The organism is Asticcacaulis sp. W401b (genome assembly GCF_046503825.1).
GTDB lineage: Bacteria > Pseudomonadota > Alphaproteobacteria > Caulobacterales > Caulobacteraceae > Asticcacaulis.
In genome coordinates this window covers 114,577-228,286 of sequence record NZ_JBKFEE010000004.1, presented here as the reverse complement: position 1 = coordinate 228,286, position 113,710 = coordinate 114,577, and the positions used below count along the sequence as shown (strand labels likewise).

109 protein-coding genes and 4 tRNA genes (2 of these 113 running past the window's edge) are annotated in these 113,710 nt (G+C 60.8%); 41 read left to right on the top strand and 72 right to left on the bottom strand.

All coding sequences use genetic code 11. From position 1 onward, the window contains the following. The 11 genes from ACK8OE_RS10855 to ACK8OE_RS10805 form a co-directional block, all read left to right on the top strand. Nucleotides 1-537, top strand: partial view of a phosphatidate cytidylyltransferase gene (locus ACK8OE_RS10855; RefSeq protein ID WP_290795082.1) — the 3' portion only. 294 nt of this gene lie to the left of the window's left edge; only the last 537 of its 831 coding nucleotides appear in the window; its start codon lies beyond the left edge, outside the window; it ends in the stop codon at nt 535-537. Then, on the top strand, nt 534-1,757 hold the full coding sequence (gene dxr / locus ACK8OE_RS10850) for a 1-deoxy-D-xylulose-5-phosphate reductoisomerase (RefSeq protein WP_410272543.1): 1,224 nt from the start codon (nt 534-536) through the stop codon (nt 1,755-1,757). The genes ACK8OE_RS10855 and dxr overlap by 4 nt, the downstream gene beginning before the upstream one ends. 21 nt (nt 1,758-1,778) lie before the next feature. Further along, complete coding sequence (locus ACK8OE_RS10845; protein WP_410272542.1) at nt 1,779-2,981, top strand: M50 family metallopeptidase; 1,203 nt, start codon at nt 1,779-1,781, stop codon at nt 2,979-2,981. Between the two features lie 80 nt (nt 2,982-3,061). Next, nucleotides 3,062-5,464: an outer membrane protein assembly factor BamA gene (gene bamA / locus ACK8OE_RS10840; protein ID WP_410272541.1), complete on the top strand. Its 2,403-nt coding sequence runs from the start codon at nt 3,062-3,064 to the stop codon at nt 5,462-5,464. Between the two features lie 40 nt (nt 5,465-5,504). Continuing rightward, entirely contained in the window at nt 5,505-6,170 is a 666-nt protein-coding gene (locus tag ACK8OE_RS10835) for an OmpH family outer membrane protein (protein ID WP_013480314.1), read from the top strand. A 161-nt stretch (nt 6,171-6,331) separates the two neighbouring features. Beyond that, entirely contained in the window at nt 6,332-7,345 is a 1,014-nt protein-coding gene (gene lpxD / locus ACK8OE_RS10830) for a UDP-3-O-(3-hydroxymyristoyl)glucosamine N-acyltransferase (RefSeq protein ID WP_410272540.1), read from the top strand. 7 nt (nt 7,346-7,352) lie between these two features. Next, entirely contained in the window at nt 7,353-7,850 is a 498-nt protein-coding gene (gene fabZ, locus ACK8OE_RS10825; RefSeq protein ID WP_290795095.1) for a 3-hydroxyacyl-ACP dehydratase FabZ, read from the top strand. Next, on the top strand, nt 7,847-8,632 hold the full coding sequence (gene lpxA, locus ACK8OE_RS10820; RefSeq protein WP_290795097.1) for an acyl-ACP--UDP-N-acetylglucosamine O-acyltransferase: 786 nt from the start codon (nt 7,847-7,849) through the stop codon (nt 8,630-8,632). Before fabZ ends, lpxA begins: the two co-directional genes overlap by 4 nt. Then, nucleotides 8,632-9,477: an LpxI family protein gene (locus ACK8OE_RS10815; RefSeq protein ID WP_410272539.1), complete on the top strand. Its 846-nt coding sequence runs from the start codon at nt 8,632-8,634 to the stop codon at nt 9,475-9,477. Before lpxA ends, ACK8OE_RS10815 begins: the two co-directional genes overlap by 1 nt. Next, entirely contained in the window at nt 9,446-10,627 is a 1,182-nt protein-coding gene (gene lpxB / locus ACK8OE_RS10810; protein ID WP_410272684.1) for a lipid-A-disaccharide synthase, read from the top strand. The genes ACK8OE_RS10815 and lpxB overlap by 32 nt, the downstream gene beginning before the upstream one ends. A 167-nt stretch (nt 10,628-10,794) precedes the next feature. Further along, a complete protein-coding gene (locus ACK8OE_RS10805; protein WP_410272538.1) occupies nt 10,795-11,988 on the top strand; it encodes a serine hydrolase domain-containing protein in 1,194 nt (397 codons plus the stop codon). 92 nt (nt 11,989-12,080) lie between these two features. On the opposite strand, the gene gltA is transcribed toward ACK8OE_RS10805, so the two are convergent. Further along, nucleotides 12,081-13,370 (bottom strand): citrate synthase, encoded by a 1,290-nt coding sequence (gene gltA, locus ACK8OE_RS10800; RefSeq protein ID WP_410272537.1) that lies wholly within the window; start codon nt 13,368-13,370, stop codon nt 12,081-12,083. 466 nt (nt 13,371-13,836) lie between these two features. Here gltA and ACK8OE_RS10795 point away from each other — a divergent pair, with 466 nt between their 5' ends. Further along, nucleotides 13,837-15,969, top strand: coding sequence for a ComEC/Rec2 family competence protein (locus ACK8OE_RS10795; RefSeq protein WP_410272536.1), 2,133 nt, complete (start codon nt 13,837-13,839; stop codon nt 15,967-15,969). Here the strand turns inward: ACK8OE_RS10795 and ACK8OE_RS10790 are convergent. The 5 genes from ACK8OE_RS10790 to ACK8OE_RS10770 all read right to left on the bottom strand — a co-directional run bounded on the left by ACK8OE_RS10790 (nt 15,901) and on the right by ACK8OE_RS10770 (nt 19,677). Beyond that, complete coding sequence (locus ACK8OE_RS10790) at nt 15,901-16,407, bottom strand: hypothetical protein (RefSeq protein WP_410272535.1); 507 nt, start codon at nt 16,405-16,407, stop codon at nt 15,901-15,903. The two genes, ACK8OE_RS10795 and ACK8OE_RS10790, sit on opposite strands and share 69 nt — an antisense overlap. Nucleotides 16,408-16,461: 54 nt before the next feature. Next, nucleotides 16,462-17,169 (bottom strand): transcriptional repressor LexA, encoded by a 708-nt coding sequence (gene lexA, locus ACK8OE_RS10785; protein WP_290795113.1) that lies wholly within the window; start codon nt 17,167-17,169, stop codon nt 16,462-16,464. Nucleotides 17,170-17,279: 110 nt separating this feature from the next. Next, on the bottom strand, nt 17,280-18,074 hold the full coding sequence (trpC, locus tag ACK8OE_RS10780) for an indole-3-glycerol phosphate synthase TrpC (protein ID WP_410272534.1): 795 nt from the start codon (nt 18,072-18,074) through the stop codon (nt 17,280-17,282). A 3-nt stretch (nt 18,075-18,077) separates the two neighbouring features. Next, a complete protein-coding gene (trpD, locus tag ACK8OE_RS10775; RefSeq protein ID WP_410272533.1) occupies nt 18,078-19,091 on the bottom strand; it encodes an anthranilate phosphoribosyltransferase in 1,014 nt (337 codons plus the stop codon). Further along, entirely contained in the window at nt 19,084-19,677 is a 594-nt protein-coding gene (locus ACK8OE_RS10770) for an anthranilate synthase component II (protein WP_126423752.1), read from the bottom strand. Before ACK8OE_RS10770 ends, trpD begins: the two co-directional genes overlap by 8 nt. Nucleotides 19,678-19,891: 214 nt before the next feature. Between ACK8OE_RS10770 and ACK8OE_RS10765 the strand changes: the two genes are divergently transcribed. Next, nucleotides 19,892-20,905 carry an IS30 family transposase gene (locus tag ACK8OE_RS10765; protein WP_410272532.1) on the top strand — a complete coding sequence of 338 codons (1,014 nt, stop codon included), beginning with the start codon at nt 19,892-19,894 and terminating at the stop codon, nt 20,903-20,905. 74 nt (nt 20,906-20,979) lie between these two features. On the opposite strand, the gene ACK8OE_RS10760 is transcribed toward ACK8OE_RS10765, so the two are convergent. From ACK8OE_RS10760 to dusB, 7 genes are all read right to left on the bottom strand, one after another. Then, entirely contained in the window at nt 20,980-23,409 is a 2,430-nt protein-coding gene (locus tag ACK8OE_RS10760) for a beta-galactosidase (protein WP_410272531.1), read from the bottom strand. Between the two features lie 72 nt (nt 23,410-23,481). Further along, nucleotides 23,482-24,828, bottom strand: coding sequence for a GTPase HflX (hflX, locus tag ACK8OE_RS10755; RefSeq protein WP_410272530.1), 1,347 nt, complete (start codon nt 24,826-24,828; stop codon nt 23,482-23,484). A gap of 115 nt (nt 24,829-24,943) precedes the next feature. Then, the gene (hfq, locus tag ACK8OE_RS10750) at nt 24,944-25,192 is read right to left on the bottom strand and encodes an RNA chaperone Hfq (RefSeq protein WP_013480329.1); all 249 of its coding nucleotides are present in this window, start codon (nt 25,190-25,192) and stop codon (nt 24,944-24,946) included. A gap of 181 nt (nt 25,193-25,373) precedes the next feature. Beyond that, nucleotides 25,374-26,246, bottom strand: a complete 873-nt coding sequence (locus tag ACK8OE_RS10745) for a D-amino-acid transaminase (RefSeq protein WP_410272529.1) — start codon at nt 26,244-26,246, stop codon at nt 25,374-25,376. A gap of 186 nt (nt 26,247-26,432) precedes the next feature. Continuing rightward, the gene (locus ACK8OE_RS10740) at nt 26,433-27,836 is read right to left on the bottom strand and encodes a sigma-54-dependent transcriptional regulator (protein ID WP_013480331.1); all 1,404 of its coding nucleotides are present in this window, start codon (nt 27,834-27,836) and stop codon (nt 26,433-26,435) included. Next, nucleotides 27,836-30,046 carry an ATP-binding protein gene (locus ACK8OE_RS10735; protein WP_410272528.1) on the bottom strand — a complete coding sequence of 737 codons (2,211 nt, stop codon included), beginning with the start codon at nt 30,044-30,046 and terminating at the stop codon, nt 27,836-27,838. The genes ACK8OE_RS10740 and ACK8OE_RS10735 overlap by 1 nt, the downstream gene beginning before the upstream one ends. Nucleotides 30,047-30,332: 286 nt before the next feature. Further along, complete coding sequence (gene dusB / locus ACK8OE_RS10730) at nt 30,333-31,316, bottom strand: tRNA dihydrouridine synthase DusB (protein ID WP_410272683.1); 984 nt, start codon at nt 31,314-31,316, stop codon at nt 30,333-30,335. Nucleotides 31,317-31,381: 65 nt separating this feature from the next. On the opposite strand from dusB, the gene ACK8OE_RS10725 reads away from it, so the two are divergent. Continuing rightward, complete coding sequence (locus tag ACK8OE_RS10725; protein WP_410272527.1) at nt 31,382-32,527, top strand: bifunctional 2-C-methyl-D-erythritol 4-phosphate cytidylyltransferase/2-C-methyl-D-erythritol 2,4-cyclodiphosphate synthase; 1,146 nt, start codon at nt 31,382-31,384, stop codon at nt 32,525-32,527. A gap of 253 nt (nt 32,528-32,780) precedes the next feature. Here the strand turns inward: ACK8OE_RS10725 and ACK8OE_RS10720 are convergent, their stop codons facing one another. The 7 genes from ACK8OE_RS10720 to ACK8OE_RS10690 all read right to left on the bottom strand — a co-directional run bounded on the left by ACK8OE_RS10720 (nt 32,781) and on the right by ACK8OE_RS10690 (nt 37,576). Beyond that, nucleotides 32,781-33,590, bottom strand: coding sequence for an MBL fold metallo-hydrolase (locus tag ACK8OE_RS10720; RefSeq protein WP_410272526.1), 810 nt, complete (start codon nt 33,588-33,590; stop codon nt 32,781-32,783). Further along, entirely contained in the window at nt 33,587-34,363 is a 777-nt protein-coding gene (locus tag ACK8OE_RS10715; RefSeq protein ID WP_410272525.1) for a TatD family hydrolase, read from the bottom strand. Before ACK8OE_RS10715 ends, ACK8OE_RS10720 begins: the two co-directional genes overlap by 4 nt. A 1-nt stretch (nt 34,364) precedes the next feature. Beyond that, nucleotides 34,365-35,375, bottom strand: a complete 1,011-nt coding sequence (locus tag ACK8OE_RS10710; RefSeq protein ID WP_410272524.1) for a DNA polymerase III subunit delta' — start codon at nt 35,373-35,375, stop codon at nt 34,365-34,367. A 1-nt stretch (nt 35,376) separates the two neighbouring features. Beyond that, nucleotides 35,377-36,015, bottom strand: a complete 639-nt coding sequence (gene tmk, locus ACK8OE_RS10705) for a dTMP kinase (protein WP_410272523.1) — start codon at nt 36,013-36,015, stop codon at nt 35,377-35,379. A 62-nt stretch (nt 36,016-36,077) separates the two neighbouring features. Beyond that, nucleotides 36,078-36,803, bottom strand: coding sequence for a septal ring lytic transglycosylase RlpA family protein (locus ACK8OE_RS10700; protein WP_290795143.1), 726 nt, complete (start codon nt 36,801-36,803; stop codon nt 36,078-36,080). A 113-nt stretch (nt 36,804-36,916) separates the two neighbouring features. Then, entirely contained in the window at nt 36,917-37,270 is a 354-nt protein-coding gene (locus ACK8OE_RS10695; protein ID WP_410272522.1) for a DUF1304 domain-containing protein, read from the bottom strand. Nucleotides 37,271-37,486: 216 nt separating this feature from the next. Further along, nucleotides 37,487-37,576, bottom strand: a tRNA-Ser gene (locus ACK8OE_RS10690). A 169-nt stretch (nt 37,577-37,745) separates the two neighbouring features. On the opposite strand from ACK8OE_RS10690, the gene ACK8OE_RS10685 reads away from it, so the two are divergent. Beyond that, complete coding sequence (locus tag ACK8OE_RS10685; RefSeq protein ID WP_410272521.1) at nt 37,746-39,089, top strand: glycoside hydrolase 5 family protein; 1,344 nt, start codon at nt 37,746-37,748, stop codon at nt 39,087-39,089. 39 nt (nt 39,090-39,128) lie between these two features. On the opposite strand, the gene ACK8OE_RS10680 is transcribed toward ACK8OE_RS10685, so the two are convergent. After that, nucleotides 39,129-39,743, bottom strand: coding sequence for a hypothetical protein (locus ACK8OE_RS10680; RefSeq protein ID WP_410272520.1), 615 nt, complete (start codon nt 39,741-39,743; stop codon nt 39,129-39,131). A gap of 89 nt (nt 39,744-39,832) precedes the next feature. On the opposite strand from ACK8OE_RS10680, the gene ACK8OE_RS10675 reads away from it, so the two are divergent. Both ACK8OE_RS10675 and ACK8OE_RS10670 read left to right on the top strand, forming a co-directional pair. Beyond that, nucleotides 39,833-40,066 (top strand): sulfurtransferase TusA family protein, encoded by a 234-nt coding sequence (locus ACK8OE_RS10675; RefSeq protein ID WP_126423767.1) that lies wholly within the window; start codon nt 39,833-39,835, stop codon nt 40,064-40,066. Nucleotides 40,067-40,178: 112 nt separating this feature from the next. After that, the gene (locus tag ACK8OE_RS10670; RefSeq protein WP_410272519.1) at nt 40,179-41,513 is read left to right on the top strand and encodes a diguanylate cyclase domain-containing protein; all 1,335 of its coding nucleotides are present in this window, start codon (nt 40,179-40,181) and stop codon (nt 41,511-41,513) included. Here the strand turns inward: ACK8OE_RS10670 and mfd are convergent. After that, nucleotides 41,510-45,016, bottom strand: coding sequence for a transcription-repair coupling factor (gene mfd / locus ACK8OE_RS10665; RefSeq protein WP_410272518.1), 3,507 nt, complete (start codon nt 45,014-45,016; stop codon nt 41,510-41,512). The genes ACK8OE_RS10670 and mfd overlap by 4 nt on opposite strands. After that, nucleotides 45,017-45,310, bottom strand: coding sequence for a succinate dehydrogenase assembly factor 2 (locus ACK8OE_RS10660; protein ID WP_290798487.1), 294 nt, complete (start codon nt 45,308-45,310; stop codon nt 45,017-45,019). It abuts the gene before it with no gap. Nucleotides 45,311-45,375: 65 nt separating this feature from the next. Between ACK8OE_RS10660 and recG the strand changes: the two genes are divergently transcribed. Beyond that, nucleotides 45,376-47,442: an ATP-dependent DNA helicase RecG gene (recG, locus tag ACK8OE_RS10655; RefSeq protein WP_410272517.1), complete on the top strand. Its 2,067-nt coding sequence runs from the start codon at nt 45,376-45,378 to the stop codon at nt 47,440-47,442. Here the strand turns inward: recG and ACK8OE_RS10650 are convergent. The 3 genes from ACK8OE_RS10650 to ACK8OE_RS10640 all read right to left on the bottom strand — a co-directional run bounded on the left by ACK8OE_RS10650 (nt 47,439) and on the right by ACK8OE_RS10640 (nt 50,389). Next, nucleotides 47,439-48,584: a DUF3089 domain-containing protein gene (locus ACK8OE_RS10650; RefSeq protein ID WP_410272516.1), complete on the bottom strand. Its 1,146-nt coding sequence runs from the start codon at nt 48,582-48,584 to the stop codon at nt 47,439-47,441. The genes recG and ACK8OE_RS10650 overlap by 4 nt on opposite strands. A 91-nt stretch (nt 48,585-48,675) precedes the next feature. Further along, nucleotides 48,676-49,602 (bottom strand): lysophospholipid acyltransferase family protein, encoded by a 927-nt coding sequence (locus ACK8OE_RS10645; protein WP_410272515.1) that lies wholly within the window; start codon nt 49,600-49,602, stop codon nt 48,676-48,678. 13 nt (nt 49,603-49,615) lie between these two features. Next, nucleotides 49,616-50,389, bottom strand: a complete 774-nt coding sequence (locus ACK8OE_RS10640) for a glycosyltransferase family 2 protein (protein WP_410272514.1) — start codon at nt 50,387-50,389, stop codon at nt 49,616-49,618. 122 nt (nt 50,390-50,511) lie between these two features. Between ACK8OE_RS10640 and ACK8OE_RS10635 the strand changes: the two genes are divergently transcribed. Together ACK8OE_RS10635 and sseA are read left to right on the top strand one after the other, a co-directional pair. Beyond that, on the top strand, nt 50,512-51,966 hold the full coding sequence (locus tag ACK8OE_RS10635; protein ID WP_410272513.1) for a cryptochrome/photolyase family protein: 1,455 nt from the start codon (nt 50,512-50,514) through the stop codon (nt 51,964-51,966). A 3-nt stretch (nt 51,967-51,969) separates the two neighbouring features. Beyond that, entirely contained in the window at nt 51,970-52,821 is an 852-nt protein-coding gene (sseA, locus tag ACK8OE_RS10630) for a 3-mercaptopyruvate sulfurtransferase (protein ID WP_410272512.1), read from the top strand. On the opposite strand, the gene ACK8OE_RS10625 is transcribed toward sseA, so the two are convergent. From ACK8OE_RS10625 to tpiA, 7 genes are all read right to left on the bottom strand, one after another. Further along, on the bottom strand, nt 52,800-53,915 hold the full coding sequence (locus ACK8OE_RS10625; protein ID WP_410272511.1) for an amino acid ABC transporter substrate-binding protein: 1,116 nt from the start codon (nt 53,913-53,915) through the stop codon (nt 52,800-52,802). The two genes, sseA and ACK8OE_RS10625, sit on opposite strands and share 22 nt — an antisense overlap. A gap of 100 nt (nt 53,916-54,015) precedes the next feature. Continuing rightward, a tRNA-Arg gene (locus tag ACK8OE_RS10620) sits at nt 54,016-54,092 on the bottom strand. A gap of 11 nt (nt 54,093-54,103) precedes the next feature. Continuing rightward, nucleotides 54,104-54,409 (bottom strand): ETC complex I subunit, encoded by a 306-nt coding sequence (locus tag ACK8OE_RS10615; RefSeq protein WP_272742050.1) that lies wholly within the window; start codon nt 54,407-54,409, stop codon nt 54,104-54,106. Nucleotides 54,410-54,508: 99 nt separating this feature from the next. Next, a complete protein-coding gene (locus tag ACK8OE_RS10610; RefSeq protein WP_410272510.1) occupies nt 54,509-54,892 on the bottom strand; it encodes a RidA family protein in 384 nt (127 codons plus the stop codon). 16 nt (nt 54,893-54,908) lie between these two features. Next, nucleotides 54,909-56,543, bottom strand: a complete 1,635-nt coding sequence (locus ACK8OE_RS10605; protein ID WP_410272682.1) for a CTP synthase — start codon at nt 56,541-56,543, stop codon at nt 54,909-54,911. Nucleotides 56,544-56,686: 143 nt separating this feature from the next. Then, entirely contained in the window at nt 56,687-57,229 is a 543-nt protein-coding gene (gene secG, locus ACK8OE_RS10600; protein ID WP_410272509.1) for a preprotein translocase subunit SecG, read from the bottom strand. A 149-nt stretch (nt 57,230-57,378) separates the two neighbouring features. Next, on the bottom strand, nt 57,379-58,131 hold the full coding sequence (gene tpiA, locus ACK8OE_RS10595; RefSeq protein WP_410272508.1) for a triose-phosphate isomerase: 753 nt from the start codon (nt 58,129-58,131) through the stop codon (nt 57,379-57,381). A gap of 164 nt (nt 58,132-58,295) precedes the next feature. On the opposite strand from tpiA, the gene ACK8OE_RS10590 reads away from it, so the two are divergent. Together ACK8OE_RS10590 and trpE are read left to right on the top strand one after the other, a co-directional pair. After that, entirely contained in the window at nt 58,296-60,257 is a 1,962-nt protein-coding gene (locus ACK8OE_RS10590; protein WP_410272507.1) for a peptidyl-prolyl cis-trans isomerase, read from the top strand. Continuing rightward, on the top strand, nt 60,254-61,777 hold the full coding sequence (trpE, locus tag ACK8OE_RS10585) for an anthranilate synthase component I (RefSeq protein WP_410272506.1): 1,524 nt from the start codon (nt 60,254-60,256) through the stop codon (nt 61,775-61,777). The genes ACK8OE_RS10590 and trpE overlap by 4 nt, the downstream gene beginning before the upstream one ends. 1 nt (nt 61,778) lies before the next feature. Here the strand turns inward: trpE and ACK8OE_RS10580 are convergent, their stop codons facing one another. Together ACK8OE_RS10580 and ybaL are read right to left on the bottom strand one after the other, a co-directional pair. Continuing rightward, the gene (locus tag ACK8OE_RS10580; RefSeq protein WP_410272505.1) at nt 61,779-62,054 is read right to left on the bottom strand and encodes a hypothetical protein; all 276 of its coding nucleotides are present in this window, start codon (nt 62,052-62,054) and stop codon (nt 61,779-61,781) included. Between the two features lie 69 nt (nt 62,055-62,123). After that, nucleotides 62,124-63,833: a YbaL family putative K(+) efflux transporter gene (gene ybaL, locus ACK8OE_RS10575; RefSeq protein WP_410272504.1), complete on the bottom strand. Its 1,710-nt coding sequence runs from the start codon at nt 63,831-63,833 to the stop codon at nt 62,124-62,126. A 326-nt stretch (nt 63,834-64,159) separates the two neighbouring features. On the opposite strand from ybaL, the gene ACK8OE_RS10570 reads away from it, so the two are divergent. From ACK8OE_RS10570 to ACK8OE_RS10535, 8 genes are all read left to right on the top strand, one after another. Continuing rightward, on the top strand, nt 64,160-65,515 hold the full coding sequence (locus ACK8OE_RS10570; RefSeq protein ID WP_410272503.1) for an MFS transporter: 1,356 nt from the start codon (nt 64,160-64,162) through the stop codon (nt 65,513-65,515). A gap of 16 nt (nt 65,516-65,531) precedes the next feature. Then, entirely contained in the window at nt 65,532-66,284 is a 753-nt protein-coding gene (gene mazG, locus ACK8OE_RS10565; protein WP_410272681.1) for a nucleoside triphosphate pyrophosphohydrolase, read from the top strand. After that, complete coding sequence (locus ACK8OE_RS10560) at nt 66,281-67,108, top strand: TolB family protein (protein ID WP_410272502.1); 828 nt, start codon at nt 66,281-66,283, stop codon at nt 67,106-67,108. The genes mazG and ACK8OE_RS10560 overlap by 4 nt, the downstream gene beginning before the upstream one ends. A 386-nt stretch (nt 67,109-67,494) precedes the next feature. After that, nucleotides 67,495-68,076 carry a winged helix-turn-helix transcriptional regulator gene (locus tag ACK8OE_RS10555; protein ID WP_410272501.1) on the top strand — a complete coding sequence of 194 codons (582 nt, stop codon included), beginning with the start codon at nt 67,495-67,497 and terminating at the stop codon, nt 68,074-68,076. After that, the gene (locus ACK8OE_RS10550) at nt 68,077-69,141 is read left to right on the top strand and encodes a hypothetical protein (protein ID WP_410272500.1); all 1,065 of its coding nucleotides are present in this window, start codon (nt 68,077-68,079) and stop codon (nt 69,139-69,141) included. Beyond that, entirely contained in the window at nt 69,120-69,845 is a 726-nt protein-coding gene (locus tag ACK8OE_RS10545) for an ATP-binding cassette domain-containing protein (protein WP_410272499.1), read from the top strand. Before ACK8OE_RS10550 ends, ACK8OE_RS10545 begins: the two co-directional genes overlap by 22 nt. A gap of 124 nt (nt 69,846-69,969) precedes the next feature. Next, on the top strand, nt 69,970-70,581 hold the full coding sequence (locus ACK8OE_RS10540) for a superoxide dismutase (protein WP_410272498.1): 612 nt from the start codon (nt 69,970-69,972) through the stop codon (nt 70,579-70,581). A gap of 72 nt (nt 70,582-70,653) precedes the next feature. Beyond that, a complete protein-coding gene (locus tag ACK8OE_RS10535; RefSeq protein WP_410272497.1) occupies nt 70,654-71,157 on the top strand; it encodes a CinA family protein in 504 nt (167 codons plus the stop codon). Here the strand turns inward: ACK8OE_RS10535 and ACK8OE_RS10530 are convergent. Then, the gene (locus ACK8OE_RS10530) at nt 71,154-71,609 is read right to left on the bottom strand and encodes a type II toxin-antitoxin system RatA family toxin (protein ID WP_410272496.1); all 456 of its coding nucleotides are present in this window, start codon (nt 71,607-71,609) and stop codon (nt 71,154-71,156) included. The genes ACK8OE_RS10535 and ACK8OE_RS10530 overlap by 4 nt on opposite strands. Nucleotides 71,610-71,612: 3 nt before the next feature. After that, a complete protein-coding gene (gene lipA, locus ACK8OE_RS10525) occupies nt 71,613-72,590 on the bottom strand; it encodes a lipoyl synthase (RefSeq protein ID WP_410272495.1) in 978 nt (325 codons plus the stop codon). Nucleotides 72,591-72,727: 137 nt separating this feature from the next. On the opposite strand from lipA, the gene ACK8OE_RS10520 reads away from it, so the two are divergent. The 5 genes from ACK8OE_RS10520 (at nt 72,728) to ACK8OE_RS10500 (ending at nt 79,266) form a co-directional block, all read left to right on the top strand. After that, nucleotides 72,728-73,654: an alpha/beta hydrolase gene (locus ACK8OE_RS10520; protein WP_410272494.1), complete on the top strand. Its 927-nt coding sequence runs from the start codon at nt 72,728-72,730 to the stop codon at nt 73,652-73,654. A gap of 137 nt (nt 73,655-73,791) precedes the next feature. After that, a complete protein-coding gene (locus ACK8OE_RS10515) occupies nt 73,792-75,348 on the top strand; it encodes an AMP-binding protein (RefSeq protein ID WP_410272493.1) in 1,557 nt (518 codons plus the stop codon). Between the two features lie 32 nt (nt 75,349-75,380). Continuing rightward, nucleotides 75,381-75,794 carry a hypothetical protein gene (locus ACK8OE_RS10510; protein WP_410272492.1) on the top strand — a complete coding sequence of 138 codons (414 nt, stop codon included), beginning with the start codon at nt 75,381-75,383 and terminating at the stop codon, nt 75,792-75,794. 63 nt (nt 75,795-75,857) lie between these two features. Continuing rightward, complete coding sequence (locus tag ACK8OE_RS10505; protein ID WP_410272491.1) at nt 75,858-77,933, top strand: TonB-dependent receptor family protein; 2,076 nt, start codon at nt 75,858-75,860, stop codon at nt 77,931-77,933. A gap of 1 nt (nt 77,934) precedes the next feature. After that, the gene (locus ACK8OE_RS10500) at nt 77,935-79,266 is read left to right on the top strand and encodes a PepSY-associated TM helix domain-containing protein (RefSeq protein ID WP_410272490.1); all 1,332 of its coding nucleotides are present in this window, start codon (nt 77,935-77,937) and stop codon (nt 79,264-79,266) included. Between the two features lie 241 nt (nt 79,267-79,507). Here the strand turns inward: ACK8OE_RS10500 and lpdA are convergent, their stop codons facing one another. The 8 genes from lpdA to rpmF all read right to left on the bottom strand — a co-directional run bounded on the left by lpdA (nt 79,508) and on the right by rpmF (nt 87,732). After that, the gene (gene lpdA, locus ACK8OE_RS10495; RefSeq protein WP_410272489.1) at nt 79,508-80,908 is read right to left on the bottom strand and encodes a dihydrolipoyl dehydrogenase; all 1,401 of its coding nucleotides are present in this window, start codon (nt 80,906-80,908) and stop codon (nt 79,508-79,510) included. Between the two features lie 132 nt (nt 80,909-81,040). After that, complete coding sequence (locus tag ACK8OE_RS10490; protein WP_410272488.1) at nt 81,041-82,309, bottom strand: pyruvate dehydrogenase complex dihydrolipoamide acetyltransferase; 1,269 nt, start codon at nt 82,307-82,309, stop codon at nt 81,041-81,043. 12 nt (nt 82,310-82,321) lie between these two features. Then, nucleotides 82,322-83,689, bottom strand: coding sequence for a pyruvate dehydrogenase complex E1 component subunit beta (locus ACK8OE_RS10485; protein ID WP_410272487.1), 1,368 nt, complete (start codon nt 83,687-83,689; stop codon nt 82,322-82,324). Nucleotides 83,690-83,695: 6 nt separating this feature from the next. Next, complete coding sequence (gene pdhA, locus ACK8OE_RS10480) at nt 83,696-84,712, bottom strand: pyruvate dehydrogenase (acetyl-transferring) E1 component subunit alpha (RefSeq protein ID WP_410272486.1); 1,017 nt, start codon at nt 84,710-84,712, stop codon at nt 83,696-83,698. Between the two features lie 263 nt (nt 84,713-84,975). Continuing rightward, nucleotides 84,976-85,290 (bottom strand): FtsB family cell division protein, encoded by a 315-nt coding sequence (locus ACK8OE_RS10475; protein WP_410272485.1) that lies wholly within the window; start codon nt 85,288-85,290, stop codon nt 84,976-84,978. 194 nt (nt 85,291-85,484) lie between these two features. Then, complete coding sequence (eno, locus tag ACK8OE_RS10470) at nt 85,485-86,762, bottom strand: phosphopyruvate hydratase (protein ID WP_126423804.1); 1,278 nt, start codon at nt 86,760-86,762, stop codon at nt 85,485-85,487. Nucleotides 86,763-86,847: 85 nt separating this feature from the next. After that, nucleotides 86,848-87,477 carry an HAD hydrolase-like protein gene (locus ACK8OE_RS10465; RefSeq protein ID WP_290798376.1) on the bottom strand — a complete coding sequence of 210 codons (630 nt, stop codon included), beginning with the start codon at nt 87,475-87,477 and terminating at the stop codon, nt 86,848-86,850. Nucleotides 87,478-87,549: 72 nt separating this feature from the next. Beyond that, entirely contained in the window at nt 87,550-87,732 is a 183-nt protein-coding gene (gene rpmF, locus ACK8OE_RS10460; RefSeq protein WP_013480386.1) for a 50S ribosomal protein L32, read from the bottom strand. Between the two features lie 282 nt (nt 87,733-88,014). Between rpmF and ACK8OE_RS10455 the strand changes: the two genes are divergently transcribed. Next, nucleotides 88,015-88,548 (top strand): YMGG-like glycine zipper-containing protein, encoded by a 534-nt coding sequence (locus ACK8OE_RS10455; RefSeq protein WP_410272484.1) that lies wholly within the window; start codon nt 88,015-88,017, stop codon nt 88,546-88,548. Nucleotides 88,549-88,593: 45 nt separating this feature from the next. On the opposite strand, the gene ACK8OE_RS10450 is transcribed toward ACK8OE_RS10455, so the two are convergent. The 8 genes from ACK8OE_RS10450 to ACK8OE_RS10415 all read right to left on the bottom strand — a co-directional run bounded on the left by ACK8OE_RS10450 (nt 88,594) and on the right by ACK8OE_RS10415 (nt 93,497). Beyond that, nucleotides 88,594-88,670, bottom strand: a tRNA-Pro gene (locus ACK8OE_RS10450). A 261-nt stretch (nt 88,671-88,931) separates the two neighbouring features. Further along, nucleotides 88,932-89,008 (bottom strand) — tRNA-Pro (locus ACK8OE_RS10445). A gap of 108 nt (nt 89,009-89,116) precedes the next feature. Further along, nucleotides 89,117-89,641 carry a MerR family transcriptional regulator gene (locus tag ACK8OE_RS10440; RefSeq protein WP_410272483.1) on the bottom strand — a complete coding sequence of 175 codons (525 nt, stop codon included), beginning with the start codon at nt 89,639-89,641 and terminating at the stop codon, nt 89,117-89,119. Between the two features lie 22 nt (nt 89,642-89,663). Then, on the bottom strand, nt 89,664-89,966 hold the full coding sequence (locus ACK8OE_RS10435; protein ID WP_126423809.1) for an integration host factor subunit alpha: 303 nt from the start codon (nt 89,964-89,966) through the stop codon (nt 89,664-89,666). A gap of 122 nt (nt 89,967-90,088) precedes the next feature. Then, entirely contained in the window at nt 90,089-91,069 is a 981-nt protein-coding gene (locus ACK8OE_RS10430) for a beta-ketoacyl-ACP synthase III (protein ID WP_410272482.1), read from the bottom strand. Between the two features lie 2 nt (nt 91,070-91,071). Further along, the gene (gene plsX, locus ACK8OE_RS10425; RefSeq protein WP_410272680.1) at nt 91,072-92,160 is read right to left on the bottom strand and encodes a phosphate acyltransferase PlsX; all 1,089 of its coding nucleotides are present in this window, start codon (nt 92,158-92,160) and stop codon (nt 91,072-91,074) included. Nucleotides 92,161-92,357: 197 nt separating this feature from the next. Then, a complete protein-coding gene (locus ACK8OE_RS10420; RefSeq protein WP_410272481.1) occupies nt 92,358-92,894 on the bottom strand; it encodes a YceD family protein in 537 nt (178 codons plus the stop codon). A 3-nt stretch (nt 92,895-92,897) separates the two neighbouring features. Continuing rightward, a complete protein-coding gene (locus ACK8OE_RS10415; protein WP_410272480.1) occupies nt 92,898-93,497 on the bottom strand; it encodes a ubiquinol-cytochrome C chaperone family protein in 600 nt (199 codons plus the stop codon). A gap of 115 nt (nt 93,498-93,612) precedes the next feature. Here ACK8OE_RS10415 and ACK8OE_RS10410 point away from each other — a divergent pair, with 115 nt between their 5' ends. Next, nucleotides 93,613-94,104, top strand: coding sequence for an outer membrane protein assembly factor BamE (locus ACK8OE_RS10410; protein ID WP_410272479.1), 492 nt, complete (start codon nt 93,613-93,615; stop codon nt 94,102-94,104). Nucleotides 94,105-94,354: 250 nt separating this feature from the next. Here the strand turns inward: ACK8OE_RS10410 and ACK8OE_RS10405 are convergent, their stop codons facing one another. The 14 genes from ACK8OE_RS10405 to hemA form a co-directional block, all read right to left on the bottom strand. Next, the gene (locus ACK8OE_RS10405; protein ID WP_410272478.1) at nt 94,355-96,505 is read right to left on the bottom strand and encodes a sodium-translocating pyrophosphatase; all 2,151 of its coding nucleotides are present in this window, start codon (nt 96,503-96,505) and stop codon (nt 94,355-94,357) included. Nucleotides 96,506-96,737: 232 nt separating this feature from the next. Further along, the gene (locus ACK8OE_RS10400) at nt 96,738-97,148 is read right to left on the bottom strand and encodes a hypothetical protein (RefSeq protein WP_410272477.1); all 411 of its coding nucleotides are present in this window, start codon (nt 97,146-97,148) and stop codon (nt 96,738-96,740) included. 262 nt (nt 97,149-97,410) lie between these two features. Then, nucleotides 97,411-98,373, bottom strand: a complete 963-nt coding sequence (thiL, locus tag ACK8OE_RS10395) for a thiamine-phosphate kinase (protein WP_410272476.1) — start codon at nt 98,371-98,373, stop codon at nt 97,411-97,413. Between the two features lie 7 nt (nt 98,374-98,380). Next, a complete protein-coding gene (gene nusB / locus ACK8OE_RS10390; protein WP_410272475.1) occupies nt 98,381-98,914 on the bottom strand; it encodes a transcription antitermination factor NusB in 534 nt (177 codons plus the stop codon). Further along, nucleotides 98,907-99,377: a 6,7-dimethyl-8-ribityllumazine synthase gene (locus ACK8OE_RS10385; RefSeq protein WP_013480399.1), complete on the bottom strand. Its 471-nt coding sequence runs from the start codon at nt 99,375-99,377 to the stop codon at nt 98,907-98,909. The genes nusB and ACK8OE_RS10385 overlap by 8 nt, the downstream gene beginning before the upstream one ends. A gap of 84 nt (nt 99,378-99,461) precedes the next feature. Continuing rightward, a complete protein-coding gene (gene ribB / locus ACK8OE_RS10380) occupies nt 99,462-100,601 on the bottom strand; it encodes a 3,4-dihydroxy-2-butanone-4-phosphate synthase (protein ID WP_410272474.1) in 1,140 nt (379 codons plus the stop codon). Nucleotides 100,602-100,759: 158 nt separating this feature from the next. Beyond that, nucleotides 100,760-101,350, bottom strand: coding sequence for a riboflavin synthase (locus ACK8OE_RS10375; RefSeq protein WP_410272473.1), 591 nt, complete (start codon nt 101,348-101,350; stop codon nt 100,760-100,762). A 43-nt stretch (nt 101,351-101,393) separates the two neighbouring features. Next, nucleotides 101,394-102,044: a RibD family protein gene (locus ACK8OE_RS10370; RefSeq protein WP_126423821.1), complete on the bottom strand. Its 651-nt coding sequence runs from the start codon at nt 102,042-102,044 to the stop codon at nt 101,394-101,396. Nucleotides 102,045-102,056: 12 nt separating this feature from the next. Then, nucleotides 102,057-102,626, bottom strand: a complete 570-nt coding sequence (gene nrdR, locus ACK8OE_RS10365; protein WP_410272472.1) for a transcriptional regulator NrdR — start codon at nt 102,624-102,626, stop codon at nt 102,057-102,059. A gap of 9 nt (nt 102,627-102,635) precedes the next feature. Beyond that, entirely contained in the window at nt 102,636-103,931 is a 1,296-nt protein-coding gene (gene glyA / locus ACK8OE_RS10360; RefSeq protein WP_410272471.1) for a serine hydroxymethyltransferase, read from the bottom strand. Between the two features lie 118 nt (nt 103,932-104,049). After that, nucleotides 104,050-104,259: a DUF6898 family protein gene (locus tag ACK8OE_RS10355; RefSeq protein WP_410272470.1), complete on the bottom strand. Its 210-nt coding sequence runs from the start codon at nt 104,257-104,259 to the stop codon at nt 104,050-104,052. A gap of 3 nt (nt 104,260-104,262) precedes the next feature. Next, nucleotides 104,263-104,562: a type II toxin-antitoxin system RelE/ParE family toxin gene (locus ACK8OE_RS10350; protein WP_410272469.1), complete on the bottom strand. Its 300-nt coding sequence runs from the start codon at nt 104,560-104,562 to the stop codon at nt 104,263-104,265. 3 nt (nt 104,563-104,565) lie between these two features. Further along, complete coding sequence (locus tag ACK8OE_RS10345) at nt 104,566-104,841, bottom strand: addiction module protein (RefSeq protein ID WP_410272468.1); 276 nt, start codon at nt 104,839-104,841, stop codon at nt 104,566-104,568. Nucleotides 104,842-104,880: 39 nt separating this feature from the next. Next, nucleotides 104,881-106,104 (bottom strand): 5-aminolevulinate synthase, encoded by a 1,224-nt coding sequence (hemA, locus tag ACK8OE_RS10340; RefSeq protein ID WP_013480408.1) that lies wholly within the window; start codon nt 106,102-106,104, stop codon nt 104,881-104,883. Between the two features lie 300 nt (nt 106,105-106,404). Between hemA and ACK8OE_RS10335 the strand changes: the two genes are divergently transcribed. Next, nucleotides 106,405-106,950, top strand: a complete 546-nt coding sequence (locus ACK8OE_RS10335; protein ID WP_410272467.1) for a hypothetical protein — start codon at nt 106,405-106,407, stop codon at nt 106,948-106,950. Between the two features lie 118 nt (nt 106,951-107,068). Further along, complete coding sequence (gene hemB, locus ACK8OE_RS10330; protein ID WP_410272466.1) at nt 107,069-108,070, top strand: porphobilinogen synthase; 1,002 nt, start codon at nt 107,069-107,071, stop codon at nt 108,068-108,070. 128 nt (nt 108,071-108,198) lie between these two features. Here the strand turns inward: hemB and ACK8OE_RS10325 are convergent, their stop codons facing one another. The 3 genes from ACK8OE_RS10325 to ACK8OE_RS10315 form a co-directional block, all read right to left on the bottom strand. Then, nucleotides 108,199-108,567: a GxxExxY protein gene (locus ACK8OE_RS10325; protein WP_410272465.1), complete on the bottom strand. Its 369-nt coding sequence runs from the start codon at nt 108,565-108,567 to the stop codon at nt 108,199-108,201. A 70-nt stretch (nt 108,568-108,637) separates the two neighbouring features. Then, nucleotides 108,638-109,501 carry an NAD(P)-dependent oxidoreductase gene (locus tag ACK8OE_RS10320; protein ID WP_410272464.1) on the bottom strand — a complete coding sequence of 288 codons (864 nt, stop codon included), beginning with the start codon at nt 109,499-109,501 and terminating at the stop codon, nt 108,638-108,640. An 8-nt stretch (nt 109,502-109,509) separates the two neighbouring features. Next, on the bottom strand, nt 109,510-110,019 hold the full coding sequence (locus ACK8OE_RS10315; protein ID WP_410272463.1) for a flavin reductase family protein: 510 nt from the start codon (nt 110,017-110,019) through the stop codon (nt 109,510-109,512). 146 nt (nt 110,020-110,165) lie between these two features. On the opposite strand from ACK8OE_RS10315, the gene ACK8OE_RS10310 reads away from it, so the two are divergent. Continuing rightward, complete coding sequence (locus ACK8OE_RS10310) at nt 110,166-111,068, top strand: flagellar motor protein MotB (RefSeq protein WP_410272462.1); 903 nt, start codon at nt 110,166-110,168, stop codon at nt 111,066-111,068. A gap of 48 nt (nt 111,069-111,116) precedes the next feature. Continuing rightward, nucleotides 111,117-111,851 (top strand): arginyltransferase, encoded by a 735-nt coding sequence (locus tag ACK8OE_RS10305; RefSeq protein ID WP_410272461.1) that lies wholly within the window; start codon nt 111,117-111,119, stop codon nt 111,849-111,851. On the opposite strand, the gene ACK8OE_RS10300 is transcribed toward ACK8OE_RS10305, so the two are convergent. Together ACK8OE_RS10300 and parC are read right to left on the bottom strand one after the other, a co-directional pair. Then, nucleotides 111,837-112,478, bottom strand: coding sequence for an exopolysaccharide biosynthesis protein (locus tag ACK8OE_RS10300; RefSeq protein ID WP_410272460.1), 642 nt, complete (start codon nt 112,476-112,478; stop codon nt 111,837-111,839). The genes ACK8OE_RS10305 and ACK8OE_RS10300 overlap by 15 nt on opposite strands. A gap of 194 nt (nt 112,479-112,672) precedes the next feature. Further along, nucleotides 112,673-113,710 carry the final stretch of a DNA topoisomerase IV subunit A gene (gene parC / locus ACK8OE_RS10295; protein WP_410272459.1) on the bottom strand. It continues 1,179 nt past the right edge of the window, so 1,038 of the gene's 2,217 nt are visible here — the last part of the coding sequence; its start codon lies off the right edge, out of view; it ends in the stop codon at nt 112,673-112,675.

Genomic DNA, 113,710 nt, shown 5'->3' with positions numbered 1-113,710 from the left:
GCCATCTGTGCGGGCTTTTATTTCCGCTACCTGAAAGGACCGCACCTCGATGCCGCCTACGGAGCCTTTTACATAGGCTGGCCGGCTCTGGTGCTGATCTGGCTGCGTGAGACCCATAACGGCGTCTATTGGGTCTTTTTTGCTTTCCTGATCGCCTGGGCGGCAGACAGCGCGGCCTATCTGGTCGGTAAGCTGGTGGGCGGACCCAAGCTGTGGCGCAAATATTCGCCCAACAAGACCTGGTCAGGCTTTGCGGGGGGCATGATCGCCGGTATGCTGACCGCCGGGACGCTGGCCGACCTCACCAAGCTCTTTCAGTCGAGCACGGCGGCGTTGATCGTCGGTTTGCTGGTGGCCTTTGCCACCATGGGCGGCGATTTGTGGGAGTCGATGCTCAAACGTCGCTATGGCGTCAAGGATTCCGGTACGCTGATCCCCGGCCACGGCGGCCTGCTGGATCGCGTGGACGGCTTAATGTTTGCGATCGTCGCCATCGGCGGTATCCGCTGGCTGGTCATGCTGGGGACCAAGCTATGAGGCGTATCTCCATCCTCGGTTCGACCGGCTCCATCGGCGTCTCAACGCTGAACCTGATCGAAGAAACCCTGACGCCCGGCGAAGACTACGAACTGGAAGCCCTGTGCGCCGGACGTAATGCGGCGCTATTGGCCGAGCAGGCGCTGAAATTCCGGCCGCGTCTGGCGGTCCTGTCCGATGCCTCGCAATGGGCCGATTTCAGCGAACGCATGAAGGGCTCCGGTATCGAAATCGCCTGTGGCCCCGAGGCCGTCGATGCCGCCGCGGCGCGTCCGGTCGATTGGGTGATGGCGGCTATTGTCGGCATTGCGGGCCTGCGTCCGGTCTGGGCGGCGGCCGGGACGGGGGCCACGGTGGCTTTGGCCAATAAGGAAAGCCTTGTCTGTTGTGGCCGTTCGCTGATCCTGCGTGCCGAGGCGGCGGGCGGGCGCATTCTGCCTGTCGATTCGGAACACAATGCCATTTTTCAGGTCTTTGAAGAGGCCGAGCGCGCGCGTATCCGCCGCCTGATCCTCACCGCGTCGGGCGGGCCGTTCCGGGGTCGCCAGCGCGAAGACCTGGCCCACGTCACGCGCGAACAGGCGTTAAAGCATCCCAACTGGTCTATGGGCGCCAAGATCACCATAGACAGCGCCTCTCTGGCCAATAAGGGGCTGGAACTGATTGAGGCGGCTTATCTGTTCGACATGCCGTCGGCTCAGATCGACGTGCTGATCCATCCGCAATCCGTCGTGCACAGCCTCGTCGAATATACCGACGGTTCGACCCTGGCTCAGATGGGGCCGCCGGATATGCGCGTGCCGATTTCCTACTGCCTCGGCTGGCCGCAGCGCCATAGCTGGTCCGCGCCGCCGCTCGATCTGTGTGCGCTTTCGACCCTGACCTTTGAGCGGCCCGATACCGAGGCCTTCCCCATGCTCAGGCTGGCGCGCGAGGCGCTGGAGGCCGGCGGGCTTATGCCGGTCGTCTATAATGCCGCTAACGAGGTGATGGTGCAGGCCTTCCTTGAGGGGCGCATCGGATTCCTCGACATTCCGGCAACGGTCGAAGCCGCCATGATGCGGGCGCAATCGCTGTCTATGGCTTTCGGTAATGATTTGCGCCATGATGTCGCGTACATCGAGCGGGTGGATGCCGAAACGCGGGCGCAACTGGCCGCTTTCGGTGAAGCTGCCCGTCGGGCAGCGGGAACACAGGGGCAGGCCTTTTCACAGGCATGACGGGATAAAGTACGGACGATAATGATCTTTTATATTCTGGCCATACCTCTTTTTCTGCTGGTGATCTCGTTGATCGTGACCTTTCACGAACTCGGACATTTCAGCGTCGCCCGCCTGTTTAAAACGAAAATCGAACGCTTCTCCGTCGGATTCGGTCCCGTCATCTGGTCTAAACGCGACAAGAATGGCGTGCTGTGGTGTCTGAGCGCCCTGCCTTTGGGCGGCTATGTCAAGTTTTCGGGCGACGAACATGTGTCTTCCATGTCACCCGACGCCGAAGAATTGGAAAAGGCCCGCCGCGCCATCCGTGAGCGCGAAGGACCGGGCGCGGAAATGGCCTATTTCCATTTCAAGCCGGTGTGGCAACGCTTTCTGATCGTGCTGGCCGGGCCGGTGGCCAATTTTGTGCTGGCTATCATCATCTTTGCAGCGGTCTTCATGATCGTCGGCAAGGGCATGGCCCCCGGAACCGTCATGGGCTTTTCCGAGCGCAACGGCCCCGGTGCCCGCTCAGGCCTCAAGGTCGGCGATCAGTTCGTCCGCATTGACGGCCGTGAGGTCAAGACCTCAGAAGACGTGATTATGCTGGTGCGGATGCGCGGCAATGAACCCACAGCGGTGGACGTGCGACGTGATGGCGAGATTGTGCGCCTGACGGTGACGCCGGAGCGCCGCCTGATTGCGGAGGTATCGCAGCATGTGCCGACCTATGCCGGCGTGCTGGCCGTCAGGATCGGTGACGGGGAACCGCGCACCCCGTGGCCGCACGAGGCATTGTGGCTGGGGACGCAGAAAACGATCGGCGTACTTGACACGACCCTGACCTATATTGGCCGTATTTTCACCGGAAAAGAAAACGGAGATCAGCTTTCGGGCATTATCGGCATGACCAAGGCGACGGGCGACCTGACCGCCGAAGTCGCCAGCGTCAAGGCGACGCCGGGGCAGATGGCCTTCAGTCTGCTGCTGACCCTGTTGCAGATGGCGGCCTTTGTCTCGGTCGGCATCGGGTTTGTGAACCTGTTGCCGATCCCGGTGCTCGATGGCGGGCATCTGGTCTTTTATACCTATGAGGCCATTGCGCGGCGGCCGCTCAGCGCCACCGTGCAGGGCCTTGGATACAGATTTGGACTTGTGGCCTTGTTAGGTTTGATGTTGTTCGCTACATGGAATGACCTTAACCGTATCGGGTTTACCAAGTTTTTCGGGGGGCTGTTTTCATGACCGGCGCAGATCGGGAGACATCTCCCGTCCTTTGCCTCCGTTCGTGACGGCCATACATATAAGCGGAACGAAACCTTTCCATGAATAGTCCTGCCTCCACCACTTCCAAGACACATGCTTGGACCGTCAGCGTAAGCCTGCTGGCGCTTCTGGCGGCCTCCGCTCCCGCTCTGGCGCAGGAAGCCCCGGCAAGCCCGGCCGCTCAGGCGGCGCCCGCGGCCCCCGCCCCACAGGTCGCTGTAATCGGGCGAATCAAGGTGGAAGGCAACGAACGTATTGATGCCGCCACCATTATCTCCTACCTGCCGGTGCAGGTAGGGCAGACGGTCAACGACCTGCTGATCGACCAGTCGGTGAAGACGCTTTACCGCACGGAACTGTTCTCCGACGTGCAGATCGTCATGAACGGCAACGAAATGGTTATCAGCGTCGTCGAAGCGCCGATCATCAATCAGGTGGTGTTCGAGGGTAACAGCGCCCTGTCCAAGGACAAGCTGCGCGACGAAGTGACGATCCGCCCGCGCGGTGTCTTCACCAAGGCCAAGGTGCAGGCCGATGTGCAGCGCATTATCGAACTTTACCGTCGCTCAGGCCGTATCTCGGCTACGGTGACGCCGAAGATCGTCGAACTGCCGCAAAAGCGCGTCGATCTGATCTTTGAAATCGACGAAGGCGTGAAAACCGGCGTCGAAAACGTCAACTTTGTTGGCAACAAGGCCTTCTCGGATAACGAACTGGCCGGCGTCGTCGTCACCAAGAAGTCGCTGTGGTGGAAGTTCTTCTCGTCGAACGACAACTACGATCCGGATCGTATGGACTACGACCGTGAGCAGTTGAAGAAGTTCTACACCAACCGCGGATATTACGACTTCCGCGTCGTCTCGGCGGTGGCCGAACTGACGCCGGACCGTAAGGACTTTGTCATCACCTACACGCTGGATGAAGGTCAGAAGTACAATTTCGGCCGCGTCGTGGTGAAGACCGAGAACGAGAAGCTTAACGGCGAAAACCTGCAACGCATGTTGCCGATCCAGCCGGGCCAGCTCTATGAAAGCGACCTGATCGAAAAGTCAGTGGACGCCCTGACCTATGCGGCCGGGCAGGCGGGCTTCGCCTTTGTGGACGTGCGTCCGCGCGACGAAGGCAATCCGGAAACCAAGACGGTCGATGTGACCTTCAACGTGCGCGAAGGCGCGCGCGTCTATATCGACAAGATCGACATTGTCGGCAATGCCCGCACACTCGATCGCGTCGTGCGCCGTGAAATGCTCGTTTCAGAAGGCGACGCCTATAACAAGGCCCTGATCGAACGTTCCAAGATGTTCGTCAATGCGCTGGGCTTCTTCAAGGACGTCGAAATCAAGGAAACGCCGGGTTCGGCCCCTGACCGCACCAATATCCAGGTACAGGTGACCGAGCAGCCAACCGGCGAACTGAGTTTCGGGGCGGGCTTCTCCTCCTATGAAAAGTTCATCCTCGACGTCGGTATCACCGAACGCAACTTCCGCGGCCGCGGTCAGAACGTGCGGGCGCGTGTGTCGCTGGGGTCGATCCAGAAGAATGTCGATCTGTCCTTCACCGAACCGCGCTTTATGGGCCGTGACGTCTCGGCGGGTATCGACCTCTTCTCCAGCTCGTATAACTATTCGGGCGTCAGCTATTCGTCGAAAACGAACGGTGCAGGCCTGCGTCTGGGCTACAGCCTGAACGGCTATTCCATCCTGCGCCTGCGCTATAACCTGCGCAGCGACGAACTGACCTATTCGGGTTCGTCGGAATGTGACGCCCTGCAATATAGCTGCGGCAACGGCGTGACCTCCAGCGTCGGCTACACCCTGTCGTTCGACCGCCGTAACGACTACGTACTGGCGACGCGCGGCTGGCAGGCCATCCTGCGTCAGGATTTCGCCGGATTGGGCGGTGACACGCGCTATGTTCGCTCCGAGCTTGAAGGCCATTGGTATCATGGCTTCCGCAAGGATATGGTCCTGCATCTGCAAGGTATCGCCGGTAACATCACGCCCGTGGGCGGCGACGCCGTTCGCATCAACGACCGTTTCTTCAAGGGGGGCACCACATTCCGCGGCTTCGAAAATGCCGGTATCGGTCCGCGCGACACCAACTCGACCTACGCGCTGGGCGGTGAAACCTACGCCATTGGCACCGTCGAACTGGGCATTCCCAACGGTCTGCCCGAGCAGTACGGCCTCAAAACCGCTCTGTTTGTCGATTTCGGTACGCTCGGTGGCATCGATGACCGCCTGAAATATTGCAGCGCCGCTCAGGCGACGCTTGGTAACTGTACGGCCGGTACACGTCTGGACTATATCAAGGATGACATGTCGCTGCGCGCTTCGGCGGGCGTGACCATCCGCTGGAAGTCGCCCATGGGGCCGATCCAATTCGATATCAGCCAGATCCTGTCGCGCGAAGACTACGACAAGACCGAGACCTTCCGTTTCTCACAATCTACACAGTTTTAATTTATCTTCCCACAAGATCCACCGAACGAGTTTCCACGCTATGAAAAAGCAAATTCTTCTTACTGTCGCCGCCTTGTCGGCTACCGCCCTGACCTCGGTCGCTGTTGCCCAGACCCCGGCCCCCGCCGCGGCCCCGGCGCCGGCGCAGCCCCAAACCAAGCCGGGCCCGGTTATCGCCGGCGTCTGCGTCTATTCGAACGAAGCCGTGATGGCCAATGCCGCCGTCTCCAAGGCCGCCGCTCAGCGCCTGCAACAGATCAACCAGCAGGCCGAGGCCGAGCTTGAGCCCGATGCGCAGGCGCTGGAAAAAGAGCGTGCCGGTCTCGCCGCTCAGCAAAAGACCCTGACCAAGGACAAGTTCGACCCGCTGGCTCAGGCCTTCATGGGTAAGGTCAAGGCCTTCCAGGACAAGGCGTTCATCGTCAATCAGGAACTGGGCCGTACCGAGCAGGACGCCAATGTGAAGGTGGCGCAACTGGTCGCCCCGGCGCTGTCGGCGACCTACGAAAGCAAGAACTGCGGGATGCTGGTTGACCGCAAGGCGGTCCTGTTCGCCAACCCGGCCATGGATATCACCGGCGACGTGATCAAGAAGCTCGACGATTCCAAGGTTGCGGTCGATATCAAGCGCGTCGTTCTGCCGGAAGCCGATCGTCAGAAGCTGCTCAAGGCCAAGGCCGAGCAGGACGCCCAGCAAGGCGGTTAAGTTTTGACCGCCCCTCGCGGTGGTTGAAAACTTTGTAAACATTGAGTGAGCCTTGTCCGGCGAAATATGCGCAAGCATCGCTGGACAAGGCTCTGTTTTTTTGAGCTATATGCGACTTTTCGTACTTTTGCTGTCGTTTGGGTAAGGAGGATTTGCAGGGCATGCCCGATCAAAGATTCTTTGATGTTGCTTCCGAAATCGCCCTTGATGACGTTCTTGGTCTGGCCTTTGCCAGCGTGTCTTCGGCGGCAGACCTGACGGCGCGTCGTGTGAACGGCTGCGCCCCCCTGTCGGTGGCGGGGCAGGGCGACGCCGCCTATTTCAGCGACCGTCGCTATCTAGAAAACCTGCGCCGCACACGCGCCGGTTTTGCCTTCGTCCACGAAGCCGATATCGACCATGTGCCTGAGCAAACCGTGGCACTTGTCACACGCTCACCGCAGGCGTCGTGGTCACGACTAGCGGCGAAGCTGTACAGACCTCGTCGCCACGAAGGGCCTCAGGCCATTCACCCCACAGCCCGAATCGAAGAGGGCGTGACATTGGGGGTAGGGGTCATTGTCGGGCAGGGGGCGGAGATCGGGCGCGGGTCGCACATCGAAGCCTATACCGTCATTGGTCCGGGCTGTCAGATCGGACGTAACTGTTACATCGGCGCACACGCGACCATCTATTGCGCTCTGATCGGTGATGGCGTGCATCTGGCGTCGGGTGTGCGAATCGGCGAGGCTGGTTTTGGTGTTTCGGGCGATCACGAAGGCCTGATTGATGTGCCTCAACTGGGGCGCGTCATCCTTCAGGATCATGTCTCCATCGGTGCAGGAACCTGCGTCGATCGCGGGGCCTATGACGACACGGTGATCGGCGAGGCTTCAAAGATCGACAATATGGTTCAGATCGCCCATAACGTTAAACTCGGACGTAACGTCATCGTCGCCGCCCATTCCGGGCTTTCCGGTTCCGTTCAGGTGGGGGATGGGGCCATGTTCGGGGGTCGGGCGGGCGTGATCGACCATATTGATATCGGGGCCGGGGCCAAGGTGGCTGCGGGTGCGGTTGTGTTTAAAGACGTCCCTGCGGGACAGATGTGGTCGGGCTTCCCGGCCAAGCCGTCGCGGCAGTTTCTGCGCGAGACGGCCTGGCTGAGCAAGGCCGCCACCAAGGATAAGGGCTAAGAGCAGAATGACCACGGATCAAGGCAGCGAGGTGCCGGAAGGCGGGGCACCCGAAACCGGTATCGACATCAGCTATCAGGAAGTGATGAAGCGGATTCCGCATCGCTATCCGTTCCTGTTGATTGATCGCGGTGAAAACTGGATCAAGAACAAGAGCATGGTCGGCATCAAGAACGTCACGTTCAATGAGCCCTTCTTCAACGGCCATTTCCCTGAAAACCCGGTCATGCCGGGCGTTCTGATCATCGAGGCGCTGGGCCAGACCGGGGCTGTGCTGATGTCGAAGTCGTTGGATGTCTCCGTCGAAGGCAAAACTATCTTCTTCATGGGTGTCGATGGCGTGAAGTTCCGCAGCCCCGTGCGTCCCGGTGATCAGTTGCGGATGCACGTCGAGGTGACACGTCACCGCGGCGATGTGTTCAAGTTCCGCGGCGAAGCTTTTGTGAACAAGAAAATCGTTTGCGAATGTGAATTCGCGGCCATGGTGGTCGAGACCCCGCAATGAGCATTCACCCGACGGCTATTATCCACGAAGGGGCGCAACTGGGCGAAGGCGTCAGCGTCGGCCCGTGGTGCATCGTAGGCCCGCAAGCCGTGCTGGGCGACCGCGTAACCCTGCAAGCCAGTGTGGTCATCGAAGGCCATACGGAAATCGGCGCCGACTGTTACGTGCATCCCTTTGCGGTTCTGGGCGGCTCGCCGCAGCATCTGGCGCACAAGGGCGAAGATACACGCCTTATCGTCGGTGAACGCAATCAGATCCGCGAACACGTCACCATGCACACCGGCACGGTCAAGGGCGGGGGCGTCACGACCGTCGGTAATGACTGCCTGTTCATGGTCGGCAGCCACGTGGCCCACGACTGCGTCGTTGGCAATAATGTGGTGCTGGCCAACAATGCGTCTCTGGGCGGGCACGTAAAGGTCGGTGATTTCGTGTTTCTGGGTGGCCTGTGCGGCGTGCACCAGTTCGCGCGCATTGGCCGCTACAGCTTCGTCGGCGGCGCAGCCATGGTGACCAAGGACGTCATCCCCTACGGTTCGGTGTGGGGCAACCACGCGCGTCTGGAAGGCCTCAATCTGGTGGGGCTGAAGCGTCGAGGTTTCTCGCGCGACCTGATCCTGTCGCTGCGTACCGCCTATCGCATGATGTTCGCACCGGAAGGCACCTTCCAGGAGCGTCTGGACGACGTGCTGGAAAACTTCAGCGATATCCCGCAGGTGGTTGAAATTGTGCAATTCATCCGCGAAGATTCCAACCGTCCCATCTGCCTGCCGGTCGAGTGATGGACAAGCTCGGCCTCATTGCCGGCGGTGGACTGGTGCCGGTCGAAATCGCCCGTTACCTCAAGCGCAGCGGGCGACCCTATTGCGTTATCCGGCTGGAAGGGCTGGCGGACTCAGAACTGGCGGGCCATCCCGGCCACGATATTGATGTCGGCCATTTCCAGAAAATCTTTGTCGCTCTGGCGCAGGAAGGCTGCCGTGCCGTGTGCATGGTCGGCTACGTCAAGCGCCCGGACTTCGATGCCATGCAACGCGACGAGGGCGGGGCGGCACACCTGCCGGGCATCCAGGCGGCCGGACGCGGCGGCGACGACTCGCTCCTGCGGCAAGTTGCCCGAGTGTTTGAAAGTCAGGGCTATGCCATAGAGGGGGCGCACGAGGCCAATCCGGAACTGTGCCTCGAAGAGGGGCTTCAGGCCGGCGAGGCACCGTCTCCGGAAGCCCGTGAAGATGTGGAAGAGGCCTTTCGCGTCGCGCACGCGCTTGGGGCGCTGGATATTGGTCAGGCGGCGGTCGTCGCCGGGCGGATCACACTGGCGGTCGAGGCACAGGAAGGCACGGACGCGCTTCTGAAGCGCGTGGCGACGCTGTCGCCGGTGCTTATCGGCACACAGGACCGGCGCAAGGGTGTGCTGGCCAAGGTGCCCAAACCGATACAGGATTTGCGGCTCGACATGCCGACCATCGGCGTGCAGACGGTCGAGGCGGCAGCGGCGGCGGGTCTTTGTGGAATTGTCGGGCAGGCGGGGGCGCTGCTCGTCGTGGACAAGGCGCGCGTCTATGACCGCGCCGCCGAACTGGGACTTTTCATCTATGGACACGCCGCCCCCGCCCAAACCGACTAAGCTGATGCTGGTCGCTGCCGAAGCCTCCGGTGACATGCTGGGGGCCGGGCTGATGCGTGAATTGCAAAGGCAATCACCGGTCCCGCTCACCTTTTGCGGCGTCGGCGGGCAGCGTATGGCCGAACTGGGCGTCAAGAGCCCGTTCGATATCTCCGAGCTTTCGATTCTGGGCCTGATCGAAGGGCTGAAAGCCTATAAGCGCGTCAAGCTCCGCGTCACCGATACGGTGGCGCAGGCGCTCAGGGAAAAGCCTGACGCCGTGGTGTTGATCGACTCGTGGGGCTTTACGCTGCGTGTGGCGCACGGTATCCGCGCCGTCCTGCCCGACGTTCCGTTGATCAAATATGTCGGGCCGCAGGTGTGGGCCACCCGTCCGGGGCGTGCCAAAACGCTGGCGCAAAACGTTGATCTCTTGCTGGCCCTGCACCCGATGGACGCCCCCTATTTTGAAAAAGAGGGACTAAAGACTGTCGTGGTGGGCAATCCGGCCCTGAATGTCGATTTCAGCACCGCCGATCCCGACGGTCTGCGCACGCGGCTGGGCATAGGCGAGGCGCCTCTGCTGCTGGTCCTGCCGGGCAGCCGCCCCTCCGAAATCAAACGCCTGATGCCGGTCTTCCGTGAGACCGTCGAGACCCTGTCGCGCCAGCGCCCCGAACTGATCTTCGTCGTACCGGTGGCCGATACGGTGCGCGATCAGGTGCGCGACGGTCTGGCGGGCGTGCAGGCCCCGCTGCACCTGATCGACAACGAAACGGATAAACTCTCAGCCATGCGTGCGGCGACCGTGGCGCTCGCCTGTTCGGGCACGGTGACAACCGAACTGGCGCTGGCCGGCTGTCCGATGATTGTCGCCTATAAGGTCGAACCCCTGACCTATTTCCTGTTCAAACACATGTCGCCGCTTACCCACGTCACCCTGTTCAACATCATGGCAGGGAAGGGGGTGGCGCCCGAATTTATCCAGCACGACTGTACAACGGCCAATCTGGTCGCTGCGCTCAGCCACAGACTGGACGATCCGGCCTTCCGCGCCGCCCAGACCGAGGCGCAGTACGAGGCGCTTGACCTGATGGGCCGCGGACAACCGGCCCCGGCCATCCGCGCCGCCGAAGCCGTCTTGCAGCACCTGAGCCTGACAAAAATTTGAGGAGAGGGGTGCATAGATACCCCTTGCGCCGCACCGATTCTCGCCCAATTCTGCGGCTATAGCGTCCCGTTCTGATATTCCCGTGATCAGTTCGGACGTTAACTCAGGCTTAAGATGTCGGTAGCACATCCTTTACCATGACCCGATTTTCGTATCCTTTGGGGGGTATGACGCGCCGTGCGGCGGTGGCCTTGAGTCTGGCGGCTCTGGGCGGCAGCGTCTTGCGCCCTCAGCCGTCTATGCAGGGCGCGTCCGCCGGTATGGGGCCCGACGCACCTGCGCTAAAAGACTGGCCCACACTGGACGCACTGGCGCAGGCCATGATCGACACCCGCCAGACGCCGGGCCTCAGCCTCAGCGTCATGCACAAGGGCGTCATGCTCTATTCCAGGGGGTTCGGGCAATCGGATATAGACAGTGCTGTTTCGATAACCCCGCAGACGAGCCTGCGCATCGCCTCGATCACCAAACAATTCACCGCTGTGGCCATTCTGCTGCTGGCTGAACAGGGACAACTTAATGTCCATGATCCGCTATCGAAATTCCTGCCGGATTTCCCGCGCGCCGCTGAGGTCAGCCTGCACCAGCTGATGAGCCACACCTCTGGCATGGGCGATTATATCAATCGTCAGGACCACAGCATTCTGGACGCGGCGCGTACCCGCGATTACAGCACAGACGACATTCTCAAACTGATCCGTGCGGGCAAGCCGCTCTATCGCTTTGCACCGGGCATGGGCTGGGCCTATTCCAATTCCGGCTTTACGCTGCTGTCGTCGATTGTTGAGCGTTTATCGGGTCAGAGCTTTGCCGATTTTTGCCGCAAGCATCTGTTTGAGCGCGCGGGCATGACCAATACGACCATCGACCAGAGCTGTGAGGTCACCAATGCCGTGACACGTGGTTATACGCCGACCAGAGGGGGCTTCCTGCCCAACCTGCCCGTATCGCCGACCTTCCTGCGCGGGGCCGGGGCCATCCGTTCGACAACCGAAGACCTGTGTCGCTGGCACGCGGCCCTGCTCAATCATCAGATCATCAAGCCTTACAGCGTTGAGGCCATGATGACACCGGCCCTGCTGAAAAACGGCAAACCCGCGTGGGAGCGACAGGGCCAAGAGCCCCTGAACTACGGCTTCGGTGTCGGGTTGGGCGTCACCGAAGACAGCCGCCGTTACTGCACACACGGCGGGCGGATCAACGGCTTCACGGGCCATCTGCGCAGCTTTATCGACGAGCAGGTGACACTGGCCATCCTCTATAATTGCGATGGCGGCGGGTCGGCGCAGTTCAGCGCCGCCCAGAAGGCGCTGCGGCAGGAGGCGTCGCGTCTGGGGCTTGAGGCTGCCAGCCAGGCCTGACGACTGTGGTGCCTTTGTCCCGCGCAGCACTCTGATAAACAACAAAAAAGCCCGCCGTTTCCGGCGGGCTTTTCTGTTTCTGTGCAAACTGCTTAGCCGCGTTGCGACAGCGGCACGAAGTCGCGTTGCGTCGCGCCGGTATAGAGCTGACGCGGGCGGCCGATCTTCTGGCCCGGATCTTCGATCATTTCCTTCCACTGGGCGATCCAGCCCACAGTGCGCGCCAGAGCGAACAGCACGGTGAACATGGTGGTCGGGAAGCCCATGGCCGACAGGGTGATGCCGGAATAGAAATCGACGTTCGGGAACAGCTTGCGCTCGATGAAGAAGTCGTCCTTCAGGGCGACGGCTTCCAGTTCCTTGGCGACCTGGAACAGCGGGTCGTTTTCGCGGCCCGTGGCGGCCAAAACTTCGTAGGCCGAGGTCTGCATGACCTTGGCGCGCGGATCGTAGTTCTTATAGACGCGGTGACCAAAGCCCATCAGCTTGTAACGACGGTCCTTCACGCCAGCGATGAATCCCGGGATCTTTTCCGGCGTGCCGATTTCACGCAGCATGTTCAGCGCTTCTTCGTTGGCCCCACCGTGCGACGGGCCCCACAGGCAGGCAATGCCGGCGGCGATACAGGCGAACGGGTTGGCACCCGACGACCCGGCGAGACGAACCGTCGAGGTCGAGGCGTTTTGTTCGTGGTCGGCGTGCAGGATGAAGATGCGGTCCATGGCGCGCACCAGAGCCGGATCGACCACATAGTCTTCGGCCGGAACGGCGAAGCACATGCGCAGGAAGTTTTCGGCGTAGGAGAGGTTGTTCTTCGGATGCACGAAGGGCTGACCGACGCTGTATTTGAAGGCGCGCGCGGCGATGGTCGGCATCTTGGCGATCAGCCGGTGCGCCGAGATTTCGCGCTGCTGGGCGTCATGGATGTCGAGGCTGTCGTGATAGAAGGCCGACAAAGCGCCGACCGCGCCGGTCATGATGGCCATCGGGTGCGCATCGCGGCGGAAACCGTCAAAGAACCGGTCGAACTGCGCGTGCAGCATGGTGTGACGGGTGATAGTGCTTTCAAACTTTTCGTACTCAGCGGCCGACGGCAGTTCGCCGTGCAGCAGCAGGTAGCAGGTTTCGAGGAAGTTCGACTGCGAGGCCAGTTGATCAATCGGGTAGCCGCGGTGCAGCAGCACGCCCTGATCACCGTCGATATAGGTGATCTTCGATTCGCACGACGCCGTGGAGGTAAAGCCCGGATCGTAGGTGAAGGCATCGGACTGCGCATAGAGCTTACGAATGTCGATCACGTCCGGGCCGAGCGAGCCCTTCAGGATCGGCAGATCTATGACCTTGTCGCCTACGGTGACTTTGGCGGGAGGTGTCTGGGTCATGACGTGCTTACCTCTTATCTTTGTGTGCAATGCAAACGGCATTTTCGTTGCACCTGCTATATAAAGTGCAAACCTAAATGAAAAGAGCCTCTTTCATCAGTGCGTGCGCGACAGTGAGGCCCCAAGGCGTCAGGTGGCATGGATTGACGCTTTCGTCAGCCTTTTGAAGGGGGCGGTCGGGGCTTGGATACAGATCAAAAATTGCACTATATATATGATTATAAACGCATTTTGTATTCGTATGCCGAGGTCGCGCAGGGTTGTAACTTGTCTGACTTAACAATTTTTTGTGAACCCTGACACCATGCGATTTTAGCCGTAGTGTCTCTTCCCTGCGCAGCATTTTATCGCTGGTAAAAAGTATTTTCATAAGCGGAGGCGAGCTTCGCGCCTCTATTGCTTCCCGCGCAAGGGCATGTTTTGTAAGTCAGGGATGTGCTCAGCAGAGGTGACGGGGGTAGGGGGATTGCAGCGGCTTAGCGTCTGGCTTTCGCACATCCGGGCCATTGATTGGGCGCAGTCTCTGCGGCAATCGCTTGCTCAGCAGGCCGGTCGTCTGGTGCTTTGGCTGCCTGTGGCTGTGGGCGCGGGATGCGCCGTTTATTTGAGCCTGCGTTTTGAGCCGCCCTGGTTGTGGATTTTACCTGTCATGGGTGTCGCGGGGGGTATCTATGCCCTGTCTGTCTGGCGGCAATGGCCGGTTGTCGTTCGCTACGGCCTTCTGTTCATTGTGATGTTCACGCTGGGGGTGAGCTTATGCAAACTGCGCACCGAGCGCGTAGCGGCTCCGGTGCTGGTGTCCCAGCAGACGCAATTCCATCTCGATGCGGTGATTATGGATATAGTTGGCACCGACAGTTCGGAACCCAAACTTTTGCTGGCGCCGCTGAGACTGTCGGGTGTCGCGCCGGAACAAACGCCTATCCGCGTGCGCCTCAGCCTGCGCACCCTGCCGCCGGATCTGGCCCCCGGTCAGGCCATCTCTGTCTTTGCCATCCTCCACCCACCGGCGGGGCCGAGTATTCCAGGCGGATACGACTATGCACGCACGGCGTGGTTCGATGCGGTGGGGGCCGTGGGGTTTGCGCCCGGCCGCATTCGAACCATCGACACCCCCCCGCTACCGGCACGGCTGCAAAGGATCGTAGTGCTCAATCATCTGCGCTGGGAGGTGACGCAGCGTCTGATGGCGCAGATTCCGGATACGCGCATGGGCGGATTTGCCGCCGCCATGGTGACCGGGCATCAGGCCTTTCTGGCCCCTGAACTGGTTGGAGACATGCGCGATTCGGGGCTGGCGCATATTCTGTCCATTTCTGGTCTGCATATGGCGATTGTCGGCGGCTTTGCCTTCTTCGCCTGCCGGGGCGCGCTGGCCCTGAGCCCACCGATCGCGCTGAGATACCCGATCAAGAAATGGGCCGCCGGATTGGGGATGGTCGCCGTGGCGCTTTATCTGGCCCTTTCGGGCGCCCCGGCCCCGGCGATCCGCGCCGCCGTGGTCGCGTGGGTAGCCTTTGGGGCCATTGTGTTTGACCGTCGGGCATTGAGTTTGCGCGCTCTGGCCATAGCCGCCCTCATCGTGTTGCTGCTCATGCCCGAAGCCGTACTGGAACCGGGGTTTCAGATGTCGTTTTGCGCCACGGCGGCGCTTTTGGCGCTGGCCGAAGTGTCGCGCAATCCTGTCCGCGAGCTGGACGTGCCATGGTGGGTGCAGGGTTGGCAGGGCCTGTGGCACGGACTGAAGGTCTCGGTGCTGGCTTCGACGGTGGCCGGGCTGGCCACCACACCGTTCGGCGTCTTCTATTTCAGCCGCGCCCAGATGTATGGCCTGATCAGTAACCTGCTGGAAGCGCCGATCACCGGCTTTATCGTCATGCCGGCGCTGGCGCTGGGCACGGTGATGAGTGGCACGCCTTTCGGGGCCCCTATCCTGTGGGTGGCGCAGCAGGGGCTGTCTGTGATCGCGGCCATTGCGGGTTTTGTCGCCGATTTGCCCGGCGCGGTGTTGACAGTGGCGGCCCCGCCCAATCTGGCGCTGGCCTTGTCCACGGCGGGTGTTCTGTGGATGTGCCTGATCCGCGGTCAGGTGCGCTGGGTCGGCCTGCTGGCGGCGCTCGCCGTTATCTATTGGCCGCGTGAGACAGTACCGGATATCTGGCTGGAGGCCGAAGGTAGCAATGCGGCGCTTCGCGTTGATGGCACGGCCTATAGTCTGCGTCCCACTGTGCGCCAGTACGGCTATCAACTCTGGTTGAAACACTATGCGCTGAACGATGCTCCTCAGAAGGGCCCGCAGGACTATGTGTGCAAAAGCTATGTCTGCCTGCCCACGGCCACCGCACCTTACCGCGTCGGTTTCGCTTTCGGCCGCAAAGCCCCCAAGTCTGAACAGATAGAGGCCCTGTGCCAATCCGCTGATCTGATCGTCCTGCGATCTCAGGTGGCCGAATGGCCCGCCAACTGTGCCGGGGTCAATCGCATTACCGCCTCAGACTTCGAGCGGTTGGGAGCCATGGAACTGACGCGATCAGGTTCGAAAAGCTGGCACATTAAAGCCGCCAAACCTTTGAGAGGTCAGCGGCCATGGGTACATTAAGCCCGCCGTTCGGTCTTCCGCATCTGTCTTATCCGATCCCGCCTTGCGTGACGGTCTGGACCTGTGTTGACGGGCTCCTTTTATAGCCAGACGCAGAGGCTGAACGATCCTATGGTTTGTCCAATGTCTAACCCGGTGCGAAAAGTCTCTGATATGGCATAAAACCTGGCTCAGCATGAGAATGGCCGCAATTTCGGCATAGACGGCGGTATCTGCGGCGACCAGGAACACCACCTCAGCCGGAAACGCCGGGGCGAACGAGACCACCGTGGCGACGAACGCCGCGGCAAACACCATTTTCGACCATGTAAGCGTGTTCAGTCCCTTCGCCAGACGGTCGATCAGAAGGCCTTTAAGGCTGCGACCTATCCTGGTTTCCGGAAATAAAAAGGCAACGCCATAGGCCATGAGTATCGCATAAAGAACAGAAAACCCCATATCATCCTCCACGAGAGCGATATGGGGTGCAGCCGTCGCCAAACAAGACGCGATTTAATGATACCGGCGCATCAGACCGACCAGCTTGCCCTGAACGGCCACTTCGTCGGCATTGTAGATGCGCGTCTTGTAGGCCGGATTGGCCGCCTCAAGGGCAATAGACGCGCCCTTCTTGCGCAGGCGCTTCAGCGTAGCCGTATCGCCATCGACCAGTGCCACGACGATTTCGCCCGACTGCGCCGAGTCCGACTTCTTGATAATCACATAATCGCCGTCGAGAATACCGGCATTGATCATCGAATCGCCTTCGATTTCCAGCAGATAGTGCTCGCCCGAACCGACGAAGATTTCCGGCACGCGGATACGGTCGCGTTCGGCCCCCAGCGCCTCAATGGGTACACCGGCGGCGATCTTGCCCAGCAGCGGCAGTTCGCGGCCTTCGTCATTGGCGGGTTTGGACGCCGGGGCCGGGGCGGCGGGGCGGGTGCCTTCGACCACCTGCGGCACAAATGCCTGACGACCACGCGGCGGGGCGGCGGTCGTGGCCTGATCCGGCAGCTTGATCACCTCAAGGGCGCGGGCCCGGTGCGCAAGGCGGCGGATGAAGCCGCGTTCTTCAAGAGCGGTAATCAGCCGGTGGATCCCCGACTTCGACGCCAGATCCAGCGCCTCCTTCATCTCATCAAAGGACGGAGATACCCCCGTCTCCTTGATGCGTTCATGAATGAACATCAGAAGTTCGCGTTGTTTGGTCGTCAGCATAGGTCCACCCGCTGCAAAAGTTTGTCCCCGGACATGGCAATATTTAGCGCATGAATGGTGAACAAGTCATGAACTTGTGCAAAGTGTTCTGTATGCGTTCTTGAGTCTTGTCAAGCGGGCGTGAGCAGATTCTTCGCCGCCTGAGTGACGTCGCCCTGCCGCATCAGGCTTTCGCCGACCAGCATGGCCGTGGCCCCGGTTTTTTCGAGCCGCGCCACGTCCTGCGGCGTGAAGATACCGCTTTCGGCGACCAGAACGTGCTGCGGTCCGACCATCGCCGACAGGTCTTCGGTTGTTTTCAGATCGACGTCAAAAGTTCTTAAGTTTCGGTTGTTTATACCGATCAGCGGAGAGGCGAGCTTAAGCGCGCGCTCCATCTCAGGCGCGTCGTGTACTTCGACCAGGGCGTCCATGCCATAGGCATGGGCCGCCGCGATCAGATCGGCAGCGACGGCGTCGTCGATCATGGCCATAATCACCAGAATGGCGTCGGCCCCAAGGCTGCGTGACTCGGCGACCTGCCACACATCGACAAGAAATTCTTTGCGGATGCAGGGCAGGGTGACGGCGTTGCGGGCTGCCACAAAGTGCGATTCGTGCCCCATAAAGCTGGGCGCATCGGTCAGGATCGACAGACAAGACGCTCCGCCGGCCTGATAGGCCGCCGCCAATTTAGCCGGTTCGAAATCCTCACGAATCAGACCTTTGGAGGGACTGGCCTTTTTGACCTCGGCGATCAACGACAGACTGCGCGGCTGTTTGTGGGCCACCAGCGCGCGTTGAAAGCCGCGCGGTGCGCTGACGTCCTTGATGCGTGCCTCCAGAGTCGCCAGAGACGCCGCAGGCTTGCGTTCGGCGACTTCCGTGCGCTTGTAGGTGGCAATCTTTTCCAGAATATCGGACATGATTTAGCTGTTCGTGAGGGTGACGAGTTGGTCAAGCGCGGCCAGGGCCTTGCCGTTATCGAGGCTGGCGGCGGCGTGATCCAGCCCTTCGCGCAGGGTCTCAACCGCCCCACCGACCAGGAAGGCCGCTGCGGCATTGAGCATGACGATATCGCGATAGGGGCCTTTTTCGCCCTCCAGCAACCGACGTAAGGCCGTGGCATTGTGCTCGGGTGCACCGCCCGTGATGTCAGCCAGCGCCGCACGCGGCAGGCCCACGGCTTCGGGGGTGATGGTGAACAGGCGCAACTTGCCGTCCTTCCATTCCGCCACCTCGGTTTCGCCCGTGGTGGTCAGTTCGTCGAGACCGGAGCCGTGCACGACCCAGGCGTGAACGGCCTCAAGCTGACCCAAGGCCTTGCCAATCGGCTCGATAAAGCGCGGGGAGGGTACGCCCACCACCTGACGGCGCGCGCCGGCAGGATTGGTGAGGGGGCCCAACAGGTTGAAAATAGTGCGGAAACCGAGCTGCTGACGGATTGGGGAGACGTGTTTCATCGCCCCATGATGCGCTACGGCGAACAGGAAGCAGATACCGGCTTCGTCCAGCGCCTTGCGCTGCTGCTCCGGCGTGGCGTCGATATTGACGCCCAGTGCCGCCAATACATCGGCCGTGCCGGATTTTGAGGTGATGGCACGGTTACCGTGCTTGGCGACCTTCAGGCCACCGCCGGCGGCTACGAAGCCCACGGCTGTGGATATGTTGAGCGTGTGCAGCCCATCGCCGCCGGTGCCGCAGACATCCACCGTATCATAGGGATGGTCGAGCGTTTTGGCCGCCGCCCGCATGGCGCGGGCGCACGCAGCGATTTCGCCGACAGTTTCGCCGCGCAGGCGGATGGCGGTCACGGCGGCGGCCACCTGAGCCGGGGTCGGTTCGCCGCGCAGGCAGGCGGAAAAGAAGATTTCAGCGTCGGCGTCAGACAGGGTTTGACCGTCCGCCAGCTTGGCCAGCAAGGGTTTAAAGGCGTCAGACATAGAGGTTGTGGCTCTCGATACCGGCCAGTCGCAGGAAGTTGGCCAGAATCTGATGACCGCCTTCGGTGGCGATGGATTCCGGATGGAACTGCACGCCGTGGATGGGGCGAGTGCGGTGCTGAACGCCCATGATTTCGCCGTCTTCGGTCCAGGCGGTGACGATCAGGTCGTCCGGCAGGGTTTCGCGCTTGATGGCCAGCGAGTGATAGCGCGTCGCCGTGAACGGATTGGGCAGGTCCTTGAACAGGCCGATGTCTTTGTGATGGATCTGGCTGGTCTTGCCATGCATCAGCGTCTTGGCGCGGATGACGTCGCCACCATAGGCCTGACCGATCGACTGATGCCCCAGACAGACGCCAAAGATCGGCAAGTCTTCGGGCGCAGCGCGCAGCAGCGGCAGGCAGATGCCCGCCTGATCCGGCGCACATGGTCCGGGCGACAGCAGAACCGCCTTGGGTTTCAGCGCCAGCGCGTCCTGAACGCTCAGCGCGTCGTTGCGGTACACCTGCGTTTCCGCGCCCAGTTCCGCCAGATAGTGCACCAGATTATAGGTGAAGCTGTCGTAATTATCGATGACAAGGATCATGGCCAACTCCCATGCAAGCGATATAGGCAAAGGCGGCGCAAAAACCAAACGGAAATGGCTCAACGCCCGGACGTTTCAACGGTTTCACGCCTGAGTACGTTTAAATTTCCCATAAGATTTATTATGCGATATTTGACTCATGATAGGGGGGACTCTATTTTGAAGTGCGAATGATCAACCAAATCAGTCGCCTCTTCAAAAGCGAGATATAACATTGGGCCATCATTACCGCCACATCGACATGGCTGAGCGTCGCCAGATTATGAAGCTTCTGGAGCGCAAGGTTCCGTTGTCGCAGATCGCAAAGATGGTTGGACGCCATCAGTCGACGATTTATCGTGAACTGCGCCGCAATTTTTTCCGGGATAAGTACCCGGAATTTTCAGGCTGGTTTCCGTGGACAGCCAGCGAACTTGCCCGCAAGCGGCGGTTTAAACAGCGCAAGCTTGAACGTAATCGTACCCTCCGGGCTTATATCATCGAAAAGCTTCAGCAACACTGGTCACCAGAGCAAATCGCTGGAAGTCTGAAACTTCATCCAAGGCTCGAAGCCCAGACTGGACGTGTTTGCTCCGAGACGATCTATCGGTTTGTCTATGATCGCAGCAACCGTGACATGGCGCTATATACGCTTCTTGCCAAACGAAGACGTAAACGACGTGGATTGCGGGGGCGAAAACCACGCGGCTCCCATATTCCGTTGTATTGCAACATAAATAAGCGGCCTGAAGATATCGCTAATCGCGAGACCTTCGGTCACTGGGAAGCGGATCTCGTGATTTTCCGCCGTGAATACGGCAAGGCAAATATTACCAGTCTGCTGGAACGAAAGAGCCGCTATCACATTGTCATACGCAACAAGGACCGTCACTCGGTCGGTGTACTTGGTGCGATTGAACAATCTTTACGGGCCCTTCCAGCACAAGGCCGGCAGACCATTACTTTTGACCGCGGAACTGAGTTTATGGCCTGGCGCAGCCTCCATCAAACGTCTGGCATCAAAAGCTACTTCTGCGACACCGCCTCTCCCTATCAGAAAGGTTCTGTTGAAAATGCCAATGGTCGCCTCAGGCGCTATCTACCATTGGAAACGAACCTGGCCATCGTCGAGGACGCGAAACTGTCCGAAATGGCTCGGCGGATGAACAATACGCCCCGCCAGTGTCTAGGTTACCGGACACCGAGTGAGGTGTTTCAGGCCGAACTGGCGCAGTTACCCCTGCCCTGATAAGATAAACCGACCATTCGCACTTCAGGTAGAGATCACAATAGATGGGCAGGCTATGCGGCCCGCCTTCCGGTCTATTTCAGCGTCAGTTCGTATTCGGGCGTCAGTCGGATCGCGTCGATGCGCGCCACCTGACCCTCTGTGAATTGTGGTTTCACACTGGCGTCGAAATAGACTTTTGAATCTTCGCGCAACGGCATGACGCTGAGCGTCAGTGGCTGCGTCAGCTTGTCGGCATAACGCTTGAGCCCAATACGCCATGTCCGCCCGATATAGTATTCGTCGTCGAGCATCTGCGGCCCTGAAAACAGCCTTGCCACATCGCCCTGATAATCGACATCCAGATAGACGTCGGATACCCCTTTCAGTGCGTCCTTGGGCACCTTCACCGTCCACGCGGCCGAAGCCCCAAAGCTCTCCGGTTCAGGCACGACGGGTGTGTTTCGCGGCCCCCAGGTCTTCAGCGGCGGTGCCTTGCCGGCCGGGCGCAGAAGCTGCCATTCAGCGGTGAGTTTGACCTCTGGCGCCGTGGCTGACCAGCTTTGAAACAGGCCCTTTGATGCTTCACGTTTTAGTTTCAGATTTGCAGAAAAATTATCTGATAAATATGGATAAATCTCAAATTTGAATTGCGATCCGGTTTGCCGGAACGTCGCGCCACCCTCGGCGTTTCCAAAGACGTGTGCGGCGCTGAGGATCAGATGCGGACGGCCCTGCACGGTCACGGTAGTCAGGCTTTGCGCCTGAGCTTCGCTGAGCAGCAGCAGGCGTGCGGTCTTGCCGTTTGTGCCGGTGACGGTAACGATGCGCCCGGTGTCAGGCAGTAATCGTATCTGCACCCCCTGCGGGGTCTTTTTGGCCCCCGCAACGGTACGCACGGCTTTCGCTTCAAAGACAAATTCCGGCTCGATCTGACCCGTCGCGGCGAACACATAAAGATCGCCCTTCCCGTCATCAAACTTCGTCACCGGCTGGGCCGTGGCCCAAAGGAGATTGATGCCGGACAGGTCGAAATGGACGGGCCAGATAAAGGCGGCGCCCTCTTCGACTGTCACGCCTTTGGACGGCAGGGTCAGGGTTTCGCCGCTGAGTTTCACCTCAAAACGCGTATCCAGATGCGCGGGCGTGGCGTACTGGCGCACGTGATTATTGACGAAGACAAAACCCGACTGACCATCGCCTCGGAACGCCCAGCGCAGGGTTTTCAGATCATCGGCGGCTGCCGGTTTTATCTCAGGGGCGTAACCGCTCATCGGGGCCAGACGATCTCCGAAGGCCTGAAGGAAGGCGTGAATGGGTTTGAGTTTATTCAGGACCGGGTGCGCCTGACCATACTGACCCAGAGGGGCCTGAAAATCGTAGCCGAGCTTAGGCACATCGTTGTACCCGCCGCTGGCCATGCTTTCGTCGCGTGACGGCGACCCCGGCGGGTTCTGCCCGCCCTGAAACATATAATAGCCCAGAAGATTGACACCTGAGCCGACCTTGGTGATCACCATGTCGGCGATATCGTCAGGGCTGATCAAAGGACGGCGACGATACATTTGCGGCACGCCCCCACCATATTCCGCGCCAAAGAAGGGCGTGATGTCACTGTCGCGCGCACCGTCATCCTGTGTTGAGGTGCGCCCCTGCGCCCCCAGACCCTTCTCATTACGCACGCCAAACTGAAACAGATAGCTCGACTTGGGCGGCAGGATGCCCGCAGAAGCCGACCATGGTTCATCGACATAGGTGCCGAAGACGGGGATCACTTCTCCGCGCGGAAAGACCGCATTGTCCCAGCCGGTGACCGTGTACAGCGGCACATCAAAGCCATGTGCGCGCAACATCTCCTTCAATCGGGAAATGTGATCGGGTCCCTGAAGCGGCCCGGTGCGGTTATATTCGTTCTCGATCTGAATGCCGATAACGGGGCCGCCGTCCTTCCACAAAAGCCCCCTCGCCTGTTCGGCCACCTGTTCGAAGAAGGCATCGACATAGCCAAGATAGGTCGGGTCGTTACTGCGCGTCGGGACGGAATCGACCACCCAGTCCGGAATGCCGCCAAAGCGCACTTCCGCATGGGCCCAGGGGCCGGGACGCAGATAGACATAGAGGCCGTGTTTCTGCGCCAACTGTATGAATTTACGAAGGTTTCGGTTCCCGCTCCAATCAAAGCTGCCGGGGCGTTCCTCGTGGTGCTGCCATATGACATAGGTGGCGACGACGGTGACGCCCGCCGCCCTCATCTTGAGGAGTTGTTCTTCCCAGTATTGTTCCGGAAAACGGGTATAATGAAACTCGCCCATAACCGGCAAAACGGGTTTGCCATTGAGCGTAAGGTAGCGATCATTGACGCTGATGACCTGCCCCGAAGGCGACAGGCCGGTCCCCATTTTCAACAGACCTTCACGCGGTGCCGGAGGCGCCATCTGCGCATCGACCCGCACGGTTTCCGCCGAAGCGACACTGCACAGCAGGCTCAGCACCGCGGTCGAGGCGGCCAGAAGATTTCCGTTCATTGGCATTTCCCTTTTTGATTGGGAAATTTGTACGACAATAAGCCGTGCCCGCCAAGCGCTGTATCGAAAAATCTATGCCCGGCCCGTCATCTGCTCATAGCGGCCCAAGGCCTGATCCGAGAGCTTGACCTTTAGGTGGATATGACCGGTTTCGTCATCAAACCGATCCAGCACGCGGCCCTGAGTGTACAGAAAGGCCAGAAGCTGACCGTCCTGCGGCGCCAGTTCGACGTCGATTTCGGTGCCTGCCTCATCCACCTTGAGCGCGATGTCGCTGAGGAGTTTTTCAATCCCCTCACCCGTGATCGCCGACACCATGATCGGCTTGTTCATGGCGCGATCCAGCACGGCACGGCTGTAGAGGATGTCGCGAGCTTCTTCGTCCAGCAGATCGATCTTGTTCCACACCTCGATCAGACGCGATTTATCGAGGTCCGGATGGATATGGGTCAGCACCTGCATCACGTCCTGCGCCTGCGCGTCGCTTTCCGGATTTGACATGTCGCGCACGTGCAGGATCAGATCGGCTTCCAGCACCTCTTCCAGCGTGGCGCGGAAGGCGGCGACCAGTTCGTGCGGCAGATCGGAGATAAAGCCCACCGTATCGGAAATAATAGCCGCCCGCCCGCCCGGCAGTTTCAGGGTGCGCAGCGTCGTGTCGAGTGTGGCGAACAGCATGTCCTTGGCCAGCACTTCGGCGCGAGTCAGGTGATTGAACAGGGTCGATTTGCCAGCATTGGTATAGCCGACCAGCGCCACAATCGGGTACGGCACCTTCTTGCGCGCGCTGCGGTGCAGGCTGCGGGTGCGGCGCACCTCGTCCAGTTCCCCCTTGAGCAGCTTGATCTTGTCGGCGATCATACGGCGGTCGAGTTCGATCTGGGTTTCGCCGGGCCCGCCGGTCGTACCGGTGGCGCGCTGACGCTCAAGGTGGGTCCAGGTCCGCACCAGCCGCGAGCGTTCGTATTCCAGCCGCGCCAGTTCAACCTGAAGCTTGCCTTCGCGTGTGCGGGCGCGACGGCCGAAGATTTCGAGGATCAGGCCCGTGCGGTCGATGACCTTGCGTTCCCAGGCTTTTTCGAGATTGCGCTGCTGGATCGGCGTCAGGGTGGTGTTGACGATGACGAGATCGGCTTCGACCTCTTCGCACAGGGCAACAATCTCCTCGACCTTGCCGGAACCGAAAAGCGTGGCCGGGTTGGGCTTGCGCACCCGTGCGGTGTCAGCAGCGACAATTTCAAGGTCGAGTGCGATGGCCAGACCGGCGGCTTCGTCCAGACGCGATTCATCATAGCGCCGTGCCGCAGGCACGCCCTGGGGCTGACGCGGCGAAGACGGCGCGTGCGGAGCGGCCATGTCGGGGTCGATGATGACCGCCCGCTGAGTTTCCGGCGTGCGGTTTACAAATTTGGTGCTCAAAAGAGTCCTTTGGACGACAAGACGCACATCCCAAAAAGTGTAAGCGGTTTTTGGATCAGATGTGCGTCAAAGCGAAGAGATCAAGGCGTGATCCGATCAGTGATCGGAGCGCGACTTAATCGTCCGAGTCTTCTTCCTGCTCATACAACTGCACCGGCGCAGCAGGCATGATGGTCGAGATCGCGTGCTTATAGACCAGTTGCGACTGACCGTCGCGGCGCAGCAGCACGCAGAAATTATCAAACCAGCTGACGATGCCCTGAAGCTTGACGCCGTTGATCAGGAAGATGGTGAGAGGCGTTTTGGATTTACGAACGCTGTTGAGGAACGTGTCCTGCAGGTTTTGTTTCTTTTCGTGGGACATTTAGTCGCCCTTCTTGTTAGACATTGCGAGCCCAAAACGGGCTTCACACACAGACATAAGCAAAAGTCACGAAATCACAACGCACAGGCGCACATAATTTCGTGAAGTATCATAGGCGACAATCGGGGGACAATTCAACCGAACACTACATAACATAATATTTCGGTGGAATTCCAAACCTTTACAGGTCAATACCAGCGGAACGCCGCGCCCGCTGGATATAGGCCTCACGCAGCCGCAGCGACAATTCGCCCGGCACACCATCACCGATCAGCGAATCGTCAATCTGTACGATGGGCATAACGAAGGTCGAGGCCGCCGACAGGAACGCCTCTTTGGCGCGTTTGGCTTCCTCCAGCGTGAAAGCGCCTTCGGAGACATCCACACCCTCTGCCCGCAGGATGTCGAGCAGGCTGATGCGCGTCACGCCCGGCAGGATATTGGCGCGCAGGCTACGCGTCTTCACCTCGCCCTCTGCGGTGACGATATAGACATTGGCCGACCCGCCTTCGGTCACAAAACCTTCGGCATCAACAAAGATCACATCGGAAGCCCCCACCTCACGTGCCGCCTGTTTGGCCAGCACATTGGGCAGCAACCCGACCGTCTTGATATCGCAGCGCCCCCAGCGGTTGTCGGGGGCCGAGACCACACGGATGCCCTTGCGCGCCTTCACTTCGGCCGCCTGACGGTCCACCGGCTTGGCGGTGATAACCAGAGCCGGTTTGACCGGCTCCGTCGGGAAGACGTGGTCGCGCGGGGCCACGCCGCGGCTCACCTGAAGATAGACCAGACCCTCACTGATGCGATTATGACGAATGACCTCGTTCAGCACCACCACCAGAGAGGCGCGCGGCATCGGCATGGCGATATGCAACTCGCGCAAACTCCGCTCCAGCCGGTTGAGATGCCCCGCCAGATCGGCCAGTTGCCCGCCAAACACCGACCACACCTCATAGACGGCGTCGGCAAACTGATAGCCGCGATCCTCAATATGCACGGCAGCATCGACATGGCGCACATAGGCACCGTTCACATAGGCAATACGGGACATGGTAATCTCAATAAACCGGAACGCCTCAAAGAGACTCAGGCTCGCAAAAAGAAAAAAGACTCAAGGGGCCGCAGGCCCCCAAAAAAACACAAAAAACTCAAGGGGCCGCAGGCCCCTTGCCCCCCTTAACTGTTCAGCCACGAACGTCAAGGCTGAGCACACGGTTAGGGCACGAGCCCCCTCGCCTTACACCTCTTCGTCCTCAACGCCGCGAATATGGGCCAGACCCAGCGACTTCAGCTTGCGGTGCAGGGCCGAGCGCTCCATGCCGATAAAGTTCGCAGTCCGCGAAATATTGCCGCCGAAGCGCACGATTTGCGACGACAGGTATTCGCGCTCAAACACTTCGCGGGCGTCACGCAGCGGCAGGGCAATGATCCGCTCCGGGCGGATGGCCCCGGCCACGGCTGATTCCACCACCTCAGCCGGCAGCATCTGCGCCGTGATCGGCTCGGACGGATCGCCGGAGGCCAGGATCAGCAGGCGCTCGATATTATTGCGCAGTTGGCGGACATTGCCCGGCCATTCGTGCACCTGAAGCGTCGCCATAGCGTCTTCTGACAGGGTCCGCTTGGGCAGGCCCTGAGCACGCGAAATGCGCTCGATGAAGTAGTTGACCAGTTCGGCAATATCGCTGCGGCGTTCAGACAGGCCGGGGACGCGCACCGGCACCACATTGAGGCGGTGGAACAGGTCTTCGCGGAAACGCCCGGCGGCGATTTCCTGCGTCAGATCCTTGGAGGTCGAGGAAATGACGCGCACATCGACCTGCACGTCATTGACGCCGCCAACGCGCACGAAGCGCTGTTCGACCAACACCCGCAGGATGCGGCTTTGCGACTCCATCGGCATGTCGGCCACTTCGTCGAGGAACAGGGTGCCGCCGTGCGCGCGCTCAAACACGCCGATCTTGCGCGGGCGGCCCTCTTCGCCCTCTTCACCGAACAGTTCGACGTCAAGACGCTCCGGTGTTACTCCGGCGGACGAGATAGGCACAAATTCGCAGCGCGCGCGGGGGCTGGCTTCGTGGATCATGCGCGCCACCAGTTCCTTGCCCGACCCGGCGGGCCCGGAGATCATTATGCGCGAATTGGCCGGCGCGACCTTGGCGATGGTGGTGCGCAGAAGCTGCGCCGCCGCCGAATTGCCGATTAAGCCATCCGGAACCACGGCCTGACCGCGCAGGCGGCGGTTTTCACGGCGCAAAGACGCCAGTTCAAGCGCTCTCTGAACCACCATGATCAAGCGCTCGGTTTTAAACGGCTTTTCGATAAAGTCGTAAGCGCCGCGCTTGATGGCCGAGACGGCGGTTTCGATGGTGCCGTGGCCCGAAATCATGATGGCCGGAATATCCGGGTCCAGTTCGCGGATGACATCGAGCAGTTCCAGCCCGTCCAGCCCGCCGCCCTGCATCCAGATGTCGAGCACGCACAAGGACGGTTTGCGCGCCTTGATCGCCCGTAACGCCGCGCCAGAGTCGGCGGCCGTTCTGACCGAATAGCCTTCGTCTTCGAGGATGCCCGCGATCAGTTCGCGGATATCGGCCTCGTCATCGACCACCAGAATATCTACGCCAGATGATACCTTCATCACACCCTCATCAGTCTTGCCCCGCTATCGGGAGCTTCATTGGTTTGAGCCGGAGCCTGGGTCTTGGGTAACCGCAATATGGCCCGTGCCCCGCTCAGATGGACGGCGTCCGCCAGATAGAATTCGCCGCCATGATCTTCGAGAATACGCTTGACGATGGCGAGGCCGAGCCCCGTCCCCTTTTCGCGCGTGGTTACATAGGGTTCGGTCAGACGGTCGCGGTCCTTATCCGGCAAACCGATACCGTCATCCTCGATTTCGATCGTCAGGAACCCGTCGCTCAGGTGCATTTCAACCCGCATCTGACCGCCCTCACCGCCGCCATTGGCCATATGGCGTGAGACGATCGCCTCTCCGCCATTTTTGAGCACATTGCCCAGCGCCTGCGACAGAAGGCGACCGTCGCAGACGACTGTGACTTCCGGCAACGGCTCGACAATGTCGATCTGCACATCCGGCTTGGCCACGCGCTGCGAAAAGACCATCTGGCGCACAAGTTCCGCCGCGTCTTCTTCGGCAAAGTTCGGGACTGGCATCCGCGCAAAAGCCGAAAACTCATCGACCATGCGCCCTATATCGCCCACCTGCCGTACAATCGTGTCGGTCAGGCGATCGAAGGTTTCGCCATCGGTTTCGATCTGTGAGCGGTATTTGCGCTTCAGACGTTCCGCCGACAACTGGATCGGTGTCAGGGGATTTTTGATCTCATGCGCGATGCGGCGCGCCACATCCTTCCAGGCGGCGTTGCGCTGGGCGGCCACAAGGCGTGTGATGTCGTCGAAGGTCAGAACCGCGCCGCCCGTATCCAGCGATGAGGCGCGCACGCGCACGCGGCGCGTATCGCCCTTGCGCACCAGATCGACCTCGGCTTCCTCGACCTTGTGCGGCGTTACCTTGTCGAGAAGCTCGCAGATTTCCGGGGCCAGTTCGCGGATATGCTGCCCGAAAGACTCTTCGGTGGGGATCGACAGGAAGTGAGCGGCGTGCCGGTTGATGGCCGAAATCTGCTCGTTTTCGTCGATACCGATAATGCCCGCCGAAATTTCCGACAGCACGGTTTCGATGAAGCGGCGGCGTTCCTCCGCCTCTTCATTGGCCGATTTCAGCGCTGCCTGCTGGCTTTGCAGGTCGCTGGTCATGCGGTTGAAGGCGCGCGACAGGACGGCGATGTCTTCGGACTGCTTGTCGGTCATGACGCGCGCATTGAGGTCGCCCGACGCCACCTTGTCCGCCGCCTGCACCAGCCGGGCGACGGGCACGGCGATGGAGTCCGCCGCCGAGGTGCCGACCCAGATGGCGCCGATCAGGACCAGCAGCACGGTCTCCATATAGGCCAGCGCAAACACGCCCTGCACGCGGACCGAATTGCGGGCGGATTCCCGAAGCGCATCAATAGCTTCCTTGGCACTTTGCACCTTGGGCACGATGCCGGGCGTCAGGGTTTTGACCGCATAAAGCTTGGCCCCGTTGTAACCCTGAAGCGGATAGATCATGCGGATCGTGTCCGGTGCCGCAAACAGACCGCCGCCGATATCGCCTTCATTGGCTGTATCTATGGCCACCTGATTGGGCGCCAGAAAGGGCGGTGCACCGGGGTTTTCCGCCCGCGCCAGCACCTGCCCGCTGTCGTCGATAATATAGACCGCCGCCAGTTCCCCGCGGATCGAGATCAGTTCACGCAGGGCCTGCGAAAAGCTGAGGCGCTCCGAAAACATACGGATCAGTTCCGGGCGTTGCAGATCACGCGCGATGTCGGTCAGCGTATCGCGCGCCGTATTGGTCTGGGTTTCGATAAAGGCGGCCCCGATGTCGGCGCTGTTTTCCACCGACGACTGCACCCGCGCTGAAAACCACGTTTCCACGCCGCGATTGACCAGCACACCGAAGAAAAGGGCCACGACGAAGGCCGGCGTCACCGCCGCCAGAGCGAACAGAGTTACAAAGCGCACATGCAGGCGCGTTCCCGCATCCTTGGCCCGTGAGCGCGCCAGTTGCAGCACCCGTCGCAATACGAAGAAGCTCAGGCCCAGCAGCAGCGCCAGATTCAGACAGACAAGGCTGAACAGAAAGACGCTCGAGGGCCCCAGCGGCCCGGCGCCGGGCGCCGCAATGATGATCCAGATGATGAAGGCCGTCATCAGGGCCGACAGGCCATAGGCACTGACCATAGCCAGACGGCCACGGCTGGCATTTTTCAGCCCCCGCGTCATTCGGGCCCACGAAAGGCCGAAGCGCCGTTTGATACCTGTGTCTTTCAAAACCCGGCTTTCCAGATGCCACAATGGAGCGCAATCCGATAAAGTGGGCACCACTTTATGGATAAATTGCGCGTTCAAACAAACCTCAGAGCGTGCTGAGTTTGTGTGCTAAGGCAGTACGCTCTGAGGGTGGCATTTGTGCACTACTGTGTCCAAATATCAACATCGATGTTGCAGGAATGCGGCGAATTTGCCGACACGCGATCACGAAATGTTTTCGGATTCCCCTAAACGGGTATCACACAAACAGGGCGCTCAACTCCCGTTCGATGAGCGCGGGATCGTCCAGACGGCATAGCCGTGCCTTATCCTGACGCCGAGTCGCCGGGTCTTCGCTATAATCGCCAGCTTCAATATACCAGCCCAGATGCTTCTTGAACATTTTGAGGCCCAGACCGTCGCCATAGAAGCCGAGACTGTCGTGCATATGTTCGAGGATCAGTTCCAGACGCGCCGATCCGGTTGGCTCAGGCGGATTTTCGCCGCTCAACGCCGCATCGAGTTGCGCCGCCAGCCACGGACGTCCATAGACGCCGCGCCCGATCATCAGGCCATCGGCTCCGGATTGGGTCAGAGCCTCGCGCGCTGTGTCACCATCAGTAATGTCGCCATTCACGATGACGGGGATGGACACCGCGGCCTTGACCTGCCGCACAAAGGCCCAGTCGGCCTCCCCTTTGTAAAACTGCTGGCGCGTGCGACCATGCACCGTCACCGCCTGCACCCCGATGGCCTCAGCCCGGCGTGCCAGTTCCGGGGCATTACGGCTGTGGTCGTCCCAGCCCATCCGCATCTTGACCGTCACCGGTCGCGAGGTCGCGCTGACGGCCGCCTCCATCAGGCGGCTGGCGGCATCGAGGTCGCGCATCAAGGCCGATCCACACAGCACGCCAGTCACCTCCTTGGCCGGGCAACCAAAGTTGAGATCGACAATATGCGCGCCCGACGCTTCGGCCAGAGCCGCACCGCGTGCGATAAAGTCCGGGTCCTTGCCGATCAGTTGCACGATCTTCAGGCCAGCATGTTCCCCCAGAGCGAATTTGCGCACCACGTCCGGACGCCCGCGCTCCAGCTCGGCGCAGGCCACCATCTCGGTGGCCGCATAGGCAGCCCCCAGCTTCGACGCCATGCGGCGGAACGGCAGATCAGACACGCCGGTCATAGGCGCGATCAGGGCGCGCCCGGCAATCTCCACATCTCCGATCCTAAGACTGTGCGTCATCATGGGCGCGAAATAACCGCGAAGCCCTCTTTACGCAATGGGCGACGTCCGATTAAGACAAAGCCATGAGTTTCAATGCGATCATCGTTGCCGGCGGTTCGGGTCAGAGATCAGGCGGCAAAAAGCAATGGATGCCGTTGCGCGGCAAGCCTGTCCTAAACTGGTCAATCGAAGCCTTTGCCCGTGCCGGAGCCGCCGACATCGTGGTGGTGGTACCGCGTGACGACCTTGATCACGCCACCCTGACGCTTCAGGGGCTGGAGCGGGTGCGCGTCGTGCCGGGCGGTGCCACGCGCGCCCTTTCGGTGCAAAGCGGCCTCAACGCCTTGCACGAAACCGCTGCGCCGGATGATCTCGTGCTGATCCACGATGCGGCGCGGCCCCTGCTGAGCGTCGATCTGATTGAAGCGCTGGTGACTCGGCTGCATACGGCGCGCGCCGCCATTCTGGCTGTACCGGTCACCGACTCGCTGAAGCGTGCCGAAGATGGCCGCATCATTGACGCGCCGTCGCGTAACGGCCTGTGGCGCGCCCAGACCCCTCAGGCCTTCCGCCTGAAAGACATAGCCGACGCCTATGCCCAGTGGACGGGTGAGGTCGAGGCCACTGATGAGGCCATGGTGGCCGCCGCCGCCGGGATCAGGGTTGAGATCGTCGAAGGGGCGCAGCGGCTTCAAAAACTCACCTATCCCGAAGATTTTGCCGTGCTGGAGGCCTTTATGCCCGCTCAACAGATGCGTATCGGTCAGGGCTTTGACGCCCACCGCTGGGGGCCTGGCGAAAGCGTGTGGCTGTGCGGCGTGGAGATCACCCACGATCAGACCCTGATCGGCCATTCCGATGCCGATGCTGGCCTGCACGCCCTGACCGATGCTCTTCTGGGGGCAGCGGGATTGGGTGATATCGGTGATCACTTCCCGCCGACTGACCCGCAATGGAAGGGCGCGCCGTCTGACTTGTTTCTGCGTCATGCGGCCGAACTGATCCGCCAGCGCGGGGGTGAAATCGTCAATGCCGATGTGACCCTGATTTGCGAGCGCCCAAAGATCAAGCCGCATCGGGAGGTCATGCGTCAGAGGGTGGCCGACATTCTCGCGCTTGATGTGTCGCGAGTCAGCATCAAGGCCACAACCACTGAAAAAATGGGCTTCACCGGTCGCGAAGAAGGACTGGCCGCACAGGCGGTGTGCCTGATCACGCTGCCATCCTAATGCGGTGCACAATCACGAATTTTTAAACATTGTAACGGAAGATGCATTTTTATTATTATCAACAATTGTTTACCTGAAATTTTGCATGAAATGTAGCTAATGCTGCTATGCAAAATTTCAAATGACAACGCTCTGTAAATATGATGAATTGAAAACGTTCGGGGTGGGTTTGTTTTTAAAACCCATAATTTTATTCAATTTTTTAAGCTGTTCTTTTTTTGCGTTCCAACCTTCCCCACCCCGAACAGGCTTCCTAAAAATCCGTATCGATCATCATCTGATCATAGGCAGGGACGACACCGTCCGGTAGTTTCGCCCGCAATTCGTCGTAATCCATTTCCTGATGCAGATTGGTCAGCACGGCCAACTCAGGCTTGACGCGTGCGATCCATTCCAGCGCCAGATCGAGATGCGCGTGGGTCGGGTGCGGCGCATAGCGCAGGGCGTCCACAATCCAGACCTTCAGCCCGTAAAGCTGCGCAAAACTGTCCTCCGGCAGGTCGCTGATGTCGCTGGAATAGGCCACGTTCCCGATACGATAGCCGACGGAGCGGATAGGGCCGTGGATCTGATCGAAGGTGACGACCGGCACCTCGCCGCCCTCACCCGTCAGATGGAACCTCTCCCCGAAGGACGGCAGGGCCATCGGCGCACAGATCGGCGGATAGCCGAACTTTCCCGCAAAAATATAATCGAACCGGCTGAGCAGGGTCTGACGCGTCGCTTCGTCCATATAGCCCGGCACCTGCATTTTGCGCAAAAGCGCAAAGGCCCGCATGTCATCTATGCCGTGCGTCTGGTCGGCATGATCGTGCGTCCACAGCACGGCATCCAGATGATCAATGCCCGTCTGCATGATCTGGGTGCGAAAATCCGGAGACGTATCGACCACCACATTGGTTGCCTGATCCGGGGAAGACGGATCAAAGGCCTGAAACAGGGCCGAACAGCGGCTGCGGCGGTTCTTCGGGTTGTGCGGATCGCAGCGCCCCCAAAACCCATCGGCACGCGGCACGCCGGTCGAACAGCCTGAGCCCAGTATGGTGGTCCTCAACCGTCTCATGCGCGCGGGATCCGCTTGAACAGGGCGTAGAAGGCGTCAGTCGTCCGCGCGATCGTGTCTTGGCGCGTCCAGCCACGGATTTCCGCCAGCTTGTCATAGACATGCGTCACATAGGCCGGTTCGTTGCGCCGCCCGCGCATGGGAATGGGCGCCAGATAGGGGCAGTCGGTTTCGACGATGATGCGCTCCGCCGGCATGTCCGCAATAATGTCGCGCACGTCCTGCGCCGCCTTGAAGGTGGCAATGCCTGACACCGAGAAATAGGCCCCGATCCCGGCCGCCTTCTTCGCCAGCTCCGCCCCGGACGTATAGCAGTGCAGCAGAAAGGTGAACGGCCCTTTGGCGTGTTCGTAGGAAAGGATCTCCCACATTTCCGCATCGGCTTCGCGCGTGTGGACCACCAGCGGCAAGCCACTTTGGCGCGCCGCGTGGACATGGGTACGGAACACAGCCGCCTGAATGTCGCGCGGGCTGTAGTCATAGTGAAAATCCAGCCCGCATTCGCCGATACCGACCACCTTGGGCCGTTGCGCGAGCGTCAGCAGGTCGGCGACGTTGAGGTCCGGATTTTCCCTGGCCTCGTGCGGGTGCGTGCCCACCGTGGCCCAGATGTCCTGATGCGTCGTCAAACCATAGCAGGTTTCGAAATTCGACACCCGATCGCAGATATTGACCATCAGCCCCACCCCGGCCTCACGCGCCCGGTCGATCACCGCGTCACGGTCTTCGTCGTATTGCGGGGCGTGCAGATTGACGTGACTGTCGATAAGCATATTACCTTAAAGCCTTGATATCATTTACGATGGACCAGAAATATTCGCCGCGATCCAGATTGACGCCTTCGGTTTCGGCGACGACCGTGCTGAGCCTGACCCACAGCTCCGACCATTGCCGTCCACGCGCCGGCGCATCGGCGCTGAGCGCCCGCTCCTGCACACGGTCACTGAGCGCAGCAATAAATTGCGCGAACTTTTTGGGGCCGTCGATCTTCGAGGAATTCGTCTTGAACATCGTCATCAGTGGCAGCAGATCAAAACGCGCGGGCGGCGTATCCGACAACAGCCGTGCCGCCAACTCGTCCATCTCCAGTGCCCCCTCTTCCCACAGCCGCAACCCCTTGCCGGGTGAGCCCTTGGCCATCACCACCAGCCGTTCAAGCTGTTCGGGGCCAAGCTCGGCGCGCGCCGTGATAAAGCGCTGAACCGCCTCATCGTCCCAGGGCGAAAAGCCCAGACGTCGGCAGCGCGAGCGGATGGTGGCCAGCAGCTTGCCCGGCGAATGCGAGATGAGAAACAGCAAACCGCGTTCAGGTGGCTCCTCAAGAATCTTCAGCAAGGCATTGGCTGAATTAATATTCAGGTCATCGACGGCATCAACGATGCAGACGCGATAGGCCGAACGCGAGGGCGCCTTGGAAAAGAACTCTCCCACTTCGCGCACCGCATCGACGGTGATGTTCTTGCGCGTCTTGCCGTCCTTCTGCTCGCGTTCCAGCACCAGCAGGTCCGGGTGCGACTGCGCCACGATCAGGCGCCCATCCGGGTCCTCTTCGGACATGCCCAGAATGCCGAAGCCCCTGTCCCGCTGATGCCCCATCAGATAGCGCGCCGCGCGATAGGCAAAGGTCGCCTTGCCCACCCCTTCCGGCCCGCACAGCAGCCAGGCGTGATGCAACCGCCCGCGCGACAGCGCTTCGACAAAGGCCGTTTCCTGCGCTTCGCCCTGAATGAAATCAAAGACCTGACGCGGATGGGCGACGGCGGTATCGTCTTCGGTCACCGCCATCTCAGCTTCCCTTCAGTTCGGCAAAGCGATCCGACACCACGCGCCAGATATCGGCCCTGATGTCTTCAATCGCGCGGTCAGCGTCGATCAGGCGATAGCGCTCAGGATGAGCGGCGGCGCGCCTGCGGAAGCCCTCACGCAGGCGCTCGTGAAAGGCCAGCCCTTTGGACTCAAAGCGATTTTCGGCATCGCCGCGCGCCAGCGCCCGCTGCAAGCCCGCTTCCGGCGGCATATCCATCACGATGACCAGATCGGGCTGGGTGTCCCCCACCACGGCGGCGTCGATGCTTTCGATCAGGTCCGGCGTCACGCCACCGCCCGCCCCCTGATAGGCGCGGGTGGAATCGGAAAAGCGGTCGCAGACGATCCAAGCCCCGCGTTCCAGCGCCGGCCGGATCACCTGCTCCAGATGGTTGGCGCGCGCCGCATACATCATCAGGGTTTCAGACATCGGCGACCAGCGCCCGGCCTCACCGGTCACCAGCAGCTCGCGCAGCGCCTCCGCGCCGCTGGAACCACCCGGTTCGCGCGTCTGCACCACCTCAAGCCCCAGTTCGCGCAGATGCGCCACCAGCGCCTTCACCTGGGTGGATTTTCCGGCCCCCTCGCCGCCTTCGAATGTAATGAATCTACCGGTCATGTCTGCCGATACATCGGCCAAGCGCCGGGCTAAGACAAGGCTAAAATCAAAACCCGCCCAAATTACTCGTCGCGCGTCAGAATGGCGTCAAAATAGCCCGCCGCCAGCACCTTTTGCCGATAAAGCTCGGCCTTTTGCGCCCCCTCGAACGGCCCCAGCGTCACGACATAGAGCCCGCGCCGTTCATCGACCCGCGCGCGCAACTGGTCGCTGACCCGTTCAGCATTGGCGCGCTCGGAAAAGGCCCCGACCTGCACGCGATACCGCTGGCGATCCCCGTCCGAGGGCTCAGGCGATGCCGCGGCATAGGTTGGCCGTGCCCCCAGTTCCGCCGGACCCAGAAACTTGATACGCACCCGTGCCGTGCCGGTCTGATGCACGCCCAAGGCCTTGGCGGCCCCCTTCGACAGATCGAGCAGGCGCCCATCGACGAACGGCCCACGATCATTGAGCCTCAGCCGCAGGGTGCGGCCATTGTCGAGATTAGTCACCTCAATCACCGAGGGCAGCGGCCAGGTCTTATGCGCCGCCGACAGGGCATTGGGGTCAAAACGCTCGCCCGTCGCCGTCAGGCTGCCCGACTCGTGGCCGTACCAACTCGCTGTCCCTGTGAGCGTGTCGCCAATATCCGGCACATAGGGGCGATAGGTGTCGCCGCGCACCTTATAGGGCCGCAGGTTAGCGGCGCGATACTGCCCGTTCTTCACCACGTCCGGCCCGTCGCGCGTGCTCAGCTTCGGCCCGCCCGCACAGGCGGCCAGAAGCCAGAGGCTTGCCAAAACAAGCATTTGCACTGATCTCTTCGCAATCAGGTTCAATTGGGTGGACATGGGACGCCCCGCTCAACACATTCTGTGCCCAAACAGGGTAAAAAGAAATGGAAAAGGCTTGGTTAACCTGCCTAAAGATTAAGCCCCAGCGCAATCAGGGCCAGCGCCGCCGGAAGCGCCTGAATAAACAAAATCTTGCGGCTGGCCGTCGCCGCGCCATAGACCCCGGCCACCACGACGCAGATCAGAAAAAAGACCTTGAAGGCCTCAGCGTGCGGTCCCGGCACCAGCCCATAGATCAGACCGGCGGCCAGAAACCCGTTATAAAGCCCCTGATTGGCCGCCAAAGTCTTCGTCTGCGCCGCAAATTCGCGGCTGAGACCAAAGGCCTTCAACCCCGCCGGTTTCTGCCACAGAAACATCTCGAGGATCAGGATATAGATATGGATCAGCGCAACCAGCGCGGTCAGAACGGTGGCGATCATGGAAGCGTCCTCTTTTATGCCTAGCAGGGTATGCCGCATATAGCGAACGGGCAAGTGCCTGACGCACGGGCGAACAGGGTGGGATTGGCTCCGCTGCGCTCCGCCGAACCTTCGCTTCGCTTCGGTTACGAACCCCATTTCCCCGTGGGTTCGAGTCCCCACCCCCGACGATCATACACAAAGACCGGCCCTTTTGAGGCCGGTCTTTGTGTATGATGGCGGACAGGGTGGGATTCGAACCCACGGTAGGCTTCCACCTACGGCGGTTTTCAAGACCGCTGCCTTAAACCACTCGGCCACCTGTCCTTGCCTTTGAGCGGAATGCGCTTCTATCGTGACACTTGGCGATTGCCAAGAGCCTGTGGGGATAAATCCTCAGCCGTCAGCCAAAAACGTCCATTCATCGATTAAATATTTCAAAAATAATTATTACAGGTTAAGTTGCGTCCACCAAAAACAAACAGGAAGGATTCCCATGCCCGCGTCCCTTTCCCGCCGCAGCGCCCTGCTGGCTTCCCTCAGCCTCGGTGCCCTGACGATGGTCAGCCATGCCTCGGCTGCCACCCCGACCGGTGATTTTGTTACCGTTCAAGGCCCGCATTTCAAACTCAAAGGCGAAACCTATCGCTTTGTCGGGGCCAATATCTGGTACGGTGCCTATCTGGGGGCCGATGCCGCCTTCGGTGACCGCAAGCGTCTTCAGAAGGAACTGGATGATCTCAAGGCGCTGGGGGTCACCAATCTGCGCGTTCTGGCCTCGTCTGAGCTGTCGCCGCTGAAAAACTCGCTCGATCCGGCCTTCCGCACGCGCGAAAACGGCAAATACAACGAAGACCTGCTGATCGGTCTGGATTACCTGCTGGTCGAAATGCACAAGCGCGGCATGAAGGCCGTGCTGTACCTGACCAACTTCTGGGAATGGTCGGGCGGCATGATGGCCTATCTCGACTACACGACCGGCCACTATATCAATAATGGCGACCCGGCCCACCCGTGGCCGGAGTTTGCCGATGTCGGCTCGCGATTCTATGCCAATGAAAAGGCCGTGGCCATGTACCACGACTATGTGCAGTTCCTGCTCAAGCGCACCAATTCGCTGACGAAAAAGCCGTATCGCGACGACGCCACCATCATGGCCTGGCAACTCAGCAACGAGCCGCGCCCCGGTGGCGGGCCTGAAATCGCCGCGCAGCACATGCCGGCCTATCTGGCGTGGATTTCATCGACGGCTAAACTGATCCGCTCGCTGGCGCCGCATCATCTGGTGTCGCTGGGTCATGAAGGTCTGATGGGCGTCGTCGGCAATGAAACATTCCTGATCGATGCGCATAAGGAGATCGACTACCTGACGGCGCACATCTGGCCGCAGAACTGGAGCTGGGTCGATGGCAAGGACCTGCCCGGCACTTTTGATGCCGGCGCGGCCAAGGTGCAAAAATATATCGACGACCATATCCGCATCGCCACGGCGATGAACAAGCCGCTGGTCTTCGAAGAATTCGGCTTCCCCAGAGATGAAGTGAAATATGAGCCGGGCACGCCAACCATCTGGAAAGACAAGTTTTATGGCATGATCTATAAGGCGGTCGAAGACGCGGTGAAAACCGGCGGGCCGGTGTCGGGGTCGAACTTCTGGGCCTGGGGCGGTGCGGGCCGCGCCCTGCATAAGGACTACTGGATGCTGCGGGGTGAAACCGCCTATGTCGGTGATCCGCCGCACGAGCCGCAGGGCTGGTACAGCGTCTTCAATACCGACACTTCGACGCAAGGCCTGATCCGTCAGCACGCCGAGCGGATCAAAAAGCTCAAAGTTTCCTGATGTGTTTTGTGAAAAGGCCGGGTTAACCCCCGGCCTTTTTTATGGTTTTATGGGGTTAACTGCAGGCCCCGCCGGTGCCGTCGCGCCGCCCAGGCCCGGCAAAACCGCCGTCTGGTAATCCGGCGGAATGACGAACCATTTGGCATCCTGAGCCCCCCTGGCATAGGCCACGACCTGAAACAGCGGGGCATTGCGCCCCTTCTGTGTCATCTGCATCAGGATGCCGTCGCTATTGGCGCAGGCCATGCCCGACTGATTAAGATAGCCGCTGAATTCCAGCGTGCGGCACGGTTGTCCGGCCATCAGGCTTGAGCCCACCGGACGCACCGTCGCGCGCGCTTCCAGCGTCGCCAGATCAAGCGGCAGAGGCAGCAGGGCCGCTTCACGGTTCAAGGGGAACAGCAGCGCGATGCGTTTACCGCCCGCCGACGTCAGATGGATCAGAACCCCCTTGTCGCGGTCGGCAATATAGGTCTGAGACACACCGCCGCTCAGCATATCCAGCCGCATTTTCGCCCCTGTCCGGCGCACCTCCACCGGCGTCTCAAACCCGGCCATGCGGATGCGGGCGAAGAAATCCGGCTCGGAGGACACCTGCGCGTTGGCGACCGGCGTCAGGGCCATCAGTGACAACAGAACGATCAGCCAGCGCATGGGGCGACTCCTCTATCCCGCTTGCATTTGCGCGGATTCGGCGGCATTGACCACGCCTTCTGCATGGGAAAGGCATTTTTGAGACCTCTGTGACCCCGACCGAGCCGCCTGCCCTGCTGATCGACGCCCGTGGCCATCGCTGCCCGGTACCGACCCTTCGCCTGCGTAAGGCCCTGTCCGAGCATCCTGACGCCGTCATCACCCTCCTGGCCGACGATCCGATGGCGCAGATCGACGTGCCGCACTTCTGCCAGCAGAACGGATTTCGCCTGATCGCCTCCGTCGCCGAAGACGCCCACAGGCGTTTTGTCGTCAGCGGTTAAACCTTTCCGGCGCGTTTACCTTTTGGCGAGACGAATCGTTTAGGCCTTTTCTACCGCTTGTTTGGCGGCCGGATATCCTGCGTGTCAGGGCCTGTATCTCAGGGAGTTTGAGTTGAATATTCAGGCGCGCGTCTTGCTGCTGGCGAAGGATCAGCAATGGCCTGAGCGGCTGGGGGCTGAGCTTGACCGGCTGGGCTGGCGCACCATTACGGCCTATCGCCCTGACGCGGCGCTGGCCTGTATCGGGGATCTTCAGATCGAGGCGGTTCTGGTCGATGCGGCCCATCCGGAGTGTTCGGCAAAGCTGGTGACCCAGTTGCGCGAAGCCTGCGCGCCGCGCCGCCTGCCCATTGTGCAGGTAACCCGCAATGGTCAATACGACATCCCCGAAGGCTGGGACATGGTCTATGACCGCGACGCCCACCCGCAGCAAATCCTCCTTGGCCTTGAGCACATGGTGCGCGCCAATGTCGCCGAAGAAGAATACGAGCTGCGGCGCGACACCCTGAACGCGCTGGGGCTGGACATACCGTCGCGCGACGATGACAAGCCGCTGGCCATACTTTCGGTAGGGCCGGCCGACCCGGATTTTCTGGCCCTTAGTCATACCCTACGCGCGCGGGGTGTGGACCTCTATGCCGCCTTCACCAGCTACTCAGCCTTTGATTATCTTCATGATAAGACGTTCGACGCCGTCGTCCTGTGGGGGCGTGAGTCCGTCGCGGAGGCCCTGTCGATCGCATCGGGTATGCGGCGTAATACCCGGCTCTACCACACGCCGGTATTCCTGCGTTTGCAGAAATCCGTCGATCTCGACCTGGGCGACGCCTTCCTGCGTGGCGTCAACGACGTCTCCGCGCCGGGCGCCAACGAAGCCGAAATCGCCGACCGGGTGCTGCGTCTGGCCCGCGCCTATCGTCGCCAGAGCAATACGCGGCAGGCGCTGGAGGCCGTCAACCACAGCCCATACATGGACAAAGGTACGGGGCTGTTTACCCGCGACCTGTTTGCCGCCCATCTGGCGCGTCTGGCCAAGGCGTCCAGCCAACGCAACCGGCCTTTGAGCGTCTGCGTGCTTAAAATCTCCGAAAATCCGGAAATTGCACAGGCCCGAATGCGCAAATCGCTTGAGCGCGCCATGCCTCAGATCGGGTCGATGATCTCGCGGCTGGTGCGCGCCGAAGACACGGCGGGCCGTTTGTCGGAAGAGGTGTTTGCTCTCGCCCTGCCCGCCACGCCCGAAGCCGCCGCGCGCCTGGTTGGGGAGCGGATCGGAGCCGTCATAAGCTGCACGGCGTTTGAATCCGGTAACGGTCGTTCGCCCTTTGTGGTCGAATTCGATGTCGGCGTAGCGGAACTGATCGACGGCGAACCCGTGGCCGAAGCCCTGACGCGCGCCGCTCAACAGATTCGCCCGTCTTCCGGGGATATGGATCAGGCGATTTAGCTTGCGGCTATGGCCGCCAGCCGCGTCATGATCTTTTCTGCAGCGGCCAGACGCCCCGCCGCGTCCGGCCATTCACCCCGTACCAGCAGCTTCTGATCCGGACGCAGTTTCCAATCCTGCGGATGCGCCTGAATGAGGCCAATCAGCCCCACCGGATTGCTGAACTGATCGTTTCGGAAGCTGATGACTGCGCCCTTCGGGCCGACATCAATCTTAGCGACATTGGCTTCGCGGCACAGGCCCTTGATGCCGACCACCTTCAGCAGTTGCTCTGCTTCTTCCGGAATCGGTCCGAAGCGGTCGATCAGTTCGGCAGCCAGCGCTTCGCGATCCTCGCGCTTTTCGGCCTCTGACACGCGGCGGTACAGGGACAGGCGGATATTGAGGTCCGGAATATAGTCTTCCGGGATCATGACGGCGGCGCCGGCATTGATCTGCGGCGACCAGCCCCGGTGATCCGTGGCCGGTTCATCGGCACGGCTGCGCAACTCATTCACAGCGTCTTCCAGCATCTGCTGATACAGCTCGACGCCGATTTCACGGATATGGCCAGACTGCTCATTGCCCAGCAGATTGCCGCCGCCACGGATATCCAGATCATGGCTGGCAAGCTGGAACCCAGCTCCCAAATTATCCAGAGATTGCAATACCTTCAAACGCTTTTCTGAGGCTTCACTTAAAATCTGATGCGGCTGGGTCGTCAGATAGGCAAAGGCGCGCGTCTTGGAGCGACCGACACGCCCGCGTATCTGATAAAGCTGCGCCAGACCAAACATGTCGGCGCGGTGGACGATCAGCGTATTGGCGGTCGGCACGTCCAGTCCGGACTCGACGATAGTGGTCGCCAGCAGCACATCGTACTGACCATCATAGAAGGCGGTCATGACTTCTTCGAGCTGGGTCGGGGTCATCTGACCGTGGCCGACGATAAACTTCACCTCCGGCACCTGCTCACGCAGAAAGCGTTCGAGGTCTGGCAGTTCTTTCAGGCGCGGCACCACATAATAGGCCTGTCCACCGCGATATTTTTCGCGCAGCAGGGCTTCGCGTATGCTGACGGCATCGAACGGCAGGACATAGGTGCGTACCGCCAGGCGATCCACCGGGGGCGTGGCGATGATGGACATTTCCCGAATGCCGGAAAGCGCCATCTGCAAGGTGCGCGGGATCGGCGTCGCCGACAGGGTCAGCATATGCACATCGGCACGGAAAGCCTTGAGCTTTTCCTTGTGCTTGACGCCGAAATGCTGCTCCTCATCGACGATAACAAGACCCAGATCCTTGAATCCGACCTGCTCGGACAGCAGGGCGTGCGTGCCGATCACAACCTCGACTTCGCCGTTTTTCAGGCCGTCGCGCGTCTCGTCCGCCTCCTTACGCGTTACCATGCGTGACAGATGGCGCACGCGGATCGGCCAGCCCTGAAAGCGTTGGCTGAAGGTCTTGAAATGCTGGCGCGCCAGAAGCGTCGTCGGGCAGATAATGGCCACCTGCTGCCCCGACATGGCCACCACAAAGGCCGCGCGCAAGGCCACCTCGGTCTTGCCAAAGCCGACATCGCCGCAGATGAGACGATCCATCGGATGCCCCTTCGACAGGTCGTCGAGCACATCGTGGATGGCGTTGAGCTGGTCTTCGGTTTCTTCGTAGGGGAATTGCGCACAGAATTCGTCGTAAAGCCCGGACGGCGGGTCGATCTGCTGACCCACCTTGAGCGCACGCGCCGCCGCGAGCTGGATCAGGCCATCGGCCATCTCACGCAGCTTTTCCTTGGCCTTCGCTTTGCGTGCCTGCCAGCTTGCCGAGCCCAGACGGTCCAGTTGCGCCGTGTCGGAATCCGCCCCATAGCGCGTCAGCAGGTCGATATTTTCGACCGGCAGGTACAGCTTGGCCTCGGCGGCGTATTGCAGTTCGAGGCAGGCGTGCGGGGCGTCATTGACGCTCAGCGTTTTCAGGCCCTCATAGCGCCCGATGCCGTGCTCGATATGCACCACCAGATCGCCTTGGGACAGGGATGAGGCTTCGGCCAGAAAATTGTTCGCACGCCGACGTTTACGCGGGCGAGCTAATCTATCACCTAAGATATCGGTTTCCGAAATAACCGCCAGGGTCTCGGTCTCAAACCCCTGATCGAGCGGCAAAACAGCGCGCTGGATCGGCTTGGCCTTGGTGCCGGCGACCCCGAAGCTCAGCGCGTCGGCATAGTCCTTGGCCAGCCGCGTCTTATCGAGCCCATGATCGGAGAGCATGGCTCCCAGACGATCAGACGAGCCTTCGGTCCACGAGGCGAACAGCACCCGCTTCCCGGCCTTCGACAGGGTCTTGGCGTGGTCAGCCACAGCCGTGAACAGGTTGACGCTATCCTGATGGCGTTCCGGCGCAAAACTGCGGCCCGGCCGCGCCCCCAGATCAACGGCTGAAGCATCATCGCGCTGAAAGGTCTCGAACTGACGCACGCGGCCCTTTTGCAGACCGCTCTGCCATTCGCTGTCGTCGAGATAGAGGCGACCGGGTGGCAGGGCGCGATAGCCGCTGTCCAGTTTGACGGCGCCCTTGGCCATGACGCGGGCATCGCCCGACCCTTTGCGCGACTCATAGGCATCGAGCACAGAGTCACGCCATTCGCCGAAGGCCTGTTCGGCCAGACCGTCCAGCAGGATCAGGGTCTGCGGCGGCAGATAGTCGAACACGCTGTCGAGGCGCTCGTAAAACAGCGGCAGCAGGGTTTCGACGCCTTGCCGGCGGATACCGGAAGACACGGCCGCATAGATCGGGTCATCGCCGGGCGCGCCGAAGTTTTCCAGATAGCCCTGACGGAAACGGCTGATGCTTTGTTCATCCAGCAGGATTTCGCTCACCGCCATGAAGTCAATCGCCGCAATCTGTTTCAGCGAGCGTTGGGTTTCCGGATCGAAGGTACGGATGGATTCGAGCTGATCGCCGAAGAAGTCGAGCCGCACCGGCTCGTCCCGACTGGGCGAAAAGACGTCGATAATGCCGCCACGCACGGCGAATTCGCCGCGTTCGGAAACGGTCGAGACGCGGTTATAGCCGTTGCGCGAAAAATAGGCCTCAAGCTCGCGCGTTTCGATACTCTGACCGGGTTTGAGCGACAACAGGCTGCCGCGCATGGCGTTGCGCGGCGGCACCTTCTGCGACAAGGCGGTCGAGGTGGTGAGGATCAGCACAGGCTTGGCCGGTTTCCCATTCAGCGCCTGAAGCCGCGTCAGGCCGCTCATGCGCTGGGCAATCAGGCCGGTCGTCGGGCTCACCCGGTCATAGGGCAGGCAGTCCCAGGCCGGAAAGCGAATCACATCCAGTTCCGGCGCATAGAAGGCCAGTTCTTCGGCGATGGCGTTCATGCGGCCATGATCACGCGCCACAAACAACGCTAATCCTTCAGCGCGCGTCAGGTCCGACGCCACCAGACTGTCGTAACCCGGCGGACACCCGGTCAGGGACAGGCGGGTGGCGGCGGCAGTAATGCGGGAAATATCGGACATCTATTGCTGAAGCTTTGTGTAAGCTATCTTATAATACTGATTGAGCTGGTTCATGATTTCCGAATCGTGCTCCGGGGGCACGGGGTCGCGTTCGATGATCCAGCCATAGAGATCCTGATCCGGTGCTTCGAGCAGGGCTTCGAAAATATCGAGCTGTTCGGCGGTCATGGTCGGCAGATACTCTTCGGCGAAATGCCCCAGAATGATGTCCGCCTCCTTGAAACCGCGGCGTGAGGCGCGGAACCACAGCTTGCGCAGGCGGGCCTGATGGAGATCGTCAGCGGTGTCGGTCATGGTTTTCCCGTCTATGGAGCGCAATCGCCCTTCTCTTTCATACGGTTTGGTGCTTGAAAGAGCCTATGCGTCCGGAAATTTTGTTCCCCTATTACACGTCTTTGACCGGCCTGAAAGGGGTCGGGCCGAAAATTGCGCCGCATCTGATCCGCCACGTCGGACCCTATGTGCGTGACCTGCTGTTTACCCTGCCCAGCCAGTTGATTTTTCGGCCCGTCAGTCGCATTGCCGAGGCCCGCGTGGGGCAGGTTCAGACCCTGTGCGTGACGATCGGCAGCTATCAGAAAAGCGCCGGTAAAGGGCCGCAGCGCATCACCGTCTTTGATGACAGCGGGCAGATGCAACTGACCTATTTCCACCCGATCCGGGGCTTTGAGCAGCAACACCCGGTCGGTGAAACCCGCTGGATCAGCGGCAGGGTCGAAAGTTTCGGTTCGTCGCTTCAGATGAACCATCCGGATTATGTGGTGCCTCTGGACAAACAGGACACCATCCCTCTGTTTGAAACCGTCTATCCGGCGACAGCGGCGGTTTCGCCCCGGCTGATGCGGCGCTTCGTCGAGGCAGCCCTGCACAGGGTGCCCGACCTGCCAGACTGGCTGGATATTGAGACGCTGGGGCGACTGAAAATTTCCGGTTTTTCGGATGCGTTGCGCGCCGCCCACGCCCCCGTGAGCGAAGCGGACCTGCTGCCCGATGCCCCGGCGCGCAAGCGGCTGGCCTATGATGAGGCGTTGGCCCATCAACTGGCGATGAAGGCGCGTAAGCAGCACCGTCAGGCCACCCCAGCCCTGATCATCGACCGTCACCTGTGGGCCGATAAGGCGTTGTCCACCCTGCCCTTCGCCCTCACGGGGGCGCAGACACGCGCCCTGAACGATATTCGCGGTGACCTGCGCTCCGGCGAACGCATGAACCGCCTCATTCAGGGCGATGTCGGGTCGGGCAAGACTCTGGTGGCCCTGATGGCCATGATCGACGTTGCCGAAGCCGGGCATCAGAGCGTCATGATGGCCCCGACCGAGATTCTGGCGCGCCAGCATTACGAAAAATCCCTGCCTATCCTGAGCGATATGGGCATTTCTGCCGTGCTGATGACCGGACGCGACAAGGGTAAGGAGCGCGAAGCCAAACGCGCCGCCGTAGCGTCGGGCGACACCACAATGATCTTTGGCACCCATGCCGTGTTTCAGGAAGGCGTGGCGTTCAAAAGCCTGCAATTCTGCGTTATCGACGAACAGCACCGCTTCGGCGTGGGACAGCGGCAACGCCTGTTCCTGAAAGGCGACAGCGTCCACTACCTGTCCATGTCGGCGACGCCCATTCCGCGCACGCTGGCCCTCACCCAATATGGCGAGTCTGACCTCAGTGTGCTCGATGAAAAGCCCGCCGGGCGGCAACCCATCCACACAGCGGTCATCCCGCGCGCGCGTTTGTCAGACGTCTTTGATCGGCTGAAATCGGCCATAGCCGCCGGATCGCAGGCCTACTGGATCTGCCCGCTGGTCGAAGACAGCGCCGAGTCCGACCTGATCGCGGTCGAAGCCCGTCACGAGTCGCTTCAGGAAGCGCTGGGGCGTGAAGTCGGGCTGGTGCACGGGCGAATGCCGTCGGCCGAAAAAGAAGACGTCGTGGCGCGTTTTGCCTCCGGCGAACTGCCGCTGCTATGCGCGACGACCGTGGTCGAAGTCGGCATCGACGTGCCCAATGCCTCGATCATCATTATCGAACAGGCCGAACGCTTCGGTTTGGCACAATTGCATCAGTTGCGGGGCCGGGTCGGGCGGGGTTCGGCCAAAAGTGCCTGCATCCTACTCTATGACATGCCATTGGGACAGGCCGCCAAGGCGCGGCTGGAACTGCTGCGCACGACGGAAGACGGGTTTGAGATCGCCGAGATGGACTGGAAACTGCGCGGTGAAGGCGATGTGCTGGGCGCGCGGCAGTCCGGCTTCCCCGCCTATCGCTTTGTTGATCCGGTGGCGCACGCCGACCTGATCGCTATGGCGTCGCGTGAGGCGCAGTATATTCTTCAGTACGAAGCGCAATTCCCGCCCCAGCGTCGGCAGTCTCTGGAAGTCCTGCGCCACCTGTTCGACTGGCGACCCGATGCAGCGGATAAGGTGGATTAATCCCGTCGGGCCCCGCGCCAGGCGAGCCACCGCGCCTGAGAATCCGCTTGAAGATCGGCATAGAACAGATTGTAGGGACGTACTTTTTTACTATCCGCCCATGACCCGTCAATATCGAAAGACGGACCCGACGGGCGCGCCACATAGAGGATATCGCCGCGGCAGCGCGCGCTAACCTTGCGCGGCATCAGGGCCGGCGTCGTCCCCCATTCCAGCCCCGTCGCATTGGCGGCACCCAGACTGTGACGCGCCTCGACCTCCTTGTCCGTCACACCTCCCGTCAACGGATTGACGCACAGGGCCTTACCGTCAAGTGGCTCCATAATGCTGGTGGGGCTCCACTCCATGGCGCGGCGCTGCGCCTGCAAGGCGCGGTCAGGACGGCCATTATCGACGCTCAGATAAGCAACGACGCAGCCATATTGGGTACGCTGCTGACAGGCCGGGACCGCTTGCCCCGCTTGAAAATCATCGGCAGGAGTTAGGGCTTCGAGAAAATAGACAGCGACCAGCGCCGACTTTAGCGCCTCATCGGTCAAGATGCGCTCTTTCAGCAGCCGCTGCCCCAGGAACGCCCCCTGCTCCAGCCCCACAATGATAAAGCCGCTGCCGTTACGGCGCTGGGCCAGAAAGGCGTCAAAGGCGGCCTCAACATCCCCATAGGCAAATTGCCGGGCCTCACGCGCATCTTCGCGTTGCGTCAGTTGGCTGTAGAGGCTGGCCTGACGATAGCGCGGCGCATAGACATAGCCGACCGCATTGAACGGTCCGGCATAGTTAGGGAGTTGATTGCGTATAACCTCGGCGCTGGCCGTGGGATCATCAATCGGTCCCACCCAGTCCTTACCGCCATTGAAGGTCGTGCCGTGGATGAAGAAGATATCGACTTTTTGAGGATTACGGTTGCGACGTACCTCCAACCCGTTGAGCGCCGGATTAAGATACCAGCCGCTCACCTTGCTATAATCAGGGGCAGCCGGCGGCACATAGGTTTGAAACGGCACCTTGGGGTCGAGATTGTGACGCATAATGTCGTCACCCCACAGCGTGCCGACCATGACCACAAACAGCCCTCCCAGCAGGGAGAAGCCGGCGATCAGCAGGCGTCTATGGGCAAGGGGAAGCTTGGGCTTATCGGACATGCAGCAGGCGACGGTTTCCTTCAGGCCTCTATCATGAGGCCGGGCGTGGCATCAGGCAAGCGCTACGCGCTTCACATATTATGAGCCCACGTTAAGGGGCTTTGGGCGTGCCCGGTTTATAGGCGTCATTGGGCCAGCGCTTATGCACCCAGAACCATTCTTCCGGCCGCGCACGCACCACCTCTTCGATAAAGGTCGAAACCTTGGCCACGGTGCTGTCGATATCAGCAGCCTTATGGCCGGTATCATCCACCTCAATCGGCTCATGAACGATCACACGGAAGCGCGCCTTGTGCAGACGCTCGACCGTCATCGGCTGCAAGACCGTGCCAAAGCGCATAGCCAGCCGCGTCGGGCCGGGCGCCGTATCGACGCTGCGCCCGAAAAAGGGGGTGGCGACGCCGCGATTGAACTTCTGATCATTCATCAGTGCCACTGATTCGCCCTTGCCCATAGCGATCAGCAATTCCTTGGCCCCATCGCCGCCCTTCGGGGCAAACAGACGCACGCCGTATCGCATCCGCCCGGCCTTGATGCGCTCATCGACATAAGGGTTGTTCGCGGCGCGATAGGTCATCTGACACTCGACCCCGGCATCGACGATGGTCGAGGGCATAATCTCCCAGTTGGCAAAGTGCCCGGAGATGAAGACCACGGGGGTCTGGCTCTCGGCGATGGCCTTCAACCGCTCCATATTGACCACCTCAACGCGCCCGTTGGCGATGCGGATGCGGTCCATAATGGCGAATTCGGCAAAGGTGCGCCCAAGATTGTCCCACTGCGCGCGGGCGACGTTCGCCTTCCACGCCTCATCCTTGTCCGGAAAGGCGAGGTCGAGGTTCTGACGTACCAGTTTTTGGGTCGGGGTGATGGGGCCTATGGCCTTGAGCAGCCACGCTCCCATATCCGACGCCGTATCGACCGGCAAGGCGCGCACGACACCGACAAACAGGTCATACATCAGCGCTTCGAAGCGCCAGGCCACATCTTGCCAGAAGGAGGGTTTTGCAGAAGACATGTAATCTGACGCCTTAAGATTTTACTTTAAGCTCTTTTTGAGCTTTGAGAATTTTTAACAGGCGCTTCGCCCGGGCCTCGGCCGCCAGATGGCTGGATAACACCCCATCCCAGCCACCGGTGAAGTGGCAACGGAACAGGAAGTACCGCGTGAAAACGAACGGATATTCGAACGGCAGACGCAGCCAGATCGCCCAGGCGGGCTTTTTCAGCGCCTTGGCCTGAAGGTTGGTGTAGGACTCGAGCTTCTGCCGGATATGCTCATAAGAGCGCGCCGAAAAGTGCGTCGCCGACCCGTGTAGCTGCCCTACGGGCTCGTCTCTGGTGTCCACCGTGTCATGCACCAGCGAGTCGCGGAACCGCACCTTGCGACGGTCATAGAGGCGGACATAGTTGTGATAGTCGGCCCACAGGCGCGGCTTATCCTTACCCGGATAGACATTGCGCAGCTTGAAGCGGTAGGCCGGCAGGTCAGGGCCGCGCGCCATCAGGGCCTTGATTTCCTGATATAACTGCGGCGTCACCACCTCATCGGCGTCGAGATTGAGTATCCAGTCGAAGCTCGCGCAGTCTTCGGAAAAGCGCTTTTGCGGCCCGTACCCCACCCAGTCATTGTGAAAGACCTTCGCCCCCATCTGACGGGCCATGTCCGGCGTGCCGTCCGTGGAACCGGAATCGACCACCACCACCTCATCGACCAGCCCCTCAATCGCCCGCAGACAATTGGCGAGACGATCGGCTTCATTCTTGGTGATAATACACGCGCTCAGTTTCGGCGGTGAGGACATAAAGGGACTCTGGATGCTAGATCATTCTGGCTTAGTCGCCTCCCCCCATCCGGTCAATAGTCATCGGATTGATCGAACCCGCCCGGCCGCACGTACACCGGGTTTTGAACAGGCCCCAATTGATGACCCAAACGACGATCCTGTGGTTTCGTTCCGATCTGCGACTGCAAGATCATGAAAGCGTGGAAGCCGCGCTCAACAGCGGCAACCCGGTGGTGCCGGTCTATATTTACGACGACCAACTGGCGCAACGGCCTTTAGGAGCCGCTTCGAAATGGTGGCTGGATCGCTCCTTGCGCGCGCTGGATCAGGGTTTGCGGGCGCACGGATCACGTCTGATCGTCCTCAAAGGGCCGGCGATGGCGCACTTGAAGCGCCTGATCGGGCAGGTTTCGGCGACGCGACTGATCCTCTCACGTACCTTTGAGCCGAAAATCGACGCCTTCGATGCCGGTCTGGGCAAGGGGCTGGGCATCCCAGTCGAGAGTTTCAACACACACCTTCTGTCCGATCCGACGCAGATTCGCACGGGCGACGGCAATCCGTATAAGGTCTTTACCCCCTTCTACCGTGCCCTGCTGGCACATGGAGCGGCAAAGGGCCATGCGCGAAAACCCGTGGCGACCCATTGGCCGGCCCCTGCTGAGTGGCCGGAGAGCATGGAGATTGATGCGCTGGGGCTCAAACCCGCACTGACGCCATCGGGGCACGACTGGTCTAAAGGTTTCGATCTGTGGACGCCGGGCGAAGACGGCGCGCATCAGCGCCTGTCGGCCTTTCTGCGCTCCGGGCTGAAAGGCTATGCGCCGGATCGCGACCGGCCCGATCTCGACATCACCTCGCGCCTGTCGCCGCATCTGCGTTTTGGAGAAATCAGCCCGCACCGGGTTCTGCACGAGGCCGAAGCGCACGCCGCCTCTCATCCGGCCCTGCGCGAAGACCTCGAAAAATTCAGGGCCGAACTGGCCTGGCGCGATTTCAGCTACAATATCCTGCAACTCCAGCCGGACCTTGATCGTGTCAATTTCAAAAGCGCCTTCGATGCCATGCCGTGGCGAGACGATCCGGCCGGCTTGCGCGCGTGGCAGCGCGGCGAAACCGGCTACAGTCTGGTCGATGCCGGTATGCGTCAGCTCTGGCGCACGGGGTTCATGCACAACCGCGTGCGCATGGTCTGCGCCTCGTTCCTGTCCAAGCACCTGCTGATCGACTGGCGGCTGGGGGAACAGTGGTTCTGGGACACGCTGGTCGATGCCGACCCGGCCAGCAATACGGCCAGTTGGCAATGGGTGGCTGGGTCCGGTGCCGATGCCGCTCCTTATTTCCGTATCTTCAACCCCTTGACTCAGGCCGAGAAATTCGACCCGAAGGGAGCCTATCGCCGACGTTTTGCTTCCGGTTTTACGGAAAAGATAACAGACGCGGCATCCGCTCATCACCAAAAATTTGAACGCGACCTGTTTGATTTCGCAGGCGTTTCGGCCTCTAACTCAAAGGGTGCGCCGCGAATGATCGTCGATCACGCTATGGCACGTCAGCGGGCGCTCGACGCCTATGCGCAGATGAAAGAGGACTGAGCCATGCCTGCCCAGACAGAGGCCGATACCCTGAAACCCCTGCTCGATGCCGGGGCAGTCAAGATCATCGACGGCAGTTGGGCGCTGGATGGCACGGACATGCGCGCCCTCTATGCCGAAAGCCATATCCCGACGGCGCAGTTCTTCGATATCGACGCCATCAGTGACCGCAGCAGCGGCCTGCCGCACATGGCCCCGACACCCGAGGTGTTCGCGCAGGCGGTCGGCGACATGAGCATCAGTGAAACCGACCACGTGGTGATCTATGACCGGCAGGGTCTGTTTTCCGCGGCGCGCGTGTGGTGGACCTTCCGCCTGATGGGCCATAAAAAGGTGCAGGTGCTGAAGGGTGGATTACCGGCGTGGCTAGCGGCTGGCTATCCGACAGGTAGCGGCGCGGAATGGGTCAAGGGCGTCCCCTACACACCGAATCCAAACCCCGATATGGTTATATCTCTCAATGTATTGCAGGCACATCTTGGCGCATCGGATGAGATGGTGCTGGACGCCCGCCCGGCCGCGCGTTTTGATGGCACAGCCCCGGAACCGCGCGCTGGTCTGCGCTCCGGGCACATGCCAGGCAGCCGCAGCCTGCCTGCCAGTGAACTGATCCGCGACGGGGCGCTGAAACCGCTCGCAGACCTGAAAAACATCTTCTCGGCCCTGCACGTCACGCCCAAAACGCAGGTCATCACCTCGTGTGGATCAGGGGTGACGGCGGCCATTATCGCCCTGGCCCTGCATGAGATCGGCCATGACAAGGTGCGGCTCTATGACGGGTCTTGGGCCGAATGGGGTCAGGCCACACTCGACACGCCGGTCGTTCAATCCGATCAGCGCACCGGCGGCGAATAGAGCAGGCCGCGTTCGGGCGCGTTCCATTGCGCATTCAGCCCGCGCGACAGCTTAAGCGGCGAGTCCGCGCCGATATTGCGATCGAAGATTTCGCCGTAATTACCGACCTGAGACACGATATTATAGGCCCATTCCGGCCCCAGCCCCAGACCGCCGCCCAGATTGCCCTCTGAGCCCAGAAGGCGCCGGACCTCCGGGTTCTGGGATTCCAGTTGATCCGCCTTGACTGACTGGCTCGTCACGCCCAGTTCCTCCGCGACGATGGTCGCATAGAGCGTCCAGCGCACAATGTCCGTCCACTGGTCGTCCCCTTGCCGCACGACCGGCCCCAGAGGCTCCTTCGAGATGATTTCCGGCAAAATGGTGTGGGCCGTCGGGTCGCTCAGCGTCGTGCGCGCCGCCGCCAGAGCCGACACGTCGCTGCTCAGAGCATCGCACTGACTGGCGGCATAGGCGTCGCGCCCCTCGTCCTCGTTCTTGACCACGACGGGGTTATATTTCAGCCCGCGCGCGCGGAAAAAATCGGCCAGATTAAGCTCGCTGGTTGACCCCGTCTGCACGCAGATGCGCGCGCCGTTCAATTCGGTGGCGCTGTTCAGCCGCAGGGATTTGCGGACCAGAAAACCCTGACCGTCATAATAGTTGATGCCTGCGTAATCGACCTGATCCGCGGCGTCGCGCGACAGGGTCCAGGAGGTCGAACGCCACAGCACATCGACCTTGCCGGTTTTCAGCGCCTCGAAACGTTCGGTCGTAGTGAGCGGCACAGAGGTCACCTTATCGGCGTCGGAAAAGATAGCGGCGGCCAGAGCGCGGCAGAAATCGGCGTCGAATCCACGCCAGCGCCCGGAATTGTCCTTATACGAAAAGCCGATCAGACCGGGATGCACGCCGCAATTGACCCGCCCGCGCGTCAAGACGGCCTTTAGCGTGGCACTGTCGCTTTGGGTGGGGGGGAGCGCGGCCTCAGGGGCTTTAGCGGGCGGCTTGTCGTCTGTGGTCTTTTGTCCCTGCCCGCACGCCGTCAGACCGCACACAAGACCGGCCAGAGCAATCGGCGCGGCAAGGCGGGACAAGAGGCGGAACACGGACATGGGCAACAGGGCCTTTACGGTGGCGGCGCACCCTATTCAACACCAGCCCGCCGTCCCGGTCAAAGCGAAAGGGACGATCAGTGCTCACAAATTGGAGAAATGGCGACCCCGGCAGGATTCGAACCTGCGACCGTCCGCTTAGAAGGCGGATGCTCTATCCAGCTGAGCTACGGAGTCAGAAAGCGCTTTTAGTGCGTCCAGCTCTGGCGGCGGTTGGACGCGAAATTGTCGGCATAGGCCTTGATGATCTTCGGCGGGGTTTCCGGCTCGATCAGGCGGAACGGAATGCCGTGGGTTTCAGCATAGGCCATAGCCTGTTCCTTGGTATCGAAGGAGAGGCGCACCTGGGTATTGGTGTCCGCCGCCGAAATCCAGCCCATCAGCGGGTCAGGCGTGCGCGCCGAGGCCGGTTCGAACTCCAGCACCCAATCCTGAGTCTTGGCCTTGCCCGACTGCATGGCGGTCTTGGACGGCTTGAAGATGCGCGCGAACATGACAATCTCCTGCGGACGCGAAATCTGTCCGGATTCGATATCCGGATGGTCAAGGTCTGTTACTACAAACCCGCTTTTTGGCAAAGGGCTTTTGCCCGATTACCCTTCTATCTGAGCCGAGGCTTCGATCTCAACCAGCCATTCGGGGTTGATAAGGGCCGAGGTGCCGAGGAAGCTCGACGCCGGACGAATCTCACCGAAGACTTCACCGTGGGCACGGGCGGCTTCCTGCCACAGCGACATATCGGTCAGGAAGATGCGCGTGCGGATGATGTCGGTCACCGAACCGCCCGCCTCTTCCACCGCCTTGACGATAGTTTCGAGGATGGTCTTGGTTTGCAGGTAGCAATCCCCTGCCCCGACCAGCTTGCCATCGCGCATGGCCGTGGTGCCGGCGACCTCGATACGGTTGCCGATACGCACGGCGCGTGAAAAACCGATGGTCGGTTCAAACGGCGAACCGGAAGAAATAAGCTGACGCATGAGGATATCCTGAAAATTAAACCAGACGGCTGCGGTCGAGCGCCGCAGTGATGAAGCTTTTGAACAGCGGGTGCGGCTGCATGGGGCGGGACTTGTATTCCGGGTGGTACTGCACGCCGATAAACCACGGATGGTCGTCGCGTTCGACGATTTCCGGCAGCAGGCCGTCCGGCGACATACCGCTGAATTTCAGGCCACAGGCCTCAAGCTGCGGGATGTAGTCACGGTTGACTTCGTAACGGTGGCGGTGGCGCTCGGAAATCTGCGTCGTGCCGTAGATGTCGGCGACTTTTGAGCCTTGGCGCAAGCTCGCCGCAAAAGCCCCCAGACGCATGGTGCCGCCCAGATTGCCGCCCGCCGCGCGCTGATTCAGTTCATTACCGTTGAGCCATTCGGTCATCAGGCCCACAACGTGTTCGCCACCGTCGCCAAACTCCGAAGAAGTGGCCTTGGCGATGCCCGCCTGATGGCGCGCGGCCTCGACAACGGCCATCTGCATCCCGAAACAGATGCCGAGGTAGGGGATCTGGTTTTCGCGCGCGAACTTGGCGGCCATGATCTTGCCCTCGGCCCCGCGCTCACCGAAGCCGCCAGGCACCAGAATGGCGTGCACGTTTTCCAGCTTCTGACGCACGGTTTCGGGATCGTCCTCGAAGGTTTCGGACTCGACCCACTCGATATTGACCTTGACGCGGTTGGCCATGCCGCCGTGATAAACAGCTTCGATCAGCGACTTATAGGCGTCTTTTAACACCGTATATTTGCCAACAATGGCAATCGAAACCTCGCCGTCCGGCTTGGCGTAGCGGTGGGTGATGTCTTCCCACATCGACAGATCGGGTTGCGGCGCGTCTTCGATGCCGAAGACGCTCAGCACCTCGTTGTCGAAGCCTTCGCGGTGATAGTCGATCGGCACGGCGTAGATATTGGCCGAATCGAGGGCCTGAATGACCGCTGTTTCGCGCACATTACAGAACAGACCGATCTTGCGTCGCTCCTCGCGCGGGATTTCATACTCGCTGCGGCACAGAAGGATGTCCGGCTGAATACCGATCGAGCGCAGTTCCTTGACCGAATGCTGGGTCGGCTTGGTCTTCATCTCGCCCGCCGTCTTGACGAAGGGCAGCAGGGTCAGATGGATGAAGCAGCACTGACGGCGCGGCAGCTCCTGCCCCAGCTGGCGGATAGCTTCAAAGAAAGGAAGGCCTTCGATATCGCCGACCGTGCCGCCGATTTCCACCAGAATGAAGTCGGCATCCCCCTGATCCGACAGGACAAAGCTCTTGATCTGGTCGGTGACGTGCGGAATGACCTGCACAGTGGCCCCCAGATAGTCGCCACGCCGCTCTTTTTCGATGATGTTGGAATAGATGCGCCCGGTGGTGATGTTGTCGGTTTTGCGCGCATTGACCGCCGTGAAGCGCTCATAGTGGCCGAGATCGAGATCGGTTTCCGCGCCGTCGTCGGTGACGAAGACCTCCCCGTGCTGATAGGGGCTCATCGTGCCGGGATCGACGTTCAGATAGGGGTCGAGCTTGCGCAGGCGAACCTTGTAGCCGCGCGCCTGAAGCAGGGCCCCCAGCGCCGCCGAAGCCAGCCCCTTGCCGAGCGAGGACACCACGCCCCCCGTAATAAATACAAAGCGCGCCATATCCGTGTTCACCGTGGGCATGTCGGAAAACCTTTATCCGGGAACCGCTGCGGGCGATTCCACTTACCTTCATATATATTCAAAAAGATCGGCTCACAAAGCGATCTGTGAGCCGGTCCTGAGTTCAGATTTTAGAGCGGTCGTCAGTTCGAGGCCGAAGACGAAGCCGCCGATGACGAGGAGGTCGCGGCCGGCTTGGCAGGCTGAGCCGCCGGTTTCGCCGCCGGGCGGGCCGCACTCGACGACGAAGCCGAAGAGGCGGGCGCGCCCAAGGTGCTGAGCGACGGCGCGGCGCTGGTCGGCGACGGCAGGTCGGTCAGGGAGGGCGCGGCCGAAGACGACGTGGCATCTGCCGATTGTTGAGCATTTTGCGCGGCCGCCGCGGCAGCCGCCGAAGCCTGAGCTTCGTTCAGCTTGACGTTATCGGCGCCGACCTGATCGACCACGGAAGTGCCGCGACGGTCGAGGTTCGACACTACGGTCAGGGCTATACAGTTGGCGAAGAACAGAATCGCCAGAATCGAAGTGGCCTTGGTCAGGAAGTTGCCGGCACCGCGTGCCGACATAAAGCCCGACGGACCGCCGCCCATGCCCAGCGCCCCGCCTTCGGACCGCTGAACGAGAATCAGTCCCACCAGAGCGATGCCGATGAGGATTTGGATCGAGAGCAGGATAACGAACAGCATGAAGTTCCGGGGTCTTTTGGGCGAATGTCTGGGCTAAGGGCGGGGCTGCGCCCCTTTGGGTCGCGCGCCTTGTCCAAAGCGTAAGCGCACGCCCTTAGCACTAAGACTGGGCATTGGCCATAGCTGTTTCAAGGATTTGCGGTGGAATTTCAGTCCGCGGCGGCGATGATGCGGTTGAAATCCTCAGCCTTGAGCGACGCGCCGCCGACCAGCAGGCCATCCACCCCGTCCAGAGACAACAGGTGGCGGGCATTGTCCGGCTTGACCGAGCCGCCATAAAGCGTGTGCGGCACGACCTGATTGTGGAATCGCTGCGCCAGATGTTTCTGGATCAGCAGCATGGCGTCAATCACCTGATCGTCGGTGGGCACGTGGCCGGTGCCGATGGCCCAGACGGGCTCATAGGCCACATGGAAGGTTTGCCCTTCGAGCGCCAGAGGCAGGCTGTCGCGCAATTGCTTGCTGAGGACAGCGTGAGTCAAGCCCTCCTGACGCTGATCGAGCGTTTCACCGATGCAGATGATCGGCTCCAGCCCGGCCCGCAGCGCGGCCAGAGTCTTGGCCGCGACGCTTTCGCAGGCCTCCTTGTGGCCGTGACGGCGTTCGGAATGGCCCAGTATGACCATGTCGGCGCCAGCGCTTTTCAGCATTTCGGCCGACAGGTCACCGGTAAAGGCGCCTTGCGCGTCCTTATGGCAGTCCTGACCGCCCAGACGCATGGGGCTGGGTTCAGGGCGGGCGTTCAATGCCTCACTCAGGGCAAAGAGAAGGGTTGAGGGCGGGAAGATGGCGACCGAAGCCCGGCTGTTGCGTGCGGCGGTATCCATGGCCAGGGCTTCCGGAATGGCGTCCCTGAGGCCATGCATCTTCCAGTTGCCCGCGATAAGCGGATGTTTTGGCATTATAAAATCAGTGGCATGTTATATTTTGTTGATAATGTTATCTGTAACGAAGCCGACCCGTTACGCCAAGAAAAAACCGGCAAACAATTGGATTCCGTTTGTAACAGCCTTGATCCCGTCACGGTTGGTCAATTATATGTCTGCGCGCCGTCCGCCCCGGAGCGGTGGCACTTCATCTTTTCAAGGTCGCCCCGTTCATGATCTCCAGCTTCCGTCAGTTTACCAAGTCGCTCACTTTCAAGATTTTGATGGCGGCGTTGATCCTGAGTTTCGCCGTCTTCGGTATGTCCGACCTGTTCTCGCAGCCGTCTTCGCGCAATGTGGTTGATGCCGGTGATCGCCAGACGACGACGGATGATTATCGTCGTCAGTTCGATCAGTGGAAGACCGGAGCTGAGCAGCAGAGCGGCCAGACCCTGACCTATGAAGACGCCGTGAAGCAGGGTCTGCATGTGCGCATCATGGAAGAGCTGGCCGATATGGATTCGGTGTCGGCCTGGCTGGTCAAGGTCGGTCTGCGCCCGTCGGCCAAGGTAGTCACCGATCAGATCGCCAAATACCCGATCTTTTTCGATTCGATCACCGGCAAATTTGACAAGGCCAAGTACCAGCAGGAGCTGGCCACGCAGATGAAGATGAGCGAGACCAAGTTCGAGCAGATCATCAGCGACGACATCGCCAACCGTCAGTTTATCGAAGCTTCGGTGGCCGGGCTTAAGCCGCCGCGCATCTATGCGGCCCTGCAAAGCGCCTTCGCCAGCGAGACGCGCGACACCACGCTCCTGGTTGTCACCCCGGACAATATCGAAAAGCCGGGCATGCCGACCGATGCCGAACTGCTGAAATTCTATGATGACAACAAGGAACGCCTGCGCCGTCCGGAACTGCGTCAGTTTACCGTTGTCTCCTTCGCCCCCGGCGACTTTGCCTCGAAGGTGACGGTCGATGAGGCCGAACTGAAAAAACTCTATGAGTTCCGCCGTGATACCCTTTCCAACCCGGAAACCCGCACCTTCGTGCAGGTGACCGTGCCGGATCAGAAGGCCGCCGAAGCCGTGGCTCAGGCCCTGCGTTCGGGCACCGACGCCCAGACCGCCGCCAAGGCCAACAAAGGCACGGTGATCACCTATGACGCCAAGCCGAAGACCGCCGTAGCCGACGCCAAGGTGGCCGACGCGGCCTTTGCCCTGAAACAGGGTGAGGTGTCGGGTCCGGTTCAGGGCAGCCTCGGTCTGGCGGTCGTCAAGGTGTCGGGCGTCACCGCCGCCTCGGTGACCGGTTTCGATACGGTGCGCAACCAGCTTGAAGCGGAATACAAGGCCGACAAGGCCAAGGATCTGGCCTACAAGGCGTCCGAAGTCTTTGAAAAGGAACGTTCGGCCGGTGCTGACTTTATGACCGCCGCGCAAAAGGCCGGTGTACGCGTGATCAACCTGCCGCCGATGACCGCCGAGGGTCAGATGGGCAACGGCCAGCCGTTCCAGTACGCCCCCATCCTGAAAGCCGCCTTCGATCAGCCCAAGGGCGGCGAAACCGACGTCACCGAACTGGGCAATGGTGAGTATTTCGCTCTGCGCGTCAACGAAGTGCTGCCGTCAGAAGTCCCGGCGCTCGACAAGATCAAGCCGCAGATGATTCAGGCCTGGCAGCAGAAGACCGCCGGCGATCGCGTCGCCGCCAAGGGCGAAGAGGCCGCTGCACGCCTGCGCAAGGGCGAGACGCTCCAGGCCGTTGCCTCTGCGATGGGCCTTAAGGTCGAAACGCGCGCCGGTCTGGCGCGTCAGACGGCCCCGCAACAGGTCGGTCCGGAACTGACCGGCCGCATCTTCTCGGCCAAAAATAATGAAGTCTTCACCGCGCGTCTGAACGAAATGGTCAGCGTCGTGGGTAAGGTCACCGCCATCAACAAGGGCGAAGCCACCGCCGTCAATCAGGCCTCGGCCATGACCGGTCAGGCCGTCGCCTATGGTCTATTCCAGGACCTCAGCTTCACCATGCGCAAGGGCGCGCGTGCCGCGGTCAAGACGAAGACAAACCCCGATGCCGCAATCGCCGCCCTGGGCCTCAATCCGGCCAGCATCAAGGCGGACGACAAGACGGCAGAAGCCGGCAAGGCCGCCAAATGATCAGCGCGGCCTTCGCTTCCGATGCTACCGGCGTCAGCGGCTTTGCGGCCAAATACGACGCCGGACAACCGGTTATCGTCACCCGCCGCCTGACCGACGATCTGGAAACGCCCGTCTCGGCCTATCTCAAACTGGCCAAGAGCCGCGCCTTCTCGTTTCTGTTCGAATCGGTCGAAGGCGGGGCTCTGGCCGGGCGTTATTCGATCCTGACCTTGCGGCCTGACCTCGTCTGGCGCTGTTTCGGCGAGCGGGCGGAAATCGCGCGCGGCGAAGCGGCGATTGCCAAAGGGCTTTATGAGACCGAAAGCGCGCCGACGCTCGAGTCCTTGCGCGCGCTCGTCACCGCGCACCGGTTAGACATCCCGGCTGATCTGCCGCCGATGATTTCGGGCCTGTTCGGCGTGTTCGGCTACGACCTTATCCGGCTTTATGAGCCGCTGGGGCCTGCCAATCCCGATCCATTGTCCCTGCCGGACGCCGTGGTGTGTCGCCCGTCGGTCATCTGCGTCTTCGACAACGTAAAGCACGAAATCCTGCTGGCCACGACCGTATGGCCGGGCGCGGGGGTTAACGCCCAGACGGCCTATAGTGCGGCCCTGTCGCGCCTCGATCAGGTCGAAGAAGACCTGCGCCTGCCCCTGCCGCCCAAACCCGTGGCGCTGGAGCGTGAACAGCCCGCCCTCACCTCGCCCACCTCGGCGGACGACTATGGTGCCATGGTCGAAAAGGCCAAGGACTACATAGCGGCGGGCGATATTTTTCAGGTGGTGCCGTCGCACCGCTTCGAAGCTCCGTTCGACCTTGACCCGTTCGCCTTCTACCGGTCGCTTCGCCGTCAGAACCCCTCGCCCTACCTCTTCTATCTGGACTTCGGTAATTTCCAGTTGGCAGGTTCGTCACCGGAGATTCTGGTGCGGGTGCGCGACGGCAAGCTGACCATCCGCCCGATCGCCGGCACCCGCCCGCGCGGCAAAACACCTGAAGAGGACAAGGCGCTGGAGGCCGAACTTCTGGCCGATCCGAAGGAATTGTCCGAACACCTGATGCTACTTGATCTGGGCCGCAACGATGTCGGCCGTGTGGCCAAACCGGCCAGCGTGCGGGTGACACAGAAATTCTATATCGAACGCTACAGCCACGTCATGCACATCGTCTCGAACGTCGAAGGCGATGCCCCGGCCAATCTCGATCCGGTCGATGCCCTGCTGGCCGCCCTGCCCGCCGGTACGCTGTCGGGCGCGCCCAAGGTGCGGGCCATGGAGATTATCGACGAACTGGAGTCGGTCAAACGCGGCGTCGGCTATGCCGGGGGCGTCGGTTACATCTCCGGCTCCGGGTCACTGGATGTCTGTATCGTGCTGCGCACCGCCCTGTTCAAGGACGAAAAAATCTATGTGCAGGCCGGGGCCGGCGTGGTCGCCGACAGCGTACCCCTGACTGAGTATCAGGAAACTGTGCATAAGGCCTCGGCCCTGATCAAGGCCGCTTCGGAAGCCTGGCGCTATAAGCAGGGGAACTGAGTCACTTAAGGTCTGAAGGGCTGGCCGACAATTGGAAGCCGCCCTCAGTACCGGAACTGACCGCCTTGCTGACGACGGGCGTTGGACGCGGCTTGTCCTGCGACATGACCGGCCCGACCACCATCGACGCCGCCAGCCACAACCCCGACACCGCAAACGCTGCCGAGGCCATCAGCGCCTTGAGGATGGAAGGCGTGCGCTCTACGCGCGTCTCCAGCAGGAGACGCGCCTGTTCCAGCGGCGTCAGATTGTCATTGATGGCGGGCACATGCGGCATAGCCAGAGCCTTCTGAGCTGATTCTTGGCAGGTTTGAACTCTGCGCCCGCTATGGTTAACGAGGTGTAATCATCCCGCTCTAGGACTGAAACGATCCAGCACATGCCGCGTGATATTGCGCGCCAGTTCCTCCTCCCCAAAGAAGACGGTGCCCATCTGTTCCTGTCGCAGGAAGTGCATCTCTTCCTCGCTATGGGTGCGCAGTACGACCTCGATGCCCGCATTGAGGCGACGCACCGCTTCGACCATCTGGTGAATATCGACCAGATCGGGCGTCGCCACCAGCAGCATGGCCGCGTGCTGGATATGGGCCTGCACCAGCACCTCCGGTTCGACGGCATCGCCATAGACGGCGGCCTTGCCGGTCTGGCGCAACGCTTCCACGCGCTCGCGGTTCTGCTCAACCACCACATAGGCGATGCCCTGCGCGTCCAGAGTGGCGGCGATGCGCTTCCCCACGCGGCCATAACCGACCAGCACCACCTGACCTTTGAGATAGCGCGCCTCCGTCGTCTGCGGCAGTTCGGACAGCACGTCCTCGCGCCGCTGGTGTCGCCGTGCCAGCTCCGAGTAGGCCAGCACCCAGCGCGTCAGGGGGGCAATCGCCGCAAACAGGAAGGGATTGAGCGCGATGGACACCAGCGCCCCGGCCAGAAGCAGGTTCATCCCCGCTTGCGGCAAGATGCCAAGAGACACGCCCAACCCACCAAGAATAAACGAAAATTCGCCGATCTGGGCCAGACTGGCCGCCACGGTAAAGGCGGTGTTGAGCGGATAGCGGAAGACCAGCACCAGAGCCGCGGCCGCCAGCCCCTTACCCACAATGATGATTCCAACGACGGCCAGAACCTCCATCGGGTGTTCGATCAGCACCCTGGGGTCGAACAACATACCGACCGACACAAAGAACAGCACCGAAAAGGCGTCACGCAATGGCAGGGATTCTTCGGCGGCGCGGTGGCTGAATTTCGACTCGCGCATCACCATACCGGCGAAGAAAGCCCCCAGCGCAAAGGACACGCTGAATAACTCCGATGCACCCCAGGCGATGGTGATGGCCGCCGCGATAACCGACAGGGTAAACAGTTCGCGCGAACCGGTTTTGGACACCTGCCACAGTATCCACGGAAACACCTTGCGTCCGGCCAGCATCATCAGGGCAATAAAGGCACCGACGCTGAGCAGGGTCTGACCGATGGTAACCCAGAGTGTGCCGGTCGGGGCGCTCCCTGCCGAGCCATTGCTCTCCAAAAGATGCGCCAGCGGCGGCAGCAGGACCAGCACCAGCACCGTCACCAGATCCTCGACAACCAGCCAGCCAACGGCGATGCGGCCGTTCATGCTGTCGATGGCGTTGCGCGCCTCAAGTGCCTTCAGCAGCACGACCGTCGAGGCACACGACAGCGACAAGCCGAAGACGAGCGCCGCCCCCATGCCCCAATCCCAGCCCCAGTGCGCCAGCGCAAAACCCAGACAGGTGGCCAGCGACATCTGCACAATCGCCCCCGGCAGAGCGATCTTGCGCACCGACATCAGGTCGCCCAGCGAGAAATGCAGCCCCACCCCGAACATCAGCAGCATGACGCCGATTTCAGACAACTGCGCCGCAATGTGCGTATCCGCCACAAAACCCGGCGTGGACGGCCCGATCAGGATTCCGGCCAGCAGATAGCCGACCAGCGCCGGCAGTTTGATTTTCTCCGCCAGAAAGCCGAACAGCAACGCCAGACCAAAGCCGGACGCAAGGGTGGTAATCAGGGAAATATTATGGTGATCCATCGGTCGCCTTTAGAGTTTGAGAACAGAAAAGGCCCGCAATCCGGCGGCACAAATGCGCCGTCGCCGAGGAGACATGCTGAATTACGGATTGGTTTAAACGTCAGGGTTCAGGCGAATAATGTCAAGCCTTTAACCCTCATAAAATCTATACTAACAGGAATAGAAGCAATATTGTGCAGAAAACAGCTCTGTGCAAACGTTGGCAGTCGCTCGCCTATCCATTTGCAACCCATAAAATGAACATTGTTCAAATTCAACAGGCGTGTTATGTTGCCGCATACGGCAATCTGGCCGGACTCACAAAAGACGCGCTCACAGGGGTTTTCATGTCATCCAAACACGTTAGCTGGCCGCGATTGCTCGCCTTTTGCGGGCCGTGCATTCCCTTTGCGGCGCTGGGCCTGCCTCTGTCGGTGACCTTGTCCGAATACTACGTCACCTATATCGGCCTCAGCCTGGGCATGGTGGGCGTAGTCTTTATGGCCGTCAAGCTGATCGACATTGCCGTCGATCCCGTCATCGGCTGGGCAATGGACCGCACCCGCACCCGCTTCGGGCGCTTCAAGCTGTGGATGGCCCTGTGCCTGCCGGTGTTGTTCGTCTCCACCGGCTTCATGTTTCTGGCGCCTGTGGGCGCGTCGGCTCTGTATCTGGGGATCTGGCTGCTGGTCATCTATGTCGGCTTCTCGATGGCGGCGCTCAGCCAGTCGAGCTGGGGCAGCGTCCTTACCGACGACTATGACGAACGCACCAAGGTCTTCGCCTTGTGGCAGATCGGCAATATTGTCGGCCTCCTGTGCGTGGCCCTGATCCCCGTGGTGGCGCAGGCCATCGGCCAGACCTATCAGACCGGCGTGCAGTGGATGGGCATTTTCATCATGATCACCCTGCCGCTGACCATCGGTATCGCCCTGTGGATGGTGCCGGAAAAGATGTCCGATGCAGTGACGCATGAGGTACGGCTGGGGGCCTATTTCGACATGATCCGCCGCCCGAACGTCATCCGGGTGTTGCTGGCGGATCTGTTGATGGGGCTGGCACCGGGGATCATGGGGGCGTTGTTCTTCTTCTACTTTATGCAGACCAAGGGACTGACGCGCTTTGAATGCACCATCGCCATGCTGCTCTATTTTGTCGCGGGCCTTGTCGGCGCCCCTTTGTGGAACGGGGCTTCGAAGCGCTTTTCCAAGCACCGCACCCTGATCGCCTCGGCCATTATCTTCGCCGTCGTGTACAGCGGGCTGGCCTTCGTGCCAGCGAACAACTTCCCGGTCATGGCCGTGGCGGTGTTTCTGGCCGGCATCCCCTATGCCGCCTATCTGCTGCTGACGCGCTCGCTGATGGCCGATATTGGCGACGAGGTCTTGCTGGAAACCGGCCACGATCAGAAGGGCACGCTGATGTCGATTCTGTCGGCGACGACCAAGCTCGGTTATGCCTTTTCGGTGCTGACCCTGTCGGCCCTGGCCTTGCTGGGCTTCGATAACAAGGCGGCGCACAACACACCCGAAGCCCTGTTCTGGGTCGAAGCCTTTTTTATCGGCCTGCCGGTCATTTTTCTTTTGCTTGGCGCATGGGCAATGACATCCTATGACCTGACGCCGGAACGCTATGCGTCCATTCAGTCGGCACTGAAAGCAAAAGGTTTGTCCCGTGACCCAGGCTCCCCCCGCCCCCATTAATGCGCTGATCGAGGTGATGAACCGCCTGCGGGCCAAGGACGGCGGCTGTCCATGGGATCTGGCCCAGACCTTTGACACCATCGCCCCCTACACGATTGAGGAGTCCTATGAGGTGGCCGACGCCATTGCGCGCAAGGACATGCGCGACCTCAAGGAGGAACTGGGTGACCTGCTGTTTCAGGTGGTCTTCCACAGCCATCTGGCCAAGGAACAAGGTCTGTTTGATTTCAGCGACGTGGCTCAGGCCATGACAGACAAGCTGATCCGCCGCCACCCGCACGTCTTCGGAGACGCTGGCGACCGCACCGCCGACGAACAGAACACCGCCTGGGAGGTCCAGAAGGCCGCCGAGCGCAAGGCCAAGGCCAAGCACGGCATTCTCGACGACGTGCCCGTGGGCCTGCCCGCCCTTACCCGCGCCGCCAAGCTGACCAAACGCGCGGCCCGCGTCGGTTTCGACTGGCCGTCGCTCAATGAAGTGCTGGACAAGCTGGAGGAAGAGGTCGCCGAGCTGAAGGTCGAACTGGCAGCGGGCGATCACGAAAAGGCCAAAGCTGAGCTGGGCGACATCCTGTTCGTTATCGCCAATCTGGCGCGCAAGATGGACGCTGAGCCTGAAGACGCCCTGCGCGGCACCAATGCCAAGTTTGTGCGCCGTTTTGAGATGATCGAGGCCGAACTGGCTAAGATCGGCAAGACGCCGGAACAGTCCGACCTCGCGGAAATGGACGCCCTGTGGAACAAGGCCAAGCAGGCCGAGCACACATGAGCCCACGCAGTTCCATCGAAATCTACGATCTGCAAAGCCGTCAGAGTCGCGTCGTCTTTCAGGGACCGGAGCTATGGGAATCGCCGCATTTCACGCCGGACGGTACGGCTCTGATCCTCAATAGCGAAGGGCGAATCTACCGCCTGCCCCTCGATAGCAAACCGCAAGTGATAGACACGGGCTTTGCCGTCCGTTGCAATAATGATCACGGCCTGACGCCTGACGGTCAGACCCTGTTGATCACCGATAAGACCGAGTACGACCGCGCGTGCATCTATGCCGTACCTCTGTCCGGTGGCACGCCACGGCGCGTGTCGGCGCACATGTCCTCCTATTATCACGGTATTTCTGCCGATGGGGCGTGGATCACCTATACCGGCATCCATCAGAAGGACGTGTTTGGCATCTATATCAGCCGCAGCGACGGGTCTGACGAACGCGCCCTGATCGTCGGCGACGCCCTTCACGATGGTCCGGACTTTTCCGCTGATGGTGAGTGGATATGGTTCAATTCCAACCGCTCCGGTCAGATGCAACTGTGGCGTATTCGCCGTGACGGCCGCGACCTTCAACGCATGAGCGACAGCCCCTATGCCGACTGGTTCCCGCACCCGTCGCCCGATGGCCGCCATGTCCTGTGGCTGTCCTACGATCCGTCGGTAGGCCGCGACCATCCGCGCGATCAGACGGTGCGATTGCGGCTGATGCCTGCCGAGGGGGGCGAAGCCGAGACGCTTTTTGAACTGTTCGGCGGTCAGGGGACAATGAATGTCCCCAACTGGGCTCCGGATGGATATAGCTTCGCGTTTGTGCGGTATTTTTAGCCTGCCCCCAAGATGACCATATATGCCGCCCGCCGCATCCGTCATGGACTGCGGCAAGTGTTTCGCCGTTTTTGAAAACCACAGATTACACAGATTGCATAGATTATCAGCGTCCTTAGGGAGACGCAGAGCGTGCCCCCAACACCATCGGCGCGAAGCGCCAATCTGTGTAATCTGTGTAATCTGTGGTTCCCTTTAAACCTCTCCCCACCGCAGATCGTCCATAACCATCCGTGGAAAGCCGTTATTTTCAAGGATTCCGCACAACGATTGCCTTTTGCAATTCACAGACATAAATTTCAAAACGCAATTCAATAAATAATTCACTTGTTATCTGCTATTCATTTTGGCATCCGATTTCAGAACGTCATCGAAAGCCCGCTGCCATGGTCAAAACGGCTCAAGCTCCCGTCAAATCCACCGCGACCTTTGGCCGTCGTCAGGCCCCCAAGCCCGCGCCTAAGGCGGTCAAGGAAACAGCGAAGGACGCCGCGCGCGGCCCACGGTCCAAATGCCCGATCAATCTGCTGCTGGAGGTGGTGGGGGATTCTTGGTCGCTGCTGATTATCCGCGACCTGATGTTCAAGGGGCGTTCGACCTATAAGGCCTTCCTCAATGCCGAGGAAAAGATCGCTACCAATATTCTGGCCGATCGTCTGTCGAAACTGGAAAGCGCCGGGCTGATCTCCAAGGCGACCGACCCGGACGATGCGCGCAAATACATCTATCGCCTGACCGAAAAAGGTGCCGACCTCGCCCCCGTTCTGGTCGAGATGATGCTGTGGTCGAACAAGTACCACATCACCGACACGCCCAAGGATTTTCTGGCCAGCCTGCAAAAGAATAAGTCCGCCTTCACCACGCGCATTGTACGTGATGTGGCAACCGCCTCGCCGGCCAAGCCCGCTACGCCGACGCCCAAGGTCGAACCGAAAGAGGAAACCCTCAACCTATTCGACGGCTTCTGAGTGCAACCGGGCTTTCAGATACTGCTCAGACTGGATCAGGAACGCCTGCTCAGCCGCTGGCGTATCTGGCGGCGGCGTCCCTCGGATATAGTTATGGCGCTCGCCTTGCTGAGCGCATTGCTGTTTGGACTGTTTCAGGCCCTTAGTGCGCAGACCCACGACAATCGTCCCATCTGGGCCTATAGCGCCGCCCTGCTCTTTTTTGCCGCGCGGCAGGTTTACCCCTCGGCGCGGTCCGCCTATGCGCAACGCCTGCTCAGTGGTCCCTTCTTCCCCCTGATTAGTGATCCGCAGGTGCGGCGCGTGTGGTTTGCCGTTCGCACGACAGCTCTCTGCCTGCCCGTTGGGCTTACGCTTCTGGGGTTTCAGGCCGTGTTGGCCCCGCACGATCTGGGCCTGTGGGGTCTGGGGGCGGTGTTGGGGCTGGGAGGCGGGATAGTATCAGCCCTGATGCCGCCGCTATTTGCCGCGGAAGCCTCGACGCGCACGGCCCCCTTGCCCTTCTCGGCTCTGGCTCCGCTGTGGTGCCGTCTGCGCCACAAACGGTTGTGGCTGCCCTGCGCCCTCCTGATCATCGGGATACCGCTGGCGACGCATCTGGCGCTCTCCAACAACCCGGAACCCCAGACAGGCCTCGGCCTGTTCGGCATTGGCTCTGCGCTTCTGGCCGTTCTGCTCTGTCCGGTCTCCGGCGAACTGACGCAATTTATGCGCTGGCAGCCCGGGTCATTGGCCCGCACCCTCACGCAAACCGCCCTTGCCCCCTTCGCCCTGTGGCTGGGCCTCAGCCTGCTTAGCCTGCTGATCAGCGGCGCGCCGCTGAAAGAGGGGGTACTGATCCTTCTGGCGCTGGGGGCCGTGGCCGGGCTGCTTATTCTGTGGGCGTTTCTGACCCGATTCAGCCATAAACCCGCGACGGCGGACTGGGTATTGGGGATTGATCTGGCGGTTGCGGCCCTGCTGGCCTTGCTGGCCCTGCCGGCGGCCCTGTTGTGGCTGGCTATGCGTCTGATCCTCTTGATGCGGCGTGTAAGGAGAGAGAGATGGCGGCCCAGCCTGCCCTGAGATGCGAAGACCTGTGCGTCGATATTGCCGGAAAGCGCATCGTGACATCGGTGTCGCTCAGCCTCGCGCCCGGACAATGGTACGGTATTCTGGGCGTGAACGGCTCCGGCAAGACCACCCTGCTCAACAGCCTGTGCGGGCGATTGCCGGTGGCGCAGGGCCGTCTCTGGCTTGCGGATGAGGAGGTCACCGCCACGCCGCAACGTCGCGCGGCCCTGTGGGGCTATGCGCCGCCACCCGACAGCCTGCCGCCCGAACTGACGCCGCAGGTGCTGCTGGCGCTGGTGGCCGAAAGCCGTCAGGCTCAGGTGCCTAACGACCCGGCCCTGCTCGAAGCGCTCGATTACAACGCCTTGCGCCATAAAATGATCGGCACCCTGTCGGCGGGTCAGAAGCAGAAAATCGCCCTGATGTGCGCCTTTGTGGGTGAGCCCGCGGGGATCATTCTGGATGAGCCCTTCAACTGGCTCGACCCGCTGGCCATCTATGCCCTCAAGACCTGCCTGACCCAGCGCGCCCGTGAAGGGGCCCTCATCCTGACGGCCCTGCACGATGTCAGCAGCTTCATGACGCGCTGCGATGCCGGTGTGCTGCTGGCCGACGGCGAAATAAAGCGAGGCTTTTCAAGCGATGACCTGAGCGAAGGGCGCAAGGACATAGCAGCGTTCGAACACACACTGTATGCCAGCCTGTGTCCGGCTTAACCCCTAAAATTATAAGGCTAATTTTGAGAATTATTCTCACCGAAAATTGCCTTGAAAAGCGATTCCCGGCCCCATATATCGACTCTGGTTCTTTTCTATTCATTTCAAACCTGCCGAGGATGTCATGGCCTTCGAACTTCCCGCTCTGCCCTATCCGACCGACGCGCTTGAGCCGCACATGTCGGCCAATACCTTCAGCTTCCACCACGCCAAGCACCACAAGGCCTATGTGGACAATCTGAACAAGCTGATCGACGGCACCGAGTTCGCGGACAAGTCGCTGGTCGAGATCGTCAAGGCCTCGGAAGGCACTAACCCCGGCGTGTTCAACAACGCCGCTCAGGTGTGGAACCACACCTTCTTCTGGCACTCGATGAAGCCGAACGGCGGCGGTCAGCCGACGGGCGCCATCGCTGACAAGATCAATGCCGATTTCGGCTCGTTTGACGCCTTTGTCGAAGCCTTCAAGACCGCCGGTGCGACGCAGTTCGGTTCGGGCTGGGCGTGGCTGGTGCTGGGGCAGGACGGCAAGCTGAAGACCGTGAAGACCGGCAATGCCGAAACGCCGTTCACCAAGGGCGACAAGCCGATCCTGACGCTCGACGTGTGGGAACACGCCTACTATCTCGACTATCAGAACCTGCGTCCGAAGTTCATCGAAACCTACCTCACCTCGCTGGTGAACTGGGACTTCGCCAACAGCAATCTGGACGCCCCGCTGCATCCGGGCGTGTAATTTCAGCCCTATTGGTTAGATTACGGGGTGTGGGGTCTATGACCCCACGCCTTTTCTTTTGGGAGCTTCTCCATGGACGCCTCTGATCTGGCGACGAACATTCTCGCCCTGGCGCGCGCGCAGGGGCGCACACTGACGACGGCCGAAAGCTGCACGGGCGGGCTGATCGCCGCGGCCCTGACTCGCATTTCGGGCGCGTCCGAGGCGTTTCACGAAGGCTATGTCACCTATTCCAACGCAGCTAAGACGAAGCTTCTGGGCGTATCAGAGACGGTGCTGGCCGAACACGGCGCGGTCAGCCTGCCCGTGGCGCACGCCATGGCCGAAGGGGCGCTGACCTCGGCCGGGGCCGATCTGGCCCTGAGCGTGACGGGGATCGCCGGGCCGAGCGGCGGTTCCGCTGAAAAACCCGTCGGCATGGTCTGTTTCGGGCTGGCCTTCCGGCTGCCCGATGGCGAGGTCCGGTCTCAGGCCAATGTGCATGTGTTTGAGAATCTGGGCCGCGACTATATCCGCGAACAGTCGGTCATGTACGCCCTGCACTGGGCGCTGGAGCATCTGAAGGCCGAAGCCTAAATCTTGTTGCCATAAAGCTGCTTGGCGCGGGCCTCGAACACGCTCATCAGGCGGCTGACGGCGAGATTGAGATTGGCCTTCAGCATGGCATTAAGGATGGGATTTTTGAAATCCATATCCATGTCGAAATCGACGCGCGTACCGCCCTCAATTTCGGTAAAATGCCAGTGGCCGTTCAGCTTACGCAACGGCCCGCGCAGCAGGCCCATATGCAGGCTGAGGTCATCGGCGCGACGGGTGACGCGCGTCGAAAAGCGCTCGGACAGCATCTTGTAGCCCACCGACACGTCGGCATCGAACATATGCACCCCATCCGAGGGGGAGGAGGCATTGTAGGCACGCAGAGAGGTAATCCACGGAATAAACTCCGGATACCGCTTCACATCGCTGACCATGTCCCACAGGTCCGACGCCGCGTAGGGCAGGACGCGCTCAAGGTGAAACTGCGCCACGTCTCAGGCCCGCTTACCCGCCAGTTGCGCGTCACGCGCCGCGCGCAGACGCTCGAAATCTTCGCCCGCATGGTGAGATGAGCGCGTAAGCGGCGAAGACGACACCATCAGGAAGCCCTTGGCACGCGCGATCGATTCATAGGCTTTGAATTCATCCGGCGTGACGAAGCGGTCGATGGCGGCGTGCTTGCGCGTCGGCTGAAGATACTGGCCGATGGTGATGAAATCGACGCCGGCAGAACGCATATCGTCCATCACCTGCATCACCTCTTCCTTGGTTTCCCCAAGGCCGACCATGATGCCGGACTTGGTGAACTGCGAAGGGTCGCGTTCCTTGACGCGCTCCAGCAGGCGAAGCGAATGGTAATAGCGTGCGCCGGGGCGGATCTTCAGATAGTTGCGCGGCACGGTTTCGAGATTGTGATTGAAGACGTCCGGCTTGGCGTCGATGACGATTTCCGCCGCCCCGTCCTTACGCAGGAAGTCCGGCGTCAGGATTTCGACGGTGGTTTTCGGCGATTGTTGGCGAATCTGACGGATCACCTCAGCGAAGTGTTCCGCCCCGCCATCGGCCAGATCGTCACGGTCCACCGAGGTGATGACGACGTGTGCCAGGCCCATCCTGGCCACGGTCATGCCCACGCGGTTCGGCTCATCGGCATCGAGAGGCTGCGGCAGGCCGGTCTTGACGTTACAGAAGGCGCAGGCCCGCGTGCAGGTGTCGCCCATGATCATCAGGGTGGCGTGGTTCTTGGTCCAGCACTCACCGATATTGGGGCAGGCGGCCTCTTCGCACACTGTCACCAGCTTGGCGTCGCGCACGGTCTGGCGCGTCGCATTATAGCCTTCGGAGCCCGGCGCCTTGACGCGCAACCAGTCCGGCTTTTTCAGAATCGGGGTGTCCGGACGATTCTGCTTTTCAGGATGGCGCAGGTCAGGCTTGGAAACCGAGGCGTCGAGCCGGTTGATCAGGGTAACCATGGGGACACTTTAATGAGGAAACAGTCTGTCCCTAATTGGGCTTTTTGCCCGCCATTATCAAGCCAAAAGGCCTTGTCCCTTATAACATAGGGTAACAGGGGATGGCCGAACAGTGGAATCTGGCCTAAGCTGAGCCCATGCTCATCCTCCGTCCGCTGTCGCCTTCCCTGTCCCGCCGCCGGTTACTGGCCGGTGCGGCGGCCGGCATAGGCGCTACGCTGGCGGGCTGTACGCGCAGTGACGGTCCCGACCAGACGGGTATTGCCTTTACCGACTCGCAGATCCCGCCCGGCCTGTCGCCCGACGCCTATCCGCCCGCCGGGTTCGTGTGGAGCGGTTTCAAATTCGCCACCCTGCCCGAGGCGCGTTACGGCGTCGCCGCCCCACCGCTCAATCCGCGTGGGCATCTGCTGATACTGGCCGATGCCCGCTATCCCGCCGAAGTCTATTTCGGACTGGCGCAACAGGCGGTGTTGAATAAGCTGAGCGTATGGCTTTTCGAAGCGCCGGGTCAGGGCGGATCAGGCAAGTATCTATTGCAAAATCAGGATATTGTCCTGCCCGACTTCAGACACCCCATTAAGGCCGCTGAGGCTTTCGTGACCGAGGTCATTCGCCCTTTGCCCGCCAAACCCCTCTATCTGTTCGGGCACGGGTCGGGGGCGCTAACGGCGCTGGCTATGGATGCGCGCAACTGGCCGCTGCGCGGCGTGCTGGCCTATGCGCCGTGGGACGCCTCGCAGTCAGCCTCACCCGCCGAATGGCACCGCGAAGACGAACCCGCCGATGCCTGGGGCAAGGTGGCGCATCGCTGGCGCATGGCCAATCCCGATCTGCGTCGCGTGCACCTGAGTGAGGGTTGGATCAAGCAGATGGGCGAGGCACGCCGGGCACTCGGCGGCTTCCGGCTGGAGCTGGGCCGCGCCTCCGCTCCTGTGGTTGTGGCCGGGACAGGCGATCTTAAGGCGCTGTGTGGCGGGCGCACTACCTGCGAGGTGAAACCCGTTGCCCGTGAAGAGGAGTTAGGTCCCGTTTTTGAGACCTTTCTAAGCCTTGGCACCTGACATAACAGCCACCTCTCAATTATTTGAACAATGTTCAATTGACTTGTGGCCCAGAGGCTCATAGGGTGTAACCAGAATTGATCGGCAGCCGCAGCGTAATGACGGCCCTTCAAGCCGGTTAAAGGGAGTGATCGCGCATGGTGCGCCCTTTTGATGTCGAAGCCGAAACGAAATCCCTGTTCGACGCGCTTCTCGACGCCGCAGACAAACATGGCAAGTCCAAGCTCATTATCGAGGATCAGGACCGCCAGCCTTCGGACTATAACGAATTTATCCTGCGCACCTTCGTGCTGGCGCGCCTGTTTGACAAGGCGCTGAAGAAGGAAACGCGCATCGGTCTGATGCTGCCGACCTCATTGGGCGGGGCTCTCAGCTTCTTTGCCCTGCACGCCCACGGGCGCACGCCGGTAATGATCAACTTCACCGCCGGGCCAGCCAATATCAAGACGGGCTGCCTGACCGCCAAGGTCAAGACGGTGATTACCTCAAAGCGCTTCGTGCAGCAGGCCAAGCTGGAGGACCTGGTTGAGGCCATGGGGCATTTCGTCCGCATCCTCTATCTCGAAGATTTGCGTAAATCGCTGACTCTGCCGGACAAACTGTACGGACTGGCGGCCTCCAAACTGCCGCGCCGTTTCGCGCACAAGGCCAAGCCCTCTGACATCGGCGTCATCCTGTTCACGTCGGGCAGCTTTGGTACGCCGCGCGGCGTGGTGCTCACTCAGGCCAATCTGGTGCTCAACTGCGCCCAGATCGCCGCCCATATCGAGCTGAAGCCGGAATGGGTGTGCTTCAACCCCATGCCGATCTTCCATTCGCTGGGCCTGACCGGCGGCCTGATCCTGCCGCTGTTGCAGGGGATGCGCAGCTTTCAGTACCCGTCGCCGCTGCACGTCAAGCAGATCCCCGGCCTGCTCAAGGAAACGAAAGCGTCGCTGTTGTTTTCGACCGATACCTTCCTCAATCAGTACGCCCGTCAGGCGCAGCCGGACGATTTTGCGACCCTCGCCTTCGTGGTCTGCGGGGCGGAAAAGGTGCGCGACGAAACGCACAAGCTGTTCAGCGAACAGTACGGCCTGACCGTTATCGAAGGTTATGGCGTCACCGAAACCTCGCCGGTTCTGGCGGTCAATCTGCCGACCGACAATCATTACGGCACGGTGGGCCGCGCCCTGCCCGGTATGCAACTGCGCCTTGAGGTGGTCGAAGGCATCCCCGAAGGCGGACGCCTGCACGTCAAGGGGCCGAACGTCATGGCCGGTTATATCAATCTCGAAACCCCCGACATCATCGAAGCGCCAAAGGACGGCTGGCACGACACCGGCGATATTGTGTCGATCGACCGCCACGGCTGCATCCGCATCCTTGGCCGCGCCAAGCGCTTCGCCAAGATCGCCGGTGAGATGGTGTCGCTGACCGCCGTTGAGCGGCTGGCCGAAGAGGTGTGGCCGGACCATCGTCACGCCGTCGTGTCGCTGGCCGACGACAAGAAGGGCGAGCGTCTGGTGCTCCTGACCGATCATGCGGCGGCGGACCTGTCCACCCTGTCGGATCAGGCGAAGGAGAAGGGTGTCCCGGCGCTGGCCATCCCCAAAAAGCTGGTCAAGGTCGAGTCGATCCCCGTCCTCGGTTCGGGCAAGACGGACTATGTCACCCTGCAAAAGCTGGCAGAGGTGGTGGCCAACGCCGCTTGACAGCCGACACACGCCAGGGTTAAGGCGGAAACATGGCCATAGCCCGCCCCCCCTCTCACGGCACACAGGCCGGAAGCGAAACCCGCTCCTGGACGCTGATCGCCGTGGTCATGGGCCTGCTGGTTCAGGTGCTGTTTCCGCCGCACCTTCTGGCGGCATCGCGCGACGGGTCTGGCTTTGTCCTGTGTAACAGCCCGGTGCCGGTGGTCGATACGACCCTCAGTCAGGCCGTCGCCAAGGACAAGGCTGAAAAGGCCACTCAGGGCCTCAAATGCGCCGATTGCGTGCTGGCGGGCCTGACCGGCCTGCCGCAGCCCGATCTCATCGTCGCACCCGTTGTCTATACGCAAAGCCTTGCGCCTCTGACGCCTGCCTCGGATGTGGCGCAACCCAAGGCCCGCGCCCCGCCGCGTCCACATTCCTGCGGCCCCCCACACCTCATCTGATCGCTTTTCCGCTCAGCGTGCGTCACGCGCGCTGATACGTCGTGCTTTCAGACAGGTTATTTCATGAAAACCCGTATATTCGCGCTGTGCCTCAGCGCTTCCGGCCTCGCCCTGTGCGCCGCCCTGCCCGCCTTTGCCGCCCCCATCGCTTCCGACGCGGATGATATCCCCACCGTCATCGTCACAGGCCGCCTCAATCCGGAAGACCCGTCCGCCGTGCGCGACACCCGCGCCAAATTGTCGCGGACACCGGGGGCTGTGTCCGTGGTTGCCTCCGAAACCTACAGCAACAGCTATGCGATCGGGATGTACGACACGCTGAAAAACGTCTCCGGCGTGTTCGCGCAAAAGAAGTTCGGCGAAGACAGCCGCTTCTCTATTCGCGGCTCCGGCATTGGTAATTCCTCACACAATCGCGGGTCGTGGCTGTCCATCGACGGCGTACCCGTCAATCAGGCCGACGGTTCCGGCGATTATCAGGAGATCGACCCGCTGTCGGCGCGCTATATCGAAGTCTATAAGGGCGGCAATGCCCTGCGCTTCGGCGGCGCGCAACTGGGCGGCGCGGTCAACTACGTCACGACCAGCGGCCGCAATGCCGGTTATCGCACACTGGTGCGACTGGAAGGCGGCAGTTTCGGGACCACACGCGGACAGGTCGCCTATGCCGATGTCATCGGCGATTACGACCTCTATGTCTCGGCCAGCACCGTCCATGCCGACGGCTGGCGCGACAATTCCGAACAGAATGGCAAGCGCGTGACGCTGAATATCGGTCGCCGCTTCGGTGAAGGCCGCTCGCTGCGCTTCATTTTTCAGGGCAATGACCTCGATCAGCGCATTGCCGGGGCTCTGACTCTGCAACAGGCCCTGACGACGCCCAAGGTGACGACTGCCGCCAACTATCCGCTGCTGCGCTACGGCCGCAACGTCAAATCCGCGCGCAGCACGGTGCAGGGCGACTGGCAGATCAACGACAACTGGCGCGTCGAAGGCGGCGTCTATGCCGCGTGGAAGCAGCTCATCCACCCCATCTCCATCTATATTGACCAGCAATATCAGAACTATGGCGCCTTTGCCCGCCTCGATGGGCAAGGCACCGTAGGCAGCAAGCGCTACGACGTCTTTGCCGGGGTCAATTACCGAAGCGGCAATATCGACGCCCATACCTTTGCCAATAGCAATGGCCTGCCCGGAACACTGTCCGGTAACGCGGTGCAGAACGCCCAGAGCTGGGACGTGTTCGCAGAGGGCCGCCTGTTCGTCACGGAGCAACTGGCCCTGATCGCCGGCGGTTCCTATGGCTGGACCCGCCGCGACTATGTCAACTATCTCAATACGGCGAACAATGCCGATAAGGATTTCGACTGGTTTGCGCCGCGCGTCGGGCTTCTGTGGCAAAACGCCAGCGGTCAGCAGGTGTTTGCCAATATCACCAAATCGGTCGAAGCCCCGACCTATGGCGCTCTGGTGCAGACGCCCCTGCCGCAGTTCACCAGCGTGCGGCCGCAGGAAGCCGTGACGGCGGAAATCGGCACGCGCGGCCGCTCACAACACCTGACCTGGGATGTGGCGCTGTATCGGGCCGAAATCGACGGTGAGATGCTCAACTTCATCGTGTCGCCCGACATTCCCGCCGCCACCTTCAACGCCCAGAACACGATCCATCAGGGGCTCGAAGCCGCGCTCGACTGGCGCATCGGCAGCATCGGCAACTGGGCCGTCATGGCGCGTCAGACCTATACCTGGTCGGATTTCAAGTTCGATAATGACAAGACCTATGGCAATGCCCGCCTGCCCATCATCCCCGAACACTATTACCGCGGCGAACTGGCCTTCAGTTCAAAGAGCGGCTGGCGTATCGCGCCGTCGGTGGAATGGACGCCGTCGGATGTGTGGGTCGATTACGCCAATACGCAGACATCACCGGGCTTCACCGTGTGGAACCTGTCGGCCTCCAAAAAGGTCAATGACGGGCTGGAAGTCTTCGTCGAAGGGCGCAATCTGGACGACACGCGCTATGTGTCGAGCGTCACGGCGGTGACCGACTTCACCAAGGTCGCGGCCAGTTCGCGCTCGGCCTTCTGGCCCGGCGAAGGGCGTGCCGTGTTCATCGGCCTCAAGCTGACGGGGCAGTAGCATGACCAAGGCGGCGAACGACACGGTTCGCCGCCAGATTATCGACTACCGGATGATCTGGCGGTGGCACTTCTATGCGGGGCTGGTGTGCATCCCCTTCATCGTGATCCTGTCCCTGACGGGGCCGATCTATCTGTTCAAGCCCCAGATCGAGGCGGCCATCGACCGCCCCTATGATCAGGTGGGCCGGGCGGGGCGGGTCCAGCCCCTGTCTGTGCAGGTCGAAGGCGCACTGGCGGCCTTTCCCAACGCGCAGTTTCAGTCGGTCGAAGTCCGGCCGGATGTGACCGACGCGGCGCGCGTCACGCTGAGCGAAAATGGCGAACGGCTGCGCGTCTATGTGCACCCGGAAACCCTGACCGTGCTGAAATCCGCGCCCGAAGAGGCGCGGTTTATGAATGTGGTCAAAACCATCCACGGCGAGTTGTTTGCCGGGCTTTTCGGCACCCTGCTGGTCGAAACGGCATCGTGCTGGGCCATAGTGATGATCATTACCGGCCTATATCTGTGGTGGCCGCGGGGCACAAAGGGTCTGGCCGGAGTTCTGTGGCCGCGCCTTGAGGCCAAACTGTTCTGGCGCGATCTGCACGCGGTGACGGGTCTGTGGGTGTCGTTTTTTGCGCTCTGCCTGCTGCTGACCGGCCTGCCGTGGACGACCGTCTGGGGGGCCGGGTTCAAGGTGGTGCGTCAGGCGGTGATCGCTCAGTCGTCAAAACCCGACTGGTCCACCAGCCGCGCCGCGGACAAGGCCGGCGAGCACGCAGGCCACGGCCATGGGGGCGCGCAAACCGGAGGCGCGGTCGATTTGACGCTTCTGGACCATATGGCGGGCGAATTGCGCGCCGCAGACCTGCCGCCGCCGGTCGTATTGATGGCGCCGGCCAAGGGCAAGCCGTGGCAGGGCGTCTCCCAGACCCAGAACCGGCCCAAGGGCGTCACCGTCACCTTTGATCACATGGGTGATGTGGCGCAGATCAAGACCTTTGGCGATAAGCCGCTGATCGACCGCGTGTTCGGTATAGGCATTGCCCTGCACGAAGGCCAGTTGTTCGGCGCGTTCAATCAGGCGCTGGGCGTGCTGACGGCGGCGGGTCTGCTGACGTTGTGCGTTTCGGCGGTGATGATGTGGTGGCGACGGCGACCGGACAAGGTGACACTGGGCGCACCCAGCCGCCTGCCCGACGAACGTCTCGGCACGGGGCTGGGCCTGCTGATACTGGGCCTCGCTCTGTTCCTGCCGATGATGGGGCTGTGCCTGATCCTTGTGGCCCTGATCGAGCGATGGGTGCTGCGGCGTATTCCCCCTGTCAGCGATTGGCTGGGCCTGACATGATTGGATTTTCAGGCAAATTCGGACAGAAAATTAAATTGCAAATTACAATTTATATTTTAATTGTGAATCGAAAGTGTTTGTTTGCACTCTCGACTCAAAGCAAAAGCCGCTGCGTCTTGCGCAGCGGCTTTTGAATAAGAAAAACCACGGATGGACACGGATATGGCCGCTGCGCGGCCATGAACACGGATATCTGTGTCGCCGCCGAAGGCGGCATCCGTGCCTTATCCGTGGTTAGATCTTATAAATTGATCATACGACCGTCGGCGTCCAGAGAGGCCTCCAGAATCGCCTCCGACATGGTCGGGTGCGGGAAGACGGTCCCTTGCAGGTCCTCTTCCGTCGCTTCCATGGTGATGGCCAGACAGAAGCCCTGCACCATTTCCGTGACATTGGCCCCGATCAGGTGGGCCCCCAGAAGCGCGCCGGTCTTCTTGTCGAAGATGACCTTGACGAAACCACCCGGCTCACCGGCAGCAATCGCCTTGCCGTTGGCTTTGAAGGGGAAGCGGCCGATCTTGACGTCCAGACCCTTTTCCTTCGCGCCCTGCTCGGTGATACCGACCGAGGCGACTTCCGGCGTGGCGTAGGTGCAGCCCGGAATCGGCGGATTGAGGTTCGACAGCTTCTTGCCGGCCATGTAGTCGGCCGCGTGGACGGCTTCGTGCGAAGCCTTGTGCGCCAGCCAGGGCGGCCCGGCGCAGTCGCCGATGGCGTAGAGGCCCTTCACATTGGTCTTGCCGTGGCTGTCATTCTTGATGTGACCGCGGTCCATCTCAACGCCCAGCTTTTCCAGTCCGAGGTTTTCGGTATTGGCCACGATGCCGACAGCCACGATGCAGCCTTCGGCCTCCAGCGTTTCGGCCTTGCCGCCGACCTCGACCGACACCTTGACACCCGCCGCGGTCTTTTCGACCTTGGTCACCTTGGCCCCCAGACGGAACTTAAAGCCGCGCTTTTCAAAGGCCTTCTGAGCCTCAGCGGAGACTTCCTTGTCCTCGACCGGCAGGATGCGGTCCATGGCCTCGACCACGGTCACATCGGCGCCCAGCGAGCGGTAGAAGGAGGCGAACTCGATGCCGATAGCGCCCGAACCGATCACCACCAGCGACTTCGGCATAGCCTTGGGCGTCAGGGCGTTACGATAGGTCCAGATACGCTCGCCGTCCGAAACCGCGCCGATGGCCGGGATCTCGCGGGCGCGCGCCCCGACCGCCAGCATGACGTTCCTGGCTTCGACAACCTGCTCGCCACCCTTGTTCAGCTTAACGCGCACCTTGGGCGCGTCCTTACCGGGTTCCAGCGTGGCGAAGCCCTCGATCACGTCGATCTTGTTCTTCTTCATCAGGTAGCCGACGCCGCCATTGAGCTGCTTGGCGACGGCGCGCGAGCGGGCGATGACCTTTTCGAAGTCGAAGCCCGGCTTTTCGCCGGTCAGACCGTAATCACCGAGGTGATTGATCTTGTCGAACACCTCGGCCGACTTGAGCAGCGCCTTGGTCGGGATACAGCCCCAGTTGAGGCAGATGCCGCCCAGCAGTTCACGCTCGACGATGGCGACCTTCAGGCCGTTCTGAGAGGCGCGGATGGCCCCTTCGTAACCGCCGGGACCGGAGCCGATAACAACCAGATCATAAGACATTTCAATAACCTGCGATTTCTCCGACACCCGATGAGTGACTCATCGGGTGTCGGCAAGGGCAATCGCCCGCCGCCGCTTTTGCGGCGAGCCATGCGGCGTTTGAGCTGAAAACCATGCGTGACATCAAAGATGTTACGCCAACATTTTAATCGGGTCTTCGAGAAGGCCCTTCAATGCGGTAATGTACTTGGCACCGACCGACCCATCGACCACGCGGTGATCGCAGGTCAGGGTGACGGTCATGACGGTGGCGACCGCCAGTTGGCCGTTCTTGACGACCGGGCGTTGTTCACCGGCACCGACCGATAGGATGCAGCCCTGCGGTTCGTTGATGATGGAGGCGAACTGCTTGATGCCGAACATGCCGAGGTTGGACACCGAGAAGGTGCCGCCCTGGAATTCTTCGGGCTTCAGCTTCATATCGCGGGCGCGCGCCGCCAGATCCTTGGTTTCCTTGGCGATCTGGGCCAGAGACTTGGTCTCGGCCTTGCGGATAATCGGGGTGATCAGGCCACCGTCGATAGCCACGGCCATAGCGATATCGGCATTGTGGTGCATCGCAATGCCTTCGGGGGTGAAAGAGGCATTGGCTTCCGGCACCTGCTTGAGCGCCAGCGCCACCGCCTTGATGACGATATCGTTCACCGAGACCTTGATACCTTGCGATTCCAGCGCCGTATTGATCTTGGTACGCGCCGCCAGCAGGTTGTCGAGTTCGATATCGACGGTCAGCGGGAAGTGCGGGATGTCGCGGAAAGATTCGGTCAGGCGACGGGCGATGACCTTGCGCATATTGTTGAGCGGGACGAGATCGTAAGACCCCGCCGGAATGCCCAGTTGCTCAAGGGTCTGCACCTTGCGCGGCTCAGCCGCTGCGGTGGTCGCCGCCGGGGCAGAACCGGCCTTGCCGGTGCCCGAAGCCAGAGCGGCTTCGATATCGCGCTTGATGATACGGCCGTGCGGGCCGGTGCCTTTCAGCAGCTTGAGATCGAGCTTGTTGATCTCGGCCAGACGACGCGCCAGAGGCGAAGCCGCCACGCGCGCCCCACCCGAAGCGGCCGGGGCTGCGACGGGGGTGGCCACAGGAGCCGGAGCCGCGGCGGGCTTCGGCGCTTCGGCGGCTTTCGGGGCCTCAGCCTTGGGCGCGGGAGCGGCCGAACCGCCTTCACCCGCCAGACGAGCGATGGGCGTATTGACCTTCACGCCTTCGGTCCCGGCTTCGATCAGGATGGCCTCAACCACGCCCTCATCGACGGCTTCGACTTCCATCGTCGCCTTGTCGGTTTCGATTTCGGCGATCACGTCACCGGCGGAGACAGTGTCCCCGACCTTGACGTGCCACTTGGCCAGAATGCCCTCTTCCATGGTGGGCGAGAGCGCCGGCATCAGAATATCGGTCATGTGTGGCCCCTCTTACTTGTACGAGACTTGCTTGACCGCGGCGATGATCTTCTCAACGCTGGGGACGGTCAGGGCTTCGAGGTTGGCAGCGTAAGGCATCGGCACGTCTTCCTGATGCACGCGGGCGGGCGGCGCATCCAGATCGTCGAAGGCTTCGGCGGTGACGCGGGCGGCGACTTCGGCTCCGATACCGCAGGGGCCCCAGCCTTCTTCGACGGTGACCAGACGGTTGGTCTTCTTCACCGAAGCGACGACCGTGTCGGTATCCAGCGGACGAAGCGTGCGCAGGTTGACGACTTCGGCGTCAATACCCTCTTCGGCCAGCTTCTCAGCCGCCTTGAGCGCAAAACCGACCATACGCGAGTGGGCGACGATGGTGACATCCTTGCCCTCTTTCTGGATCTTGGCCTTGCCGATGGGCAGGACGAAATCCTCAACATCCGGGATTTCAAACTCATTGCCGTACATCATCTCGTGTTCGAGGAAGACGATGGGGTTCGGATCGCGGATAGCGGCCTTCATCAGGCCCTTGGCGTCGGCGGCGTCGTAAGGCGCAATGACCTTCAGGCCTGGAACGTTGGCGTACCACGCCGAATAGTCCTGAGAGTGCTGGGCGGCGACGCGGGCCGCGGCACCGTTAGGGCCACGGAAAACGATCGACGACTTAATCTGACCGCCCGACATGTACAGAGTCTTGGCCGACGAGTTCAGGATGTGGTCGATGGCCTGCATGGCGAAGTTGAAGGTCATGAACTCGATGATCGGCTTAAGACCGGCCATGGCCGCCCCCGAACCGATACCGGCAAAGCCCATTTCGGTGATCGGCGTGTCGATAACGCGGCGGTCGCCGAACTCTTCGAGCAGGCCGCGCGAGACCTTATACGCGCCCTGATACTGGGCGACTTCCTCACCCATCAGGAAGACGCGGTCGTCGCGGCGCATTTCTTCGGCCATGGCGTCACGCAGCGCGTCGCGCACGGTGATCTTGACCATCGGGGTGCCTTCCGGGAATTCCGGATCGCTTTGCGGCTTAACCTGCGGCGCGACTGCCGAGGCGACCACAGCCGTCTTTTCGCCGCCTTCCTGAGCGGCGGTTTCGCCACCGGTGTTTTCCGCCGACTTGACCGGCGCCGGGGCCGATGCGCCACCGGCCAGACGCGCGATCGGCGTATTGACCTTCACGCCTTCGGTGCCGGCTTCGATCAGGATGGCCTCGACCACGCCTTCATCGACGGCTTCGACTTCCATCGTCGCCTTGTCGGTTTCGATTTCGGCGATCACCTGACCGGCGGAAATCTCGTCACCGGCCTTGATGTGCCACTTGGAAAGGGTGCCCTCCTCCATGGTCGGAGAGAGAGCGGGCATAAGAATGTCGGTCATCTGGGATCAGGCCTCAAGATAAACGTCGGTGTACAGTTCGGACGGATCGGGTTCGGGGCTGGTCTGAGCGAACTCGACGGCCTCCATAACGATCGCCTTGATTTCATTGTCGATGGCCTTGATTTCGGCCTCTTCGACACCCGACTGCTCCAGCATCGTCTTGATGTGGTCGATCGGGTCGCGGGTCGTCTTGACCTCATCGACCTCTTCCTTGCTGCGGTACTTGGCCGGGTCGGACATGGAGTGACCGCGATAGCGATACGTCTTCATTTCCAGAATGTACGGACCCTTGCCCGAACGGGCGTATTCGGCCGCGCGCTCAGCGGCTTCCTTCACCGCGAACACGTCCATGCCGTCCACGGTTTCGCCGGGGATGCCGAACGACGCACCGCGCTGCGACAGATTGGTCGTCGCCGAGGCGCGGGCCAGAGCCGTGCCCATGGCGTATTCGTTGTTTTCAATCACATAGACGACCGGCAGGTTCCACAGCTTCGCCATGTTGAAGCTTTCATAGACCTGACCCTGGTTGGCCGCGCCGTCACCGAAATAGGTGAAGGAGACATTGCCATTGTTGCGGTACCAGTCGGCAAAGGCCAGACCCGTCCCCAGCGACACCTGAGCGCCGACGATGCCGTGACCGCCGAAGAAGCCGGTTTCGATGTCGAACATGTGCATCGACCCGCCCTTACCCTTCGACGAGCCGCCGATGCGGCCGGTCAGTTCGGCCATAACGGCCTTGGGGTCCATACCGGCGGCCAGCATGTGGCCGTGGTCGCGGTAACCGGTGATGACCTGATCGCCGTCGATAGAGGCGGCCTCCATGCCCACAGCGACGGCTTCCTGACCGATGTACAGGTGGCAGAAGCCCCCGATCAGACCCATGCCGTAGAGCTGACCCGCACGCTCTTCGAAGCGGCGGATGAGAACCATCTCACGGTAATATTTCAGGAGTTCGTCTTTGGAGACATTGCGTTTGGCGGAACCCGTCGTTCCGGTGTCAGTGGCCTTGGCGGCGCGCGCCATGGAAACCTCCCTGGGGTTAATCGTGCCACTCGCGTCTTACCCGCAGGCAGAGACGTTCGCAGCCGGTCAAAAAGACGTTCGAGCGCGCACCGGCACAACAGAGCCGGCCGCCCATAGAGGGGGATGCAGTCAGTTCTGGTGATCCCGTGGGAAAATCCGGTAGCAGGACCACCGGAATCTCAGGGTTCGTCAAAAACCGCCTGAATTCACGTCAGGACTTCTCTTAGGCAAACCCCAAGCTGACGTAAAGTCCCCTTGCGGACTCAGGAATTGCGCGCAGGGGCGATGTGATCACGGATCACGTATTCGTTAGGGGCATTGAGTCCCAGGAGAACGCGGGCGCGTTCTTCAAGCAATTCTTTGGAAAGATTATCGGTTCTCAAATAACGGGCGCGGGCTTCAAGGTCCTGCCGCTCAGCGGCAAGAACAGCCAGCAGCTTTTGCTTTTCGGCCAGCTCAACCTGACGGGTTTCCTGCGAAAAGAACCCTTTGTCGCCAGTCAAATACTGTACGCCGCAGTAGGTCAGAAATATAGCGATGATCGCGGTAGGCAAATAGGGCCTCAGTTTCTGAATCACGACTTTCGCCCCTTCTGGACGGACCACATTGACAGGAGGGATTTTTGGCCGCGTCGGTTTAACAAACTGTTACCGAACATGTCACTTCAACTGAAAGAATTTATCATAAAACGCGAGCGGCGCAGGACACCTGCGCCGCTCTTTTTGGCAGATTTGTAAAAAACGTCCCAGCCGGTGAGAGGCCGGTTCCGGTTTTAGCTGCGGATCACCGAAAGCCCCGCATAGACGGCTTCGTCGTCGAGGATCGATTCGATGCGCAGGAGCTGGTTGTACTTGGCCAGCCGGTCCGAACGCGCCAGCGAGCCCGTCTTGATCTGACCGCAGTTCAGCGCCACCGCCAGGTCAGCAATGGTCGAATCTTCGGTCTCACCCGAACGGTGCGACATCACCGAGGTATAGCCCGAACGGTGGGCCATATCGACGGCGTCCATGGTTTCCGACAGGGTGCCGATCTGGTTCACCTTGACGAGGATCGAGTTGGCGAGGCCTTCGACAATGCCGGTCTCCAGACGGTTCGGGTTGGTGACGAACAGGTCGTCGCCGACCAGTTGCAGACGGTCGCCCAGACGCTCGGTCAGCAGCGCCCAGCCTTCGAAATCGTCTTCCGACATGCCGTCTTCGATCGAGCAGATCGGGAACTTGTCGGCGAGGTTTTCGAGATAATCGACCATTTCTTCACGGCTGAGAACCTTGCCCTCGCCCTCCAGATGGTACTTCTCGTCCTTAAAGAACTCGGTCGAGGCCACGTCGAGCGCCAGCCAGAAGTCTTCACCGGCCTTGTAGCCCGCCGCCGCACCGGCATCGACGATGAATTGCAGCGCCACCTCGGCCGAGGACAGGTTCGGCGCAAAGCCACCTTCGTCACCGACATTGGTGTTGTGGCCGGCGGCCTTGAGCGCCGATTTCAGGCTATGGAAGATTTCCGCGCCCATGCGCAGGGCTTCGGAGAAGGTTTCGGCACCGGCCGGAACGATCATGAATTCCTGAATGTCGATGGGGTTGTCAGCGTGGGCGCCGCCATTGATGATGTTCATCAGCGGCACGGGCAGCACACGGGCCGACAGGCCACCGACATACTTATAGAGCGGCAGGTTGACCGAAGCCGCCGCCGCCTTAGCCACGGCCAGCGACACGCCGAGAATGGCATTGGCCCCCAGACGGCCCTTGTTCTCGGTGCCGTCGAGATTGATCAGGATCTGGTCGATGTGGCGCTGATCGCGGGCGTCGAGACCGCTCAGGGCTTCGTAGATTTCGCCATTGACCGCGTCCACGGCCTGACGCACGCCCTTGCCCAGATAGCGGCTCTTGTCGCCATCGCGCTTTTCCACGGCTTCATGCGCCCCGGTGGAGGCACCCGACGGCACAGCGGCGCGACCGAAAGCGCCGTCTTCGAGGGTGACATCGACCTCAACGGTCGGATTGCCGCGCGAGTCGAGGATTTCACGAGCAACGATATCAATAATGGCGGACATGGCAATCTTCCCTGAGGGGTTTGAAAAACGAGGGTTGCTTAGCAAGCGCGCCCAAGCCTGACAAGCCCGCCACGGGGAATGCGTCTCATATATTGAGTATATCGGCGGGCTTCGCGAAGACGTGATCCGGCTTTTCGCTCAGCAGGCTGTCTTCGTGGGCATAGCCCCAGGTCACGGCCCCCACGGCAATGCCCACCTTGCGCGCCGCCTCGATGTCGCGCAGCTCATCACCGATGGACAGGGCCTCGGTCGGTTTCGCCTTGAAGGCCTTGAGCACGGCCTTGAACTTGGCCGCCTTGCCAAAAAGCGATGAACCGCACGAATAGTGATCGATCAGGGCGCTCAGCTCAGCCCCCAGAACGGTGCGTACATTGTCGGCGTCGTTGGAAGTCACGACCACAACGGTCACGCCGCGCGCCTTCAGATCGCGGATCACCTCAGCGATCCCGTCAAACAGCACGATTTTTTCGATCTGCTGGTTTTGCAGCCTCTGGGCATAGGTGGCAATGGCCGGCAGTTTGAGCAGCGGCACCTTCAGACGCTTCAGCAGCTCACGCGGCCCCAGACGACGCAGTTCGTCAAGGTGCGAGCGGTCCGGGTTCTCAAAGCCGAAGCGTTCGGCCAGATGATCGAACACCTCAAGGAACCACGGAAACGAATCGGCCAGCGTGCCGTCGAAATCGAAGATCACCAGACGATAGGGATAGGGGGGCATGAAAGGCCTTCCGGAATCAAAAACGCGGCACCTGAGGCGCCGCGTCTTTATATCTTCGGTCGATAAAGGCGGTTAGTCCTTTTTCGGCGTAATCACCTGACGGCCCTTATAGATGCCGGTCTTCAGGTCGATGTGGTGCGGACGGCGCAGTTCGCCGGTGTCCTTGTCTTCCACAAACGAGTTGGCGCCGAGCGCGTGGTGCGAGCGACGCATGTTGCGCCGCGAGGGGGATACTTTCCGCTTAGGTACGGCCATGTCCGACTCTCTTTTTCAAGTGAGGCTCGATAAGCTTTTACCCAAGCCTTTCAAGCGTAGAATGATGTGTTGACCGGTTGTTCGTCCGGTCGGAAGGCGCGCCTTATGCCTCAAGAGCGGAAAAGGATCAAGGGGTCTGATGCAATAAATCTTATATCGTCCGCGACCTGACGTAATGACGCTTATAAATGCGGCGCATTTCCGCCGCAATCCATTCAGATGCCGTTCAGCTTGGCGGGCGCTCAATAGGGTCATCCCACGCACATATCCCCAGGTGGCATTATGAAACCCTCCTTTTTTCAACGGCATCTGCCGCTGGCCCTGATCGGGGTCGGCCTTATCGGTCTGTCCGCCCCCACCCTGGCATCGGCACAAGGCTATGATGGCTATTGCTATCAGCGCAAATCCAACTCCACCGCCACGGGGGCGGTTATTGGCGCTCTGGCCGGAGCGGCCATCGGCAACGGCTCGTCGCACCGCTATGACCGCGGCGGCAATACGGTCGCCGGGGCCGCCGTCGGTGCCGTGGTGGGCGGAGCCTTGGGCAATGCCTCGGTCGATTGTCACGATGGCCGCTACTATTCCTATGAGCGCAGTGGTTACTATGACCCGCCGCCCCCGCCGCCGGGTTATGGCGTCGTCTATTACGAATCGCGCCCGCGCTATGATGGCTATTATGTCTATCGCGAGCGCTATTACGGCCCGCGCTATTATCCGGCCCCGCGCAGCTATTACTACCGCGACCGCTATGACCGGTACGATCGCTATGAGCGGCGCGAACGGGAATATTATCATCACCGCCGTGAGCGATGGTAAAAACAAAACAGACGGTCCCTGATGGGACCGTCTGTTTTGTTTTGATGGTCGGGGAGACAGGATTCGAACCTGCGACCCCCTGCTCCCGAAGCAGGTGCGCTACCAGGCTGCGCCACTCCCCGACAAAGAAGACATCCCTTTGAATGAGGGATACGCACACGCCCGAAACCGGTCGTCTGCGTCTGGAGGCCGCTCTATACGGAAACGCCGGAACTCACGCAAGCCTTTGCCGTCAAAAAAATGCAGTATGTTGGGGAGAAACGAGAGGATAGCCGCGGAGAGCAGGCCTTACGAAATCTGTGAGCCGTCGCGGTTCGGAACCTGGAGCGGAGACCTTAAACACATAAGGGCCGCCCCGACGGGGCGACCCTTATGTGTTTAAATGGTCGGAGCGACAGGATTCGAACCTGCGACCCCTTGACCCCCAGTCAAGTGCGCTACCAGGCTGCGCCACGCTCCGACACCTCTTCGCAGAGGCCTCCCCTGGTAAGGAGAACGCGGCTTATAGAGAGGAATAAAGCGGCCTGCAATAGGCCACAGGCGTTTTCCACCGCTCACATGCGGCGGATCAGAGCCCCTTGAGGCTGCGTAGCATGGTTTTCTGTGCGTTTTCGAGGCTTTGAGCGATGGCCAGAAGCCGCGTGCGCGTCTCTTCGCTCAGGCCGCGAACGACGGACAGGGCCGACATTTCCTCAAAATCAAACGCCGGTTCGGCACTGTCGGCCATGACTTTGCGCGGTAAGGGCGGCGCGGATACGACCTCCATCGGCACGTCGTCCGGCTCAGAGTAACCCTCCGCCGCCGGGATGAAGGCCGTGCTGCCGCCCTGCCCGGCCGACAGCAGCGCCTTTTGCCCCTCGTCCTTGTGCAGCTTCTGCACGCCGCGAATCGTGTAGCCGCGATCGTGCAGCAGCACCTTCACCCCCATCAGCAGGTCAATATCCTGCGGACGGTAGAAGCGCCGCCCCCCGGCGCGCTTGGTCGGACGGATAAAGGTGAACTTGGTTTCCCAGAACCGCAGCACATGCTGGGGCACGCCCACCGCGTCAGCGGTTTCGGAAATGGTACGAAAGGCGAGAGGCCCCTTGGACACGTGTACTGGCCTTTATTACGACTTATTCGCCGACGCCGGCATCAACGCGCGCCTTCATGATCTGCGAGGCGCGGAAGGAGATGACCTTGCGCGGATCAATGGCCGCCGGCTTACCCGTCTTGGGGTTGCGTCCCACGCGAGCGTTCTTTTCGCGGACCTGAAACACGCCAAAGCCCGACAGCTTGACCGTCTCGCCCTTTTCAAGCGAATCAATGACCAGATCGAGGGTGCGCTCGACCAGCGCGGCGCATTCCTGACGCGGCAGGCCCAGCTCATTGTGCACCGCTTCGAACAGTTCGGCGCGGGTCAGGGTCGTGGCTTTCATATCAAATCCCCTCCGGAATGATCCATCAGAGGGAACCATACGCATTTTCCCGTTCACGTCAAAGGGTTGGACGCGGCTTGTCATCAAATAAATGAGATTTTCGTCTCAATATGCGGTTGGCCCTACAGGCGGATCGCCGCCGCCGCCCAGGTCAGGCCGCCGCCCAGCGCTTCGATCAGCACCAGATCGCCCTTTTTGACCCGTCCATCCTGTATCCCGGCATACCAGGCCAGCGGAATCGAGGCCGCTGAGGTGTTGGCGTGTTCGGCCACGGTCGAGATGACCTTCTCACGATCAAGCCCCAAACGATCGGCTACACCGTCAAGGATGCGCTGATTGGCCTGATGCGGGATGAACCAGTCCACGGCCTTGTGGTCGAGACCCGCCTTGTGAATGGCCGATTCGGCGGCTTCGGAGATTTTCTGCACGGCGTGCTTGAACACCTGATTGCCCTGCATGCGAATCTTGCCGACACGCTGCCCCGAATCAAAGACCCCGCCATCGACGTACAGAAGATCGGTCTTCGAGCCGTCGCATTGCAGGTCAAAGCTGAGGATGCCCGTGTCCTGCGCTGTGCCGTTACCTTGCACGGGCTCCAGCACCACGGCCCCGGCCCCGTCGCCGAACAGGATGCAGGTCGAACGGTCCGTATAGTCGAGGATGCGGCTCATCACCTCGGCCCCGATGACCAGCGCGCATTTCGACAGGCCGCGCGCGACGAAGCCATCGGCCACGCTGAGGGCATAGACGAAGCCCGAACAGACCGCCTGAACGTCGAAGGCCGCGCCGCGCGGCACGCCCAGCTTGGCCTGAACGATGGAGGCGGTGGACGGAAAGGTCATGTCCGGCGTGGTGGTGGCGACGATGATGAGGTCGATATCCTCAATGGTACGCCCCGCTGCCTTAAGAGCGATCTTCGCCGCTTCGACGGCCAGATCACTGGTCTGTTGATCCTCACCGGCCTTGTGACGCTTGCGGATACCGGTGCGCGCCACGATCCATTCGTCCGTGGTATCCACCATGCGGGTGAAATCCTCGTTAGAGAGGATCGTCTCAGGCAGATAACCGCCGACGCCGGTTACCGCCGTACGTGTTACGCTCATGCTCAGGATACCTTTTCATCCGCCATCTGCGGCGTTTCGGGCGACGCGACGTGCGCCTTGCGAACGTGGGCCAGCGCCTTGCGGATGTCCGTCGCATAGGCACTGGCGGCCAGCGAAATGGCGACGCTCACGGCATTGGAATAGGCCCAGGCCTCGGCCCCACCGTGGCTTTTGACCACGATACCGTTGAGCCCCAGAAGCGGGCCGCCATTGGCCGCGCCGGGATCGACCGTCCTGGCCATAGCCCGCAGCGCCGGTGCGGCGAGAAGCGCCCCCAGCTTGGACAGCAACGAGGAGGTCAGCGCGTCCTTGAACAGGTTCTTGACGAACTTGGCGGTGCCTTCGGCGGTTTTCAGCGCGATATTGCCGGTAAAGCCATCGGTGACGACGACGTCCACCGTGCCCTTGCCGATATCGTCACCTTCGACAAACCCGTAGTAATTGATGCCGTCCACGCCTTCGCGCAGGAGACGATGCGCCTCACGCACCTCTTCATGGCCTTTGACGTCCTCGGAGCCAACATTCAGCAGGCCGACCGTGGGTCTCTCCTTGCCGCGCACGGCGCGGTGGAAGGCCGTGCCCATGACGGCGAATTCGATCAGCTGATTGGCGTCTGAGGTCACGTTGGCCCCGACATCGAGCACCGTTCCCATACCGCCCTTGGCGTTCGGCCACGAACAGGCAATCGGCGGACGCTCAAGGTCCTCGGTGATCATTTTGAGGATCATTTTCGACAGCGCCATCAGCGCCCCGGTGTTGCCCGCCGAGACGACCGCGTGGGCCGCACCGTTTTTGACCGAGGAAATGGCCATAAACAGGCTGGTTGTCCGGCGGCGCAGGGCCTGAGCCGGCTTTTCGTCCATCGCCACCGACTGATCGGTGTGGACGATGGTGGCAACGGCCTTCAGTTCCGGACATTTGGCCAGTTCCGGCGCAATCAACGCCTCATCGCCGTGCAGCAGAAAGCGCAACCGGCCCGAACCGTCGCGCTTCAGCGCTTCTGCCGTACCCGGCACAGTCACACGGGGGCCATGATCGCCGCCCATGGCATCGATTGCGATGACAACTGTGCCCTCATGGGCGACGCCTATGCCTCCCACAGGCGTTTCGGACGGCGAAATAGGATCAGGGGAAGACAAGGGACGCTCTAAGACCTCACAAAGGTGCCAGGGCCGCCCTTATAGACCCTCCGGCGCACGGCCGGAAGGTGGAAATAAAGCGAGTCCCCGAGGCGGCGGACGATAACGACCCCGCCGAACTTATCAAGATGCTTTTTCAGATCGTCCGTTCAGGCGTCATCGCCCTTCAGGCGCGACAGCACGGCGAAAGGCGACGGCTCCTTGGGCTGATCCGGTTCCTCGAACACGGCACCCGGCTTGCGCGCAAAGGGATCATAGGCTTCACCCAGCGCTTCGATGACGTATTGGCCGACATCGATCTGACCATTGACCGCCACATCGGGCACATCAAGGTCTTCGACGCTCAGTTCCGTCTCTTCGTCGTCGGCCTTGCTTTTGCGGGCCTGCGCCACCACCACAACGTCGATGCGCGCCGCGATCGGGTGACGGAAGGGATCGAGCGTCACGCCGCATTCCTGCGTCACCTCACCGCTCAGATCGACATCAACGATCACCTCATCGCTGCCCGGTGACTTGCGACCCTTGGTCGTGATCCTTGCCGTCAGCGCATGCAGTTCGATCATGCCGAAGTTTTCGGCGATCAGCGTGCGGCGCGCCTCGTCGGCCGTCAGGGTCAGATCGAGCCCGCGAAAGGCCTCGTCAAAGCGCACGGTGTGCGTCCACAGCGGGGCATCGGCTTCGGTCATGGCTCAGTTCTCCTTGGTATTTAAACGCGTTACATCCGGCCAGTTTACCTCACCGGCCAGCAATTTGTCTGCGCGCACCTGCGTGCGGACCTCATTCATATAGGCGCTCAGGCCCGCCGCCCACAGAGGGGCCTGCGGGTCCGGAGCGTCATCTGTGGCATAGACGGTGCGCAGCAGGTAATCGGCCTGCGCGACGGTCGCGTCCTCTGCGCCTGCCTCGTCCCAGATTTCGTTCCAGCGCACCAGCCGCGTATAGACCTGCTGGCTGAGCTTTTTCATCTTTTTCGGCACGGTCAGGTCGCCCACCCCCTGTTCGCGCAGCGTGTCGTCCAGCGCCAGCAGAAGCGAATCGAACAGGGCCTGAGAGGTTTCGCGATAGTGTTCGTCGTCCGATTTCAGGCGGTTGATCAGCAGGACGACATGCAGCACCAGAAGCTCGAATCGCGCGCCGATCTCATCCTTCACGCCATAATCGGTATAGAAAACGACCTGACGCGACTGCGCCACAGCCGCCGCATAAAGGGCTTCGCCGGCCACGCGCGTCGGACTGGGCTTTTTCAGACCCAGACTTTCGCCGAGCGAGCTGAGGAATTTGTCGAGCATTTACGTCCCCGTCTCCGTTTGCGTTCTTGCCAAGCCGGAATATTTATGGCCTTCATTCGGCCCCAAGATTGCACTAAACAGTCTGGCACCCAAGGTCAAACCCGAACGGAACCTGATGATCAAGCCGTCCACCCTTCTGGCTCTCGCCGCCGTTGCCGCCGCCGCTTCCACGCTTGGCGCCTGCGCCCCCAGCGTTTCGCGTCAGGGCTATCTCGCCATCGAAGCCAATCCCGCCACCGACATCAAGGTGGGTGAGGATACGCAGACCAGCGTGCGCACCAAGTTCGGCTCTCCGTCTCAGGTCGCCACCTTCGACCCCGGCGTGTGGTACTATATCACGCAGACGACCTCGAAAATGACCTATAAGCCCGCGACCCTGACCTCGCGCAGCGTCACCATCGTCGAATTCGACAAGGAGACGCAGGCGGTCAAAAACGTGAAGACCCTGTCGCTGGCCGATAGCCGTGACATCGCGCTGAACCCCAACAAGACGCCGACGCGCGGCCGTGAACTGACGGCGCTGGAGCAGATCCTCGGCAACGTCGGCCGCCAGACGATTACCAACGAAGAAGACACCAATCCGGGCGGCCAGCGCCGCCGCGAATAGTCTTTGTGTCTTATGGATATGAAAAACCCCTCCGGAGACCGTGCCGGAGGGGTTTTTGTTTCTCCACAGATTACACAGATTTCACAGATTGGCGCTTCGCGCCGCTGGACATCTGGCGGCGATCGCTTGTCATTTGAAACCCAAAACCTGTGTAATCTGTGGTTTCCCCTGAAAGGCCTGCCCCACGCTCGGTCTATCCGTGGGCATTTGGGGAGAGAGCGGCGCTCACATGAACGCCGCCCTCCAGTGATCAGGCTACATGCGCCAGCACAGCCAGCAGCAGCAAAGCGACGATATTGGTGATCTTGATCATCGGATTGACCGCCGGGCCCGCCGTGTCCTTATACGGGTCGCCCACCGTGTCGCCGGTCACCGAGGCCTTGTGCGCCTCAGAGCCCTTGAGGTGACGCACGCCGTCCTTATCGACAAAGCCATCCTCGAACGACTTTTTGGCGTTGTCCCAGGCCCCGCCGCCCGACGTCATCGAAATGGCGACGAACAGGCCGGTGACGATGACCCCCAGCAGCATGGCCCCCAGCGCTTCAAAGGCCGGGACCGCGCCGCCTATGGCATAGACGATACCGAACAGAACCAGAGGCGACAAAACCGGCAGCAGGGAGGGCACGACCATTTCGCGGATGGCCGCCTTGGTCAGCATGTCCACGGCGCGGCCATAGTTGGGCTTGGACGTCCCGGCCATGATGCCGGAGTCTTCGCGGAACTGACGCCTCACCTCTTCGACCACGGCCTGCGCCGCCTTGCCGACCGCCGTCATGCCCATGCCGCCAAAGAGATAGGGCAAGAGGCCGCCGATCAGCAGGCCCACCACCACCCAGGGCGACGAGAGGGAGAAGGTCAGCTCGCCCAGCCCCTCAAAGAAGGAGCCCGGCGCTGCATTGGCCGCGAAATATTTGAGGTCCGACGTGTAGGCGGCAAACAGAACCAGCGCCCCCAGACCGGCCGAACCGATGGCATAGCCCTTGGTGACGGCCTTGGTGGTATTGCCCACGGCGTCCAGCGCGTCGGTGGTGTGGCGCACCGCCTTGTCGAGGCCCACCATTTCGGCGATCCCCCCGGCATTGTCGGTGACCGGCCCAAAAGCATCCAGCGCCACGATCATCCCGGCCAGGGCCAGCATGGTGGTGGTAGCAATGGCGATGCCATAGAGCCCGGCCAGCAGGTAACAGCCGATAATGCCACCCACGATGATCAGGGCCGGAATGGCCGTGGCTTCCATCGAAACGGCCAGCCCCTGAATGACATTGGTGCCGTGCCCGGTGACCGAGGCCTGCGCGATCGACACCACAGGCCGCTTGCCCGTACCGGTATAGTATTCGGTGACGACGATAAAGCCCGCCGTCACCGCCAGCCCGATCAGGCCGCACCAGAACAGGGTCAGGCCGGTAAAGCCCGTCGGCGCGCCGGCATAGGTAATCGGCGTATCAAAGCCGATCACCAGTTCGATCACCGCCGCCAGCGCGCCGATGGACAGGACGCCGGTGACGATCAGCCCCTTATACAGGGCGTTCATAATATGGTTGTCCTTGCCCAGACGGACAAAGAAGGTGCCGATGATAGAGGTGATGATACACGCGCCGCAGATGACCAGCGGCAACAGCATCATCGGCCCGACCAGAGCCGTGCCCGCAAAAAAGATCGCTCCCAGCACCATGGTGGCCACCGTCGTCACCGCATAGGTTTCAAACAGGTCCGCCGCCATACCGGCGCAGTCGCCGACATTGTCGCCCACATTGTCGGCAATGGTGGCCGGGTTGCGCGGGTCGTCTTCGGGGATGCCCGCCTCGACCTTGCCCACCATGTCGCCGCCGACATCGGCCCCCTTGGTGAAGATACCGCCGCCCAGACGCGCGAAAATCGAGATCAGCGACGCACCAAAGCCCAGCGCCACAAGGGCGTCAATCACCAGTCGGCTGGTGGCCTCAAGGCCCAGCACATCGGTCAGGATGAAGTAATAACCCGCGACGCCCAAAAGCGCGCCCGACGCCACAAACAGGCCCGTCACGGCCCCGGCTCCGAAGGCGAGGTTCAGCCCCTGTTGCAGGCTGTGCGAGGCCGCTTCGGCGGTACGCACATTGGCGCGCACCGAAATCAGCATCCCGGCAAAGCCCGCCGCCCCGGACAGGACCGCCCCGATCAGGAAGCCAACGGCGGCATAGGTGCCCAGCACCAAAAAGGCCGCGATGAAGATGACCACACCGACAAAAGCAATGGTCGTATATTGCCGCTTGAGATAGGCCCCGGCCCCTTCCTGAATCGCCGCCGCGATTTCCTGCATCCGGGCATTGCCCTGTGGTTTTTTAAGCAGACTGAGGGTCTGAACGACCCCATACACCAAACCTAACACGCCAGCCGCTATGACCAGCCCTATCCATGACGTCATACCAAACCCCTGTCGTTATCTGTTGTGGCGCGCCGGGTGACGCGCGTGCTGGGCGGGCACGTCCATACCCCTCCCGGCAAGGTCAGGAGAGTGCCGCAACTTTCAGACAGGTGCAAGTTAGGTAATTGCGAAAGTAATCGCCGCAAAATGTCGCACGTTTATTGCGCCGCAACCGGTATTCAGACTTCACAAACCCGTGAAAACTTGCCGGATCAGCGGTGGCGACACACCGTCAGTTCATCAACTTCTTGGGGTTTTGCGCCAGTATTTCCAGGGTTTCGATATTGCCGGTCCCGGCGATCTTTGTGAATTCCGGAATCATCACCTTTTTGAAACGCGCCTCGTCCAGCGTGTCGCGCTTGTTCGGCAGCGCGAAACTTTGCTTGTGCGCTGCACGGATCAGGAGGTCGCGGAAATAGGGTTCCTTGAGTCGCAGCGCATTGACGTCGGCCTTGGCCGTCAGATTGATACGCAGGGTCACAAACAGATAGTTGATGACGCGGCCATTCTCGGTGACCGGCAGGGCCACGGGGGCCAGCTTAACATAAGGCTCCCCGCCCTCCTTCTTGGCTTCGGAGGCCAGTGCAGGCATGGCGAAGGCGCACAGGAGCGTGCTGAGCAAAAGGCGTCGGGTCTGGGTCATGTCCTGAGTGTAGGCGAAAACGGTTTAGAAGCCGTTTAGGAGGCCCGGTTTCGTGCGGAACGCCCTCAGAAATGCCTTTGTGCAGATGGTTTTGAGAACCACAGATTGCTCAGATTTCACAGATTATACGTTTCAAATGGCAAGCGACCACTTCCGGGGGCTCCACGGCACAAAGCGCCAGTCTGTGCAATCTGTGCAATCTGTGGTTTCTCTAACAAAGCTTGGCACACATGCGGGGCATCAGTAGAGACTCTTCCAGGCCTCAGACGTGGACCCAACCCTTATCCTCGATCTCGATGACCTTGCCGCCGCTGATGACCGAAACCTCACCGGTTCCGGCTTTGCAATGGCCGATCTCATAGAAACCGGCGGCCTTCAGAGCCTCGGCCCCGGCGGCATTGGCGGTGCACAGAATCTGGTAATCGTCGCCGCCGGTGATCAGATCGGTTACATCGGCCCCCAGCGCGATGGCGGCGCGCGCCGCGGCCGAAGTCGGTACGCGGTCGAGGTCGATCACAAGCGCCACCTCAGAGGCTCTGGCCATATGCAGGGCGTCAGCGATCAGACCGTCGGAGACGTCCATTGAGGCATGGGCGTGGTCGAGCACCACCTCGGCCAGATCGTCGCGCGGCTGCGGCAGGCGATAGGCCTGCACCAGATGCGCCTTGTGCGCCTCAGACAGTTCGTCGAACTCCCCGCGCAGCACGCGCAGGCCCAGATGTGCGTCGCCGATAAAGCCGCCAACCAGCACATGATCCCCAACCCGCGCGCCGGCGCGCGACAGGGCGCGGCCTACGGGCGCGTGACCGAAGGCGGTAATGCTGAGCAGCAGCGGACCTTCGGTCGAAACCGTATCCCCGCCAAAAAGGTCGAAATCAAATTCATCCTGATCGAGGCGCAGGCCCGCCGCGAAGGCCGCCTTGCCCTCATAGGCCATACCCTTGGGCCAGGCGGTCAGGAGTTGATAGCCATAAGGGTCGGCCCCCTTGGCCACGAGGTCAGAGATATTGACCCGCAACAGCTTGCGCGCCACCTGATCGAGCGGATCGGTCGAAAGGAAGTGCACCCCTTCGACCATGGCGTCGGTGGTGACCACAAGGTCATAGCCTTCGCGCGCGCCCAGCACGGCCACGTCGTCGATCAGGCCGCGCGCCTCGGCATTCAGTCCGGCCAGAGGCTTGAACAACCGGTCGATGACGCTGAATTCGCTGTTGTCGCCGGTCATGAGAGGCTTACCTTGCGTCCTTGGCGATGCCGTCCAGAGCACCGTTGACGAACCGTGCCTCTTCATTGCCGAAGAAGGCCTTGGCGATCTCGACATATTCGTTGATCACCACCTCGACGGCGACATCCGGGCGGAATTTCAGCTCCCACGCCCCGGCGCGCAGGATGGCGCGCAGCGTGGTGTCGATGCGGTCGAGACGCCAGTTGGAGGCCAGACGCTCGGCGATCAGCACGTCGATTTCGGCCTGAGCCTTGACGATGGTGCGCAGACCGTCGGCGAAAAAGGCCTCATCGGCCGTGCCCAGACGCTGCGCCTCGCCGCCCTCGCCTTCGATGTGGCCATCAAAGCGGAAGTCGGCAAATTCGCGGATGACCGACTCAACGCCCGTCCCGGCAATTTCCATCTGATAGAGGGCCTGCACCAGCACCAGACGCGCCACGGTGCGGGCGCGCTTTTCCTTAAGCGACAGACGCCCGGATTCGGCGGCCTCATTGGCGTTCAGTTGCTCAATGACGGACTTCAGGCTCAGCGGATCAACCATGGTTGCCTCCGCGCAGGGCCTTCTTCAGGGCGATCATGTCGAGCGCCACCTTGGCGACCGTGCCGCCCTTGTCGCCTTCCGAGCGGCGGGCGCGGGCCCAGGCCTGATCCTCGTCCTCGACGGTCAGGATGCCGTAGCCGATGCACAGAAGCTGTTTCAGCGTCAGGTCCATCAGACCACGCGCCGATTCTTCGCACACATAATCATAGTGGGTCGTCTCACCACGGATGACGCAACCCAGTGCGACATAGCCGTCATATTTGCGCCCGGCGGGGCCCTGAGAGGCGTCTTCGGCCATGGCGATGGCGCCCGGCACCTCAAACGCTCCCGGCACGGTGATCACGTCATATTCCGCGCCATAGGCTTCCAGCGCCGCCTTGGCACCGGCCAGCAGCTCATCGGAAATATCCTCATAGAAACGGCTTTCGACGATGAGGATGCGCAGGGGGGTATCAATGGTCAAGAGTTCAATCCTTGAGGACAGGTTCAGTCCGTACTTACTGGCTTATCGAGAACATAAAAAGCCAAATCTCACGACGGCGTGTGTTTAGCTTAGCGGTTTCCAGTCGATAATCTGAAGCCCGTAGCCTTCCAGCGCGGCAGGCTTAGGCTTGGAATCCGACAGGGCGATCATGTCACGCACCCCCAGATCGAGCAGAATTTGCGCCCCAACGCCATAGTCACGCAGGCCGCGCGGCTGAGGCGTACCTGCTTCGTCGGCGGAAAAGCGGTTGGAAATCACCTTGGGGTCGAGATCGCGCAGCATGACCATCACCGCCGGGCCATCATAGGCCGCCAGTGCCTTCATCGCCTGTTCGACGAGCCCGGCGCGACCGTCCGAGGCCCCCAGCACGTCGGCGGCGACATCGAGCTGATGCATCCGCACCAGGGTCGCCTTGTTCGGCACCGGCTGATGCTTGACCAACGCGATATGTTCGCCCTGATCGAGGCGGTTGCGATAGACGAACAGGCGGAACTGACCGCCCCATTGGCTTTCGAAGGGCTTTTCCAGTACGCGATCGACAAAGCGCTCCGTGCGGCGACGATAGGCGATCAGGTCGGCAATGGTGCCGATCTTCAGGCCGTGCGTCTGGGCGAATTTGATCAGGTCGGGCAGGCGCGCCATTGTCCCGTCGTCGTTCATCACCTCACAGATGACGCCCGCCGGATAAAGGCCCGCCATGCGCGAAATATCGACCACAGCCTCGGTATGACCGGCGCGCACCAGCACGCCGCCATCACGCGCCACCAGCGGAAAAACGTGGCCGGGGCTGACGATATCGTCATAGCCCTTGGTCTGGTCGATAGCCACGGCGATGGTGCGGGCGCGGTCGTGGGCCGAAATGCCGGTGGTGATGCCGTCCTTGGCCTCGATGGCCACCGTGAAGGCTGTGCCGTTGCGCGCGCCGTTTTCAGCGGCCATCGGCGGCAGGCGTAACTGACGCGAGCGCTCGCCCGTAATGGCCAGACAGATCAGGCCACGCCCGAAGCGCGCCATGAAGTTGACCACGTCCGGCGTCGCCATCTGGGCCGGGATGCAGATGTCGCCCTCGTTTTCGCGGTCCTCGGCATCAACGAGGATATAAGGGCGGCCATTGCGAGCGTCCTCCAGAATATCCTCGATGGTCGAGATGGGGCTTTCGGAGCTGACCGGGTTGAGGTCGGTGGCGATACGGTTGAAGGTCATGGGTATCTCTTACGAGTACGCCCCCTCACAGGAGCGTAGAAACAGGGGGCGCGAATTTAGAGCGATGTGCGGAAAAGTGTGAGCGGTTTTCTGCAAAAACATCGCGACAAAACAGAAATTTAGAGCGAAATGGCGTTTCCATCTAAAGTCATTTCGCTCTAGAGCGTCTCGCGCCAGCGCGCGGCATAGCGTGCCATCAGGTCGATCTCAAGGTTTAACTTGTCGCCCACCTTGCGGTCGGACAGGGTGGTATGCGTCCAGGTGTGTGGGATGATGGCCACGCCGAAAACATCGTCCTCGACCTCGTTCACTGTGAGCGAGATACCATCCAGCGCAATCGAGCCCTTATGCGCGATATAGCGGTGCAGCGGGCGCGGCACCCGCACCTTCAGGCGGTAGGCGTCACCGTCTTCGGTCAGGGCGATCAGCTCCCCTACCCCATCGACGTGGCCCGATACGATATGGCCGCCCAGTTCATCACCGACCTTCAGCGCCCGCTCTAGATTGACGCGGTCGCCCACACGCCAGTGATCGAGCGTGGTAACGGCCAGAGTCTCATTCGACAGGTCGAGCGTGTAACGGTCGCCGCGCTTTTCCACCACGGTCAGGCAGCAGCCGGAATGGGCGATCGAGGCCCCGATATCGATGGTCGAAAGGTCATAGGCGGTCTGCACCTCAAAGCGCGCCCCACCCTCGTGGCGGTCAATGGCGGTCAGGCTGCCTATATCGGTGATGATGCCTGTAAACATACTGCGTCCTTACTTGCCATCTCTGCGTCAAACGCAGACGGCCCTACTCCAGCTCGTAGCTTTCCCACAAATCGTCGCCTACCGCTTGAACGCCCACGCGGGTGAAACGGATCACCCGGTTGATGTCCGCAATGTCGAGAAAACCGATCACGGCGCGACCGTCACCGCCCAATATAGTGGGCGCGCGGAACCATTCCAGTCGGTCCACCGCGCCCAGCTTGACAAAGGCCGTGGCGATCTGTCCGCCGCCTTCGACAAACAGGCGGTCGATCCCGGCCTCATTGAGTGCTTCCAGAGCCGCGATCAGGTCCACGCGCTGATGCCGTGAGGCGACTTTCAATGGCCGCACCCCCAGCGAGACCAGCTCCGGATTGAGGTCGTGCGTCGTCACCACATAGGTCGGGATGACGCGCGCCGTCTGCACCAGCTTGGAGTGTAGTGGGATGCGTCCCCGCGAATCCAGAACGACACGCGCCGGCTGATAGCCCTCGTAGCCCTGCAAACGCACGGTCAGTTCGGGATCATCTTTAAGCACGGTTTCGATGCCAACCAGCACGGCGTCGTGCGAGGCCCGCAGTTCGTGCACGGCGCGGCGGGCGGGCTCACCGGTGATCCAGCGGCTTTCGCCCGTGTGGGTGGCGATGCGCCCGTCGAGGGTGGTGGCCAGTTTGAGCGTGACGAACGGACGGATCATATTGCGCCGGCTTCACGCATCATCGGTGGCAGAGAGATCCTGCTCGCCCAGCCCCTGACAGATGGACGACGGGTCCTTCGGGTCGGGATTGCCGGCCAGGGCGGGTGTCAGCGGCACATCCATCCCATCGCTGTCAAAGCCTTCGGCCCCCAGAAACTTCGCGAAATCCGACGTTTCCTGAAAATCCCGATAGACCGAGGCATAGCGCACATAGGCCACGGAATCGAGCGAGCGCAGGGCCTTCATGATCAGTTCGCCGACCACTTCAGAGCCGATTTCGGTCTCGCCCAGGCTTTCGAGCTGACGCACAATGCCCGACACCATGCGGTCGATGCGCTCCGGGTCGATCTGTCGCTTGCGCGTTGCAAGCGAAATCGAGCGTTCCAGCTTTTCACGGTCAAACGGCGTGCGCCGGCCCGAACGTTTGACAATAATCAGTTCGCGCAACTGCACCCGCTCAAAGGTGGTGAAGCGCCCGCCGCATTCGCTGCACGAGCGGCGACGACGAATGGCTGCCCCATCCTCGGAGGGACGGGAGTCCTTGACCTGGGTTTCCGGGTTTCCGCAGAAGGGGCAGCGCATGACCGCTCCTTAGCCGTAGATCGGGAAGCGCTGGGTCAGGGTCTTGACCTGCTCGCGCACCTTCGCCGTCACGGCCTCATCCGGCGCGCCGGAGTTCGACGCCATGCCATCGACCACGTCGGCGATCAGGTTGCCGATCAGGCGGAACTCTTCCTCGCGGAAGCCGCGGGTCGTGCCCGCCGGGGTGCCCAGACGCACACCGGAGGTGATGGTGAAGGGTTGCGGATCGAACGGGATGCCGTTCTTGTTGCAGGTGATGAAGGCCTCTTCCAGCGCATGCTCGGTCGCCTTGCCGGTCTGGCCCTTGGGGCGCAGATCGACCGACATCACGTGGCTGTCGGTGCCGCCGGAGACGACGCCCAAACCGCGCGCCATCAGGGTTTCGGCCAGCACGCGGGCATTGGCCACGACCTGCGCCGCATAGGCCTTGAATTCCGGTTGCAGCGCCTCACCAAACGCCACGGCCTTGGCGGCGATGACGTGCATCAGCGGGCCGCCCTGAAGACCGGGGAATACCGCCGAATTGATCTTCTTGCCCAGCGCCTCATCATTGGACAGGATCAGGCCGCCGCGCGGACCGCGCAGGGTCTTGTGCGTCGTGGTGGTGACGACATGGGCGTGCGGCAGCGGGTCCGGATAGACGCCGCCGGCGACCAGACCGGCATAGTGGGCCATATCGACAAACAGATAGGCCCCGACGCTGTCGGCGATCTGACGGAAGCGGGCAAAGTCGATGTGACGGCTGTAGTTGGAGGCCCCGGCGATGATCAGCTTCGGCTGATGTTCCCTGGCCAGCGCTTCGACCTGATCATAGTCGATCAGGTGGTTGTCTTCGCGCACGCCATAGGGGACGACCTTGAACCACTTGCCCGACTGGTTGGCGGGCGAACCGTGCGTCAGGTGCCCCCCACAGGCCAGGTCCATACCCATGTAGGTGTCGCCCGGCTGCAGCAGAGAGAAGAAGACCGCCTGATTGGCGTTGGCGCCGGAATGCGGCTGCACATTGGCGAAGGCGCAGTTGAACAGTTGCTTGGCGCGCTCAATCGCCAGCTTTTCGACTTCGTCGGCATATTCGCACCCACCATAATAGCGGCGGCCCGGATAGCCTTCGGCGTATTTGTTGGTCAGGACCGAACCCTGCGCCTCAAGCACTGCCTTCGAGACGATGTTTTCCGAAGCGATCAGCTCGATCTGATCCTGCTGACGGGTCAGTTCGCCCTTGATCGCCGCCAGAACGGCCGGGTCGGCATGGGCCAGGTCGCTGTTGAAATAGCCTTGCGGGATGAAGGAAGCGGGAGCGTTCACGAGCTTTATCCTGTCGTCTGGAGGAAGGTCGGCACTATATATAGCGCATCGTCCGAAATTGCGCGTCTGTTAAACCTTTGAGACAGCGAATCCAAGCGAAAACGTCTGATCCTCAGGTTTAGCAAATAATGCCGCCGCGCCCGCGGTCCAAAGGCTGCGGCTTGAGCGCTTCGAGGCGGTTTGTCAGCTTCTGCACCGCCAGCCGTTTGACCGCCTCCGGGTCCGTGGCGGGCCCCAGGGTTGAAACCTCTTCGCCCGACACCGGGTCGACCGCCGTGACCTTCAGATAGGCGCCGTTTCGCTGAAGTTCGAGGAGAAATTCGGACATGGGTTACTCCCTGAAACGGCTTTGCCAGCGATCGGGGCTTTGCCGATCATGAAAAACGCCCAAAACTTCAATCTCGTTTTCGCTAAAGCGGTAGTACAACGTGTACGAATGCCGCCGCAATTTAATGCGTCGAATATTCCCGGCAATCAAAACGTACCGCTGCGGATGTTTTCTTACACTTGTCAGCGCCCGATCAAACGCCTCAAGCCAGAGCTGCACAGCCTCCGGATGTTCGCTCTCATACCATCTGCACACTGCCTCGACATCAGCTTGCGCGGCGGGCCCGATGCGGATGTCGTGCATTCGTCAGAAGCCGTATTTATTTGCGAGTTGCTCCCGGAACACGTCCCAAGGCACGGAATCCGCTTTGTCTTGCTCGAAGGTTTCCATGCGGCGTTCGAGTTCAGCCAGATGTGATTCAGGTACAGGGCCGTCGATCATCGCCAGATAACGATCACGTTTTTCCATCTGAGCCGGAAATAAACCCAAGTCGTCTTCAAGACTATCCCACAGCGCTTCGATCAGTTCGAGGCGCTCTTCAACCGTCAGATCAGAGATCGCAATTTTGGACACAGCGTTCATGGAGTGAGGATACCCCCAAACCCCTGATCTGCCAAGACGTCAGGCCACCGCCGGCATACGGGCCACATTGCAGTGGCTCCACAGCTTGTCCATCGCCTTGACCAGTTCATCCATCATGTCGTCATCATGGTCCGGTGACGGCGTGAAGCGCAGACGCTCGGTGCCCTTGGGCACGGTCGGGTAATTGATCGGCTGCACATAGATGTTGAAATCATTGAGCAGCATGTCCGAAATCATCTTGCAATGCACCGGATTACCGACCAGCACCGGCACGATATGACTGACCGACGGCAGGACCGGTATACCCAGTTCGCGGAACCGGCGCATCAGGGTCTGAGCGCGTTCCTGATGCGCAATGCGGCGCTCATTGTGCGCTTTCAGCCAGCGCACGCTGGCCGCCGCACCCGCCATCACCGCCGGAGGCAACGAGGTGGTAAAGATGAAGCCCGAAGCCCACAGGCGGATGGCGTCGCACATGGCGGCCTTACCGGCAATATAGCCCCCCATCATGCCAAAGGCCTTACCGAGCGTGCCTTCGATAATGTCGATCTGATCCATCACGCCATCGCGTTCAGCAACCCCGGCCCCGCGCTCCCCGTAGAGGCCCACGGCGTGCACTTCGTCGATATAGGTCAGGGCGTTGTATTTTTTGGCCAGAGCGATGGTCCCGGCGATGTCGGCAATATCGCCATCCATCGAATAGACCGACTCAAAGGCGATGAGCTTGGGCGCATTGACCGGCGCCGCCGCCAGCAACTCTTCGAGGTGCGCCAGATCGTTGTGACGGAAGACGTGACGCGCCCCGCCGCCGTTGCGGATACCCGCAATCATAGAGGCGTGGTTCAGCGCATCCGAAAAGATGATCAGGCCCGGCAAAATCTTGTACAGGGTCGTCAGGGTCGCCTCGTTGGCAACATAGCCCGACGAGAAGACCAGAGCGGCCTCTTTGTGGTGCAGATCGGCCAGTTCGGCCTCAAGCTCGTTATGATACCAGGTTGTACCAGAGATGTTGCGCGTGCCACCCGAGCCCGAACCGGCTTCGTCGATGGCGCGGTGCATGGCTTCAATCACCACCGGATTTTGCCCCTGACCGAGATAGTCATTGGAACACCAGACCGTGACGTCGCGCTCGCTCCCATCCTCGCGCTGCCAGGTGGCGCGCGGGAAGGCGCCGCGATGACGCTTCAGATTGGCAAAAACGCGGTAACGACCCTCCTTGCGGACGGCGTCGATGGCGGCCTCGAATGCGGCGTTGTAATCCATGTACTTATCTCAACCCCGTCTCCGCAAAAGAAACCGGGCCCTCGGTGGGTTGTTGTCAGGGTCTCAACGCCCTGTTTGACCATAGCCGGTATAGTGGGTTGTTCCGCCCTTGGCCAGTATCAATATGCCATAGGTTTCGACCTGTGGCGCATCAAATCTGCCCCTGGCGCTGGTGCATAATGACGCACCTCTTGCCAACCCGCCTATCGGCACAATCGAACTGTGTTTGCATTATAATGAATTTTTTGCAAATATAGGGTCTCATGGGGTGCGCTAACAACCGTCAGCAAAGGTCCGGTCATGAACGCTTCGTCTTCCAAAGCCGTCGCCGATACTGCCTTTACCGGTCAATCCAGTGCCGCCGCCTGCGAAGAGGACGAGCGTAATCTGGCCTATGTCGTCTATGGCCTGTTGTTCGTCAGCCCGTTTTCGCTGGGCATTACGGCCCTGATCGGTGCAGCACTGGCCTATCTGCGCAAAAACAACTGCACCTCCTATGTTCAGACACATTTTCGCTATCAGATCAAACACTTCTGGGCGATTTTTGCCCTGTGGGGCATGGCGACTTTTATCGCTGTTATCTGTACCGTCGTACTGACTTGGACGCTGGCCAACCTCATCTGGTCGCAATATGACATCTCCGACTGGCGACGAATCGACCTCGATCTCAGCGACCTCGATATTTCCAGCATCCCGGTTTCGACCATACTCGGCGTCTCTTCGGGCTATCTGGTTTCGGCCCTGCTGACCTTCATGGCCACCGTATGGATTCTGGCCACGTCGGTGAACGGCGTGCTGAAGCTCAATAATCACAAGCCGATTGGCAAACGCTTCAGAACGGCGTAAGCCCCTGCCCCGTTGATCTGGTAATTGCGCGCCGCGGTAAGCGATGCGTTTAGAGCGCATTCCGAAAAGTGTTCAACGGTTTTCGGAATCAAATGCGCGAAAAAAATGGGGTGCCTCCATGACCTTCCCCCCTCTCGTCGGTGCCTACCCTCTGGCCCGCCCGCGCCGCCTGCGCCAATCGGCTTGGGTGCGTGATCTGGTGGCCGAACACCACCTCAGCGTTTCCGACCTGATCTGGCCGATCTTTGTGCACGACAAGGACGTGGCGCGTGACCCCATCCGCTCACTGGAAGGCGTCGATCGGCTAAGCATCGCCGAAGCGGTGAAGGAAGCCAGGGAAGCCCACGCTCTGGGCATTCCGGCCTTAGCCCTGTTTCCCAATATCGACCCGTCGCTGCGCAATGATGACGCGACAGCCGCCTATGACCCCGACGGCCTGATCGCGCGCACCTGCCGCGCCATCAAATCGGCCGTGCCGGAAATAGGCCTGATCGTTGATGTGGCGCTCGATCCTTTCACCTCGCACGGCCACGACGGCATCCTCTGCGACGGCAAAATCCACAACGAAAAGACCATCGAAATTCTCACCCGGCAGGCGCTGGTGCAGGCCGCAGCCGGCGCCGATGTGCTGGCCCCTTCGGACATGATGGACGGGCGAATCGGCGAGATTCGCAAGGCGCTGGAGGTACAGGGCCTGACCGATAAGCTGATCCTGTCCTACGCCGCCAAATACGCCTCGGCCTTCTATGGCCCGTTCCGCGACGCGGTAGGCACCTCGGCGCTGAAAGGTGACAAGAAGACCTATCAGATGGACAGCGCCAATACGGATGAGGCCCTGCGCGAAGTTGCCATGGACCTTCAGGAAGGCGCCGATATTGTCATGGTCAAGCCCGGCCTGCCCTATCTCGACATCGTGCAGCGCGTATCGGAAACGTTCAAAGTGCCGACCTTCGTCTATCAGGTGTCGGGCGAATACGCGATGATCAAGGCCGCTGTGAATGCCGGCTTCATGGACCACGACAAGGGCGTGTTCGAAACGCTGCTCGCCTTCAAACGGGCCGGCGCATCGGGCGTTTTGACGTATTTTGCAAAATACGTGGCGGAGAAGCTAAGGGGATAGGAAGAAACCACAGATTACAAGGATTACACAGATTATTCAGTGTTTTAATAATCCTGATGGCGTATTTGAGGCGCGAAGCGCCAAATCTGTGAAATCTGTGAAATCTGTGGTTCAAACCCGATTTGCCTTCACATGACGAGCCGCTTGCGCTCAAGGCTACTGGCACCAAAATTCAGCAATAAAGCTTTGGGTAATCGCGACACCTTCAAGTAATTCAGGACCTGCGCCTCCTCAACGGCAGAGAGACGGGCCACTGCTTTGACCTCGATAATGACGGCATCAAAGCAAACAAAATCGGCGCGATATGAACACGCAAGGGTCGTGCCTTTGTAAGTCACAGGCATAACCACCTCGCGCCTGAACGGAATCGACCTCATGTGCATTTCGACCGCCAAGGCTTCCTGATAAACCGATTCCAGAAAGCCATGGCCAAGGGTGCTATGCACCCCCATCGCGGCTCCGATGATTGCATAGGCTTGTGCGTCCCTGTCTGTCATAATTCCCCCTTCCCCAACCACAGGCACGACCTATCTGTGTTCATCTGTGGCCATCTGTGGAGACACCGCCTTACTTCCGCCGCGCCTCCAGACGCGCGTGCAGCGATGAGGTGTCCCAGCGCTGGCCGCCCATGGCCTGCACCTCGGAATAGAACTGATCGACCAGTGCGGCGACGCTTAAGTGCGCGCCGTTTGAGCGCGCCTCATCAAGCGCAATCCCCAGATCCTTGCGCATCCAGTCCACGGCAAAGCCGAAATCGTACCTGCCCTCGGCCATGGTCGCCCAGCGGTTCGACATCTGCCACGACCCGGCCGCGCCCTGCGAAATAGCCTGAAACACCAGTTCAGGGTCAATCTCGGCGCATTTGGCAAAGTGCACCGCTTCGGCAATGCCCTGCACCGCCCCGGCAATGGCGATCTGGTTGCACATCTTGGCCGTCTGGCCGGCACCCGCCTCGCCGATCCGGGTCAGAGACTTGGTATAGGGTAGCGTCACCGCGCGCACGCGGGCCAGTTGCGACTCTTCGCACCCGACCATGACCGACAGGGCACCATTGACGGCCCCCGCCTGCCCGCCCGACACCGGCGCATCGGCAAAATGCAAACCTTTCCCTGCACATAGAACAGATAGTTCACGCGCCAGTCGGGCCGAAGTCGTCGTGTGGTCGATGATCAGACTGCCCGCCGCCATGCGATCCGCAGCCCGCGTCACCAGATCGCGCACATCATCATCGCGCCCGACGCAGAGGACCAGCACTTCAGCATTTTCCACGGCCTCTTCAAAGTCGGTGGCAAAGGCCGCGCGGTGCGCCTCGCCCCACGCCATGGCCCTATCCACCGAGCGGTTGAAGCCCACGACCTCGAAACCGGCCTTCAACAGATGACCAGCCATAGGGGCGCCCATGACGCCCAGACCTGCAAATACGATGCGCATGGAATGCCTCAAACCGGTAAAGGGTGGGTCTGGCCATAGCGGCCACGGAAATAGGTCAGGCCGTGTTCGCCAAAATGAGTCTCGGACTGATCGAAGGCTTCGACCTCACCGACAATCACCAGATGATCCCCCAGTACCCGCGTCTGATACTGACGGCATTTCAGCCACGAAAGCGCCCCTTTCAAACGCAGTGGTTCGTCGGCAAACGATAGGTCGTCGGCTTCGCGGCAATAGGGGTTTTCACGGAAGAAGCGGTCAGACAGATCACGTTGCGCCACGCTGAGGATATTGATGCCAAAACTCTGCGCCTCGGCAAACAGGGCATAGCGTTCGGACTTAAGGTCCAGCGACCACAGAATCAGCTTCGGCTCCAGAGACACAGAGGCGAACGAGTTGATGGTCAGCCCCATGACGCACGGGTGGCCTTCACGGTCCACCACGGGAATGGTGACGACAGCCACGCCGGTGGCAAAGGTGCCCAGCGCGTGACGATAGGCCAGACGATCAGGGTCGCTCAACGGAACCTCATGGCAACAGGAATACCCCCTCCTTTGACCCCAAAAGCCTGCGGGGGTCAATCGCTGAAACCGCCTCAAAACCGCTGACGGCTTCAACCGCCTGTTAAGATTAATGACCGATAGATTGATGAACTTCCGGAGTTCGTATGGCCAGTCGCGACGCCCCTATTGTCATCAAGAAAGTCAAGAAGGTCGTCGGCGGCGGACACCACGGCGGCGCGTGGAAGGTCGCCTATGCCGACTTCGTGACCGCCATGATGGCTTTCTTCCTGCTGATGTGGCTGATCAACACCACCTCCCCCGAACAGAAACGGGGTGTGGCCGACTATTTCGCCCCGGCCAGCGTGTCGCAAACCACCTCCGGCTCAGGGGGTATTCTGGCAGGTACCGCGATTGGCCGCGATGGCGTCAAGCAGGAAGGCGCGATGGCCTTTATCGAGCAGATGGCCCCCGAAGCCCCGGACGTACAGGACCGCGACGGTTCCTCCCAAAAAGCCGCCGACCTGTCGCAAACGCCGGAAGAGCAACTGCGCGAGGAACTGCAAAAACGCGAGGAGGTTTCGTTCCGCTCGGCCGCCGAATCGCTGCGGCAGGCGCTTCAGGACATGCCCGAACTGGCCGAGCTGTCGAAAAACATCCTTGTCGATCAGACGCCCGAAGGCCTGCGTATTCAACTGATTGATCAGGAAGGGCGCGCCATGTTCAACGCCAACTCGACCCAGCCCAATGAACGCGCCCGCCTTTTGCTGCGCGCTGTGGCCAAGGTGGTCAATCAGTTGCCGAACCGCATCTCGATCACGGGCCACACGACCGGCACCCCCGGCATGGGTCAGTCGGATAAGGACTGGAAACTGTCGGCTGATCGCGCCGACGCCTCGCGTCAGGTATTGCAGGGCGCGGGCGTCGATCAGGACCGCGTGGCGCAGGTTTCGGGTAAGGCGGCGAAAGAACCTCTGTATCCGGACGACCCGACCTTGGCTGGCAATCGCCGCATTGCGATTATTTTGCTGCGCGAAGCCCCCGTTCTCCCAGAAAACCCTTCTCTTTGACGGAAAAATGGGGTCTGATGGGATGACAGGATCATCAGGCATCACCCCATGAGCGAGCATTTTCCGGGACGAAAGCTCAGATACTATCTGACCATCCCTGGCCCTTGCCCGTATCTGGAAGGTCAGGAGGAACGGAAGGTGTTTGTGCACCTCCCCCCCCTTGAAGCCATCAATGTCAATGATCAACTCTCGGCCATCGGCTTCCGCCGTTCTCAGAACATCGCCTACCGTCCGGCCTGCCCGGCCTGTCGCGCCTGTCAGTCGGTGCGCATCCCCGTGCACGGCTATCAGCACAACCGCACGGACAAGCGCATCCTGAAACGCAATGCGGGGCTGACGCGGCATTTCCGTGAGGCCGAAGCGACGCGCGAACAGTATGACCTGCTGCAAAAATATCTTAAGGCGCGCCACCCCGACGGCGGCATGATGGATATGACCTGGCCCGATCTGGTGGCCATGGTCGAAGACACGCTGGTGCGCACCCACATGATCGAATACCGGCTGGACGGGCAACTGATCGGCTGCGTACTGGTCGATGCGCTTAATGACGGCCTGTCGCTGGTCTATAGCTTCTACGATCCGGACCTGATGAACCGCTCGCTGGGCCGCTTCGTCATTCTGGACCACATAGATCAGGCGCAGCGCGCCGGCTATGCCTATGTCTATCTCGGCTACTGGGTGAAGGGCTCGCCCAAGATGGACTATAAGGCACGCTACCGGCCGCTGGAGGCGCTAACCGATTTCGGCTGGACCGAGATCGATCCGGATTTAACTGAAAACTGAATTCAGTCCGCGCCCGGCGGCAAAGGCCCCATAGACAATGCCGCCAACATACAGCGTGGCCGCCAGCGCAAACACCTGCCCCAGCAGCACAAACAGACCATCGCGCTGGATCATGCCGACCGCCGTCAGCAGAATCGCCACCGCCGGCAGGGTGTTGGAAAAGGGGATAATCCCCAGCGGCAGCATCATGATCACAGCGGCATAGATGAGGACCAGCGCATTGACGCGGTTCGACACTGCGCCGCTGGTCAGCCTGAGAAGGCGTGGTTTGACGAAACGGTCGATCTTCGACACTACGCCGACCCCGCGTTGCAGCACCGGCACCAGCTTCGCCGTCTCGATCTCACGGTCCAGTATCTTTTCCGGTAGCCAAGGCAGGCGGTTGAAAAGAATGGCCACGGCAATGAGGATGATGGCGGCGCTGAACGGAATGGAAATACCCGGCACCGACACGGGGATCAAAAACGGCAGGCACAGCAGCACGCAGAGCAGCAGCAGGCCCTGCTCGCCCATCATGTCGATCAGTTCCCGTAGTGTTGTGTGCTTACCCTCAATGCGCCCCACCGTATGGGTCAGCATGGCACTGAGAGTTTCGGAGGTGTCGTGAAAGCCAAAAATCTTACGCATGCGGCATATGCAACGAAAGGCGCATAAGGGCGCAAGTGGAAAATCGTTTGCGTGGAACACGGTTTTCCACAGACGCACAAAGATAGACCGTGTGCGGTTAAAACCATACAGTCTTTGGCTGCGTAGCCAGCTCTGCCAAAAAAAGGGACGCGCCGGGGCGCGTCCCAATCTGTGAAATCTGTGATCCTTTAGCCTTACGCCGGACGCAGCTTGCGCAGGCCGCGTGGGGCCATCTTGCCGACGCTGGCGCGCTTGCCCACAAAGTCTTTCCAGTCCTTGAAGTCGCGCGCCTTGCCCGATCCGTCGTACCACTGCACCGGCCCGGCCTGATCGAAGATGGCGATGTCCTTGACGCCGCCGTCCTTATAGCCTTGCAGCTTGACGCCCTTGCCGCGTGCCATTTCCGGCAGTTCTGCGACCGGATAGACCAGCACCTTGTTGTTTTCACCCAGAATAACCACGTGGTCGCCCGTCACCGGCAGGGCCACAAAGGCCTCGGTGCCATCCGCATTGAGCACAGACTTACCGGCCTTCTTGTTACCGACTGCGTCCTCTTCGTTCATCACGAAGCCATAGCCGTTCTTCGACACCATCAGGCGTTTGGCCCCCGGCGTAAACATGAAGACGTTGACGATACGGGTGTTTTCTTCCATCTCCAGCATCAACTGGAGCGGTTCACCATGCCCACGACCGGACGGCAGCTTGTCGCAGCCCAGCGTGAAGAAACGCCCGTCCGAGGTCATGATCAGTAGCTTGTCGGTATTGTAGCCGGGCACCAGGAAGCCCAGATTGTCGCCTTCCTTGAACTTCAGCTCTGACGGATCATCGACGCGGCCCTTGGTGGCGCGAATCCAGCCGCGTTCCGACAGGATAACGGTCAGGACTTCCTTGGGCAGATAGGATTCGATGGATGCCACCTCGACACCCTGCGGCGCGTCGGCAAAGGTGGTGCGGCGCGCCGACAGAAGCTGCTTACGCACCTCGGTAAGTTGTTCGTCGATGCGCTTCCACTGCTTCTTTTCCGAACCCAGCAGCGACAACAGGCCGTCGCGTTCCTTCGACAGCTTGTCGTGCTCACCCTTGATGGCCATTTCTTCCAGCCGCGCCAGTTGCCGCAGTCGCGTATCGAGGATGTAATCGACCTGCACCTCGGTCAGCTCGAAGCGCGCCATCAGGGTCTGTTTCGGCGTCTCGTCCTCACGGATAATGCGGATCACCTCATCCAGATTGAG

Coding starts and splice junctions, on each gene's coding strand:
- ACK8OE_RS10350 (WP_410272469.1), bottom strand. CDS start 104,562: ATGCACGACATCCGCATCGGGCCCGCCGCGCAAGCTGATGTCGAGGCA.
- lpdA (WP_410272489.1), bottom strand. CDS start 80,908: ATGTCTTATGATCTGGTTGTTATCGGCTCCGGTCCCGGCGGTTACGAA.
- ACK8OE_RS10720 (WP_410272526.1), bottom strand. CDS start 33,590: ATGAGACGGTTGAGGACCACCATACTGGGCTCAGGCTGTTCGACCGGC.
- lpxB (WP_410272684.1), top strand. CDS start 9,446: ATGGACACGCCGCCCCCGCCCAAACCGACTAAGCTGATGCTGGTCGCT.
- ACK8OE_RS10465 (WP_290798376.1), bottom strand. CDS start 87,477: ATGCCCCCCTATCCCTATCGTCTGGTGATCTTCGATTTCGACGGCACG.
- ACK8OE_RS10555 (WP_410272501.1), top strand. CDS start 67,495: ATGGTCAAAACGGCTCAAGCTCCCGTCAAATCCACCGCGACCTTTGGC.
- lipA (WP_410272495.1), bottom strand. CDS start 72,590: ATGGTTACCCTGATCAACCGGCTCGACGCCTCGGTTTCCAAGCCTGAC.
- dxr (WP_410272543.1), top strand. CDS start 534: ATGAGGCGTATCTCCATCCTCGGTTCGACCGGCTCCATCGGCGTCTCA.
- hemB (WP_410272466.1), top strand. CDS start 107,069: ATGACCTTCCCCCCTCTCGTCGGTGCCTACCCTCTGGCCCGCCCGCGC.
- ACK8OE_RS10485 (WP_410272487.1), bottom strand. CDS start 83,689: ATGACCGACATTCTTATGCCCGCTCTCTCTCCGACCATGGAGGAGGGC.
- nusB (WP_410272475.1), bottom strand. CDS start 98,914: ATGGTTGATCCGCTGAGCCTGAAGTCCGTCATTGAGCAACTGAACGCC.
- ACK8OE_RS10805 (WP_410272538.1), top strand. CDS start 10,795: ATGACGCGCCGTGCGGCGGTGGCCTTGAGTCTGGCGGCTCTGGGCGGC.
- ACK8OE_RS10505 (WP_410272491.1), top strand. CDS start 75,858: ATGAAAACCCGTATATTCGCGCTGTGCCTCAGCGCTTCCGGCCTCGCC.
- ACK8OE_RS10410 (WP_410272479.1), top strand. CDS start 93,613: ATGATCAAGCCGTCCACCCTTCTGGCTCTCGCCGCCGTTGCCGCCGCC.
- thiL (WP_410272476.1), bottom strand. CDS start 98,373: ATGACCGGCGACAACAGCGAATTCAGCGTCATCGACCGGTTGTTCAAG.
- hfq (WP_013480329.1), bottom strand. CDS start 25,192: ATGTCCCACGAAAAGAAACAAAACCTGCAGGACACGTTCCTCAACAGC.
- ACK8OE_RS10835 (WP_013480314.1), top strand. CDS start 5,505: ATGAAAAAGCAAATTCTTCTTACTGTCGCCGCCTTGTCGGCTACCGCC.
- ACK8OE_RS10735 (WP_410272528.1), bottom strand. CDS start 30,046: ATGACGCGGGGGCTGAAAAATGCCAGCCGTGGCCGTCTGGCTATGGTC.
- ACK8OE_RS10310 (WP_410272462.1), top strand. CDS start 110,166: ATGGCCAGTCGCGACGCCCCTATTGTCATCAAGAAAGTCAAGAAGGTC.
- rpmF (WP_013480386.1), bottom strand. CDS start 87,732: ATGGCCGTACCTAAGCGGAAAGTATCCCCCTCGCGGCGCAACATGCGT.
- ACK8OE_RS10760 (WP_410272531.1), bottom strand. CDS start 23,409: ATGAACGGAAATCTTCTGGCCGCCTCGACCGCGGTGCTGAGCCTGCTG.
- ACK8OE_RS10355 (WP_410272470.1), bottom strand. CDS start 104,259: ATGTCCGAATTTCTCCTCGAACTTCAGCGAAACGGCGCCTATCTGAAG.
- ACK8OE_RS10455 (WP_410272484.1), top strand. CDS start 88,015: ATGAAACCCTCCTTTTTTCAACGGCATCTGCCGCTGGCCCTGATCGGG.
- ACK8OE_RS10845 (WP_410272542.1), top strand. CDS start 1,779: ATGATCTTTTATATTCTGGCCATACCTCTTTTTCTGCTGGTGATCTCG.
- ACK8OE_RS10420 (WP_410272481.1), bottom strand. CDS start 92,894: ATGACCGAAGCCGATGCCCCGCTGTGGACGCACACCGTGCGCTTTGAC.
- lpxA (WP_290795097.1), top strand. CDS start 7,847: ATGAGCATTCACCCGACGGCTATTATCCACGAAGGGGCGCAACTGGGC.
- ACK8OE_RS10790 (WP_410272535.1), bottom strand. CDS start 16,407: ATGGGGTTTTCTGTTCTTTATGCGATACTCATGGCCTATGGCGTTGCC.
- ACK8OE_RS10745 (WP_410272529.1), bottom strand. CDS start 26,246: ATGTCCCGTATTGCCTATGTGAACGGTGCCTATGTGCGCCATGTCGAT.
- ACK8OE_RS10300 (WP_410272460.1), bottom strand. CDS start 112,478: ATGCGTAAGATTTTTGGCTTTCACGACACCTCCGAAACTCTCAGTGCC.
- ACK8OE_RS10740 (WP_013480331.1), bottom strand. CDS start 27,836: ATGAAGGTATCATCTGGCGTAGATATTCTGGTGGTCGATGACGAGGCC.
- mfd (WP_410272518.1), bottom strand. CDS start 45,016: ATGTCCGATATTTCCCGCATTACTGCCGCCGCCACCCGCCTGTCCCTG.
- tmk (WP_410272523.1), bottom strand. CDS start 36,015: ATGACCGGTAGATTCATTACATTCGAAGGCGGCGAGGGGGCCGGAAAA.
- ybaL (WP_410272504.1), bottom strand. CDS start 63,833: ATGGATCACCATAATATTTCCCTGATTACCACCCTTGCGTCCGGCTTT.
- fabZ (WP_290795095.1), top strand. CDS start 7,353: ATGACCACGGATCAAGGCAGCGAGGTGCCGGAAGGCGGGGCACCCGAA.
- ACK8OE_RS10320 (WP_410272464.1), bottom strand. CDS start 109,501: ATGCGCATCGTATTTGCAGGTCTGGGCGTCATGGGCGCCCCTATGGCT.
- ACK8OE_RS10615 (WP_272742050.1), bottom strand. CDS start 54,409: ATGTTCGCGCGCATCTTCAAGCCGTCCAAGACCGCCATGCAGTCGGGC.
- ACK8OE_RS10515 (WP_410272493.1), top strand. CDS start 73,792: ATGGTGCGCCCTTTTGATGTCGAAGCCGAAACGAAATCCCTGTTCGAC.
- ACK8OE_RS10700 (WP_290795143.1), bottom strand. CDS start 36,803: ATGCTTGTTTTGGCAAGCCTCTGGCTTCTGGCCGCCTGTGCGGGCGGG.
- secG (WP_410272509.1), bottom strand. CDS start 57,229: ATGCTGTTCGTTATCCTGCTCTCGATCCAAATCCTCATCGGCATCGCT.
- trpD (WP_410272533.1), bottom strand. CDS start 19,091: ATGTCTGACGCCTTTAAACCCTTGCTGGCCAAGCTGGCGGACGGTCAA.
- ACK8OE_RS10500 (WP_410272490.1), top strand. CDS start 77,935: ATGACCAAGGCGGCGAACGACACGGTTCGCCGCCAGATTATCGACTAC.
- ACK8OE_RS10580 (WP_410272505.1), bottom strand. CDS start 62,054: ATGCCGCATGTGCCCGCCATCAATGACAATCTGACGCCGCTGGAACAG.
- ACK8OE_RS10400 (WP_410272477.1), bottom strand. CDS start 97,148: ATGACCCAGACCCGACGCCTTTTGCTCAGCACGCTCCTGTGCGCCTTC.
- recG (WP_410272517.1), top strand. CDS start 45,376: ATGCGTCCGGAAATTTTGTTCCCCTATTACACGTCTTTGACCGGCCTG.
- nrdR (WP_410272472.1), bottom strand. CDS start 102,626: ATGCGCTGCCCCTTCTGCGGAAACCCGGAAACCCAGGTCAAGGACTCC.
- ACK8OE_RS10560 (WP_410272502.1), top strand. CDS start 66,281: ATGAGCCCACGCAGTTCCATCGAAATCTACGATCTGCAAAGCCGTCAG.
- sseA (WP_410272512.1), top strand. CDS start 51,970: ATGCCTGCCCAGACAGAGGCCGATACCCTGAAACCCCTGCTCGATGCC.
- ACK8OE_RS10545 (WP_410272499.1), top strand. CDS start 69,120: ATGGCGGCCCAGCCTGCCCTGAGATGCGAAGACCTGTGCGTCGATATT.
- ACK8OE_RS10535 (WP_410272497.1), top strand. CDS start 70,654: ATGGACGCCTCTGATCTGGCGACGAACATTCTCGCCCTGGCGCGCGCG.
- ACK8OE_RS10430 (WP_410272482.1), bottom strand. CDS start 91,069: ATGAGCGTAACACGTACGGCGGTAACCGGCGTCGGCGGTTATCTGCCT.
- lexA (WP_290795113.1), bottom strand. CDS start 17,169: ATGCTGACGACCAAACAACGCGAACTTCTGATGTTCATTCATGAACGC.
- hemA (WP_013480408.1), bottom strand. CDS start 106,104: ATGGATTACAACGCCGCATTCGAGGCCGCCATCGACGCCGTCCGCAAG.
- tpiA (WP_410272508.1), bottom strand. CDS start 58,131: ATGCCAAAACATCCGCTTATCGCGGGCAACTGGAAGATGCATGGCCTC.
- eno (WP_126423804.1), bottom strand. CDS start 86,762: ATGTCCGCCATTATTGATATCGTTGCTCGTGAAATCCTCGACTCGCGC.
- dusB (WP_410272683.1), bottom strand. CDS start 31,316: ATGACGCACAGTCTTAGGATCGGAGATGTGGAGATTGCCGGGCGCGCC.
- ACK8OE_RS10815 (WP_410272539.1), top strand. CDS start 8,632: ATGGACAAGCTCGGCCTCATTGCCGGCGGTGGACTGGTGCCGGTCGAA.
- ACK8OE_RS10605 (WP_410272682.1), bottom strand. CDS start 56,543: ATGGCGCGCTTTGTATTTATTACGGGGGGCGTGGTGTCCTCGCTCGGC.
- ACK8OE_RS10695 (WP_410272522.1), bottom strand. CDS start 37,270: ATGATCGCCACCGTTCTGACCGCGCTGGTTGCGCTGATCCATATCTAT.
- ACK8OE_RS10345 (WP_410272468.1), bottom strand. CDS start 104,841: ATGAACGCTGTGTCCAAAATTGCGATCTCTGATCTGACGGTTGAAGAG.
- ACK8OE_RS10685 (WP_410272521.1), top strand. CDS start 37,746: ATGCCCGCGTCCCTTTCCCGCCGCAGCGCCCTGCTGGCTTCCCTCAGC.
- mazG (WP_410272681.1), top strand. CDS start 65,532: ATGAACCGCCTGCGGGCCAAGGACGGCGGCTGTCCATGGGATCTGGCC.
- ACK8OE_RS10680 (WP_410272520.1), bottom strand. CDS start 39,743: ATGCGCTGGCTGATCGTTCTGTTGTCACTGATGGCCCTGACGCCGGTC.
- ACK8OE_RS10375 (WP_410272473.1), bottom strand. CDS start 101,350: ATGTTTACAGGCATCATCACCGATATAGGCAGCCTGACCGCCATTGAC.
- ACK8OE_RS10715 (WP_410272525.1), bottom strand. CDS start 34,363: ATGCTTATCGACAGTCACGTCAATCTGCACGCCCCGCAATACGACGAA.
- trpC (WP_410272534.1), bottom strand. CDS start 18,074: ATGTCCGATATTCTGGAAAAGATTGCCACCTACAAGCGCACGGAAGTC.
- ACK8OE_RS10635 (WP_410272513.1), top strand. CDS start 50,512: ATGACCCAAACGACGATCCTGTGGTTTCGTTCCGATCTGCGACTGCAA.
- ACK8OE_RS10405 (WP_410272478.1), bottom strand. CDS start 96,505: ATGACGTCATGGATAGGGCTGGTCATAGCGGCTGGCGTGTTAGGTTTG.
- ACK8OE_RS10610 (WP_410272510.1), bottom strand. CDS start 54,892: ATGCGTCAGCTTATTTCTTCCGGTTCGCCGTTTGAACCGACCATCGGT.
- ACK8OE_RS10540 (WP_410272498.1), top strand. CDS start 69,970: ATGGCCTTCGAACTTCCCGCTCTGCCCTATCCGACCGACGCGCTTGAG.
- ACK8OE_RS10490 (WP_410272488.1), bottom strand. CDS start 82,309: ATGACCGATATTCTGATGCCGGCGCTCTCGCCCACCATGGAAGAGGGC.
- lpxD (WP_410272540.1), top strand. CDS start 6,332: ATGCCCGATCAAAGATTCTTTGATGTTGCTTCCGAAATCGCCCTTGAT.
- ACK8OE_RS10710 (WP_410272524.1), bottom strand. CDS start 35,375: ATGGCGGTGACCGAAGACGATACCGCCGTCGCCCATCCGCGTCAGGTC.
- ACK8OE_RS10725 (WP_410272527.1), top strand. CDS start 31,382: ATGAGTTTCAATGCGATCATCGTTGCCGGCGGTTCGGGTCAGAGATCA.
- ACK8OE_RS10770 (WP_126423752.1), bottom strand. CDS start 19,677: ATGATCCTTGTCATCGATAATTACGACAGCTTCACCTATAATCTGGTG.
- ACK8OE_RS10520 (WP_410272494.1), top strand. CDS start 72,728: ATGCTCATCCTCCGTCCGCTGTCGCCTTCCCTGTCCCGCCGCCGGTTA.
- pdhA (WP_410272486.1), bottom strand. CDS start 84,712: ATGGCGCGCGCCGCCAAGGCCACTGACACCGGAACGACGGGTTCCGCC.
- ACK8OE_RS10660 (WP_290798487.1), bottom strand. CDS start 45,310: ATGACCGACACCGCTGACGATCTCCATCAGGCCCGCCTGCGCAAGCTG.
- ACK8OE_RS10625 (WP_410272511.1), bottom strand. CDS start 53,915: ATGTCCGTGTTCCGCCTCTTGTCCCGCCTTGCCGCGCCGATTGCTCTG.
- gltA (WP_410272537.1), bottom strand. CDS start 13,370: ATGACCCAGACACCTCCCGCCAAAGTCACCGTAGGCGACAAGGTCATA.
- ACK8OE_RS10415 (WP_410272480.1), bottom strand. CDS start 93,497: ATGCTCGACAAATTCCTCAGCTCGCTCGGCGAAAGTCTGGGTCTGAAA.
- ACK8OE_RS10335 (WP_410272467.1), top strand. CDS start 106,405: ATGAACGCTTCGTCTTCCAAAGCCGTCGCCGATACTGCCTTTACCGGT.
- ACK8OE_RS10370 (WP_126423821.1), bottom strand. CDS start 102,044: ATGATCCGTCCGTTCGTCACGCTCAAACTGGCCACCACCCTCGACGGG.
- ACK8OE_RS10650 (WP_410272516.1), bottom strand. CDS start 48,584: ATGTCCGATAAGCCCAAGCTTCCCCTTGCCCATAGACGCCTGCTGATC.
- ACK8OE_RS10645 (WP_410272515.1), bottom strand. CDS start 49,602: ATGTCTTCTGCAAAACCCTCCTTCTGGCAAGATGTGGCCTGGCGCTTC.
- ACK8OE_RS10305 (WP_410272461.1), top strand. CDS start 111,117: ATGAGCGAGCATTTTCCGGGACGAAAGCTCAGATACTATCTGACCATC.
- ACK8OE_RS10510 (WP_410272492.1), top strand. CDS start 75,381: ATGGCCATAGCCCGCCCCCCCTCTCACGGCACACAGGCCGGAAGCGAA.
- ACK8OE_RS10570 (WP_410272503.1), top strand. CDS start 64,160: ATGTCATCCAAACACGTTAGCTGGCCGCGATTGCTCGCCTTTTGCGGG.
- ACK8OE_RS10640 (WP_410272514.1), bottom strand. CDS start 50,389: ATGTCCTCACCGCCGAAACTGAGCGCGTGTATTATCACCAAGAATGAA.
- bamA (WP_410272541.1), top strand. CDS start 3,062: ATGAATAGTCCTGCCTCCACCACTTCCAAGACACATGCTTGGACCGTC.
- ACK8OE_RS10325 (WP_410272465.1), bottom strand. CDS start 108,567: ATGACAGACAGGGACGCACAAGCCTATGCAATCATCGGAGCCGCGATG.
- ACK8OE_RS10435 (WP_126423809.1), bottom strand. CDS start 89,966: ATGAAAGCCACGACCCTGACCCGCGCCGAACTGTTCGAAGCGGTGCAC.
- ribB (WP_410272474.1), bottom strand. CDS start 100,601: ATGACCTTCAACCGTATCGCCACCGACCTCAACCCGGTCAGCTCCGAA.
- trpE (WP_410272506.1), top strand. CDS start 60,254: ATGATCAGCGCGGCCTTCGCTTCCGATGCTACCGGCGTCAGCGGCTTT.